109 protein-coding genes and 4 pseudogenes (2 of these 113 only partly in view) are annotated in these 110,942 nt (G+C 71.1%); 67 read left to right on the top strand and 46 right to left on the bottom strand.

Going from position 1 to position 110,942, the window contains the following annotated elements; genetic code table 11:
• Window positions 1-963, top strand: the 3' portion of a protein-coding gene (locus AB0B45_RS35640; protein WP_358139766.1) for a TerC/Alx family metal homeostasis membrane protein. The gene continues 57 nt to the left of window position 1, outside the view; only the last 963 of its 1,020 coding nucleotides appear in the window; its start codon lies off the left edge, out of view; it ends in the stop codon at window positions 961-963.
• A 250-nt stretch (window positions 964-1,213) separates the two neighbouring features.
• Window positions 1,214-1,648, top strand: coding sequence for a hypothetical protein (locus tag AB0B45_RS35635; RefSeq protein ID WP_358139763.1), 435 nt, complete (start codon window positions 1,214-1,216; stop codon window positions 1,646-1,648).
• Between the two features lie 265 nt (window positions 1,649-1,913).
• On the opposite strand, the gene AB0B45_RS35630 is transcribed toward AB0B45_RS35635, so the two are convergent.
• Window positions 1,914-2,237 carry a cupin domain-containing protein gene (locus AB0B45_RS35630; RefSeq protein WP_358139760.1) on the bottom strand — a complete coding sequence of 108 codons (324 nt, stop codon included), beginning with the start codon at window positions 2,235-2,237 and terminating at the stop codon, window positions 1,914-1,916.
• A 114-nt stretch (window positions 2,238-2,351) separates the two neighbouring features.
• Between AB0B45_RS35630 and AB0B45_RS35625 the strand changes: the two genes are divergently transcribed.
• Window positions 2,352-2,822: a MarR family winged helix-turn-helix transcriptional regulator gene (locus AB0B45_RS35625; protein WP_358139757.1), complete on the top strand. Its 471-nt coding sequence runs from the start codon at window positions 2,352-2,354 to the stop codon at window positions 2,820-2,822.
• Window positions 2,823-2,970: 148 nt separating this feature from the next.
• Here AB0B45_RS35625 and AB0B45_RS35620 read toward each other — a convergent pair whose 3' ends face one another.
• The 3 genes and pseudogenes from AB0B45_RS35620 to AB0B45_RS35610 all read right to left on the bottom strand — a co-directional run.
• Complete coding sequence (locus AB0B45_RS35620; protein WP_358139755.1) at window positions 2,971-3,519, bottom strand: hypothetical protein; 549 nt, start codon at window positions 3,517-3,519, stop codon at window positions 2,971-2,973.
• Window positions 3,520-3,627: 108 nt separating this feature from the next.
• The gene (locus AB0B45_RS35615; RefSeq protein ID WP_358139783.1) at window positions 3,628-4,167 is read right to left on the bottom strand and encodes an SgcJ/EcaC family oxidoreductase; all 540 of its coding nucleotides are present in this window, start codon (window positions 4,165-4,167) and stop codon (window positions 3,628-3,630) included.
• Between the two features lie 42 nt (window positions 4,168-4,209).
• Window positions 4,210-4,362 (bottom strand): annotated as a pseudogene (locus AB0B45_RS35610) (Tn3 family transposase); the annotation flags it as partial.
• 225 nt (window positions 4,363-4,587) lie between these two features.
• On the opposite strand from AB0B45_RS35610, the gene AB0B45_RS35605 reads away from it, so the two are divergent.
• A complete protein-coding gene (locus AB0B45_RS35605) occupies window positions 4,588-4,950 on the top strand; it encodes a tyrosine-type recombinase/integrase (protein WP_358139781.1) in 363 nt (120 codons plus the stop codon).
• A gap of 17 nt (window positions 4,951-4,967) precedes the next feature.
• Here AB0B45_RS35605 and AB0B45_RS35600 read toward each other — a convergent pair whose 3' ends face one another.
• On the bottom strand, window positions 4,968-6,053 hold the full coding sequence (locus AB0B45_RS35600; protein WP_358139752.1) for a phosphotransferase: 1,086 nt from the start codon (window positions 6,051-6,053) through the stop codon (window positions 4,968-4,970).
• Window positions 6,054-6,120: 67 nt separating this feature from the next.
• Here AB0B45_RS35600 and AB0B45_RS35595 point away from each other — a divergent pair, with 67 nt between their 5' ends.
• From AB0B45_RS35595 to AB0B45_RS35585, 3 genes are all read left to right on the top strand, one after another.
• Entirely contained in the window at window positions 6,121-8,655 is a 2,535-nt protein-coding gene (locus tag AB0B45_RS35595) for a LuxR C-terminal-related transcriptional regulator (RefSeq protein ID WP_358139749.1), read from the top strand.
• A gap of 102 nt (window positions 8,656-8,757) precedes the next feature.
• Window positions 8,758-9,330, top strand: coding sequence for a hypothetical protein (locus AB0B45_RS35590; protein WP_358139747.1), 573 nt, complete (start codon window positions 8,758-8,760; stop codon window positions 9,328-9,330).
• A 161-nt stretch (window positions 9,331-9,491) separates the two neighbouring features.
• Window positions 9,492-9,689, top strand: coding sequence for a hypothetical protein (locus AB0B45_RS35585; RefSeq protein ID WP_358139744.1), 198 nt, complete (start codon window positions 9,492-9,494; stop codon window positions 9,687-9,689).
• A 93-nt stretch (window positions 9,690-9,782) separates the two neighbouring features.
• On the opposite strand, the gene AB0B45_RS35580 is transcribed toward AB0B45_RS35585, so the two are convergent.
• A complete protein-coding gene (locus tag AB0B45_RS35580; protein ID WP_358139741.1) occupies window positions 9,783-10,436 on the bottom strand; it encodes a TetR/AcrR family transcriptional regulator C-terminal domain-containing protein in 654 nt (217 codons plus the stop codon).
• A 127-nt stretch (window positions 10,437-10,563) separates the two neighbouring features.
• Between AB0B45_RS35580 and AB0B45_RS35575 the strand changes: the two genes are divergently transcribed.
• Entirely contained in the window at window positions 10,564-11,301 is a 738-nt protein-coding gene (locus AB0B45_RS35575) for a DUF4386 domain-containing protein (RefSeq protein WP_358139739.1), read from the top strand.
• An 11-nt stretch (window positions 11,302-11,312) separates the two neighbouring features.
• Window positions 11,313-11,969 carry a DUF4386 domain-containing protein gene (locus AB0B45_RS35570; protein ID WP_358139736.1) on the top strand — a complete coding sequence of 219 codons (657 nt, stop codon included), beginning with the start codon at window positions 11,313-11,315 and terminating at the stop codon, window positions 11,967-11,969.
• A 17-nt stretch (window positions 11,970-11,986) separates the two neighbouring features.
• On the opposite strand, the pseudogene AB0B45_RS35565 reads toward AB0B45_RS35570, so the two are convergent.
• Window positions 11,987-12,571 (bottom strand): annotated as a pseudogene (locus tag AB0B45_RS35565) (Tn3 family transposase); the annotation flags it as partial.
• Window positions 12,572-12,702: 131 nt separating this feature from the next.
• On the opposite strand from AB0B45_RS35565, the gene AB0B45_RS35560 reads away from it, so the two are divergent.
• Both AB0B45_RS35560 and AB0B45_RS35555 read left to right on the top strand, forming a co-directional pair.
• Window positions 12,703-15,933, top strand: coding sequence for a S8 family serine peptidase (locus AB0B45_RS35560; protein ID WP_358139733.1), 3,231 nt, complete (start codon window positions 12,703-12,705; stop codon window positions 15,931-15,933).
• A 323-nt stretch (window positions 15,934-16,256) separates the two neighbouring features.
• On the top strand, window positions 16,257-16,379 hold the full coding sequence (locus AB0B45_RS35555; RefSeq protein WP_358139730.1) for a transposase: 123 nt from the start codon (window positions 16,257-16,259) through the stop codon (window positions 16,377-16,379).
• A 141-nt stretch (window positions 16,380-16,520) separates the two neighbouring features.
• Here the strand turns inward: AB0B45_RS35555 and AB0B45_RS35550 are convergent, their stop codons facing one another.
• Window positions 16,521-17,750, bottom strand: coding sequence for a lanthionine synthetase LanC family protein (locus tag AB0B45_RS35550; protein WP_358139728.1), 1,230 nt, complete (start codon window positions 17,748-17,750; stop codon window positions 16,521-16,523).
• A 74-nt stretch (window positions 17,751-17,824) separates the two neighbouring features.
• Between AB0B45_RS35550 and AB0B45_RS35545 the strand changes: the two genes are divergently transcribed.
• A complete protein-coding gene (locus AB0B45_RS35545) occupies window positions 17,825-18,241 on the top strand; it encodes a hypothetical protein (protein WP_358139725.1) in 417 nt (138 codons plus the stop codon).
• Here AB0B45_RS35545 and AB0B45_RS35540 read toward each other — a convergent pair.
• Window positions 18,238-19,041, bottom strand: coding sequence for a methyltransferase domain-containing protein (locus tag AB0B45_RS35540; RefSeq protein ID WP_358139722.1), 804 nt, complete (start codon window positions 19,039-19,041; stop codon window positions 18,238-18,240). The two genes, AB0B45_RS35545 and AB0B45_RS35540, sit on opposite strands and share 4 nt — an antisense overlap.
• Before the next feature lie 147 nt (window positions 19,042-19,188).
• On the opposite strand from AB0B45_RS35540, the gene AB0B45_RS35535 reads away from it, so the two are divergent.
• The 3 genes from AB0B45_RS35535 to AB0B45_RS35525 are packed head-to-tail and all read left to right on the top strand — an operon-like array spanning window position 19,189 to window position 24,683.
• Window positions 19,189-22,953, top strand: coding sequence for a Pls/PosA family non-ribosomal peptide synthetase (locus AB0B45_RS35535; protein ID WP_358139719.1), 3,765 nt, complete (start codon window positions 19,189-19,191; stop codon window positions 22,951-22,953).
• Window positions 22,944-24,209, top strand: a complete 1,266-nt coding sequence (locus tag AB0B45_RS35530; RefSeq protein ID WP_358139717.1) for a M1 family metallopeptidase — start codon at window positions 22,944-22,946, stop codon at window positions 24,207-24,209. The genes AB0B45_RS35535 and AB0B45_RS35530 overlap by 10 nt, the downstream gene beginning before the upstream one ends.
• Before the next feature lie 24 nt (window positions 24,210-24,233).
• On the top strand, window positions 24,234-24,683 hold the full coding sequence (locus tag AB0B45_RS35525) for a hypothetical protein (RefSeq protein ID WP_358139716.1): 450 nt from the start codon (window positions 24,234-24,236) through the stop codon (window positions 24,681-24,683).
• Window positions 24,684-24,705: 22 nt separating this feature from the next.
• Here AB0B45_RS35525 and AB0B45_RS35520 read toward each other — a convergent pair whose 3' ends face one another.
• Window positions 24,706-25,611 (bottom strand): alpha/beta hydrolase, encoded by a 906-nt coding sequence (locus AB0B45_RS35520; RefSeq protein ID WP_358139713.1) that lies wholly within the window; start codon window positions 25,609-25,611, stop codon window positions 24,706-24,708.
• 78 nt (window positions 25,612-25,689) lie between these two features.
• Here AB0B45_RS35520 and AB0B45_RS35515 point away from each other — a divergent pair, with 78 nt between their 5' ends.
• Window positions 25,690-26,868, top strand: a complete 1,179-nt coding sequence (locus tag AB0B45_RS35515) for a zinc-dependent alcohol dehydrogenase (RefSeq protein ID WP_358139710.1) — start codon at window positions 25,690-25,692, stop codon at window positions 26,866-26,868.
• A gap of 55 nt (window positions 26,869-26,923) precedes the next feature.
• Here the strand turns inward: AB0B45_RS35515 and AB0B45_RS35510 are convergent, their stop codons facing one another.
• On the bottom strand, window positions 26,924-27,958 hold the full coding sequence (locus tag AB0B45_RS35510) for an NAD-dependent epimerase/dehydratase family protein (protein ID WP_358139707.1): 1,035 nt from the start codon (window positions 27,956-27,958) through the stop codon (window positions 26,924-26,926).
• Between the two features lie 52 nt (window positions 27,959-28,010).
• On the opposite strand from AB0B45_RS35510, the gene AB0B45_RS35505 reads away from it, so the two are divergent.
• A complete protein-coding gene (locus tag AB0B45_RS35505) occupies window positions 28,011-28,358 on the top strand; it encodes an MmcQ/YjbR family DNA-binding protein (protein WP_358139705.1) in 348 nt (115 codons plus the stop codon).
• On the opposite strand, the gene AB0B45_RS35500 is transcribed toward AB0B45_RS35505, so the two are convergent.
• Entirely contained in the window at window positions 28,337-29,191 is an 855-nt protein-coding gene (locus AB0B45_RS35500) for a hypothetical protein (RefSeq protein ID WP_358139702.1), read from the bottom strand. The genes AB0B45_RS35505 and AB0B45_RS35500 overlap by 22 nt on opposite strands.
• Window positions 29,192-29,279: 88 nt before the next feature.
• Between AB0B45_RS35500 and AB0B45_RS35495 the strand changes: the two genes are divergently transcribed.
• Genes AB0B45_RS35495 through ptsP form a run of 8 tightly spaced genes read left to right on the top strand, consistent with a single transcriptional unit; the run spans window position 29,280 to window position 35,735 of the window.
• Window positions 29,280-30,041, top strand: a complete 762-nt coding sequence (locus AB0B45_RS35495) for a DeoR/GlpR family DNA-binding transcription regulator (protein WP_358139699.1) — start codon at window positions 29,280-29,282, stop codon at window positions 30,039-30,041.
• Entirely contained in the window at window positions 30,038-30,982 is a 945-nt protein-coding gene (gene pfkB, locus AB0B45_RS35490; RefSeq protein WP_358139696.1) for a 1-phosphofructokinase, read from the top strand. The genes AB0B45_RS35495 and pfkB overlap by 4 nt, the downstream gene beginning before the upstream one ends.
• A 12-nt stretch (window positions 30,983-30,994) precedes the next feature.
• Window positions 30,995-32,119, top strand: coding sequence for a PTS mannitol transporter subunit IICB (locus tag AB0B45_RS35485; RefSeq protein WP_358139693.1), 1,125 nt, complete (start codon window positions 30,995-30,997; stop codon window positions 32,117-32,119).
• Entirely contained in the window at window positions 32,116-32,427 is a 312-nt protein-coding gene (locus AB0B45_RS35480) for a PTS lactose transporter subunit IIB (protein ID WP_358139690.1), read from the top strand. Before AB0B45_RS35485 ends, AB0B45_RS35480 begins: the two co-directional genes overlap by 4 nt.
• Entirely contained in the window at window positions 32,420-32,836 is a 417-nt protein-coding gene (locus tag AB0B45_RS35475) for a PTS sugar transporter subunit IIA (protein WP_358139687.1), read from the top strand. Before AB0B45_RS35480 ends, AB0B45_RS35475 begins: the two co-directional genes overlap by 8 nt.
• Entirely contained in the window at window positions 32,833-33,837 is a 1,005-nt protein-coding gene (locus tag AB0B45_RS35470; protein WP_358139684.1) for a zinc-dependent dehydrogenase, read from the top strand. The genes AB0B45_RS35475 and AB0B45_RS35470 overlap by 4 nt, the downstream gene beginning before the upstream one ends.
• A gap of 10 nt (window positions 33,838-33,847) precedes the next feature.
• The gene (locus AB0B45_RS35465; protein ID WP_358139681.1) at window positions 33,848-34,132 is read left to right on the top strand and encodes an HPr family phosphocarrier protein; all 285 of its coding nucleotides are present in this window, start codon (window positions 33,848-33,850) and stop codon (window positions 34,130-34,132) included.
• The gene (gene ptsP / locus AB0B45_RS35460) at window positions 34,125-35,735 is read left to right on the top strand and encodes a phosphoenolpyruvate--protein phosphotransferase (RefSeq protein ID WP_358139678.1); all 1,611 of its coding nucleotides are present in this window, start codon (window positions 34,125-34,127) and stop codon (window positions 35,733-35,735) included. Before AB0B45_RS35465 ends, ptsP begins: the two co-directional genes overlap by 8 nt.
• Before the next feature lie 4 nt (window positions 35,736-35,739).
• Here the strand turns inward: ptsP and AB0B45_RS35455 are convergent, their stop codons facing one another.
• On the bottom strand, window positions 35,740-36,777 hold the full coding sequence (locus tag AB0B45_RS35455) for an aldo/keto reductase (RefSeq protein ID WP_358139675.1): 1,038 nt from the start codon (window positions 36,775-36,777) through the stop codon (window positions 35,740-35,742).
• Entirely contained in the window at window positions 36,774-37,436 is a 663-nt protein-coding gene (locus tag AB0B45_RS35450) for an NAD(P)H-binding protein (RefSeq protein ID WP_358139672.1), read from the bottom strand. Before AB0B45_RS35450 ends, AB0B45_RS35455 begins: the two co-directional genes overlap by 4 nt.
• Before the next feature lie 99 nt (window positions 37,437-37,535).
• Between AB0B45_RS35450 and AB0B45_RS35445 the strand changes: the two genes are divergently transcribed.
• The 4 genes from AB0B45_RS35445 to AB0B45_RS35430 all read left to right on the top strand — a co-directional run bounded on the left by AB0B45_RS35445 (window position 37,536) and on the right by AB0B45_RS35430 (window position 42,258).
• The gene (locus AB0B45_RS35445) at window positions 37,536-37,754 is read left to right on the top strand and encodes a hypothetical protein (protein ID WP_358139669.1); all 219 of its coding nucleotides are present in this window, start codon (window positions 37,536-37,538) and stop codon (window positions 37,752-37,754) included.
• 18 nt (window positions 37,755-37,772) lie between these two features.
• The gene (locus AB0B45_RS35440; RefSeq protein WP_358139666.1) at window positions 37,773-38,462 is read left to right on the top strand and encodes an HAD family hydrolase; all 690 of its coding nucleotides are present in this window, start codon (window positions 37,773-37,775) and stop codon (window positions 38,460-38,462) included.
• Between the two features lie 57 nt (window positions 38,463-38,519).
• The gene (gndA, locus tag AB0B45_RS35435) at window positions 38,520-39,944 is read left to right on the top strand and encodes an NADP-dependent phosphogluconate dehydrogenase (protein ID WP_358139663.1); all 1,425 of its coding nucleotides are present in this window, start codon (window positions 38,520-38,522) and stop codon (window positions 39,942-39,944) included.
• Window positions 39,945-40,335: 391 nt separating this feature from the next.
• A complete protein-coding gene (locus tag AB0B45_RS35430; RefSeq protein ID WP_358139660.1) occupies window positions 40,336-42,258 on the top strand; it encodes a sialidase family protein in 1,923 nt (640 codons plus the stop codon).
• On the opposite strand, the gene AB0B45_RS35425 is transcribed toward AB0B45_RS35430, so the two are convergent.
• Window positions 42,239-43,015: a thioesterase family protein gene (locus tag AB0B45_RS35425; protein ID WP_358139657.1), complete on the bottom strand. Its 777-nt coding sequence runs from the start codon at window positions 43,013-43,015 to the stop codon at window positions 42,239-42,241. The two genes, AB0B45_RS35430 and AB0B45_RS35425, sit on opposite strands and share 20 nt — an antisense overlap.
• A gap of 51 nt (window positions 43,016-43,066) precedes the next feature.
• Between AB0B45_RS35425 and AB0B45_RS35420 the strand changes: the two genes are divergently transcribed.
• Both AB0B45_RS35420 and AB0B45_RS35415 read left to right on the top strand, forming a co-directional pair.
• The gene (locus AB0B45_RS35420; RefSeq protein ID WP_358139655.1) at window positions 43,067-46,309 is read left to right on the top strand and encodes a BTAD domain-containing putative transcriptional regulator; all 3,243 of its coding nucleotides are present in this window, start codon (window positions 43,067-43,069) and stop codon (window positions 46,307-46,309) included.
• Window positions 46,310-46,408: 99 nt separating this feature from the next.
• Window positions 46,409-46,540 carry a hypothetical protein gene (locus AB0B45_RS35415; protein WP_358139652.1) on the top strand — a complete coding sequence of 44 codons (132 nt, stop codon included), beginning with the start codon at window positions 46,409-46,411 and terminating at the stop codon, window positions 46,538-46,540.
• Window positions 46,541-46,568: 28 nt separating this feature from the next.
• Here the strand turns inward: AB0B45_RS35415 and AB0B45_RS35410 are convergent, their stop codons facing one another.
• Window positions 46,569-47,006: a cupin domain-containing protein gene (locus tag AB0B45_RS35410; RefSeq protein WP_358139650.1), complete on the bottom strand. Its 438-nt coding sequence runs from the start codon at window positions 47,004-47,006 to the stop codon at window positions 46,569-46,571.
• Window positions 47,007-47,636: 630 nt separating this feature from the next.
• A complete protein-coding gene (locus AB0B45_RS35405) occupies window positions 47,637-48,368 on the bottom strand; it encodes an NAD(P)H-binding protein (protein WP_358139647.1) in 732 nt (243 codons plus the stop codon).
• 159 nt (window positions 48,369-48,527) lie between these two features.
• Here AB0B45_RS35405 and AB0B45_RS35400 point away from each other — a divergent pair, with 159 nt between their 5' ends.
• Window positions 48,528-49,082 (top strand): Rrf2 family transcriptional regulator, encoded by a 555-nt coding sequence (locus AB0B45_RS35400; RefSeq protein ID WP_358139778.1) that lies wholly within the window; start codon window positions 48,528-48,530, stop codon window positions 49,080-49,082.
• A 79-nt stretch (window positions 49,083-49,161) separates the two neighbouring features.
• Here AB0B45_RS35400 and AB0B45_RS35395 read toward each other — a convergent pair whose 3' ends face one another.
• Window positions 49,162-49,809 carry a hypothetical protein gene (locus AB0B45_RS35395; protein ID WP_358139644.1) on the bottom strand — a complete coding sequence of 216 codons (648 nt, stop codon included), beginning with the start codon at window positions 49,807-49,809 and terminating at the stop codon, window positions 49,162-49,164.
• On the bottom strand, window positions 49,806-50,351 hold the full coding sequence (locus tag AB0B45_RS35390) for an RNA polymerase sigma factor (protein ID WP_358139642.1): 546 nt from the start codon (window positions 50,349-50,351) through the stop codon (window positions 49,806-49,808). Before AB0B45_RS35390 ends, AB0B45_RS35395 begins: the two co-directional genes overlap by 4 nt.
• A gap of 287 nt (window positions 50,352-50,638) precedes the next feature.
• Between AB0B45_RS35390 and AB0B45_RS35385 the strand changes: the two genes are divergently transcribed.
• From AB0B45_RS35385 to AB0B45_RS35375, 3 genes are read left to right on the top strand one after another with little or no spacing between them, the layout of a single operon-like run.
• A complete protein-coding gene (locus AB0B45_RS35385; protein WP_358139639.1) occupies window positions 50,639-52,201 on the top strand; it encodes an MFS transporter in 1,563 nt (520 codons plus the stop codon).
• Complete coding sequence (locus AB0B45_RS35380; protein WP_358139636.1) at window positions 52,198-53,349, top strand: cytochrome P450; 1,152 nt, start codon at window positions 52,198-52,200, stop codon at window positions 53,347-53,349. Before AB0B45_RS35385 ends, AB0B45_RS35380 begins: the two co-directional genes overlap by 4 nt.
• Window positions 53,346-53,525 (top strand): ferredoxin, encoded by a 180-nt coding sequence (locus AB0B45_RS35375; RefSeq protein ID WP_358139634.1) that lies wholly within the window; start codon window positions 53,346-53,348, stop codon window positions 53,523-53,525. The genes AB0B45_RS35380 and AB0B45_RS35375 overlap by 4 nt, the downstream gene beginning before the upstream one ends.
• Before the next feature lie 167 nt (window positions 53,526-53,692).
• Here the strand turns inward: AB0B45_RS35375 and AB0B45_RS35370 are convergent, their stop codons facing one another.
• The 4 genes from AB0B45_RS35370 to AB0B45_RS35355 form a co-directional block, all read right to left on the bottom strand.
• On the bottom strand, window positions 53,693-54,058 hold the full coding sequence (locus tag AB0B45_RS35370; RefSeq protein WP_358139631.1) for a VOC family protein: 366 nt from the start codon (window positions 54,056-54,058) through the stop codon (window positions 53,693-53,695).
• 469 nt (window positions 54,059-54,527) lie between these two features.
• Complete coding sequence (locus AB0B45_RS35365; RefSeq protein ID WP_358139628.1) at window positions 54,528-55,379, bottom strand: universal stress protein; 852 nt, start codon at window positions 55,377-55,379, stop codon at window positions 54,528-54,530.
• Window positions 55,380-55,455: 76 nt separating this feature from the next.
• The gene (locus AB0B45_RS35360) at window positions 55,456-56,139 is read right to left on the bottom strand and encodes a DUF3152 domain-containing protein (protein ID WP_358139625.1); all 684 of its coding nucleotides are present in this window, start codon (window positions 56,137-56,139) and stop codon (window positions 55,456-55,458) included.
• 42 nt (window positions 56,140-56,181) lie between these two features.
• Window positions 56,182-57,243: an FAD-dependent oxidoreductase gene (locus AB0B45_RS35355; protein ID WP_358139622.1), complete on the bottom strand. Its 1,062-nt coding sequence runs from the start codon at window positions 57,241-57,243 to the stop codon at window positions 56,182-56,184.
• A 143-nt stretch (window positions 57,244-57,386) separates the two neighbouring features.
• Between AB0B45_RS35355 and AB0B45_RS35350 the strand changes: the two genes are divergently transcribed.
• From AB0B45_RS35350 to AB0B45_RS35340, 3 genes are read left to right on the top strand one after another with little or no spacing between them, the layout of a single operon-like run.
• Window positions 57,387-58,640, top strand: a complete 1,254-nt coding sequence (locus AB0B45_RS35350; protein WP_358139619.1) for a Tm-1-like ATP-binding domain-containing protein — start codon at window positions 57,387-57,389, stop codon at window positions 58,638-58,640.
• On the top strand, window positions 58,637-59,458 hold the full coding sequence (locus tag AB0B45_RS35345) for a phosphoenolpyruvate hydrolase family protein (protein ID WP_358139616.1): 822 nt from the start codon (window positions 58,637-58,639) through the stop codon (window positions 59,456-59,458). Before AB0B45_RS35350 ends, AB0B45_RS35345 begins: the two co-directional genes overlap by 4 nt.
• The gene (locus AB0B45_RS35340; RefSeq protein WP_358139613.1) at window positions 59,459-59,866 is read left to right on the top strand and encodes a cupin domain-containing protein; all 408 of its coding nucleotides are present in this window, start codon (window positions 59,459-59,461) and stop codon (window positions 59,864-59,866) included.
• A gap of 20 nt (window positions 59,867-59,886) precedes the next feature.
• On the opposite strand, the gene AB0B45_RS35335 is transcribed toward AB0B45_RS35340, so the two are convergent.
• A complete protein-coding gene (locus AB0B45_RS35335; protein WP_358139610.1) occupies window positions 59,887-60,318 on the bottom strand; it encodes a type II toxin-antitoxin system PemK/MazF family toxin in 432 nt (143 codons plus the stop codon).
• A 105-nt stretch (window positions 60,319-60,423) separates the two neighbouring features.
• Between AB0B45_RS35335 and AB0B45_RS35330 the strand changes: the two genes are divergently transcribed.
• Window positions 60,424-61,356: a GNAT family N-acetyltransferase gene (locus tag AB0B45_RS35330; protein ID WP_358139607.1), complete on the top strand. Its 933-nt coding sequence runs from the start codon at window positions 60,424-60,426 to the stop codon at window positions 61,354-61,356.
• Window positions 61,357-61,413: 57 nt separating this feature from the next.
• Here the strand turns inward: AB0B45_RS35330 and AB0B45_RS35325 are convergent, their stop codons facing one another.
• Together AB0B45_RS35325 and AB0B45_RS35320 are read right to left on the bottom strand one after the other, a co-directional pair.
• Window positions 61,414-61,821 carry an SRPBCC domain-containing protein gene (locus AB0B45_RS35325; RefSeq protein ID WP_358139604.1) on the bottom strand — a complete coding sequence of 136 codons (408 nt, stop codon included), beginning with the start codon at window positions 61,819-61,821 and terminating at the stop codon, window positions 61,414-61,416.
• Window positions 61,811-62,659 (bottom strand): AraC family transcriptional regulator, encoded by an 849-nt coding sequence (locus AB0B45_RS35320; RefSeq protein ID WP_358139601.1) that lies wholly within the window; start codon window positions 62,657-62,659, stop codon window positions 61,811-61,813. The genes AB0B45_RS35325 and AB0B45_RS35320 overlap by 11 nt, the downstream gene beginning before the upstream one ends.
• A 245-nt stretch (window positions 62,660-62,904) precedes the next feature.
• On the opposite strand from AB0B45_RS35320, the gene AB0B45_RS35315 reads away from it, so the two are divergent.
• The 15 genes from AB0B45_RS35315 to AB0B45_RS35245 are packed head-to-tail and all read left to right on the top strand — an operon-like array spanning window position 62,905 to window position 74,527.
• On the top strand, window positions 62,905-63,519 hold the full coding sequence (locus AB0B45_RS35315; RefSeq protein WP_358139598.1) for an SIS domain-containing protein: 615 nt from the start codon (window positions 62,905-62,907) through the stop codon (window positions 63,517-63,519).
• Window positions 63,516-63,743, top strand: a complete 228-nt coding sequence (locus AB0B45_RS35310; RefSeq protein WP_358139596.1) for a HypC/HybG/HupF family hydrogenase formation chaperone — start codon at window positions 63,516-63,518, stop codon at window positions 63,741-63,743. The genes AB0B45_RS35315 and AB0B45_RS35310 overlap by 4 nt, the downstream gene beginning before the upstream one ends.
• Window positions 63,740-64,426, top strand: a complete 687-nt coding sequence (locus tag AB0B45_RS35305; RefSeq protein WP_358139593.1) for an SIS domain-containing protein — start codon at window positions 63,740-63,742, stop codon at window positions 64,424-64,426. The genes AB0B45_RS35310 and AB0B45_RS35305 overlap by 4 nt, the downstream gene beginning before the upstream one ends.
• 30 nt (window positions 64,427-64,456) lie before the next feature.
• Entirely contained in the window at window positions 64,457-65,530 is a 1,074-nt protein-coding gene (locus AB0B45_RS35300) for a hydrogenase expression protein HypE (RefSeq protein ID WP_358139591.1), read from the top strand.
• Between the two features lie 14 nt (window positions 65,531-65,544).
• The gene (locus AB0B45_RS35295) at window positions 65,545-67,332 is read left to right on the top strand and encodes a nickel-dependent hydrogenase large subunit (protein WP_358139588.1); all 1,788 of its coding nucleotides are present in this window, start codon (window positions 65,545-65,547) and stop codon (window positions 67,330-67,332) included.
• A 12-nt stretch (window positions 67,333-67,344) separates the two neighbouring features.
• On the top strand, window positions 67,345-67,914 hold the full coding sequence (locus AB0B45_RS35290; protein ID WP_358139585.1) for a NifU family protein: 570 nt from the start codon (window positions 67,345-67,347) through the stop codon (window positions 67,912-67,914).
• Window positions 67,911-68,540, top strand: coding sequence for a DUF5947 family protein (locus AB0B45_RS35285; RefSeq protein WP_358139582.1), 630 nt, complete (start codon window positions 67,911-67,913; stop codon window positions 68,538-68,540). The genes AB0B45_RS35290 and AB0B45_RS35285 overlap by 4 nt, the downstream gene beginning before the upstream one ends.
• The gene (locus AB0B45_RS35280) at window positions 68,533-69,174 is read left to right on the top strand and encodes a DUF6084 family protein (protein ID WP_358139579.1); all 642 of its coding nucleotides are present in this window, start codon (window positions 68,533-68,535) and stop codon (window positions 69,172-69,174) included. The genes AB0B45_RS35285 and AB0B45_RS35280 overlap by 8 nt, the downstream gene beginning before the upstream one ends.
• The gene (locus tag AB0B45_RS35275) at window positions 69,171-70,529 is read left to right on the top strand and encodes a hypothetical protein (protein WP_358139577.1); all 1,359 of its coding nucleotides are present in this window, start codon (window positions 69,171-69,173) and stop codon (window positions 70,527-70,529) included. Before AB0B45_RS35280 ends, AB0B45_RS35275 begins: the two co-directional genes overlap by 4 nt.
• Entirely contained in the window at window positions 70,526-71,143 is a 618-nt protein-coding gene (locus AB0B45_RS35270; protein WP_358139574.1) for a hydrogenase maturation protease, read from the top strand. Before AB0B45_RS35275 ends, AB0B45_RS35270 begins: the two co-directional genes overlap by 4 nt.
• Window positions 71,136-71,528, top strand: a complete 393-nt coding sequence (locus tag AB0B45_RS35265; protein WP_358139571.1) for a hydrogenase maturation nickel metallochaperone HypA — start codon at window positions 71,136-71,138, stop codon at window positions 71,526-71,528. Before AB0B45_RS35270 ends, AB0B45_RS35265 begins: the two co-directional genes overlap by 8 nt.
• Complete coding sequence (locus AB0B45_RS35260; protein WP_358139568.1) at window positions 71,503-71,754, top strand: HypC/HybG/HupF family hydrogenase formation chaperone; 252 nt, start codon at window positions 71,503-71,505, stop codon at window positions 71,752-71,754. Before AB0B45_RS35265 ends, AB0B45_RS35260 begins: the two co-directional genes overlap by 26 nt.
• Window positions 71,755-71,760: 6 nt before the next feature.
• Window positions 71,761-72,885: a hydrogenase formation protein HypD gene (hypD, locus tag AB0B45_RS35255; RefSeq protein WP_358139565.1), complete on the top strand. Its 1,125-nt coding sequence runs from the start codon at window positions 71,761-71,763 to the stop codon at window positions 72,883-72,885.
• Window positions 72,882-74,108: a hydrogenase expression/formation protein HypE gene (gene hypE, locus AB0B45_RS35250; RefSeq protein WP_358139563.1), complete on the top strand. Its 1,227-nt coding sequence runs from the start codon at window positions 72,882-72,884 to the stop codon at window positions 74,106-74,108. Before hypD ends, hypE begins: the two co-directional genes overlap by 4 nt.
• Before the next feature lie 23 nt (window positions 74,109-74,131).
• Window positions 74,132-74,527: a hypothetical protein gene (locus tag AB0B45_RS35245; protein ID WP_358139560.1), complete on the top strand. Its 396-nt coding sequence runs from the start codon at window positions 74,132-74,134 to the stop codon at window positions 74,525-74,527.
• 5 nt (window positions 74,528-74,532) lie between these two features.
• Here AB0B45_RS35245 and hypF read toward each other — a convergent pair whose 3' ends face one another.
• The gene (gene hypF / locus AB0B45_RS35240) at window positions 74,533-76,806 is read right to left on the bottom strand and encodes a carbamoyltransferase HypF (protein WP_358139557.1); all 2,274 of its coding nucleotides are present in this window, start codon (window positions 76,804-76,806) and stop codon (window positions 74,533-74,535) included.
• A 90-nt stretch (window positions 76,807-76,896) separates the two neighbouring features.
• Window positions 76,897-77,451: an XRE family transcriptional regulator gene (locus AB0B45_RS35235; protein WP_358139554.1), complete on the bottom strand. Its 555-nt coding sequence runs from the start codon at window positions 77,449-77,451 to the stop codon at window positions 76,897-76,899.
• Window positions 77,452-77,517: 66 nt separating this feature from the next.
• Here AB0B45_RS35235 and AB0B45_RS35230 point away from each other — a divergent pair, with 66 nt between their 5' ends.
• Window positions 77,518-78,195 carry an AzlC family ABC transporter permease gene (locus AB0B45_RS35230; RefSeq protein ID WP_358139551.1) on the top strand — a complete coding sequence of 226 codons (678 nt, stop codon included), beginning with the start codon at window positions 77,518-77,520 and terminating at the stop codon, window positions 78,193-78,195.
• A complete protein-coding gene (locus AB0B45_RS35225) occupies window positions 78,192-78,515 on the top strand; it encodes an AzlD domain-containing protein (RefSeq protein ID WP_358139548.1) in 324 nt (107 codons plus the stop codon). Before AB0B45_RS35230 ends, AB0B45_RS35225 begins: the two co-directional genes overlap by 4 nt.
• A 20-nt stretch (window positions 78,516-78,535) precedes the next feature.
• Here the strand turns inward: AB0B45_RS35225 and AB0B45_RS35220 are convergent, their stop codons facing one another.
• The 3 genes from AB0B45_RS35220 to AB0B45_RS35210 form a co-directional block, all read right to left on the bottom strand.
• The gene (locus AB0B45_RS35220; protein ID WP_358139546.1) at window positions 78,536-79,066 is read right to left on the bottom strand and encodes a DinB family protein; all 531 of its coding nucleotides are present in this window, start codon (window positions 79,064-79,066) and stop codon (window positions 78,536-78,538) included.
• Complete coding sequence (locus tag AB0B45_RS35215; protein ID WP_358139543.1) at window positions 79,063-80,262, bottom strand: cysteine desulfurase family protein; 1,200 nt, start codon at window positions 80,260-80,262, stop codon at window positions 79,063-79,065. Before AB0B45_RS35215 ends, AB0B45_RS35220 begins: the two co-directional genes overlap by 4 nt.
• 236 nt (window positions 80,263-80,498) lie before the next feature.
• A complete protein-coding gene (locus AB0B45_RS35210; protein WP_358139540.1) occupies window positions 80,499-80,735 on the bottom strand; it encodes a hypothetical protein in 237 nt (78 codons plus the stop codon).
• Between the two features lie 147 nt (window positions 80,736-80,882).
• Between AB0B45_RS35210 and AB0B45_RS35205 the strand changes: the two genes are divergently transcribed.
• A complete protein-coding gene (locus tag AB0B45_RS35205) occupies window positions 80,883-81,434 on the top strand; it encodes a hypothetical protein (RefSeq protein WP_358139538.1) in 552 nt (183 codons plus the stop codon).
• A gap of 106 nt (window positions 81,435-81,540) precedes the next feature.
• On the opposite strand, the gene AB0B45_RS35200 is transcribed toward AB0B45_RS35205, so the two are convergent.
• Entirely contained in the window at window positions 81,541-82,308 is a 768-nt protein-coding gene (locus AB0B45_RS35200) for a class I SAM-dependent methyltransferase (protein WP_358139535.1), read from the bottom strand.
• Window positions 82,309-82,343: 35 nt separating this feature from the next.
• On the opposite strand from AB0B45_RS35200, the pseudogene AB0B45_RS35195 reads away from it, so the two are divergent.
• Together AB0B45_RS35195 and AB0B45_RS35190 are read left to right on the top strand one after the other, a co-directional pair.
• Window positions 82,344-82,514 (top strand): annotated as a pseudogene (locus tag AB0B45_RS35195) (cytochrome P450); the annotation flags it as partial.
• 103 nt (window positions 82,515-82,617) lie between these two features.
• Complete coding sequence (locus AB0B45_RS35190) at window positions 82,618-82,758, top strand: hypothetical protein (RefSeq protein ID WP_358139786.1); 141 nt, start codon at window positions 82,618-82,620, stop codon at window positions 82,756-82,758.
• Between the two features lie 83 nt (window positions 82,759-82,841).
• On the opposite strand, the gene AB0B45_RS35185 is transcribed toward AB0B45_RS35190, so the two are convergent.
• Window positions 82,842-83,477, bottom strand: a complete 636-nt coding sequence (locus tag AB0B45_RS35185) for a transcriptional regulator (RefSeq protein ID WP_358139532.1) — start codon at window positions 83,475-83,477, stop codon at window positions 82,842-82,844.
• Window positions 83,474-83,869: a DNA-binding protein gene (locus AB0B45_RS35180; RefSeq protein ID WP_358139529.1), complete on the bottom strand. Its 396-nt coding sequence runs from the start codon at window positions 83,867-83,869 to the stop codon at window positions 83,474-83,476. The genes AB0B45_RS35185 and AB0B45_RS35180 overlap by 4 nt, the downstream gene beginning before the upstream one ends.
• 75 nt (window positions 83,870-83,944) lie before the next feature.
• Here AB0B45_RS35180 and AB0B45_RS35175 point away from each other — a divergent pair, with 75 nt between their 5' ends.
• From AB0B45_RS35175 to AB0B45_RS35165, 3 genes and pseudogenes are all read left to right on the top strand, one after another.
• Window positions 83,945-85,171 carry a PEP/pyruvate-binding domain-containing protein gene (locus AB0B45_RS35175; RefSeq protein ID WP_358139526.1) on the top strand — a complete coding sequence of 409 codons (1,227 nt, stop codon included), beginning with the start codon at window positions 83,945-83,947 and terminating at the stop codon, window positions 85,169-85,171.
• 250 nt (window positions 85,172-85,421) lie between these two features.
• Window positions 85,422-86,036, top strand: coding sequence for a histidine phosphatase family protein (locus tag AB0B45_RS35170; protein WP_358139523.1), 615 nt, complete (start codon window positions 85,422-85,424; stop codon window positions 86,034-86,036).
• A gap of 133 nt (window positions 86,037-86,169) precedes the next feature.
• A pseudogene (locus tag AB0B45_RS35165) lies at window positions 86,170-86,385 on the top strand (LuxR C-terminal-related transcriptional regulator); the annotation flags it as partial.
• Here the strand turns inward: AB0B45_RS35165 and AB0B45_RS35160 are convergent.
• The 6 genes from AB0B45_RS35160 to AB0B45_RS35135 form a co-directional block, all read right to left on the bottom strand.
• Window positions 86,369-86,740, bottom strand: a complete 372-nt coding sequence (locus AB0B45_RS35160; protein ID WP_358139520.1) for a hypothetical protein — start codon at window positions 86,738-86,740, stop codon at window positions 86,369-86,371. The pseudogene AB0B45_RS35165 and the gene AB0B45_RS35160 sit on opposite strands and share 17 nt — an antisense overlap.
• Window positions 86,741-86,978: 238 nt before the next feature.
• A complete protein-coding gene (locus tag AB0B45_RS35155) occupies window positions 86,979-93,152 on the bottom strand; it encodes an RHS repeat-associated core domain-containing protein (RefSeq protein WP_358139516.1) in 6,174 nt (2,057 codons plus the stop codon).
• Between the two features lie 127 nt (window positions 93,153-93,279).
• Window positions 93,280-96,597 carry a LamG-like jellyroll fold domain-containing protein gene (locus tag AB0B45_RS35150; RefSeq protein ID WP_358139513.1) on the bottom strand — a complete coding sequence of 1,106 codons (3,318 nt, stop codon included), beginning with the start codon at window positions 96,595-96,597 and terminating at the stop codon, window positions 93,280-93,282.
• Between the two features lie 194 nt (window positions 96,598-96,791).
• Window positions 96,792-97,277 (bottom strand): NUDIX domain-containing protein, encoded by a 486-nt coding sequence (locus tag AB0B45_RS35145; protein ID WP_358139510.1) that lies wholly within the window; start codon window positions 97,275-97,277, stop codon window positions 96,792-96,794.
• Window positions 97,278-97,305: 28 nt separating this feature from the next.
• Entirely contained in the window at window positions 97,306-97,722 is a 417-nt protein-coding gene (locus AB0B45_RS35140) for an acyl-CoA thioesterase (RefSeq protein WP_358139507.1), read from the bottom strand.
• Window positions 97,719-98,015, bottom strand: a complete 297-nt coding sequence (locus AB0B45_RS35135; protein WP_358139504.1) for a hypothetical protein — start codon at window positions 98,013-98,015, stop codon at window positions 97,719-97,721. Before AB0B45_RS35135 ends, AB0B45_RS35140 begins: the two co-directional genes overlap by 4 nt.
• Before the next feature lie 182 nt (window positions 98,016-98,197).
• On the opposite strand from AB0B45_RS35135, the gene AB0B45_RS35130 reads away from it, so the two are divergent.
• Complete coding sequence (locus AB0B45_RS35130) at window positions 98,198-99,592, top strand: carboxylesterase family protein (RefSeq protein WP_358139501.1); 1,395 nt, start codon at window positions 98,198-98,200, stop codon at window positions 99,590-99,592.
• A gap of 65 nt (window positions 99,593-99,657) precedes the next feature.
• Here AB0B45_RS35130 and AB0B45_RS35125 read toward each other — a convergent pair whose 3' ends face one another.
• A complete protein-coding gene (locus tag AB0B45_RS35125) occupies window positions 99,658-100,221 on the bottom strand; it encodes a helix-turn-helix domain-containing protein (RefSeq protein ID WP_358139498.1) in 564 nt (187 codons plus the stop codon).
• Between the two features lie 107 nt (window positions 100,222-100,328).
• On the opposite strand from AB0B45_RS35125, the gene AB0B45_RS35120 reads away from it, so the two are divergent.
• The 3 genes from AB0B45_RS35120 (at window position 100,329) to AB0B45_RS35110 (ending at window position 103,763) form a co-directional block, all read left to right on the top strand.
• Window positions 100,329-101,114, top strand: coding sequence for an SDR family oxidoreductase (locus tag AB0B45_RS35120; RefSeq protein ID WP_358139495.1), 786 nt, complete (start codon window positions 100,329-100,331; stop codon window positions 101,112-101,114).
• Window positions 101,115-101,715: 601 nt separating this feature from the next.
• Window positions 101,716-102,837, top strand: a complete 1,122-nt coding sequence (locus AB0B45_RS35115) for an MBL fold metallo-hydrolase (protein WP_358139492.1) — start codon at window positions 101,716-101,718, stop codon at window positions 102,835-102,837.
• 2 nt (window positions 102,838-102,839) lie between these two features.
• The gene (locus AB0B45_RS35110; RefSeq protein ID WP_358139489.1) at window positions 102,840-103,763 is read left to right on the top strand and encodes a pirin family protein; all 924 of its coding nucleotides are present in this window, start codon (window positions 102,840-102,842) and stop codon (window positions 103,761-103,763) included.
• A 3-nt stretch (window positions 103,764-103,766) separates the two neighbouring features.
• On the opposite strand, the gene AB0B45_RS35105 is transcribed toward AB0B45_RS35110, so the two are convergent.
• The 3 genes from AB0B45_RS35105 to AB0B45_RS35095 all read right to left on the bottom strand — a co-directional run bounded on the left by AB0B45_RS35105 (window position 103,767) and on the right by AB0B45_RS35095 (window position 107,668).
• Entirely contained in the window at window positions 103,767-104,921 is a 1,155-nt protein-coding gene (locus AB0B45_RS35105; RefSeq protein ID WP_358139486.1) for an aminotransferase class V-fold PLP-dependent enzyme, read from the bottom strand.
• Window positions 104,922-104,934: 13 nt separating this feature from the next.
• The gene (locus AB0B45_RS35100) at window positions 104,935-105,927 is read right to left on the bottom strand and encodes a hypothetical protein (protein WP_358139483.1); all 993 of its coding nucleotides are present in this window, start codon (window positions 105,925-105,927) and stop codon (window positions 104,935-104,937) included.
• A gap of 100 nt (window positions 105,928-106,027) precedes the next feature.
• Window positions 106,028-107,668, bottom strand: a complete 1,641-nt coding sequence (locus AB0B45_RS35095; protein WP_358139480.1) for a protein kinase — start codon at window positions 107,666-107,668, stop codon at window positions 106,028-106,030.
• A 141-nt stretch (window positions 107,669-107,809) separates the two neighbouring features.
• On the opposite strand from AB0B45_RS35095, the gene AB0B45_RS35090 reads away from it, so the two are divergent.
• Window positions 107,810-108,319 (top strand): DUF4396 domain-containing protein, encoded by a 510-nt coding sequence (locus AB0B45_RS35090; RefSeq protein WP_358139477.1) that lies wholly within the window; start codon window positions 107,810-107,812, stop codon window positions 108,317-108,319.
• Window positions 108,320-108,329: 10 nt separating this feature from the next.
• Here the strand turns inward: AB0B45_RS35090 and AB0B45_RS35085 are convergent, their stop codons facing one another.
• Both AB0B45_RS35085 and AB0B45_RS35080 read right to left on the bottom strand, forming a co-directional pair.
• Window positions 108,330-109,391, bottom strand: a complete 1,062-nt coding sequence (locus AB0B45_RS35085; RefSeq protein WP_358139474.1) for an NAD(P)-binding domain-containing protein — start codon at window positions 109,389-109,391, stop codon at window positions 108,330-108,332.
• A 123-nt stretch (window positions 109,392-109,514) separates the two neighbouring features.
• Window positions 109,515-110,942 carry the 3' portion of a CBM35 domain-containing protein gene (locus AB0B45_RS35080; protein WP_358139471.1) on the bottom strand. It continues 666 nt past the right edge of the window, so only the last 1,428 of its 2,094 coding nucleotides appear in the window; the start codon falls outside the window, past its right edge; it ends in the stop codon at window positions 109,515-109,517.

The raw sequence follows: 110,942 nt of genomic DNA, 5'->3' as shown, positions 1-110,942 counted from the left end.
CACCTGTGGTCGATCACCGTCGCGGCTCTCGCGCTGTTGCTGGCCGTGGACTTCGTCCTGACGCGGCGCCCGCACGAGGTGCGGATGGGTGAGGCGGTCGGCTGGTCGGTCTTCTATCTGGCCCTTCCTCTGCTCTTCGGCGTCTACGTGTGGCTCGCGTTCGGGCCTGGGGTGGCGGTGGAGTTCTACACCGGCTACGTGGTGGAGAAGTCGCTGTCGGTGGACAACCTCTTCGTGTTCATGCTCCTGCTGTCCGCCTTCGCAGTGCCGAGCCAGCTGGCCCAGCGGGTGCTGCTGTACGGCATCATCGGGGCGCTGGCGCTGCGTGCGGTCTTCATCGCGCTGGGCGCCGCGGTGTTGGCGAGCGGCACCTGGGCGTTCCTTCTGTTCGGCGCCATCCTGATCATCACCGCGTGGAAGCTCCTCAAGGACGCGCTGAGCGGCAAGGAGCAGAAGGTCGACATCTCCTCCATGCGCACGATCCGCCTGCTGCGGCGCTTCATGCCGGTCACCGACGACTACCGCGGTTCCCACCTGATCGTCCGCGAGCAGGGACGGCGCGCCCTGACTCCGCTGGCACTGGCCATCGTGGCCGTCTTCGCCACCGACATCGTCTTCGCGGTCGATTCGGTGCCCGCGGTGTACGGCGTGACCGAGGATCCCTTCCTCGTCTTCATCACCAACGCCTTCGCCCTGCTGGGCCTGCGGGCACTCTACTTCGTGCTGTTCGGCGCTCTGGCGAAGCTGCGGCACCTGAACCACGGGCTCGGCGTCATCCTGGCCTTCATCGGACTCAAACTCGTCCTGCACTGGGCGCACGGCATCTGGCCCGCAGTCCCGGAAATCCCCACTCTGGCCTCGCTCGGGGTCATCATCGGTGTCCTGGCGACCGTCACGATCACGAGTGTGCACGCCAACCACCGCGAAGCCCGGCGTGTCACCGGCTCACGCTCGAACGGTTGACTCTTCTGATATCCCGCGCTGCGGCTGCGGACGCCCAGGTATGCGCGCACGCCGACGCCTGGGACCCGTCCCGGCTGGAGTACCCCTTCGGCGTGTCCGCCCCGTCCGGTGAGTCAGACGCGCAGGGCGGCACCGAGGTGGTGCTACGCGCTCCGGCCTACCACCACGGCACGCTGGACTGGCACGCCCTCGAACGCAGCGGCGAGACCCGGCTGTCAAGCCGAACCCCGGCGACCCGCCGGCACCGCAGGTGGCGCCGACCCGAAGCGTCTCGACCTTCGTCCCCACCCAGGTGGTCTTCGACGGCATGCCGCACACCCGGTGGTGGGCCTTCGAGGACCGCCGCACGAACTTCGCCGAGGTCTCACCCGACACCACCGACGTCGGCAAGCTGATGCTGATGGAGTTCGCCCTCGTCTTCGCCAACGACTGGTTCGTGGTGCCGTGGACCCTGCCGGTCGGGGTGCTTGCGCGCGTGCGCGGCATCGCGGTCACGACGGTGTTCAACGAGCGGCTATGGGTGGAGCCGGTCGACCAGCTCGCCGGTACGCAGGAGTGGCAGTCGTGGAGCATGTTCGCCCTCACCTCACAGGGCGGCGGCAAGCCGGAGCCGGAACTGGCGCTGCTGCCAAAGGCGCCGAAGGTGCAGAAAGGGCCCGGGCTCGTCGTCCCGCCCGGTGGGTAGGCCCTGCCGACGCTGAACCAGCGGCTGATCACCGCCACCACCCAGCTCGAGCACCGCGGCCCCGCGAAGCCAGCTCCACACCAGCTCGGTGTCGAACACGTGCGCCGGCCCTTCCATCTCCGGCTTCGCATCGACCAGCCACACGGCCTGCCCCGCCTGCCCTTGCGTCGGCGAGGCGAGCGTGGTCATGACCCCGTTGGGCGTCTCGATCCGCCGGCTTCTGCGGCTTTCACCATGCTCATCATGTACTCCCTCAGTGACCAGGTCAGGCGATCCACGCCGGGACGCCGAACTCGGTGCCGTCAGCCCCGAACGCCCGCGCCTCAGCAGGCGCGGTGACCACGGCCGTGTATCCCGAGCCGGCGTCGGCCAGCACCCGCCGAGCGGTCCTGGCCGGCATGATCACCGTGTCCCCCGCGCCGACGACGTACTTCTCCTCGCCCAGTTCCACGGTGGCGCCGCCGTCGAGCCAGACCCACACCTGCTCGGCGTCGAAGTCGTGCAGCGGCCCGATGGCTCCAGGCTTGGCGTCCACCCGCCACACCGAGCGGCCGGCGCCGCCCTGCGTCGGCGAGGCGAAGGTGGTCATGACCCCACCGGGAGTCTCGGACCGGCGAGCTTCGGCACTGCGAATGACAGACAACTCTGTGCTCCTCTAAGATGGACAATCAAGTTGTCTATATAGTGAACCAGGTTGTCTATCGTGTCAAGTGATTCACCGGGCTTCGAACTCCCGCTGCGCCTCCTCATGGGCTTCCGCGCGATCATCGACGAGCTCCACGCCGAACTCGCCCGCCAAGGCCACCCCGACCTACGCCCCATGCACGGCTTCGTCATGCAGGCCGTGGGCCAGAGCGGCACCACCGCCGTGGAACTCGGCCGCACCCTGGGCGTCTCCAAACAAGCCGCGGGCAAGACCATCGAAACCCTCGAACGCCTCGGCTACGTCGAACGCAGCGTCGACCCTTACGACACGCGCCGCAAAATCGTCCGCCTGACCCCGCGCGGCATCGACTCCCTCATCCGCTCCGCGCGGATCTTCGACGACATCCGCAACCGCTGGGCCGCCCGCCTGGGCAAGGACCGCCTACGCGCCATGGAGTCCGACCTACGCCAGGTCACCCCACCGGACTTCTTCCGCCTCGACATCCCCGGCTGGTTCGGCACCCTGTAACGCCGCATGAAGGACCCAACGCCCCCTCCCGGCACGGCACACATCGCACGCGACCAAACCACCGTCGCCAGCACACCCAGTCACAAGTGCGGCAAGCCGCCCCACCTGCCTCCCGCCGACCGGGGCTGAGGACACTCCAGGGCCCCGCTCACCGGCGGCACCGGGCCGGGCGCCGTAACGGCGCCCGGCCACGCGCACACCAGTGCCGTGAAACGGACAGACCCCAGCCACGTGCGGCGGGCAGCGGGTGGAACGGCTTGCCGTAAAGATCCTTCCAGCCGAGCTTGTCGAGCATCTGGTGTGTGAAGCCGAACCGCAGGGCGTCGGTCAGGATCGCCTCGATCTCGTCGAGCTCCGTCGGCGGGAGAACCTCGTCGTGGTCGGCGTCCATCGTGTGCCAGATCGTGTCTTCGCCGTCATGGACGGCGAGCAGCGCGACACGGCTGCCGTCGTCGGCCGACGGGATGACCTCGCCCACGTCGGCCGCCATGGCGGCCGCCTCGGGAAGGCTGTGGCGGATCAGGTGGGTGGCGTGGGCGAGGCTACGCTGCAGCAGGGCGGCGCGGACAATGGCGGCGCGGGCCATCACGTCTTCGACGTCGGCGGCCAGCAGTTCGGGCGCGGCCGGTGTGCGGGCAGATGTGCTCGGGGCCGGGACGCCGGGCGGGGACCGGGGGCGGCGGTCGGACAGGAACAACGGGCCGCGCGGCGCTTTCCGGGTCGCGGACCTACCAGCCGCGGCTCAGCAGGTGACGTGCGGTGGCGCCGCCCTGCCGGCCGGTGGCACCGATGACCGGAGCCACACTCATGACATCACCACCGGGGTGGTCTGGGCCAGAGCAATCCGCCACGTGCCGTCGTCCTTAACCAGCACGAACGTCAGCGCTCCCGTGCGGTCGTCGTTGACGTGCTTGACCAGGTTGGCCAGCGCCACGTCCGGCCGCAGGAACGTGACGTCGAGCAGCTCGTTCTTGGTCAGCACGTCCTTCAATGGGGTGCGCAGCGCCTTGGCCATGACCTCCTTGACCTGCTCGCGGCCGCGCAGCCGGATCCCGGTGAAGTTGACCAGGGACACCTCCTCGGTCAGCAGCCCAGTGAAACCGGCCGCGTCGCTCTGCAACTCTTCGGCGTCGCGGACGACCTGCTCAATCGCCTCGATGTCAGGATTCATGTCGCATCTCCTCAAATTCCGGAGCGATTTGCTCCGCCTTGAGACTATACCGGAGCAAATCGCTCCGCAAATGAAAAGTCTGTGGCGATGACCACACGCAAAGACGTCGCAGAGCGCAACGACCGCGCATTGCTCCAGGCCGCCCGCGACATGCTCGCCGAAGACGGCGCGCACGCGTCCGTCGCCGCCATCGCCGCCCGGGCAGGTGTCGGCATCTTCCCACGCCCCGCACGGAACGAAGTGGGAGAACAGGGCGATGTAGGAGTCGGAGACGAATCGCATGGCCAGCCCGCCATAGCCCCCGTACCGGATGTGCGACTCGGCCAGTAGGTTGTTTTCCCAGGTGCCCATCTGGGAGCCGTCCACCGCGACGACATGGTCGTCCGCGCGGTCGCGCACGAATCCGCCCGCACCGCCGCCGTCGTCGCGGTGCTCAAGGCCACCGGCTGCCGCATCGGCGAGCTCACCGCCGTCCAGCTGGACGCTCTGGGGCACGCCGGCGACAACCGGATTCTCACCCTGCCCGCCAAGGGCGGCCGCCTCCACCGGGTCGTCATCGACGACCATGCCACCGGTCCCCTGCTCGATGCCTAACTGGCCGAGCGTGGCGCGGCACCCGGCCCGCTGTTCGTCACCCGCACCGGCGCCCAACTGCAGCGCTCCTACGTCCTGGACCTGCTGAAGCGGCTCGCGGGTGCCGCCGCCATCCCAGACCCGCACACCCTCACCCCGCATGCCATCCGGCACAGCGTGGCCACCGCGCTGCTGCAGGCAGGAGAACCACTCGACGTGGTGCAGGCCCTGCTCGGCCACGCCGACCCGCGCACCACCAGGCCTACCTGCACGTCGACCAGCTGGACCGCAGCCCCGCTCACCGTGCCGGTCGGCCATCAGCATCCCGCCAGTTCCGCGCTGACGGCTGCCACCGGACGTTCACTCGTCATCGGGTGCCACTGATGATTCGCTGCGGCTCGCTAAATGGTCAGTGATCGTCCGAGGTCGACGATGAAGCGGGCGAGCCCGGCCCGCTTGCGGAAGAGCTCGTGCAGCTCAGGAGTGGGCTCCTGGCCCAGCCGGTCGAAGGGGATCGCGGTCCAGGCGCTGCGCAGCACGAGCGAGGCGACGTAGCCGAAGGAGACCTCGCCGGCGCTCGCCATGGCGGTTACCGAGGCGGCGTACGCGCCCTCGATCGCCTCGTGGACAGCGGGCAGGTCCTCGGGGGCCAACTCGCCGGTGTGGGCCCGGCCGATCAGCAGCTGGCCGAGGTCGTAGCCCACGGCCGCCGGCGACGGCCAGCTCCAGTCGATGGCCACGAACTCCGCCGAGCCGTCGGCGGGGACCAGCAGGTTCCCGGGGCCGGCGTCACCATGGACGAGGGTGTGTGGGAGCCGGTCCAGGGCCTCCACCAGCGGGTCGATCCGGTCGGCGAGCGCCAGCAGGTCGGCCCGGAGTAGCGGGTCGGCGTTCCGAGCGACCAGCGGGTGCCGCCACGTGTCCGGATCACGCACGATCGGCAAGAACAGGTTGGCGACCGGGGTCGACAGGTAGTATCGAAGGTCCTGATTGAGCGGCTCACGCGCCCCCGCCACCGGGTATGCGGCGGCAAGCTCGCCGAGTAGGCGGGCGGCCGAGCGGTAGCGGTCCAGGTCCCATCCATCGGGCGCGACCCGGACGTCTTCCAGCCACATGGCTAGCCGGTCGTCGCCCAGGTCGTCCAGCCGATACATTCGCGGCATCCGCAGCCCGCCGGGCAGCGCGCGGCCGGCCAGGTAGACGTCCGCATCGGCCCGCCAGGGGAAGTGCGTGACCAGTTCGTCTCGCACCTGCTCGGGAACCGTCTCGAATCCGGCCCAGTGCCGGACCGAGTGGACCGACTTGACGAAGAACGACCAAGTCACGCCCCTGGTCGTGGTGCCGTGCACGCGATGGAGCGAGGCCGTCGACAACATCCCGGGACCGTGGTCGAGCAGCTCGACCCGGTGGTCGGCGATCTCCGCCAGCGGGTCGCCGAGGTTCTCGCGAACGAGGCTGGTCAGGTCGCCGATCAATGCCGTGGTCATAGGCAAAGCATGCTAAGCCGCCAAATGCGCTCGCATGAGCATGGTCTACTCAAATACGCTCCTATTCGTGACACTAGGCTCCTGGCCGTTTACCGGGCGTGCGGCGCAACTCGCGCAGATCAGGTTGGCTACCAGGGGCGTGGTCGTCGCCGGCCCGCCGGGGACGGGCAAGAGTCGTCTGGTGGCGCAGGCCGTACACGATCTCGATGGGGTGGCGTGGGTGCGGGCGACCGCGGCCGCCGCGGAGCTCCCGCTGGGCGCCTTTGCGCCGCTGCTTCCCGCGACGCCGCCCGCGGGCAACCCGCTGGGCTGGGCGGCCGCCGCATTACGCGCGCCCGTGCTGGTCGTGGACGACGTCCACCTGCTGGACGCGGCCTCTGCAGTACTCGTCCACCACCTCGCGACGCGCGGCACCCGGGTGATCGCGACGCTCCGCAGCCGAACGCCGGTGCCGGACGCGGTGCTCGCGCTTTGGAAGGACGATCTGGTGCCGCTGCTGGAGCTCGAGCCGTTCACGCTGGAGGAGACCATGGCCGTCCTGCGGGCGGCGCTGGGCGGCCAGGTCGAGGCCGCGACCGCGACCCGGCTGTGGCGCGCCAGCCAGGGCAACGTGCTCTACCTGCGCGAACTCGTGCTGTCCGGAATACTCACCGACGACCGCGGGCTGTGGCGCTGGCGCGGGCCGCTGACGATCACGCCCACGCTGCGCGAGACGATCGCGGGCCGCATCGGCGAGCTGACCGCGCGGGAGCGGGAGGTGCTCGAGCTCCTGGCGTATGGCGAGCCGCTGGGCGCGGACCTGCTGGCCGCGCTCGGCTCCCTCGACGCCGTCAACCACCTGGAGGACCGGCAGCTCGTGATGGTCGAACCGGACGGCCGACGGCTCCAGGTCCGGCTCGCCCACCCCCTGCACGGCGAGGTCATCAGGGACGGCTGCGGGGTGCTGCGCGCGCGCTCGCTGATGCGCCGGCTGGCCCAGGCGGTCGCCGAGGCCGGGCTACGGCGCCGCGAGGACGTCCTCAGGGTGGCCGTATGGCGGCTGGACGCCGGCATGACCGGCGACCTCGAGCTGCTCTTGGCCGGCTGCGAGCACGCGAGGGTCGTCAGGGACCTGGAACTGGCCGTACGGCTCGGGCGCGCGGCCGTGGCCGCCGGCGGCGGGACGCCCGCGCTCGCCGCGCTGGCCACGGTGCTGTTCTACACCGACCGGTACGGCGAGGCCGAGCAGATGTACGCGACCATCTGGGAGGCCGAGCTAGACGAGCCCGCCCGGACCGATCTCGGCATCCAACGGGCGCTGAACCTGACCGTGGGGCTCGGGGACGTCGAGAAGGCGCTGGCCGTACTCGCGGAGACCACCCGTCTCGTCAGCGCGGTCGACATGCGGCAGGCAACGTACATCATGCGGGCCGTCGTGACCACGATCGCCGGCGACCTCACCGTCGCCGAGGAACTCCTCGCGCGGGCGCGCCGCCTGGGGGCGCTCAGCCCGCACGGCGAGCGCGCGATCAGCGGCGCCGACTCGGCCCTCATGGTGGCGCGCGGCCGCCCCACGGTCTGCCTGGCCCTCGTAGCGAAGATCCGCGCCGGCCTGGACAGGGAACCGAACGCCATGGGCAGCCTCAACGCCGCGCTGATCGCGCAGGCCACCACGGCCGCGCTGCTGCTCGGCGACCTGGAGGCCGCCGAGCGGCTCGCCGGGGAAGGGTACGGGTTGGACGGCCAGTTCGGCACCTGGACCCGGGCGATCCTGGAGTTCGGCACGCTCAAGGCCCGCGTGCGGCGGATGCGCGGACGACTCGGCGACGCCCTGGCTGGAGCCCGAGACACCGCGGCCCGGCTACCTACCCCCAGCACCTTGGCGGGGTCCTGCCTCGGCGAGCTGGCGCACGCGCACGCGCTCCTGGGCGACCTCGACGCGGCGGAGCAGGCGCTGGCGCAGGCGGAGGCCACAGGCCTGCCGATCGGCCCCTCCGCCGTCGTGCCCCTGCGATTCGGCCGAGCATGGACCATGGCAGGACGCGGCAACGTGGCGGGGGCCGTCGAGCTCTGCCTCGAAATCGCCGAGAACGCGCTTTCCTGCGACCTGCCGTTCGCGCTGCACGACGTCGTCCGGCTCGGCCATCCCGAGCTGGTCGCGGCGCGGCTCGCCGAGGTCGACGTGGAGGGCCCGCTGGTGGCGCTGTTCGCGCGCCACGCCGCCTCCCGCGACGGCGCCGAACTGGACGCGGTCTCTGAGGGTTTCGAACGGCTCGGCCTGCTGCTGTACGCGGCCGAGGCGGCTGCCCAGGCGGCCGCGCGCTACCGGGACGCGGGCTTGCACCGCGGCGAACGGGCCGCCGAGACCCGAGCCTGGAGGCTCGCCCAGCACTGCCAGGGGGCCCGCACGGTCGCGCTCATGAACCTCGACGCCCCCGAGCTGACCCCCAGGCAGCGCGAGATCGCGGTGCTGGCCGCCCAGGGGCTGACCAACCGCGAGATCGCCGAGCGACTCATCGTCTCCATCCGCACCGTCGCCAACACCTTGTACGCCGTTTACGACAAGATCGGCGTCAACGACCGCACCGCCCTGGCCGCCTTCCTGAACCCGCCGCCCGGCTGAGCGCAGGACTGTTCACCGCGCACCTGGCCTACCGACGGCTCCTCGGCGCCAGCGACAAGGACCGTTCTTCGTCCACCCGCAACCCGGGCCGATGGCAAGCGGGTGGGCTATCTGGTGGACGGTGAGCTGCAGACCTCCAATCCCGGTGAGAGGACGCCGGAGAACACCTACGCGTTGCTGGCCTCGCTGCCGACCGACCCCGACGCACTCCTGGCCACATACCGTGAGCTCTACCAGGATGCGGGCCCTATCGACGACGAGTGGATCTTCCTGCGCTTCGCCGTGACCCTGAGCCAGAACCTCGTCGCCCCGGAGCATGAGGCCGCGATCTTCCGGGCGATAGCCAAGCTGCCCGGGGTGACAGTGGACGAGACGGCGATCGACACCGAGGGACGTCCGGCGCTGTCGGTCTCCCAAGTCGCCGAAGGCCGGCGCAAGGTCGAAATTCTCCTGGACCCCGTGACCTACGCCTACCGGGCGCGGCGGGAGACGGCGATCACCGACCACGAGGAGCGTTACCCCAAGCCGAACGGCGTCCAGATGTTCACCATGAAGGACGGCAAGCAGGTTCCCGTTCCCCCTCATCTGGAGTGGAGCATCGAGAAGGGAACGACCTGGTCGATCTCCACCCGCGTCGCGATCGGCGTCGTGGACCAGGCCGGGGAGCGGCCATGACCCTTTGCATGTCGTGCTCAGGCGAGAGTTGCTGATCTTCGATCAATGCGGCTTTCGAGCGCCCGGGCGGCCAAGGAAGCCCGCGGTCTGCCCACCGGGCGGCCGCCCAAGATGACTCCCCAGCAGGCCCGCGCCAGCGGCCGGTCACCTACCGCGCCGTCATGAACGAGCTGACCGAGGCCCGAGCCGCGCAGGCACCGTCTGACACCTATGAGTCTCGCCGAGCCGCGGAGGCCGCATCCGTGCTGGACCCTGCTGGTCAACTCGGACTCACGGGTCCGGCTGGTGATCTGATGGTGTTGGCCGGCGAATGCGTCCGCGCCGTGTTCGAGGCGTTGGCGGTGTCCGCTCCCGGCTGAGGGGAGCAGGTGTTGGAGGTGCCCGGCTGGGCCGTGAGCCGAGGCACTGGACACGATGCCATGCCGTTCACGATCGAAACGACGGTGACGGGGTCAGTGGTTTTCGGGGAGTGATCTAGTGAGGGCGTCGAGGATCATGTTGAGCCCGATCTCGAACTCGTCGCCGAAGTTGTAGCCGGGCTGGAGGATGTGCTCGGTGGCCAGCTCCATGAGGTGGGGGTACTCCCCGGTGGAGAACTGCCGCATCATCGGTTCGGCGACTTCGGCAACGCTCTCGGGACCCTCGAACGGCAGCGAGGCCTCCTGCAGCGCGAAGCCGTACACATAGCTGTCGATCAAGGCGTAGGCGTGGGCGGTCATCTTCACCGAGAAACCCGCGCCGCGCAGAGTGCCGATGATCGCGTTGTGGTGCCGCAGCGTCGCAGGGCCTGGGCTGGTGCGCGACTCCATGAGCCCGATCGCCCAGGAGTGGCGCTTCAGCACGCCACGAGCCGAGATCGCGCGACGGCGGAGCTCCGATCGCCAGTCGCCATGGGCCGACGGTAGTTCGATCTCGCTGAAGACCATATCGACGATGCCGTCGAGGACCTCGTCCTTGGTGGCGATGTAGTGGTAGAGCGACATCGGCTTGACGCCGAGTTCTTGGGCGAGCGAGCGGATCGTCAGCGATCCGACTCCCCCCGCGTCGGCGACGGTGATGGCGCCGCGCAGCACTCGTTCTCGGCTCAGCGACCCTGATTTGGGCATCTTGCTCCCGGGCGATAGCAATTTCGTACTTAGTACCATATCGTAGCCGTACTTAGTACTATTACGTCCGGCGCACGAGAAGCCACTCGCGGCCGATGCCTGCCACACCCGAACGCTGGGACTCACCATGGCTTCACCCGTACGGCTCGCGCGAACCGTGGGCGTCTACTACCTGGTCGTCGCGGTCTTGGGCGGCTTCGCCCACGGCTACGTGAGGGGAAACGTCTACGTGCCGGGCAACGCCGCCGTCACCGCGGACAACGTCGTGGCCAACGCCTCGCTCGTCAGGATCGGCTTCGCGGCCGACCTGGTGCAGGCGACGCTCATGCTGTTCGTCGTGATGGCCCTCTACCGGCTGCTGCGGCACGTGAGCACCGACACGGCGCGCGCCATGGTCATCTTCGTGGTGGTCTCCACCGCCATCACCTGCCTCAACATGCTCAACCAGCTGGGCGCCCTGCTCGTGGCCACCGAACCCTCCTATGCCCGCGCCTTGGGCGCCGACGGATCCGACGTCCTGGTCCTGCTCCTGCTCGACCTGCAGCACGGCGGGTACCTGATCGCGCAGATCTTCTTCGGCCTATGGCTGTTCCCCCTGGGGATGCTGGCCTACCGATCCGGCATGTTCCCCAAGCCGTTGGGGGCCGTGCTGATGCTCGGGACCATCTCCTACCTCCTCGACGTGGCACTGCAGTTCCTCGCTCCAAACCTTGCGGACACGATCTCCGCACCCGTCCTCGTACCGGTGGTGATCATCGCCGAGGTCTCGATGCTCGGCTACCTCCTGATCAAGGGCGTCAAGACACCCGCGCACGCCGACGCACCGCCGCCTCCCGCCGACCACATACTCCTCACGCCCCAGTGAAAGCAGAAGTCATGTCAACGAGAACAATCGGACGTGTTGTAGGTGCTCTCTTCCTGCTGGCGTTCGTCGTGTACATCGCGGGCGGCGCCCTTGTCGATTCCGCTACAGGCGCCGCGGAGATGAAGCTGTCGGCAGGCGCGCTACTGATGCTGGTCAACTCGGTCGTCGTCGCGGCCATCGGAGTCCTGGCGCTTCCGATCCTGAAACCCCACAGCGAGATCTCTGCCTATGCGTACCTGATCTCCCGAACGGTCGAGGCGGTGATGCTGACCGTGGGGATCCTCTTCCTTCTGCTGCTGATACCGCTCGCGAAGGAGTACGCAGGCGACGCTTCCGTTCTGCCGGCGGTGGCGCGTGTCGCCCGGGAGGGAAACGCCTACTCCTATCACATCGCCATGATCTCGCTGGGGGTCGGCGGCCTGCTGTTCTGCCGCGTCCTGTTCCGAGCCAGACTCGTACCCAGGTTCATGGCCGTATGGGGAGTCGCTGGATATGCCCTCTTCCTGACAGGGACGATCCTTGAGTTCCTCGGGTACGGCGTCGGCCTGGTTTTGTCAGTCCCCGGCGGCCTCTTCGAGGTCGCCGTGGGGGTGCTGCTCATCGTTAAGGGGTTTCCCGCGAGGCAGGGCCGAGACATCACCAGAGCCGAGGTAGCCGCCGCTCACTGATCTCACTACCCGCACCCTCAAATTGCATGGAGCGCCGCGGCGTAACGGCTCGGCGCTCCATGCATCGCATCGTGCGCGATCGCATCGCCTTCGCTGTAGGAGGAGGTGTCGGTCACGATCGTCTCCGGGCGGCGGCCGCCGTCACGGTAGTACAGCACGTCCAGCACATACAGCGAGTCGCGCGGGGTGCCGGCCACGACCTTGCCGCCCAGCCCGGCCGCCTGGTCGTTGATCATGTTGAGCCAAGTCGCGCCGTCGCGGCGGCCGAAGTAGCGAGAGTTGGGGCGCGCGTACACCGACGGGACCGGCACCACGAACCGCATCCCGTCGATGGAGGCGACCAGCCCGCCGCCCCACGCCTTCGCCAGGCCGATCGACTGCTGCGCGGCGATCAGTGCGGCGTTGGCGGCCCGGTAGGTCGCGTGCCGCAGGCAGGTCTGGTCGACGTGCGAGAGCCGGTCCCGCGTCAAGGGCTCGGCCGAGGCGAGCACCGGGGTGTAGCCGACGTTGCAGCTGTGCGCCACCAGCAGCGCGGCGATGGTGACGTCCAGGTCGGCCAACCTGGCCTCCCCACCGGTGATGGAGGTGAAGGCCGCATCGGCGCCGGTCCAGGCGGCGCCCTGACTTCGCCAGTGTCGTAGTTATGACATGACCGATAACGCCACCGTCTTGGGCTTGTCGGCGCATGCTCTGCTTGATCGACTCTCCTCGTCAGGGAGAGAGGAAGACAAGCATGGTAGGCAGAACGTTGGTCGCGGCGGCTGTCCTGGCGGCGGCACTGGCCGCGACCTCGTCGGCGAGCGCCGAAACACCCCCACCCGACGCTGCCGCTGCGAAGAGCGTCACACTGGTCACCGGTGACCGGGTCAGCGTGGAAGGCGGCCGGATCAGCTTCACGGCCGGTCCCGGCCGGCCGAACGTCCGCTACATCACCCAGGGCACCAAGGACGATTGGACGCTCATCCCGCTCGACGTCGCGGGCGATGTGGCCAGGGGTGTGCTTGACCGCAACCTCTTCCGGATCCCGCAGCTGATCAAGGACGGTCTCAGCGAGAAGGCACTGCCGCTGATCGTGCAGTACCGCCAGGGGGCGGCGCCGATGACAGCGTTGTCCGGGGCGCGTCCGCTGGCCTCCATCAACGCCGTCGCCACCGCGGGCGCCCCCTGGGCTCAGCTCAGTCAGGACCGGTCGGTGCAGAAGGTGTGGCTGGACGCGCCCGTCAAGGCCACACTCGACCGCAGCGTGCCGCAGGTCGGCGCGCCGCAGGCATGGCAGGCCGGTTTCACCGGTGAGGGCGTCAAGGTGGCCGTGCTGGACACCGGCGTCGACGACCGCCACCCTGACCTGGCCGGGCGCGTGGAGGCGGCGGCCAACTTCAGCCAGAGTGCCGACGCCGTGGACCGCCAGGGGCACGGCACCCACGTGGCCTCCACCATCGCCGGTCAGGGCGTGGCGGGCACGCCCGCGCGCAAGGGCGTCGCGCCCGGCGCCCGGCTGCTCAACGGCAAGGTGCTCGACGATGCGGGCAGCGGCTACACCTCCGACATCATCGAGGGCATCGAGTGGGCTGCCCAGCAGGGCGCCAAGATCGTCAACATGAGCCTAGGCGCCCCCGACCAGGCCGGACTGGACCCGCTGGAGCAGGCCGTCGAGCGTTACTCCGCCGAGCGCGACATGCTCTTCGTCATCGCGGCGGGCAACGAAGGCCCCCGCGCGGGCAGCCTGGGCAGCCCCGGCAGCGCCGACGCCGCGCTCACCGTCGGCGCCGTGGACTCCGCCGACAAGCTCGCGAGCTTCTCCAGCCGCGGTCCCCGGGCGGGCGACTTCGCGCTCAAGCCCGACCTGACCGCTCCCGGCGTGGCCATTGCCGCGGCCGAGGCGGGCACCGGCGGGCACGTGCGGATGTCGGGGACCTCGATGGCCACCCCGCACGTCGCGGGCGCCGCGGCCATCCTCGCCCAGCAGCACCCCGGCTGGACCTCGCGAGAGATCAAGGCCGCCCTGGTCGGCTCGGCCAAGACCGGCGAGAACGTCTGGGAGTCGGGCACCGGCCGTCTCGACGTGGCCAAGGCGGTACGGCAGAGCGTCGCCGCCGACACCGGCACGCTCGCCTTCGGCCACCTGCGCTGGCCGTATGAGGAAAAGCCCATCGAGCGCACCCTCACCTACCGCAACACCGGCAGCGCGCCCGTCACCCTGAACCTCGCCCTGGAGGCCACCGACCTCGCAGGGAATGCCGCGCCGCAGGGTGTGTTCACGCTGAGCGCCGCGCGGGTCACCGTCCCGGCGGGCGGCAGCGCGCCGGTCACCGTGACCGCCGCGCCCAAGGCGGCCTCCACCACCGCCTACGGCGGGCGGATCGCCGCCTCGGCCGAGGGCGTGGCCCTGTCGACGCTGGTTAGCTTCGGCAAGGAGCCGGAGAGCTACGACCTGCACGTCAAGCTGATCGACCAGCTCGGCACCGTCCCCGACGACTCCGAGGACTTCATGCCGATGACCTTGATGCCCGAGGACGGCGGCCCGCTCATCGACATGGGCATCAACCACGGCGACAGTGAGGGCCCGATCCGCGTACCGGCCGGCCGCTACCTGGCCTACACCGTCATGCGGACCGTGTTCCCCGACGGGCACGGGGAGCTCAGCGTCGTGCCGATCACCGGCCTGGAGGTGAAGGGCGATCGCGAGGTCGTCTTCGACGCCCGCACCGCCAAGATGATGGAGGTCAAGACCGACCGGCCTGACGCCAAGACGACGGGAGAGGAGTTCGTCTTCTTCCAGAAGCGGACGGACGGCCAGGAATGGGCGGCGAGCTTCTCCATCGACCGCTTCTCCCTGCCGCGCAACGTCGCACCCGACCCGCTGCGCTTCCGTGTCGCGCCCACCACCGCCAAGGCGCCCGGGTTCCGCTTCGAGAAGTTCACCCAGCTCGCCGCCCAGCGCTCGGACGGCACGTTCACCGACAGCCCCTATGTCTACAACCTCGTGCTGCGCAAGGACGGCGTGGTGCCGGGCGAGCTGCGGGTGCGTGATCGCGAGCTGGGCAAGGTGCGCGCCGACCTGGCCACCTTGCGGGCGGACGCCATCGGCGCGCCGGGCGCCGGGCCCACGGCGGGCGGACCCCTCGGCGACGGCTACACGGGCTGGAGCCAGACGATCACCGCCTTGCCCGTGACCCAGTCCTGGCACTTCACTCCCGGCATCCCCTGGGAGCGGGCCCTGGAGACGATGCCGAGCGGGCGGCTGCATCAGACGATAGAGCACGCCGACGCGCGCGCCTACCGCGCCGGTCGGCAGGAACACGAGCGGTGGAACTCGGGGGTGGTGGGTACGGCCCTGCGGGATCGGACCCTGGTGACCAGGACCGATGACGCGATCAAGGTCGGCAGCCTGCCCTTGTGGCACGCGGCCGGGCGCGACCGCGTCACCGGCAGCAGCGACTTCGGCGAGGGCACGACCACTCTGCTGCGCGACGGCAAGGTCGTCGCGACGGCCGAGCAGTTGCCCAACTACACCGTGACCCTGCCCGTCGCGCCCGGCTCGGGGCGTTTCCAGCTGCGTGTCGAGGGCACGGCCGACCCCCGGGCCACCGAGCTGTCGTCCAAGCTCACAACCGAGTGGTCGTTCACCTCGGCGGGCGCCGGCCCGGTGCCGCTGTTCGTCCTGCGGGCCGAACCCGAGCTCGACGTGAACAACGCCACCCGCCCCGGTCTGATGGCACTGCCACTACGGCTGCAGCGCATGGAGGGCGCGACCAAGCCGATCACCAAGGTCACCGTCGAGGTCTCTTCCGACGGCAAGTCGTGGCATCGGGCCGCGGCCGTGCCGACGGGCCGTGACACCTGGCGTGCCCTGCTGCTGAACCTGCCGCGCTCGGGCGACTCGGTCTCCCTGCGGCTCACGGCCCGCGACAGCGCGGGCGCCACGGTCAGCCAAACCGTCGAGCGCGCCTTCCTGGTGCGTTGAGCCCCTCGAGAGCGTGCCGGCGCACGAGCGTGTGCGCCGGCACGCTCTCTTGCCGTGCCGCGCGGGCAGACGGCCCAGAGCGCCTGCCCCGAGAGGTCCCTTGCAGCGTCTCCTCCGGGCAGGCGCGCCAGCCGTCCTGCGGCCCCGGCATGTCGGCTCCCCGGCCAGCACGGGCGGCAGCGATGCTGGATCCCGCGCCAGCCTGTGGGTGGGTTCGGTCGCCCTACGGTGACCGGGCGAGCCAATTCTCGGCGCGAAAAAGCCCGGCCTTCCATGCGGAAGCGCCGGGCTCGATCGACCTCGTCCCCGAAAGGATGTCCATCATGGAGAGCACGGGGAAGAAGAAACGTCCTCGCCGCTCGTTCACGCCGGAGTTCAAAGCCGAGATCGTCGACCTGTGCCAGCGCGGTGATCGCTCGATCGGTCAGGTGGCGCGCAGGCGTTGACGAGGGCGCTGCTCGGAGCGGGCGACGACCGGCAGGGCAGGACGCCCTCACGGTTCTGCTGACCACGGCGCCGGGCGGGGCCGAGCGGGGCCGGCGCGTTCGGCGCGGGTTCGCCGCGGGCGTGAAGGAGTGCGCGTGGGCCTACGACAGTCCTGAGCGCACCGTCAGCGGGAAGGGGTTGTCCGGCAGCAGGATGAGCCTGCGGCTGTCGCCGCGCTCGGCCGCGTCCAGGTGCAGCAGCGCCGCGCCGATGCCCGCCGCGCCCACCATGTAGCCGGTGTCGGCGGTGACCTCAGCGGGCCGCAGCCTGCGGTAGGCCTGCCACCACCGCCCCTGCCTCGCCGCGCCGACCAGGTGCTCGCCGAGGGTGAGGGCGAAGGCCCGGTACTCCTCGTGGCCCGTGGCCGCCCACAACCCGACGAACAGCTCCAGCAGCCCGGCCGCGCCGCAGCACTGGCACATGACGTTCCAGAACCCCGGAGTCCGCCGGTACGGCACGCCGCTGGTGAGGATGCCGTGTGCCAGCCGCTCCACCCATGCGGTGTCGCCCAGCTCGTGGAACATCCTGGCCACACCAGCCGAGCCCGAGCAGAAGCCGAGGTAGTGCAGGTGGCGGCCCTGCGGAACGTGGTGGGGCACCAGCGCGCAGGAGCCGTTGACCTCGCTGACCGCCCTGACGAAGCCGGCGCCTCTGGCGGCCGCGTCGTGGAAGCGGGGCTCGCCCGTCACCGCGTGGAGGCGGGCCAGGAGGAAGGCGGTGCCTGCCGTACCGGACAGGAAGCCGGGGGTGACGGCGTCGACGGGAAGGTCGGCGGGCGGCTCGGCGCCGAAGCGGTGGCCCGGGACGGGCAGGTCGGCGATGCGCAGGCCCGCCTCGACGGCGACCCGCTCGTAGGCGGGTTCGCCGAGCAGGGCGGAGGCGTGCAGCAGGGTGAGGATGATGCCGCCGTCGCCGCGCTGGCACGGATCGCCCGTCCAGGTGGGTCCCGCGGCCGCCAGCACATCGGCGGCGCGGGAGGCGGCGACGGTGAAGGCGTCGTCGATGACCCAGCCCGCCTCCGCCAGCGCGAACACCACGCCCGCCAGGCCGTCGTGGAAGGTGGGGTCGCTCTGCTCGGGCCAGACGGCCGCCAGGTACCTGGCGCCTTCGGCGGCGTCCTCCAGGTAGGAGTCGTCTCCTGTGGCCGCGGCCAGCTCGAGGAAGAACAGCACGATGCCGGCCGCGCCTGAGTAGAGCGAGGCGGGCCTGTGCGGGAGCGCCGCGCGTTCGCCTGCTTTCCAGTGGCGGCCTCGGGCATCGTCGACGGCGCACGCGCGGATCCACTGTGCGGCCTCAACGGCGGCCTGCACAGGGGCCTCGATCGGGCTCATGCCACCAGTCTCCCACCCCGTCCAATAACCCGCAAACCTAATAGGTTTAATGTGTTTTAGTACAGTGGCGGGCGATGACGAACGATGACAAGTGCACCGCATGCCTGGGTTCCACGCAGGAGGAGGTCGTGCCCGGCCTGACCCGCGCCTGCCGCGCGTGCGCGGGCACGGGACGCCGCCGCGAGCAGCTGATCTGGGAGCTGGCCCACCTCGAGGCCGAGCAGCTCATCACGCTGCCGGTCGTGCGCGACCTCGTACGGCAGGCCAGCGGCCCCTTCCACCTGTCGGAGGTCGCCGACACCGTCAGGGCCATGCTCGACCTGCCCCCCGGACGGCTGCCCGTCGGGCCCAGAGTGCGCGACCTGCTCCTTCAGATGGAGGCCGTGGGCGAGATCGTGATGGTGTCGGCCCCCGACGAGCTGCTCGACGGGACCGAGGTCGTGCTGCACCGCGATCCGGCTTGGGAGAGGGTCCGCACGCTGGGCATCTAGTCCGGCCGGACGCGGCAGAGGATCTCGCCGTGCAGGATCGACATCCATCCGTCGCCGGACGCGGCCCATTCGCGCCAGCCGTCCGAGATCCGCTGGAGGTCGGACCGAGTGGCCGCGCCGGAGGCCAGGGCCTGGCGCGCCATGTCGGAGCGCAGGATCCGCTCCGCCCACATGCCGCCCCACCATTGCCTGTCGCCGTCGGTGGCGAAGCACCAGGTGGAGGAGGTGGCGGTGATGTCGGTGAAGCCGGCCTCGCGGGCCCATGACAGCAGGCGCCGTCCCGCGTCGGGCTCGCCGCCGTTGGCGCGGGCAAGGCGCTGGTAGAGCTCCATCCACGCCTCCAGCGCAGGCAGTCGCGGATACCAGGCGAAGGCCGCGTAGTCGCTGTCGCGGACCGCGACGTACCCGTCGGGCCTGGTGACCCTGCGCATCTCGCGCAGGGCCCGCACGGGGTCGCCGACGTGTTGCAGCACCTGGTGAGCGTGGACGACGCAGAAGGTGTCGTCGGGGTAGTCGAGCGCGTGCGCGTCGGCGACGGCGAAGTCGACATTGGTCAGGCCGCGCGCCGCGATCTCGGCCCTGGCCAGCTCCAGCGCCTCGGCCGTCACCTCCGTCGCGGTCAGGTGGCCGACCATGGCCGCCAGGTCCGCGCTGATGGTGCCAGGACCCGCGCCGACCTCGAGGACCTTCATGTGCGGCTTCAAGTGAGGCAGCAGGTAGGCGGCCGAGTTCTCGGCGGTGCGCCAGCGGTGGGAGCGCAGGACCGACTCATGGTGGCCGTGGGTATATATGGCGTTCATGGGACAGCACACTAGCTCCGCTTCTCATATTTTAAGAAGATATGTCTCATATATAGAGACGCTGTGTTGAAATGTCCGATGAGATAGGAATAGCGGACGACAATGCCACGTTGGCTTCCTGTTGTCCTCAATCCCAGGAGTCGCGCCTTGCTACCGTCCGTGGTCGCTCCGCTGGAGCTCGCCGCCCGCGCCGTCTACACCGCGGGTCCGCTGGCCGCGCCGCCGCGCACCCTGCTCGACATCCTCGAGGAGACGACGACGGCCCACCCCGACGCGCCCGCCCTCGACGACGGCCAGGTCTCGCTGACCTACCGGGAGCTCGGCGCCCGCGTGGCGCGGCTGGCGGGCGAGCTGGCCGAGGCAGGGGTACGGCGCGGCGACAGGGTAGGCGTGCGGGTGCCGTCGGGCACGGCCGAGCTGTACATCACGATCCTCGCCGTGCTGACCGCGGGCGCCGCCTACGTGCCCGTGGACGCCGACGACCCCGACGAGCGCGCCGAGCTGGTCTTCTCCGAGGCGGGCGTCCGCGCGGCGGTCACCGACCGGATCACCGTGTACGGCGAGCCGGCCCCCTTGACGGCCGGCGGCAGGCCGGCCCCCGGCGACGACGCGTGGATCATCTTCACCTCTGGCTCGACGGGCAAGCCCAAGGGCGTGGCGGTCACGCACCGCAACGCCGCCGCCTTCGTCGACGCAGAGGCGGGCCTGTTCCTCGCCGAGCGGCCTCTGGGTCCTGGCGATCGCGTGCTGGCCGGGCTGTCGGTGGCCTTCGACGCCTCCTGCGAGGAGATGTGGCTGGCCTGGCGCCATGGCGCGTGCCTGGTCGCCGCCCCCAGGTCGCTGGTGCGCACCGGCATGGACCTCGGTCCTTGGCTGGTCACCCACGGCATCACGGTCGTCTCGACCGTGCCGACCCTGGCGGCGCTGTGGCCGGCCGAGACGCTCGACGACGTCCGCCTGCTGATCTTCGGCGGCGAGGCGTGCCCTCCCGAGCTGGCGGCGCGGCTGGCCGTACCCGGCAGAGAGGTGTGGAACACCTACGGCCCCACCGAGGCCACGGTCGTGGCGAGCGCGGCGCTGATGACCGGCGAAGGCCCGGTGCGGATCGGCCTGCCGCTGGACGGCTGGGACCTGGCGGTCGTCGACGAGCGGGGCGAGCCGGTCGAGATGGGCGGCACCGGCGAGCTGATCATCGGCGGCGTCGGACTGGCCCGCTACCTGGACCCCGACAAGGACGCCGAGAAGTACGCACCGCTGCCCAGCATGGGCTGGGAGCGCGCCTACCGCAGCGGCGACCTCGTGCGCGCCGAGCCCGAGGGGCTGGTCTTCGCGGGCCGCGCCGACGAGCAGATCAAGCTGGGCGGCCGGCGCATCGAGCTCGGTGAGGTGGACGCGGCCCTGCAGGCGCTGCCAGGAGTGGCCGGCGCGGCGGCGGCCGTGCGCGGCCAGCTGCTGGTCGGCTACCTCGTCGCGGCGGAGGATTTCGACCTGGCCGAGGCCAGGGAGCTGCTGCACGAGTCCTTGCCCGCCGCGCTCGTCCCCCGTCTGGCGGTCGTCGAGGACCTGCCGACCCGCACCTCCGGCAAGATCGACCGCAACGCGCTGCCGTGGCCGCTCCCCCAGCGGCAGGCGCAGCACGGATGGCTGGCCGAGCAGTGGGCGGCCGTGCTCGGCGTGGCGCCCGAGGGTGCGGAGACCGACTTCTTCACCGAGGGAGGCGGCAGCCTGGCCGCGGCGCGGCTGGTGTCCGCCCTGCGCGTCCGCTACCCCGAGGTGACCGTCGCCGACCTCTACGAGCACTCGACGTTCGGCGCGCTCCACGAACTGCTGGGTGACGAACAGCCGCAGCAGGCCCGAGGCCGGGCGCGCGAGATCGCGCCCATGCCGCTGCGCGCGTCGCTGGCGCAGGCGGCGCTCATGGTGCCGCTGATGACCGTGACGGGGCTGCGCTTCCTCGTCGTGGTCGCGGCGCTGGTCAACCTGCTGTGGACGCCGGTGTTGTCGTGGTGGTGGGTCGCGGCGGGCGCGCTGGCGCTGCTGTCGCCGCCGGGACGGCTCGCGCTGTCGGCGGGCGTCGCCCGGCTGCTGCTGCGTGGACTCAAGCCTGGGCGCTATCCGCGCGGCGGCGCCGTCCATCTTCGGCTGTGGTTCGCCGAGCAGTTCGCGGCCAGGCTCGGACTGCCCGACCTGGGCAGCGCGCCGCTGATGTCGTGGTACGCCAGGCTGCTGGGCGCGCAGGTGGGCGCCGACGCCGACCTGCACTCGGCGCCGCCCATCACCGGCATGCTCAGGCTCGGCAGGGGCGCCTCCGTCGAGCCCGAGGTCGACCTGAGCGGCGTTTGGTACGACGGCGACCAGGTGCGCGTCGGCGAGATCAGGATCGGCGTGGGCGCGTCGGTCGGATCGCGCTCGACGCTGCTGCCCGGCACGAAGATCGGCAAGCACGCGCAGGTCGCGCCGGGCTCGGCGGTCCAGGGCGCGATCCCCTCCGGCACGAGGTGGGCGGGCGCGCCCGCCACCAGGCAGGGCAAGGCGCGCAGGGCCGATGAGCGGCCGTCCAGGTCGCGGTTCTGGGTCGGGATGTACGCGATCTCGGCGCTCGCGCTGAGCCTGCTGCCCGCCGTCGGGATCGGCGCCGCCCTCGCGGTGCTGCTGGCGACGAACACGCTGTGGGCGCTCCCCTTGGCCACGGTCGCGGGGATGATGGCGTTCGCGCTGGTCACGCTCGTGGGCGTGCGGCTGCTCGCCATCGGAATGGTTCCCGGCCAGTACCCCGTGCACAGCCGGGCGGCCTGGCAGGCGTGGGCGACGGGCAGGCTGATGTCCTCGGCCAGGGTGTGGCTGTTCCCGCTGTACGCCAGCATCCTGACGCCGAGCTGGCTGCGCGCCCTCGGCATGAAGGTGGGCCGCGACGCCGAGCTTTCCACGGTGCTCGCGTTGCCTTCCATGACCTCGGTCGGCGACGGCGCGTTCCTGGCCGACGACACGATGGTCGCCCCGTACGAGCTGGACGGCGGGTGGATGCGGATCGCGGAGGCCCGCATCGGCAAACGCGCCTTCCTCGGCAACTCCGGCATGACCGCTCCGGGCCGCAAGGTGCCCAAGGACGGCCTGGTCGGCGTGCTGTCGGCAACGCCGAAGAAGGCGAAGTCGGGCTCGTCCTACCTGGGTATGCCGCCGGTGGAGCTGCGCCGTACCAGCCAGGGAGGCGACCGCAGCCGCACCTACGACCCGCCCGCGCGGTTGAAGGCCGCTCGCGCGCTGGTCGAGCTGTGCCGCCTGGTGCCGGCCACCTGCACGGCCGCGCTGGCGGCGCTGACCGCGGGCGCGCTGCTGTGGATCGCCTCCACGTACGGCACGGCCGCCGCCGCCCTGCTGAGCGGCGTGGTGCTTCTGGCGGCGGGAGTGGTCGCCGCCGCGGTGGCCAGCCTGGCCAAGTGGGCGCTCCTGGGCCGGATCGCCGCCGGTGACCGGCCGCTGTGGAGCTCGTTCGTGTGGCGCAACGAGCTGGCCGACAACTTCGTCGAGATGCTGGCCGCGCCCTGGTTCGCCGACCCGTGGCTGGGCACGGCACCGCTGAACGTGTGGCTGCGCTCGCTCGGGGCACGCATCGGGCGTGGGGTCTCCTGCCACACCTACTGGCTGCCCGAGGCGGACCTGGTGAGCCTCGGAGACGGCGCGTGTGTCAACCGCGGTTGCGTCCTGCAGACGCATCTGTTCCATGATCGGGTCATGAGCATCGACACCGTCGACCTCGCCGCCGGCGCTACGCTGGGCCCCCACGGGGTCGTGCTGCCCGCCGCGACGATCGGCGCGCACGCCACTGTCGGCCCCGCCTCATTGGTGATGCGGGGGGAGAACGTGCCCGAGGGGACTCGCTGGTTCGGCAACCCCATCTCGCCATGGCGGTGACGCCCTACTTCCCCGGGCATGGGGACCCGCGTTTCGGAGTCACGCACTACGACCTCGACCTGCGCTACCGCGTGTCGACGAACTGGCTGGGCGCCCTGGCCACGCTGTCGGTCGAGACCGCGGAGCCGGTGAGCGACCTGGAGCTCGATCTGGGCCCGTTCACCGTGAACTCGGTCAAGGTCGACGGCGTCCGCGTCCTCCACGTCCACCGGGCGGGCAGGCTCAGGGTGCCGCTCGGCAGGTCGCGTCCCGCCGGGGCGGCGATCGGCGTCGAGGTCGCCTACGCGGGCAAGCCGCAGCCGGTCTCCAGCCCCTTCGGCGGCGTGGGCTGGGAGGAGCTGACCGACGGCGCGCTGGTGGCCAGCCAGCCGATCGGCGCGCCCTCGTGGTTCCCCTGCAACGACAGACCGGACGACAAGGCGACCTACACCATGACGGTGACGACCGCCTCGCCGTACCAGGTGCTGACCAACGGCTCCCTGGCGCTCAAGCGGCGCGCGGGGGGCAACACCACCTGGATCTTCTCCCGTACCGACCCGATGGCCACCTATCTGGCCACCGTCCAGATCGGCCGCTACCAGATCGGTGACGGGCTGGCCTACCCTGCCAGGCTCGCCGCCCGCGCCAGGAACGACTTCGGCCGGCAGGGCGAGATGCTGGCGCTGTTCAGCGACAGGTTCGGCGCCTACCCCTTCGACGCCTACACCGCGGTCATCGCCGACGACGAGCTGGAGATCCCGATCGAGGCGCAGGGCCTGTCGATCTTCGGGCGCAACCACGTCGACGGGCGGCGCGGCTCCGAACGGCTGGTCGCGCACGAGCTGGCCCACCAGTGGTTCGGCAACAGCCTGACCATCGGCAGCTGGAACGACATCTGGCTGCACGAGGGCTTCGCCGCCTACGCCGAGTGGCTCTGGTCGGAGGCCTCGGGCGGCGAGCCCGCCGCCGCGCACGCCAAACGCTGGCACCAGAGGCTGGCGGTCATGCCGCAGGACTTCACGCTCGCCGACCCGGGGCCTCGCCGCCTGTTCGACGACCGCGTCTACAAGCGCGGCGCGCTCACGGTGCACCGGCTGCGGGAGGAGATGGGCGATCCGGCCTTCTTCGGGATGGTGCGCGCGTGGACGGCCGAGAACCGGCATTCCACCGTGACCACCGACGCGTTCGTCGCCCACGCGCAGCGCCACACCTCCCGCCCGCTCGCCCCGGTGTTCTCCGGCTGGCTGTACGACCGGACCCTGCCCCGTTTCTCCTGACCGCGTGCGGGCAGGCGGCCCCACATGATTCGTGAACTCGCCAGAGGGGCGCTCGCCGGGGCCACAGCCACCACGGCCATGAGCGCGGTCATGCTCGCCGGCGACAAGGCCGGGTTGATGCGCGAAAACCCGCCCAAGCGCGTCGTCCGCTCCCTGCTGCCCGGCCATCCCCGCCGGCCCAAGCCCGGTGAGAAGCAGGTGGCGGTGCTGGCGCACTACGCGTTCGGCGCGGGCGCGGGGGCGTTGCTCGCGCTCGTGACCAGGGGCCGGGGGGCGCCCCTGCCGGTCGGGGTCGCGTACGGCCTGGCCATCTGGCTGGCCAGCTACGAGGGCTGGGTGCCCGCGCTGACCTCGATACCGCCCATCCATCGCGACCGGCCCGGCAGGCAGCTGGTGATGGGCCTCGCGCACGTCGTGTTCGGCTCGGTGCTGGCCGCGTCCATGCACCGCAGGGCGGCGGCGGGAACCCTCTAGGATCTGAGCGCGGAGCGCGGCTTCACCTCTTCAGGAGGTCTCCGCAGAAGAAGCCGATGGCGCGGTTGACCACGCTCGGCTTCTCCCAGGGCATGAAATGGCCGGCGCCCGGCACCCAGAACGGGCCGACGACCTGCGGGAAGGCGATCGCGCACCGTTCGGCGACGTGCTCGCCGACAGTCACCTGGTCGGGGCCGATGAGCACCAGCGTCGGCTGCCGGACCGGCCTGTCGGTCAACTCCGGGCCCGACATGGGGCGGGTGCCCATCACCACCTCGTAGTCGGCGAACGAGGCGCGCAGCCGGTCGGCGTCGGCGTACGGTTCAGTGAGCACGGCCAGGTCCGCGTCACTGAACGCGTTGGGCGGACACCACATCCGGTGCCCGAAGAACTCGGCGATGTAGCGTCGCCGCCGTTCGGGGGTGTCCAGCTCGGCGACGAGCTCGTCGGCGTGCAACCCCTGGCGGCGCTGGTAGTCGTAGATCGCCGGTTTCGGGACGCCCGCGGGGATTCCGGCCGCGGCGAAGGCGTCGGGAAGGTCGGGCATCGAGTCGTCGAGCACCACCAGGCGGTCGACCCTGTCCGGGTGGCGGTTGGCCAGGTCGATCGCCACCATCGCTCCCAGATCATGGCCCGCCACGACGGCGCGCTCCCAGCCGAAGGCGTCCAGCAGGCCGGCCAGGTCCGCGTTGAACGCCGCGAAGTCGTAGAAGCCGTCTGGGGCGAAATCCGAGTCGCCGTAGCCGCGAAGGTCCGGCGCGGCGACGTCGAACCCGGCCTCGGCCAGCGGCTCGATGTTGTGGGACCAGATCAGGCTCGTGCAGGGAAAACCGTGCAGGAGCAGCAGTGGCACACCGCCGTGGCCGCTGCGTCGGACCGCCAGCCTGTGGCCCTCGCTGACCGTGACGAGGGTGGGAGGAAGAGGCACAGGGCATGCTCGCACAGGCCACCGACAATTCATGGCGGTCGCCGGTGCCAAGGGGCGTGGCCCGGGTAGCGGGACGGCATGAAGGCACTCACCTGGCACGGCAAGCGAGACGTCCGGGTCGAGGACGTTCCCGACCCCGCCATCAAGGAACCCACGGACGCGATCATCAGGGTCACCTCCGCCGCGATCTGCGGCTCCGACCTGCACCTGTACGAGGTGCTCGGCCCGTTCATGGGCGAGGGCGACGTCCTCGGCCACGAGGCGATGGGCGTGGTGGAGGAGGTCGGCTCGGCGGTGGGCGACATCCGGCCCGGCGAGCGGGTGGTGGTCCCGTTCAACATCTCCTGCGGGCACTGCCACCTGTGCCGGCTGGAGCTGTACGCGCAGTGCGAGACCACGCAGGTACGCGAGTACGGCATGGGCGCCGCCCTGTTCGGCTACACCAAGCTGTACGGCGAGGTCCCCGGCGGTCAGGCGGAGTACCTGCGGGTCCCGCAGGCCCAGTTCGGCCCGATCGGCGTGCCGGAGGGTCCGCCCGACGAGAGGTTCCTGTTCCTGTCGGACGTGCTGCCGACCGCGTGGCAGGCCGTGGAGTGGGCCGACGTCCCCGACGGAGGCAGCCTCACGGTCTTCGGCCTCGGCCCCATCGGCCAGATGTGCACTCGCGTGGCCAAACATCGCGGCTACCGGGTGATCGGCGTCGACGGCGTCGACGAGCGCCTGGAGATGGCCAGGCGGCACGGTGTCGAGGTGCTGGACGCCCGCGACCGGGACGTTCCCGGCAAGGTGCGCGACCTGACCGGCGGCAGGGGCACCGACTCGGTCATCGACGCGGTCGGCATGGAGGCGCACGGCTCGCCCGTCGCCAAGCTCGGGCACGCCGTCACGGGCCTGCTGCCCGACGCTCTGGCCGCGCCGCTGATGCGCACCGCGGGCATGGACCGGCTGGCCGCGCTCAACGACTGCATCGACGCGGTACGGCGCGGCGGCACGGTCTCCATCTCGGGCGTCTACGGCGGGATGACCGACCCGCTTCCCATGTTGAGGATGTTCGACAAGGGGCTGACGATCCGCATGGGCCAGGCGCACGTGCGCCGCTGGATTCCGCGGCTGATGCCGTTGGTCATGGACGATTCCGACCCGCTCGGCGTCCTTGACCTGGCCACGCACAGGCTGCCGCTGGCGGAGGCGCCGCGCGGCTACGAGATCTTCCAGAAGAAGCTCGACGGGGCGATCAAGGTGCTGCTGACGCCCTGAGCGTTCGCGGGCCCCGGCCATGGCACCGGGGCCCACGGGTCTGCGGAGGAGCCCGCTAAGGCTTGGCGCCCACTCCTGTGGTGAACTCCTCCTTCAGGTGGCCGGGCGCCAGGGGCGGGGTGTCCATGCCCGCGCCGCCCGCCAGCCCGTCGAGCATCTCGCGCATCGCCTGCGCCGCGCCGTACTGGGGCTGCCAGCCCAGTTCGGTGCGCGCCCTGGTGGTGTCGAGGATGGGCAGGTTGAGCGCCATCTCGAGCAGTCCTGGCGAGGAGGGGATGAGGCGCGCGTGCCAGCCGGCCGCCACGGCGCTCCTGGCCAGCCACGGCGAGAGCGGCACGAGGCGGGCGCCGAACAGTTCGGCCAGTTCGGCGGGGCCGAGGACGGGTTCGGCGGCGAGGTTGAAGGCCCCCGACACGTCGGAGACGATGGCGAGGCGGTAGGCCTCGGCGGCGTCGGACGCGTGCAGGGCCTGCACCCGCAGACCGGGGATGTCGGGGATGAGCGGCACGCGGCGCATCATCTTGCCCGGCAGGAAGGGCCCGCCGAACAGCCGCCGCTGCTCGCTGGCCGCCTCCCTCTTGAAGATGAACGCGGGCCGCATCCTGACGACCCTGGTGTCCGGATGATCGCGTTCGAACACGTCGAGGACGCGCTCGACATAGGCCTTCTCCCTGCCGTAGGCGGCGCGCGGCCAGCCGTGGGTGGGCCACGACTCGTCGACGCGGCGATCCTTCGGTCCCGGCGAGTAGGCGCCGACGGAGGAGGCGTGGACCAGCACGGGCACCCTGGCCTGGGCGACGGAGCGGAAGACCGCCATGCTGCCGAGGACGTTGGCACGCCAGGTGATGGCGGGGTCGCGGGTCGGCTGGAACAGCCACGCCAGGTGCACGACGGCGCCGGCCCCCTCGAACACCGCCGTGAGGTCGTCGTCGGCCACGTCGGCGGCATGCCAGGTCGTCTTGGGCCCTGGGCTCCATCGGGGGCGGCGGCGCGCGACGCCGACGATGGAGGTGACGAGCGGCTCGGCCTCGAGTGCCTGCAGAACGCTGGTTCCGACGTTGCCCGTCGCGCCGACCACGATGACTTTCATAAATCGCGACTGCCCAGGTGAACCAGGATGAAACCGGCATTAGATTGGGTGTGTGATCACCGTCGACGACGTGCGCGGCCTGGCTTCGCGGCTGCCCCGCTCCTCCGAGCATCTGATCCGCGATCGGGTGAAGTTCCGGGTGGGCTCGATCGTCTATGTCGCCTTCTCCAGGGACGAGACGACCATGGGGTTCGGCTTCCCCAAGGAGGAGCGCGAGGCGCTGGTCGCCGCCGAGCCCGGCAAGTTCTTCATGCCGCGCGAGAGCGACCTGCGCTTCCACTGGGTGGAGGCGCGGATGGCCGCCATCGACGTGCCCGAGATGCGCGAGCTGGTGACCGAGGCGTGGCGGATGTGCGTGCCGAAGAAGGTCTACGCCGCCTACATGGAGACGCTGCGGTAGAGGTCGCGCGCCAGGGTGGTGGTGCGCTTGACCGAGTCGCTCCACCTGCCGCCCGCGGGATGGGCGGTGAGCAGCACGAAGATGAGCCGGTCGCCCTTGCCGACGAGGCCCGTGGTGTGCAGGACGGGCCTGCCGAGGTCGGGCACCTGCGGGACCCGCGCCTGTGACTGGGGGGTGACCAGCGGGCCGCCCGCTCCGGTGGGTGAGCACTTGACCGGCGGGACCGTGCCGAAGCCGGACCAGCCCTGCTTGACCGCCCACGGCTTGGGCAGGCCGCGCGGGATGCCGAAGTACTGGTCGAAGCCGTCGGTGCCGCACGGGGTGGCCTGGCGCAGGTGCCCGATGATCAGGTCGCGGACCCTGGTGTCGGCTCGGTCCAGGAGATAGCGGTAGGTCCTGGCCACGTCGTAGGCGCTCAGCGAGGTGTAGCCCCAGAAGCCTGGCTTGGCGGCGGGCGGCGGGCTGGTGTCGGCCAGGCCGAGCTTCCCCGCCATACGGGTGACGATCTTCCCCTTGCCGCCCCTGTCCCACAGGGCCGAGGCCGCGTCGTCGTCGCTGGAGCGCAGCATGACCTTCAGCGTGGCCAGGTCGCGGCCGGTCGGCTTGGCCGTCCGCTCGAGGAAGTCGATCGCGATCAGGATCTTGATCACCGACGCCGACCTGAAGGCCCTGTGCGCCAGCCGATGGGCGACGATCTTCCCCGCCACCCTGTCGAAGACCACGTATCCCGCCGTCGTGCCCGCGGGAACCTTCGGCGGCGCCGCGGCCAGCGCGGGAGTCCCGATCAGCAGGGGTACGGCGGCCGCCACGGCTGCCCAGGGCTTGGTTCGCATCCGCACATATCTATCAGACCTTGACGTACCAACACATCCGGCTATAAACAAAGGGGAAACCAAACGGAAACGGCGGTGAATCAACAACATGTACGCCGAGGAGCGCCAGCAGCAGATCCTGCGCATGGCCCGTGACGCCGGTCGCGTGGACGTGGTGACGCTCGCCGAGGAGTTCGACGTCACGACCGAGACCATCCGCCGTGATCTGACCGCCCTGGAGCGCGCGGGCGTGCTGCGGCGGGTGCACGGAGGGGCGATCCCCGTCGAACGCCTGGGCTTCGAGCCCGCGCTGGCCGCCCGCGACGAGGTGCTGACCGCCGAGAAGGAACGCATCGCCAAGGCGGCGCTCGCCGAGCTGCCGGAGGACGGATCGGTGATCATCGACGCCGGATCCACGACCGGGCGCCTGGTGCAGGTGCTGCCCGCCGACAGGGAGCTGACGGTGGTGGTCAACTCGCCCCCGCTGGCCTCGGTGCTGGCCGCAAGGGCGAACCTCAACGTCATCATGCTCGGCGGCAGGGTGCGCGGCCGGACGCTGGCCACCGTCGACGACTGGGCCCTGCGCCCCCTGGCCGACCTGCACGTGGACGTGGCGTTCATGGCGACCAACGGCTGCTCGGTGGCCAAGGGCCTGACCACCCCCGACCCCGCCGAGGCGGCGATCAAGCGGGCGATGATCGCCGCGGCGCAGCGCAGCGTGCTGCTGGCCGACCACACCAAGTTCACCAACACGTGCCTGGCCAGGTTCGCCACCCTGGCCGAGATCGACGTGCTGATCACCGACACGGGCCTGGACGCGGCGACCGCCGCCGACGTCTCGGCCGCGGGTCCCCAGGTGGTGCGGGCATGATCCTCACGCTGACGCTCAACCCGAGCCTCGACCGAACGATCGAGGTGAGCTCGCTCGACAGGGGCGCGGTGATCAGGGCGGCCGCGGCCAGGCTCGATCCGGGGGGCAAGGGTGTCAACGTCTCCAGGGCGCTGCTGGCCAACGACGTCGCCTCGTGCGCGGTCGTGCCGTACGGGGGTGACGAGGGACGCCGGCTGATCGACCTGCTGTCGGCCGAGGGCCTGGACATGGTGACCGTACCGGTGCGGGGGGCCACCCGCTCCAACGTGACGCTGGCCGAGCCCGACGGCACCATCACCAAGATCAACGAGCCGGGCACCGCTCTGTCTGCGGCCGAGCTCGACACGATCGCCGACGCGGTGCTGTCGGCGGCGCACTCGGCCGACTGGGTGGTCGCCTCCGGCAGCCTGCCGCCCGAGGTGCCGCCCGACGTCTACGCGCGCCTGTGCGAGCGCTTCTCCAGCGCGGGCATCCACGTCGCCGTCGACACCAGCGGTCCGGCGCTGCTGGCCGCGCTGGCCGCGGGGCCCGCGCTGGTCAAGCCGAACCGCGAGGAGCTGGCCGAGGCGACGGGTATGTCCATCACCCGTATGGGCGACGCCGTCGAGGCCGCGGAGAAGCTGCGCGCCGCGGGCGCGCGCACGGTGCTGGCCAGCCTCGGCGCCGACGGCGCGATCCTGGTCACCGACGGCGCCGTCCGCTACGGCGAGAGCAGCGTCGAGGAGCCGCGCAGCACCGTCGGCGCGGGCGACGCCATGCTGGCGGGCTTCCTGGCCGCGGGCGCGAGCGGCGAAAGCGCCCTGATCGAGGCCCTGGCCTGGGCGGCCGCGGCCGTCGGCCTGCCGGGCAGTCGCATGCCCCACCCCTGCGACATCCACCGAGACCGGGTGCTCATGCGCCCCTTCGACCCCTCCATGCCTCTGGGAGCCACCACCCCGTAAGGAGCCACCCCCATGGCTGACACCTACACTCCCCCGGTCTACGGGACCGGCGTCAAAGCGACCATCCAGCGCATCGGCGGCCACCTGGCCGGGATGATCATGCCTAACATCGGCGCGTTCATCGCGTGGGGTCTCATCACCGCCCTGTTCATCCCCACCGGCTGGCTGCCGAACGCGTCCTTGGCCGCCCTGGTCGGCCCGATCATCACCACCCTGCTGCCGGTCCTGATCGGCTACACGGGCGGCAGGATGGTCCACGGCCAGCGCGGCGCGGTCGTCGGCGCGGTGGCGACCATGGGCGTCGTCGTCGGGGCGACGATCCCGATGTTCCTCGGCGCGATGGTCATCGGACCGCTGGCCGCCTACGTGCTCAAACTGGTCGACAGGTTCACCGAGCAGCGCACCAAGGCCGGCTTCGAGATGCTGGTCGACAACTTCACCGCCGGCATCGTCGGCGGCGCGATGGCGCTGCTCGGCGTGTGGGGCATCGGGCCCATCGTCAAGGTGGTCACCGAGGCGGCGGGCAGCGGGGTGGGCTGGCTCATCGGCCACAGCCTGCTGCCACTGGCCTCGGTGCTGATCGAGCCGGCCAAGGTGCTGTTCCTCAACAACGCGATCAACCACGGCGTGCTCGGCCCGCTGGGCGTCGCGGAGGCGGTGCAGCAGGGCAAGTCGATCCTGTTCATGCTGGAGTCCAACCCGGGCCCTGGGCTCGGCCTGCTGCTGGCCTACCTGTTCTTCGGGCCGAGGGCACTACGGCCGAGCACGCCCGCCGCCATGATCATCCACTTCTTCGGCGGCATCCACGAGATCTACTTCCCCTACGTCCTGATGAAGCCGCGCCTGATCATCGCGGTCATCGCGGGCGGCGCGGCCGGCGTCTTCACCTTCATGATCACCGGCGCGGGCCTGGTGGCCACCCCGTCGCCCGGCAGCATCTTCGCCTACCTCGCCGTCACGCCCAAGGGCGGCTGGTTCGGCGTGGCCGCGGGCATCCTGTTGGCCACCGCCGCCAGCTTCGCCGTCGCCTCCCTCCTGCTCGGCTTCGGACGCGGCGAGAAGGAACCCGACGAGGCAGCGCAGGACGAGACCGCATCGGAATACACGACCCAGCCCGCCGCCCAGGAGGCGTCATGACCAGCATCGACAGCAAGGACATCCACAAGATCGTGATCGCCTGCGACGCGGGCATGGGCAGCAGCGTCATGCTGGCCACCACCGTGCGCAAGCAGCTCAAGGACACCGGCGTCACGGTCGAGCACACTCCGGTCAACTCCATCCCCGCCGACGCCGACGTCGTGCTGTGCCACGCGGGCCTTGCCGCCCGCGCGCGGGCGGCGGCCGCGCCCGGCGCGGTGCTCGTGCCGTTCCAGATCTTCCTCGGCGATCCGGCCGTCACCCGGCTCATCGCCACGATCAAGAAGGGCGGGACGGTCGGTGCGTGACGTCCTGGAACGGCGGGCGGTGCTCCTGCACGAGCACGCCGACAGCCGCGAGGAGGCGATCAGGCGCTGCGGCCTGCTCCTGGTGGAGACGGGGGCGGTGGCCGAGCCGTACGTCGAGGCCATGCTGGAGCGCGAGCGCTCCATCTCGACCTACGTGGGCGAGGGGGTGGCCATCCCGCACGGCGTCAGCAGGGAGGCCATCCTGCGTGATGCCATCTGCGTGGTGCGCTTCCCCGACGGCGTCGACTGGGACGGCGAGCGCGTCACGCTCTGCGTCGGCATCGCCGCCAGGGGCGACGGCCACGTCGCGCTGCTGGCCGAGCTCGCCGAGATCCTGCTCGATCCCGAACGCGCGCGCACTCTGCGCGAGGCGAGCGAGGTCGAGACCGTCATGAAGGAGTTGTCGTGAAAGTCGCCCGATTCCACGCGCCAGGGGACCTGCGGGTCGAGGAGGCGCCCGAGCCGACCGCGGGCCCCGGCGAGCTGAAGATCAGAGTGCGCAACTGCTCGACCTGCGGCACCGACACCAAGATCTTCCACCACGGCCACCACCACATCAGGCCGCCGCGCGTCATGGGTCACGAGATCGCGGGAGAGGTGGTCGGCACGGGCGAGCGCGTGCAGGTGATCGCCGCCATCCCCTGCGGTTCGTGCGAGGAGTGCCGCAGGGGCAGGATGACCGTCTGCCCCAACCAGGAGTCGATGGGCTACCACTACGACGGCGGCTTCGCCGAGTACATGATCGTCCCGGCCAAGGTCATGGCCGTCGACGGCGTCAACCGCATCCCCGACGGCGTCTCCTTCGCCGAGGCGTCGGTGGCCGAGCCTCTGGCCTGCGTGCTCAACGGCCAGGAGCTGGCCAGGGTCGGCGAGGGCGACGACGTGGTCGTCATGGGCGCGGGCCCGATCGGCTGCCTCCACGTACGGCTGGCCCGCGCCAGGGGCGCCGCCAGGGTGTTCCTCGTCGACGTCAACCCCGCCCGCCTGGCGCTGGCCGCGGCCATGGTCCAGCCGGACGCCGCGATCGACGCCGACCCCGTCGAGCAGGTGCTGAAGCTGACCGGGGGACGCGGAGCGGACGTGGTGATCACCGCCGCGGCGTCGGGCACCGCGCAGGAGCAGGCGCTGCGGATGGCGGCCAGGCAGGGCCGCGTCAGCTTCTTCGGCGGGCTGCCAAAGGACGACCCGATCATCGCGTGCGACTCCAACCTCGTGCACTACAGGGAGCTGACGATCGTCGGCGCGAACGGGTCGAGCCCCGCCCACAACGCGCGGGCGCTCGGGCTGATCGCGGAGGAGGCGGTGCCGGTCGCCGACCTGATCACCCACCGGCTCGGCCTTTCGCAGGTGCTGGAGGCGATCGACCTGGTGAGCAAGGGCGTCGCCATCAAGGTCACGATCGAGCCGTGAAGGAGGAGTGATGGCAGAGCGCACCGTGGTGGTCGCCTCGCGCACGGGCCTGCACGCCCGTCCCGCCAAGATCTTCGTGCAGGAGGCGGTCAGGCTGGGCCTGCCCGTGCGGATCGCGGTCGGCTCGGGCAAGTCCGTACCGGCGACCAGCATGCTGGGGGTGCTGTCGCTCGGCGCGGTGCACGGCGTCGAGGTGACGCTCTCGGCCGAAGGTCCTGAGGGGCAGGCGGCCGTCGACACGCTGGCCGAGCTGCTCGCTCGCGACCTGGACGCCGAGGAGCCGGCTGATGGCTGAGCCTCCCGAGCGGTTGAAGGGACTCGGCGTCAGCCCTGGCCGCTCGGCGGGACCCGTCGTCCGGATGGCCGAGCCGCCGGCGCTCCCGCCCCTGCCCGCCGCCGACGGTCGGAGCCGGGACGGCGCGGCCGAGGAGCAGGCCGTGCGCACGGCGCTGCGGACCGTGGCGGCCGAGCTGGCCAGTCGGGCGGAGCGGGCGCGCGAGGGGCAGGCGCGCGACATCCTCGAGGCCCAGGCGATGATGGCCGACGACCCGATGCTGCTGGAGGCGGCGCAGGAGCACGTCGGGGCGGGCCTGCCCGCCGTCCACGCCCTGGACAGGGCCTTCGCCCGCCACCGCGAGGCCCTCGTCGCGGCGGGCGGCTACTTCGCCGAACGCGCCGCCGACCTCGACGACCTGCGCAACCGCGCCACGGCCGCCGCCATGGGCCGGCCCATGCCCGGCGTTCCCGACCCTGGCCACCCGTTCGTGCTGGTGGCCGAGGACCTCTCGCCCGCCGACACCGCCACGCTCGTACCCGACGTGCTGGCGCTGGTCACCGCCAAGGGCGGCCCGACCGGCCACACCGCGATCCTGGCGAGAGGCAGGGGCCTGCCCGCCGTCGTCGCCTGCGCGGGCGCGCTCGACCTGCCGCAGGGGGCGATCGTCGCCGTCGACGGCGGAACGGGTGAGCTCGTCACCGGGCTCGACGAGCAGGAGGCGGCCGCGATCAGGGCGCGCGAGGCCGGCAGGCGCGCCGCGCTGAGCGCTAGCAGCGGTCCTGGCAGGACGGCCGACGGGCATCCGGTCAAGCTGCTGCTCAACATCGGCTCGGCCGCCGACCTGGCCGAGGGCGCCGAGGGGGTGGGACTGTTCCGCACCGAGTTCCTCTTCCTCGACCGCAGGAGCGCCCCATCCTTCGACGAGCAGGTCGCCGCCTACGCCGCGGTGCTGGCCGCCTGCCCCGACGCCGTCATCAGGACCCTCGACGCCGGGACCGACAAGCCCCTGCCCTTCCTCGATCTGCCGCCCGAGCCCAACCCGGCGCTGGGCGTGCGGGGCCTGCGCGTGGACCGCGTACGGCCCGCCGTCCTCGACACGCAGTTGGCGGCCGTCGCCGAGGCGGCGCTGCGGACCGGCGCGAGCCCGCGGGTGATGGCGCCCATGGTGGCCACCCGGCAGGAGGCCGCCGCGTTCGCCGACAGGGCCAGGCGCAAGGGCATCGCGCACGTCGGCGTGATGGTCGAGGTCCCGTCGGCCGCGCTGCAGGCCGCCGAGCTGCTGGAGGAGGTGGATTTCCTCAGCATCGGCACCAACGACCTCAGCCAGTACACCTTCGCCGCCGACCGTCAGCATCCCGGCCTGGCCGACCTGCTCGACCCCTCGCAGCCGGCGCTGCTGCGGCTGATCGGCATGTGCGCGGACGCGGGCCGTACGGCGGGCAAGCCCGTCGGGGTGTGCGGAGAGGCGGCGGGCGACCCTAGGCTGGCGCCGGTGCTGGCCGGGCTGGGCGTGACGAGCCTGTCGATGGCGGCGATCAGCGTGCCCGCCGTACGGCAGGCGCTGGCCGAGCACACGATGGCCGAGTGCAGGCGGCTGGCGGACGCCAGGACTTTGCCGTGAGGCGCTAGGAGGGGCGGCGGCGCAAGCGCGGGTCGGTCAGGGCGGGCGGCTGCCAGCCCCTGTCGCCCGCGTTGAGCGTGACGCCGGGCGGGACGATCTCGTCGATCCTGTCGAGCAGGTCATCGGTCAGCTTCACGTCGGCGGCGGCGAGCTGGCTCTCCAGGTGGTCCATCGTCCTCGGCCCGATGATGGCCGAGGTCACCGCCGGATGCCGCAGGGTGAACGCCAGCGCCAGCTGGATCAGCGTCAGCCCCGCCTCCTCGGCGAGGACCGCCAGCGACTCGACCACCTCCAGCTTGCGCCGGTTGCCGGGCAGCGAAAGGTCGTAGCGCTCGGGCAGCCGCTCTGCCCTGCGCGAGCGCGGTGGCTCGGCGCCCTCACGGTAGGCGCCGGTCAGCCACCCTCCAGCCAGCGGGCTCCACACGATGGCGCCCATGCCGTAGCGCTGGACGACGGGCAGCACGTCGGCCTCGATGCCGCGCACCAGCAGCGAGTACGGCGGCTGCTCGCACACGAACCGCTCCAGCCCGCGCCGCTCGGCCGCCCAGTGGGCCTCGACCAGGTGGTAGGCGGGGAACGTCGAGCTGCCCAGGTAGCGGATCTTGCCCTGCCGTACCAGGTCGGTCAGCGCGCCGAGGGTCTCCTCGATGTCGGTGTCGGGGTCGGGCCGGTGGATCTGGTACAGGTCGATCCAGTCGGTGCCCAGCCTGCGCAGGCTGTTCTCGACGGCCTGGAAGATCCAGCGCCTGGAGTTGCCCCGCTGGTTGGGGCCCTCGCCCATCGCGCCGTGCACCTTCGTGGCCAGCACGATCTCCTCGCGCCTGCCCGACTTGGCCAGGGCGTGGCCGACGAACTCCTCCGACTGGCCACCGGAGTAGACGTCGGCGGTGTCGATGAAGTTGATCCCGGCGTCGAGCGCCCGTCCGATGATCCTGGTGGACTCCTCCACGGACGGCTCGCCCCACGCGCCGAACATCATGGCGCCGAGGCACAGCGGGCTGACCTTGAGACCGGTTCTTCCGAGGCCGCGGTGTTCAGTCACTCTTCCAAGAGTGCCCGAACGGCTGCGGCGATGGGCGCCTCGCCCCCCACCAGCTCCAGCGTCATGCCGGCCGTACGCGGCTCGTCGAGCAGCGCCACGACGACCGCGGCCACGTCGTCGCGCGGCACGGCGCCTCTGGGCACCGGCGGCTGCGCGAGCAACACCCTTCCTGTCGCCGGCGCGTCGGTCAGGCCCCCGGGCCGCAAAATCGTCCAGTCGAGGTCGCGCCCGCGCAGGTCGTCCTCCGCGGCGGTCTTAGCCGCGATGTAGGCCGCCCACACCTCGTCGGTGCCCTCCTCCGGCGGCGCGCCCGCGCCTATCGAGGAGATCTGCACGAACCTGCGCACGCCGGTCCGCTCGGCCGCTTCGGCCATCAGCACGGAGGCGCCCTTGTCGACGGTGTCCTTGCGGGCCGCCCCGCTGCCGGGACCCGCGCCCGCGGCGAACACGACCGCGTCGGCGCCCTCGAGCAGCTTCGCGACCTCCTCGACGCCCGCGCTCTCCAGGTCGCAGACGACGGCCTCCCCGCCCGCCGCCTCCACGCCGGCCCGATGATCGGGATTGCGGATCAGCCCGGCGGCCCGGTCGCCCCGCTCGGCCAGCCTCCGCTCCAGCAGGCGCGCGATCTTCCCATGTCCACCCGCGATCACAACACGCATGCCACCAGCGTTTCACACGGGTGAGCCATGCGTTCCGCACGGTCACCAGGTGACAGCGCGCACCTGCCGCCTGCGCGGCGCCGCCGGGAGTGTGAAGCCATGCCAAGGACCTCCACTCTCCTGTTCGCCAGGCACCACGGCGAGATGCCGCTCGCGATGATCATCGGCATGCTGCTCCTGGCCTCCGTCTGGGCCGCGGCCACCACTGGCCGCCCGTCGCCGAGATGGGCGCGGCGCGCCGTCGTGCCCCGCGGCTACGCCGAGTGGTGCGCCGTAGTTGACGCAGTCATCGGCCTCACCGTCATCTTCCTCGTGTGAGGTGCTCACAATGGACAGATGGACTACACCGAACCACCGGGCCCCGCCTTCCTGTTCGACCTCGACGGCACCCTGATCGACAGCGTCTACCAGCACGTCATCGCCTGGCGTGGCGCCCTGTCGCGGATGGGCATCGACCTCTCGGTGTGGCGGATCCACCGCAGGATCGGCATGAGCGGCGGCCTGTTCGTCACCGCCCTGCTGAGGGAGACCGGGCTCACGCTCACCCAGAACCAGATCGACGACCTCCAACAGGCTCACGCCGCCGCCTACACCGAGCAGATCGACACGGTCAGGCCGCTGCCCGGCGCGGTCGAGCTGCTGCGCGAGCTGACCGTCCGCCAGGTTCCGTGGGCGATCGCCACCAGCGGATACGCCAAGACCGCCCGCCTGGCCCTGTCCATGCTCAAGCTGCCCGAAGACACCCCGATGGTCACCCGCGACCTGGTACGGCGCGCCAAACCCGACCCCGACCTCTTCCTTGCCGGAGCCGCCCTGCTCGGCGTCGACCCCCGCCACGCCATGGTCGTCGGCGACAGCGTCTGGGACCTGCTGGCCGCCAGAAGGGCGGGCTCGCTGGGCGTCGGCCTGCTGTCCGGCGGGTACGGCAGGGACGAGCTCGAACGCTCGGGCGCCTTCCGCGTCTACGCCGACCCGGCCGACATGCTCAGCCGGCTGGACGAGCTGGGCGTGCGACTGGGGGAATAAGCACCCACCGCCAAACCGATCATGTGAAGGATGCGTATCTCCGCAAGAGGAGCTGACATGGATCTGGCAGACATCGGCGTCACCGGACTTGCCACGATGGGCCGCAACCTGGCCCGCAACTTCGCCCGCCACGGTTACGCCGTCGCGGTGCACAACCGCTCTCACAGCCGTACGGAGGCGCTGGTCAAGGAGTTCGGCGGCGAGGGCACGTTCCTGCCCTCCGAAGAGATGGCGGCCTTCGTCGCCTCACTCAAACGGCCGCGCAGGGCGATCATCATGGTCAAGGCCGGGGCGGGCACCGACGCCGTCATCGACGAGCTGGCCGCGCTGATGGAGCCGGGCGACATGATCGTCGACGGCGGCAACGCCCATTTCGACGACACCAGGCGCAGGGAGGCGGCACTGCGCGAGCGCGGCATCCACTTCGTCGGCACCGGCATCTCCGGCGGCGAGGAGGGCGCGCTACTCGGCCCGAGCATCATGCCGGGCGGCTCGCGCGAGTCCTACGAGGCGCTCGGCCCCATGCTGGAGGACATCTCCGCCAAGGTCGACGGCGTCCCCTGCGCGACCTACGTGGGCCCCGACGGCGCGGGCCACTTCGTGAAGATGGTGCACAACGGCATCGAGTACTCCGACATGCAGCTCATCGCGGAGTCCTACGACCTGCTGCGCCAGGCGCTCGGCGCCTCCCCCGCCGAGATCGCCCAGATATTCCGCGAGTGGAACGAGGGCGACCTCGAGTCCTACCTCATCGAGATCACCGCCCAGGTGCTCGACCATGTCGACGCCGAGACCGGACGTCCGTTCGTGGACGTCGTGGTCGACAGCGCCGAGCAGAAGGGCACGGGCCGCTGGACCGTCCAGAGCGCGCTCGAGCTCGGCGTCCCCGTCACCGGCATCGCCGAGGCGGTCTTCGCCCGCGCCCTGTCGGGCCACCCCGAGCAGCGCGCGGCCGCCCGCGGCCTGCAGGGGCCCTCGCTGTCGGGCGTCGCGGGCAAGGAGCTGATCGAGGACGTACGGCAGGCGCTCTACGCCTCCAAGATCGTCGCCTACGCGCAGGGCTTCGACCAGATCGCGGCGGCGTCGAAGGAGTACGGCTGGGACGTCGACCTCGGCGCGATGGCCACGATCTGGCGCGGCGGCTGCATCATCAGGGCTCGCTTCCTCGACCGGATCAGGGCCGCCTACGACGCCGACCCCGCCCTGCCCACCCTGCTGGCCGACGAGGGGTTCGCGGGCGCGCTGGCCGCCGCCCAGGACGCGTGGCGGCGGGTGGTGTCCACGGCGGTGAAGATCGGCGTGCCGACTCCCGGGTTCTCCTCCGCGCTGGCCTACTACGACGGGCTGCGCAGGGACCGGCTGCCCGCGGCGCTCGTGCAGGGGCTGCGCGACTACTTCGGCGCCCACACCTACCACCGGGTCGACAAGGAGGGCGCCTTCCACACCGACTGGTCGGGCGACAGGGCCGAGCACTCCGCGTGACCGGCCCCACCCCGCTGACCAGGCAGGCGGCCGGCCTTCGCCGCCGGGTCGGGTGATCGGCGTTCGCCTCGCTCGACCCGGCCGACCGCCTTTACATTGTAGATTTTTGGCCCCGCAGCGCCCGCGCTGCGGGGCCTGCGTCGTTTTCCCCGTTTTTACGTGACGTCCTGTAGGAGTGGAGGGGTACGAGCCCGATGTGACGGCGCGCGCCGAAGTCCTGCTGGAGTGGCGTGCATGGACAGAGGGTCACCGGTGACTACGGTGGGCTTCCTGGTGCTTGCCGTAGGGAGGCGGGCGCGTGAACGTCGGGTGACGACGGTCACCCGAGGGCGGGGCGGCGACGGAAGATGGGTGGGTGACATGGCCGGAGTCGGACGTGGTGGGGCCGTGCGTGAGCGATCCCGTGACGGTCTTCAGCACGGTGAGCAGGCGCGCCGACGGGGAGTTGGCGCACGAGGGCAACAGGGTGCCGGACCTCGCGGTGCTGGACGCCGACCGGCTGGTGGTGGGCTGGCGGGCCGGGGTGGCCGATCCCCTGGATCCCACGCCCAACGACCAGGGCTCGATCGGCTACGCCCGCTCGGCCGACGGCGGGCGCACCTGGGTCACGGGGACGCTGGCCGGCGCGACGGCCACACACCGCTACCACTACGTGATCTTCCTCAACGATTCTGGTGTGCTTTACGCCCTTCTGGGACGCATCACGATCGCCGAGGACCGCGACCAGGCGGGGAACGTGGACGGCTTCCCTGTCCGCATGGTCGCCAAGCGCAGTGCGGACGCGGGTGCCACCTGGCACGACTTTCCCATCACGGTCGACGTGCCGCCCAACAGCAGGGGTGTGGTGGTCGCGGGGAAACCTATCAAGCACGACGGAGTGTGGCTGCTGCCGTACTGGCGGCAGACGAGCGGCGGGACCCGGGCGGGAGTGCTTCGCTCGACGGACCTGCGGACCTGGAGCCCAGGCGGGTCGGCGCAGCCGCCGCCGGGCATCGGGGTGGAGGAGCCGCAGGTGGCACCCTCTCAGGAGGGCGGCCTGGTGATGGTGGCCAGGGCGCTCGACCTGCGGGGCGGCACGTCCCCGGAGGACAGGGACGCGAGGTACCGCGCCCATGCGGCCTACGCGGCGGTGTCAACGAGCGCGGACGGGGGGCTCACCTGGGCGCCGATGACCTTGGACCCCCAGATCCCGAATTATTACGTTAAAGGCTTCTTTGCCAGGGATGGCGAGGGCCGATACCTCACGATCTACAACACGCACGCGGGGCCGTTCCGCGGGGACAAGCCCGAGCAGTACCGGGAGGTGCTGCACTACAAGGTCAAGCCGCCGGGGCTGCCCTGGGGTCCAGGACGGCTGTTCGCCGACGGGACCAGGCTGACCAGCGGCGCGGCCCGCGGATGGGACGTCTACGCCAGCGCCGAGGAGTACGAGCCCGGCAGGTTCTTCGTCGTCTGGGAGCACAACCAGATCGGGATCAGGCTGGCCAGGCTCGACCTGACCCGTGCCTTCACCGGCGTACGGCTGGCGGGCCCCGGATCGGTGCCGCAGGCGCCCGCCGCCGGGTTCGTGGCCACGGTCGAAGGCGAGGACTTCCACCTCTCCGTGGGCGGCCGGATGGACCTCGCCGTGGGGCCGGGTGGCGTCCTCGTCGACGGGCGGCAGGTCCTCGGGCCCGGAGGCGGCCGGTGGCGCGTCGTCACCGACCGGCGCGGCCGCGCGGCGCTGTGGCGCGACGACGCCGACACGGGCGTGCGCTGGACGCTCCCCCAGCCCTCGGGACCTTCGGCGACCACCCTGTCGGGGCAGGCCGCGGCCGCGGTCACCGACAACCTGGGTGCCCTGTCGTGGGCGGACTGGAAGCTCTCGACCAGCACGATCACCGGCGGCGGGCTCAGGCTGCGCGGCTCGGCGAGCGTTCCGCTGGAGATTACCGAGTCGTGCGACTTCACCGTGGAACTGCGGGGCAGGGTGGTCACCGCCGCCACCCTCGACCCCGCCACGGGACGCGGCGTGAGCCTCGGCACGAAGGTCGCCAACGGCGCGCGCAGGCTCATGATGACCGTGCAGCGAGACGAGGTCTGGGCGATGACCAAGGGCTCGACCACCTGGCGCCGCGTGCACAGGGGCCGCGCGGGGCTCTGGCGGGTCGAGGTCGACAGCGCGGGCGTGGCCCGGCTGTTCGCCGACGGCGCCGACACCGGGGCGAACTGGGTCGTTCAGGACAACCGCGAGCGCCCGCACGTCTCCCACTGGGTCAGCGGCGGCGCCGAGGCCTTCGTCGAGTGGACGCTGGTCACCGCGACGCTCGGGTAGCAGGGTTCGCGACGGCGGTCACCACGCAGTAGCCGATCGGCCCCAGCGTGTCGTGCATGACGCACTGACCCAGTGCGATGCCGTCGGCGCTCAGGTGTCCCGACGCCTCCAGGCCGAGCTCTTCGCTTCTCGGCAGGCGGGCGAGCGTGAGGGTGAAGTCGGCGTTGATGAAGTGCAGGCCCGCCGAGCCGACGTTGCCGAGCGGGCTGGCGAAGTCGGCGGCCAGCGCGGCGTGCGTGAACGGCGTGGCCTGCTCGCCCTCCACCAGCGGGAACGCCTCCCTGACCCACGCCCTGTGCGGCCCCGGATCGACGCCCCACGCGGTGAGCTGCCACAGGTGGAACGGCAGGCGCAGCCCGCCGTCCAGCGGAGGGCCGTCGGGGACGGGCGCGTCCCACGCCTTGGTGTGGGTCGTCTCGCCCGGAGGCTGCTCGCCCTCGCGCAGGAGCACCGCGCTGGCCCTCGCGACCGGGCCCTGCTCGGTGGAGAGTGTGGCGTCGGCGACCCTGATCCTGCGGCCGTCCCTGACCCTCGACGTCTCCACCGTGATCGGCAGCAACGAGGTGTTGCGGAACAGATCGACGGTCAGCCGCGCGAAGCGCAACCCCTCGTCGCCGTGTTCGGCCTCCAGCGCCCTGGCGGCGAGACCGCCGAGCAGCCGTCCGTGCAGCATGTCGGTCGCCCATGGGCTGTGTGCGTGCGGGGCGGGGACGAACTCGCCCTTGGTGAGGGCGAAGAACGCCCCGTTGTTATCCACAGAATCGGATTCTAAAACGCCGGCGCGCGCGCCGGTGACGACAATCTAGATATGCGATTCGGCGTGCTCGGCTCCACGGAGGTGGCCGGCTTCCCCCTGCGGGGTGCCAGGCTCAGTGGCCTGCTCGTGCTCCTGGCGTTGGAGGCCGGGCGGGTCGTCCCGGTCGAGCGGCTGATCAACGACATCTACGGGCCCTCGGGCACGGTCAACGCGCTGCAGTCGCAGGTGTCGCGGTTGCGCGGCCTGGTCGGGGTGCCGCTGGAGCTGGGGCCCGCGGGCTACCGGCTGGTGGTGGATCCGCTGGAGGTCGACGCGCACCTGTTCGCCAGGCTGGTCGCCGACGCGCGGCGGACTCCCGCCGCCGGTGAACGCTCGCGGCTGCTGCGTGAGGCGCTCGGCCTGTGGCGCGGTCAGGCGCTGGCCGACGTGCGGGGGTTGCCGTTCGCCGAGGGAGAGGCCGCCAGGCTGGAGGAGCTGCGGCTCGGGGCGCTGGAGGACAGGGTGGAGGCCGATCTGCTCGACGGGTCGGCGCCCGCGGGCGAGCTGGTGGCCGAGCTGGGCGGGCTGGTCAGGCGCCACCCGCTGCGGGAGCGGCTGCGCGGTCAGCACATGCGGGCCCTCGCGGCGGCGGGTCGCAGGGCCGAGGCGCTGGAGGCGTTCGAGGAGGCGCGCAGGACGCTGGCCGAGGAGCTGGGCGCCGATCCCTCCCCCGAGCTGGCCGAGCTTCACGTGCGTCTGCTCTCGCCCACCTCGTCTCACGGCACGGCGCGTTCCGGCGCCTCGCCTCCCGTCACCCTCGCTCCGACCACCCCGGTCGCTGGTGCCGTTCCCCCGGATGCCCGCCTCGCCGGCGTGGGCGGGGGTGCGTCCGCGTCGGGTGCGGCGGCGTCGGGCGCGTCGGCCGAGTCCGCCGGCGCGGGGGCCGTGTTGCGGCCCCGGGGGCCGAGGCAGCAGCCCACCAGCTTCGTCGGCCGCGAGAAGGAGGTGCGCCTGGTCCGTGAGCTGCTCGAGCAAGGCCGCCTGCTGACGCTCGCGGGCCCCGGAGGGGCGGGCAAGACCAGGCTCGCGGTCGAGGCGGCGGCCGGCCTCGGCGAGGTGTGTTTCGTCGAGCTGGCCCCGCTGGGCCCCGGCTCCGACGTCGCCCTCGCCGTGCTCACCGCGCTCGGCCTGCCGCAGGCCCACACCGAGCCGCCGGGCCCGCTGACCCTCCCAGGGGCCAAGCCGCCCGCCGACGTGCTGATGGCGGCGCTCGACGGCCATTCGGTCACGCTGGTCCTCGACAACTGCGAGCATCTCGTCGAGGCCGCCGCCCTGCTGGCCGACCGGATCCTCGCCGAGCGCCCGCGGGTGCGCATACTGGCCACCTCCCGCGAGCCGTTCAACATCCCGGGCGAGCAGGTCCTGCCGGTCACGCCCCTCCCCCGGCCGCCGCACGACCTGTCACCGGCCGAGGCGCGCGAGCAGCCGGCGGTGCGGCTGCTGGCCGACAGGGCGGGCGCGGTACGCCACGGCTTCGCCGTCACCGAGGCCAACCTCGACGCCGTGTCGCGCATCTGCCGCGCCCTCGACGGGCTGCCTCTCGCGATCGAGCTGGCGGCGGCCCGGCTGCGCGCGCTCACCCCCGAGGAGGTGGCCGCGCGCCTCGACGACAGGTTCGGGCTGCTGACCGGCGGCAGCCGTACCGCGCTGCCCCGGCATCGCACGCTGCGCGCCGTGGTCGCGTGGAGCTGGGACCTGCTCGACCCCGCGGAGCGCGAGCTGGCCGCCAGCCTGTCGGTGTTCGCCTCAGGCGCCACCGCGCACGCGGCCGAGCGCGTCTGCGGTGGCGACCTCGACCTGCTGGCCGCGCTGGTCGACAAGTCGATCCTGCAGGCCGACGGCGGGCGCTTCAGGATGCTGGAGACCGTCCGCGCGTTCTGCGCCGAACGGCTGGCCGAGTCGGGCGAGCAGGAGCGGGTACGGCTGGCGCACGCCGAGTGCTTCGCCGCGATGGCCGCCGCGGCCGAGCCGCAACTGAGGGGGCCCGACCAGCTGCGCTGCCTGGCCGAACTGGTGGCCGAGCACGACAACCTGCGCACGGCACTGCGCTTCGCGATCGACACCGGCAGGATCGAGCTGGCGTTGCGGCTGGTGGCCGACCTGTGGATGTACTGGTGGCTGCGCGGGATCAGGCACGAGGGCGCCGCGGTGTCGGTGGAGGTGCTCGACCTGGTGGGGCCCGAGCCGCCCCCGAGCATGGTCGAGGAGTACATCGTGTGCTCGCTGCAGCTGGCCGCGGGCGGCGGGCCGGTGCATCGTGAGCTGCGCGACCTGCTGGCCAACGCCGAACGCCTGGCCGAGGGGCTGTCCGAGCGACCGCGCAACCCGCTGGTGGCCATGGTCAGGCCGTACGCGTCGATCGCCGATGGCGACTACACCAGGCTGCTGCCCGCGCTGCTGGCGGGCACCACCGACTCCGACCCGTGGACCAGGGCCTTCGCCAGGCTTCTCGTCGGCTACCTGCGCCTCGGGGCGGGCGAGGTCGAGGCGGGCGAGCGCGAGCTGCGCATGGCGCTCGACACCTTCCGCGTGGCGGGCGACAGGTGGGGAGTGGGCCAGGCGATGCTGCAGCTGTCCGAACTGTCGGGCTGGCGCGGCGACCACGCGGCGGCGATCGCGACGGCCGAGGAGGCGCTGGAGGTGATCGCACCCTTCGGCGCGGCCGAGGACACCGCGCTGGTGCTCTCGCGCAGGGGTGCGGAGCTGGCCCGCGCGGGCGACCTGGAGGCGGCGCGGGCAGAGCTGGAGCGGGCCGCCGCGCTGGTCGGCCGCCTGCCGGTCTCGGAGGCGGCTTGCATCGCCACCTACGGTCTCGCTGAGCTGGCCCGGCTGGCAGGTGACTGCGCGCAGGCCGCCGCCCTCTACGCGAGGGCGCTCGAAGACTGCTCGGCGCACTGGCTGGGCGCCAACGAGACGCGCGGGCGCATCCTCATCGGGATCGGGCGCCTGGAAAGGTCGGGCCCCATCGTGCGGGAGGCCCACGACCTGCTGGTCAAGATGATCGACCTGCCGGGAGCCTCGGGGGCGGTGGAGGCGATGGCCGAGCTGACACTGCGCGAAGGGGCGGCGGCGCGGGCGGCGTTCCTGCTGGGGGCGGCGGAGTCGCTGCGCGGCGTCTCGCTGCGCGACGGGCCAGACGTGGCACGAACGGCCGGGGATGCGCGAAGGGAGCTGGGTGACGCGGCGTTCGACCGCTCCTACCGGAGAGGCCGCGAGACACCTCGCGACCAGATCGCCGACCTGCTTCCCTACTGATCGTCCGGCGCGAGATCATCGAGACTGCGCAGACCGCTGGTGAGGACTGCGCGGCCGAGCGGGGAGAACGCGACGAAACCGACGCCGATCGTGCTCGTGATGCCGCAGCGCCTCGATGCCGACATCGACCACCTCCGCGGCCCGGCCGATCGTGAACCCTTCTGGCGGCTCGTGCACCTCGCGTTCGGGAGCCTGGCTCGTGCGCGCGACGCCGTCGGCGCTCAGGTGTAAACGACGCCTGGAAGGGGGGCGGCCGGGGTCAGGACCGCCGCGGGGCACGGCGGGCCTTGCGCTGGGCGAGCTCGTCGTCGTCCACCAGGGTGAGCATCGGCTTGCCGGGTTCGCACAGCATCGTGACGGCGAAACGGAGCGGGATGTCGTCGCGGTTGTTGCCGTCCTGGTAGTGGATGACGTCGCCACCCGGCTCCCAGAACGCCTCTCCGGCGCGCACGACCCGCTCCGGCTCGCCTTCCACCTCCAGCAGCATCTCGCCTTCGAGCACGTAGCCGAAGGCGGGGCCGGAATGCCGGTGTGGCGGCGTCCCGGGGTCGCCGGGCGGGAACGCGACGACCACGGTCATCACGTGAGCTCCCGCCGGGATGAACGGCGGTTCCGCCTCCTGCAGCACGGTGAGCGCCGTCTGCCACGCGGTCGATCTGGGCTTCTGCTCGGTGGTTCTCGGATCGGTGCCCGGCATGGGATCTACCTCCGTGACGAAATGGTCGGTGGAGCCGGGCCGCTGCCCGGCGTTGGACGCGCCACATCCCGGCCGCGGTCCGGCCGGGCCAGAGGCTGTACCTGATCTCGCCGAGAGTCGCGTCATCGCCCGGCATCAGAGTCCGCTCACCCGGCTCGGTCCCGAAGGAGCGCGTGCGGTCCCTGACCACGGGCGATCCCACCGAGGTCCTGCCTGTGACAACTCCGGCGAAACCTCTGCGAGTTGCGGATCCCCAGCCCCGAGGTGTCACAAACCGAACCGTTGTCGTTTGTGGTCGCGATCGCGGCCGTCACCGCGCGGCATCGCCGACGGTCCGACCCTGGCCCGGCCGGTTCCAACGGCGGAGGAGACAGCTCTCCCTCGTCACCGGCCCGGCAGAGCGAACCAGGCGTGGCTCAGGGCCCGAGATCAAGGACCCTCATCAAGAAAAGCGACGTTTGAGAAATCATGACCAACCGTCGATGACCGGTCAGCAGTCGCGGTCTCTCATTGCTCTCACCGCCCCGCGACCCAAAACCGGCGCGCCTGTCCTGGGAGGCGTTCACCGGCCCGATGGCTGGACACAGATCCCGGACGACCGGGTCGAGCATCGCGTACGCGGCGCGCGGTCTACTTCAGCCAGTCGGTGTAGTGGGTGGGGGCGATGCGGGCGCCGTTCTTGGCGGTGAGGACGTCGCCCTGGACGACGGCGAACATGCCGGCGGTGTCGTCGGTGATCACCGAGCGCTTGTCGCCCTTGGAGGTGAGGGTGATCCGGCCCAGTTCGTCCAGCGGATACGTCTCGGGCCCGGCCAGGTCGAGGGTGCCGCCCAGGGGTGACCCGGCCGCGACGTCGGCGACGGTGGCGGCGACGTCCGCCGCGGCGACCGGCTGGATGGGGGTGCGGGGCAGGCGTACGGTGTCGTTGTCGGCGGTCCAGGACAGGACGGCGTCGACGAACTCCATGAACTGGGTGGCGCGGACGATGGAGTAGGGGACGGGGCCGGCCTTGAGGATGTCTTCTTGGAGGGTCTTGGCGCGGTAGTAGTCGAGCTCGGGCACCTGGTCGACGCCGACGATGGACAGGATGACGAAGTGTCCGACACCTTCCCGCTGGGCGGCGGCCAGGAGGTTGTCCATCGAGGTCTGGAAGAACGCGAGGGAGGCGTCGTCGAAGGTCGGCGAGTTGGTCAGGTTGACGACCACGTCGGCGCCGGCCAGCGCCGCGTCCACGCCCTGACCGGTGAGGACGTCGACCCCGGTGGACAGCGAGTGCGGCACCGCCTCGTGCCCGGCCGCGTTCAGGTTCTGTACGACCTGTGACCCGATCAGCCCGGTTCCGCCGATGACTGCGACCTTCATGGCACGTCCTGCCCTTCCTCATGACCCGTGTCCGTTGTGGACCTTGTGCAGCTTTCGCGCACTTCGTCCACTTACTCGGACATTTGTTATCCGAGATAATACACTCAGACATTTCGTGTCCGAGTCAAGAGGGGTGTGGACTAAGGTGAAGAAGTGAAGATGTCTGGTGGGGTCGAGTGGGCACTGCACTGCTGTGTCGTACTGACTTCGGTGGAAGAACCTGCGTCGGCCGCGCGGCTGGCACAACTGCACGACGTCTCGCCCAGCTACCTCGCCAAGCAACTCCAGGCCCTCTCGCGCGCCGGGCTCGTCCGATCGATTCAGGGCAAGTCGGGTGGCTACGTCCTCACGCGCTCCCCCGCGCTGATCACGGTGCTCGACGTCGTCGAGGCCGTCGACGGGCCCGGCCCGGCCTTCGTCTGCACCGAGATCCGCCAACGGGGCCCGATGGCCACCCCGCCGCAGTCCTGCACCGCCCCCTGTGCCATCTCCCGCGCCATGGCCGTCGCCGAGGCCGCCTGGCGGGACGCCCTGCGATCCGTCTCCGTGGCCGACCTGGCCCGCGACGTCGGCTCCGACTACGGCCCCGGCGCGCTGGCCGGCATGGGCAAGTGGCTGAGCGCCGGCGAGGCCCCCCTCGACCTCCGCCGGCTGGATCGTGGTCCCGTACAGGCGGAGCACAAGCTGATCACCACCGCCGAGGAGGAAGAGTAGGCCGCCTACCCGGCCTCCCGACCGACTGACCAGGACGAAACGACCACGGGACCACAGGACCGAGGGACCAAGGGACCTGTCACCCGTTGTTGACGCTCAGCCCCGGCTCCTCACCGTTGCCGGTCTCCACCCCCGAAGGTTGATGCCCCGTAGGCGCGGGACCGCTCGGCATCGGCATCGACACGACCTCGCACGGTGAGACGTCACCTTCGACGATCTGCAAGTGGAGGCTCGTAGGCGGTTCAGCGGGCCGATCCTGGTCGGAGGATACGGTCAGCACCAGCGTCTGGTCGGCCCTCACCCGTCCCTTCTCGATCTTGAACACGATGCCCCCGCCACTTTGCCGACCGACCGACGCCTCGAAGCGTCCGCCGCCCGCCGAGCCCTTGCCACGCGGCGACTTGCAGGTCTGCCCGACCGGCAGGTAGTCGACCTCGGCGTTGACGCCCGCCGACTCCAGCTTGGCCTCCAGCTCCGAAGGATCGCGGAACTCGCTGATGCGCACCTCGATCGACCCGTCCGGCCGCTCGTCCACCGCGAAGGCGGGCGTGCTCCCGCCCGCGAACACCGTGATCGCCACCGTGGCGGCCGCCGCGGCCCCCGTGACCGCGACGGCCGTGCCCAGCAGGCGGCGGCTCCGCCGTACCGGGGCTGTCCCCGTGACCACCGGCCTGCTGGCGATGTCGTCCTTGAGCGCGCTGAGCAGCCGCTCCTGGAAATTGCTCATGCCTGTCCCTCCATGTACGCAGCCGACGGCGAAGCGACCTGCTGAAGGGCCCGTCTGGCCCTGTGCAACCTGACTCGTGCCGTGACCTGCCTGATCTCCAGTACCGCGGCGGCCTCCGAGACGGTGAGCTGGTCGATCGCCACGAGCTCGAGGACGGCTCGCTCGCCCTCCGGCAGGTCCCTCATGGCCTCCAGGGCCCGCCGCATCTGCCGTTCCGCGTCGATGCGCTCCACCATCTCGCCAAGATCGTCGTCGTCCATCAGCCGCCTGCCCGCGACGCGACTCGTGACTTCGGCCTCGCGAACCGAACGGCGGTGCTGCGCGGAAACCACGTTGCGCGCCACGCCGTACAGCCACGCGATCTCGGTGCCCCGGCCCGGGCGGTAGGTGTGTGCCGAGTCAAGAGCCGCCAGGAAGATGTCCGCGGTCAGGTCGGCTGCCAGGTGGGGATCACTCACCCGGCGTACGACGAACCGCATGACAGCGTCGATATGGCGGCGATAGAAGGCCTCAAAGGCCGCAGGGTCTTCGTTGAGGCGCACTGGCCTCGCTCCCTTCGTCGTTCGCCCTTACACCTGTGCTTGGTACGAGCGCGGCCGAGCGTTTCCAGGGTCGGTCCACGATCCTTCAGCGGGCACGGCGCCTTCAAGCCAGGTCGCGAGGCTCGCCGCGCTGGTGCCGTTCCGGTTGGCTCGTGCGGGCGCGATGTGCGGGTGGGCCGGCCGCGTGCGGACACATGCTGCGACGGCGTGGGCCGGGGTGCGGCCGCGTGCAAGCTCGTGCGTACGGCGTGCGGGCCGCGTGCGAGCCCCGGTCCATCGTTGACGACATGCAACCCTTGAGCAGGACGAGACGCTGGGCGGCGCTGGCCACCCTGTGCCTGGCCGTCTCGCTGATCGTGATCGACGGCACCGTGCTGCACCTGGCCATCCCGAGCCTGACCGAAGCGCTGCGCCCATCCAGCACCCAGGTCCTCTGGATCGCCGACATCTACGGGTTCGTGCTCGGCGGCCTGCTGATCACGGCGGGCAACGCGGGCGACAGGTTCGGCAGGAAGCGCGTCCTGCTCCTCGGCGTGACCGCCTTCGGCCTGGCCTCGCTCGCCACCGCTTACGCGCCCAACCCCGAGCTGCTCATCGTGGCCAGGGCGATCCTGGGGGTGGCCGGCGCGACGATCATGCCGTCCACTCTGTCCATCATCCGCAACCTGTTCACCGACCCCCGCGAGCGCACGACGGCGATCGGCCTGTGGAGCTCGGTCACCACGGCGGGCGCGGCGGCGGGGCCGCTGCTGGGCGGGGTACTGCTCGACAACTTCTGGTGGGGCTCGGTCTTCCTGATCAACGTCCCTGTGATGGTCGTGGTCCTGATCGTGGCGGCCATCACGCTGCCGGAATCGCGCAACCCCGACGCCGGGCCGATGGACGGCCCGAGCGTGCTGCTGTCGGTCACCGGCGTGATCGGCGTCATCTACGCCGTCAAGGAGGCCGCCCACACCGGCGTCGGCCACACCGGCGTGCTGGTCGCCGCCGTCGTGGGGACGGCCGCGCTGGTGGCGTTCTGGAGGCGGCAGACCAAGCTCGCCCATCCGCTCATCGACGTGCGGCTGTTCAGGCGAAGGGCGTTCTCGGGCGCGGTCGGCGGCGACATGATCGCGGTGTTCGCGCTGATCGGCACGCTGTTCTTCCTCTCGCTTCACATGCAGTTCGTGCTCGGCTGGACACCGCTGCAGGCCGGGCTCGCGCAACTGCCCGCGATGGCCGTGTCCACGGTCGCCGCCCTGGTGGCGGGCAGGCTCGCCAGGGCCTGGTGCAGGGCGGTGGTGATCTCGCTCGGGCTGGGTCTGTCGGCGGCCGGCCTGGCGGCGCTGGTCATGCTCCCCGTCGAGGCCGGATACCCGGTGGTCCTCGGCTCGTTGGTGCTCATCGGCATCGGCGCGGGGCTGTCGTTCACGGTCACCGCCGACACCGTGATCGCCACGGTGCCCAAGGAGCGGGCAGGGTCCGCGTCCGCGATCGCCGAGACCGCCTACGAGCTGGGCGCCGCCCTGGGCATCGCGCTCCTCGGCAGCCTGCTCGGCGCACTCTACCGGCAGGCGCTTCAGCTGCCCGGAGGTCTGGGAAGCGAGGCCGCCGAGGCGTCGCGCGACTCCATCGGGACAGCGCTGCAGGCGGCGGCGGAGCTGCCGTCGCGACTGGCCGGACGGGTCGTCGCGGCGGCGTCCGAGGCGTTCGTGCACGCCGTCCAGATCACCTCGCTGATCGGCGGCGGCCTGGTGGCGGTCGTGGCGGTGCTGGCCCTGTTCACGCTGCGCGGCCTGCCCGCCGTCGTCGACGAGCACCCACTCGACCCACCCGCACCACTTCACACCCGACAAGGAGCTGACAGATGAGAGCGATTCCCACCGACAGGGGCGCCTGCCCGTTCGACCCGCCCGCGGGCATGGCCGACGAGCCGCTCAGCAAGGTACGGCTGGCCAACGGCGACCACGTGTGGCTGGTGACCAGGCACGACCTGGTCAGGCAGGTGCTGGCCGACACGCGCTTCAGTTCGGAGATCGATGGCGGCTTCCTCGGCGTGCCGTTGCATGCCGTGGAGCCCTCCCCTGGGATGTTCATCCAGATGGACCCGCCCAGGCACACGAGGCTGCGGCGGTTGTTGACCGGACGGTTCACCGTCCAGCGGATGAACAAGCTGCGCCCGCGCGTCGAGCAGATCGTCACCGACACGCTCGACGCGCTCGAACAGCGGCCCCGACCGGCCGATCTGGTGCAGGAGTTCGCGTTGCCGATCCCCTCGCTGGTCATCTGCGAGCTGCTGGGCGTGCCGTACGCGGAACGAGAGGAGTTCCAGCACGCCAGCGCCAAGATGCTGAGCCTCACCACCACGGTGGAGGAGCAGGAGGCCACCGCGATGGCGTTCGCGGGCTACCTCTCCGAGCTCATCGCCCGCAAGCGCGCAGAACCCGGCGAGGGGCTGCTCGACGACCTGCTCGACACCGACCTGGGTGACGAGGAGCTGATCGGCGTCGCGGTGCTGATGCTGATCGCGGGCCACGAGACCACGGCCAACATGCTCAGCCTCGGCACCCTGCTGCTCCTGCACCACCCCGAGCAGCTCGCTCTCGTACGGCAGAGCCCCGAGGCGGCCAAGACCGCCGTGGACGAACTCCTGCGCTACCTGTCGATCGTCGACGTCGGCATGTACCGGCGAGCGAGCGCCGACCTGGAGCTCGACGGCCAGGTGATCCCCGAGGGCGACTTCGTCACCTGCTCGCTCGCCTCCGCCAACCGCGACCCCGGGCTGCTCGAACGACCCAACGAGCTGCAGGTGACCAGGCCCAAGGCATCCCACGTGGCGTTCGGCTTCGGCCCCCACCAGTGCCTCGGCCAGAACCTCGCCCGCATGGAAATGGAGATCGCCTACCCCGCGCTGTTCCGCCGCCTGCCCGGCCTGCGCCTGGCCGTGCCCCTGGAGAACGTCTCGTTCAAGAACGACACGGTGATCTACGGCGTGCACCGGCTGGAGGTCGAGTGGTGATCACGGTAGACCGCGAAAGGTGCGCCTCCTCGGGACAGTGCGTACTGGCGGCACCGGAGGTGTTCACCCAGGACGAGGAGGACGGCCGCGTGATCCTGCTGGACGAGACGGCCTCAGGCCCGCAGGTACGGCGCGCCACAACCGGCTGCCCGACCCAGGCGATCAGATCAGACTGACCCACAGGCCGGAGCGGGCCGAAAGCCCGCCCTGACTGACGGCATCGGCTGACCCGCTCGCCGGCAACCGGCTCCGCGGAACCCGCTCGTGGGGCGCTGCGGTCAGCGGGTGAGGTTTCCTGACCGGCCCGCACCCCGCCATGTCTTCGCGCGGGCCGGTCCCGGTCTCATGAGGCGATGCAGAACAGGTGCCCTTCAGGGTCGGCCAGCACCACCCAGTCGCCGCCGCCCGGCTGGAAGTCCGGCTTGGTGGCGCCCAGGCCGAGCAGTTCCTTCTCGGCCGCGTCGAGATGGGAGACCTTGAGATCGAGGTGCACCTGCTTGGTGCCACCCGGCCACGCGGGGGCCTGATAGTCCTCGGTCCGTGGGAAGGCCAGTTGGACGCTGCCCGCGTCGAGGGCAGCGTAGTCATCGTCGCTGTGGGTGATCTGACCTCCCAGCACGCCGCGATAGAACTCGGCCAGCGCGGCGGGACGGACGGAGTCGATGACGAGGGTGGAGATCTCCGCGAGTGCGGCGGTGTTCGTTGTCATGCGCCCAGATTGCCCGCCGACCCCACACCGGGTCTTGAACATCCTTGCGCACCGATCCGACGGACGGCCGCGATGCCGCGCGAGTCCCGTCCGGGACGCCGCACGGAGGCCGGTCGCAGCCGCGTATAGGGCGGCCGGGCGCAGCCAACGCCCCTCGGCCGGCCGTTCTCGGCGATCCTCCCACCGCTCATCACGGTGATCTCGCCCTCCCGGTGGGTCCCGGTGAAGCAGGTGGCCTGCACGACCATCTCCTCGTCGGCGGCGAAGTGGAGGCTGCACGACAACTCGCGCGGGCGCACGACAGCGAGCCGCGCGAGGTCGGCAGGGGTGGCTCACTTCGCGGTTAGCGGCTGGGGCGGCTGCTGGGTGATGCGGTGTGCCCCGACGGGACCACGCCGCCCGGCTCGGGCTGGGTCCGGTCGACGTGGTCGCCGATGCAGTTCGAGGACTCGCCCTCCGAGCTCGTGGGTCAGGCCGGTGTGCGGATGACGGCCAGCGGTCCCGGCGCGTGGTGCAGCATGGCGTGGCTGACCGAGCCGAGCACGAGAGCCGCCAGCTCACCGCGCCCGCGTGAGCCGACCACCAGCAGGTCCGCGCCACGCGCGGCCTCTCTCAGCGCGTCGACCGGATGGCCCTGCACGATCTCCTCGATCACGCTGACGCTCGGGTAGCGCTCGGACCAACGCACCAGCGTCTCCTCCAGCTGGCGCGCCTCGCTCTTCTCGTCCTCGAAGAAGTCGCCGGCCCCCACCTGGAAACCGCCGACCACCGCGTACCTGTTCCACACGTGGACGACCCGTAGGTCCGCCCCGCGCAGGTCGGCTTCCGCGAAGGCGAACTCCAGCACGCGCGCGGTTCGCGAGGAGTCGTCGACGCCGACGACGATCTCCCCCGCGGACGCGGCGGGAGTCTCCCGCACGACGACGACATCGCAGGGGGCGTGTCCGGCGACGCCGTACGCGACCGAACCGACCAGCAGGCCGCGCACGGCGCTCAGCCCGTGGTTGCCGACCACCAGCAGCTCGGCGTGCTCGGCCTCGCGGATCAGCGCGCCGCGCGGGTCGCCGGGGAGGATCTTCGCCTCCACCGTCAGTCCCGGCTGCTCGCGGCGGGCCCGGTCGACACCGGCCGCGAGGACGGTCTCCGCGCCTTCGCGCATCCAGCGGGCGACCCCCGCGTACCGGCCCTGCCCGGTCTCGACCGCCCAGCGATAGATGGCGTGCACCACGCGCAACGGCACCCCGCGCAGCGCTGCCTCAGCGGCGGCCCAGCCGACCGCTTCCAGGCCGGCCCGCGAACCGTCGACCCCCACCACGATCATGATGACTCCCCTGCGCAGATGTCCTCGTGAGGTCGGCAGCCGCCCAAGGCGGCGTCGGGCCACCTGTCCCTTGACCTCATCTGTTGCCGGCCGACGGGTACGGCCATGGGTTGGGCAGGCAGCTTTCGAGGGACTTCGACTGCTGCACCATGACGGGCGCGGGCCTGCCCCTGCCTGGACAGCCGACGTGATGGTGGCCGAGCCCGTGGCCGACCTCGTGGTTGATCACGTACTGGCGGTAGGCGGTCAGGTCGCCGCGATAGGCCTCGACGCCCCTCGCCCAGCGCTCGGCGTTGATGACCGACCTGCGGCCGTTCCAGCATGACAGCTCGCCGCCGGTGCGCAGCGGCAGGCACTGCGCGTCCGTGGTCAGCGGGCTGGTCAGGGCGACGCTCAGCCGTACGGGGCCGTGGTCGACGCGCCGGAACCTGCCCCAGCTGCGCGGATCGTTCAGCGTCGCGTGCACGTTCGCCGCGAAATCCTCAGGAGAGAACGGCAGGCCGCCCTCCACCTCCACCTGGTAGCGGACCGCCGCTCCGCGGCCCTTCCTCGGCTTGTCGCCGCCCGCGACCACCCGGAACCTGCCGTTGCCTCTTCTGGGCACGTTGACGTATCGCTTCGCCCGCGATCCTTGCCTGACCTTGCGTTCGACCAGGCGAGGCTGCGCGGGTTCCAGCGGGGAAGGGGGCGGTGCGACCAGCGAAACCGCGGCGGGCGGCCCACACTCGGCGAGCAGGAAGAACACGGCACCGAGCGCCACAGAGCGCACAACATCCCCCTCGATCCGCTGGGGGAGATCCGATCATAAGCCGTATTGCGCCAGGTCCAGCGGAGGTTCGTCGCCCATGGCGAGCGTGGCGGCCACCAGGCCAGCGTAAGGGCCCGCGGTCAGCCCGTAGGCGCTCATCCCCGTCACGGCCACCACTCTGTCGGCGACCCTGGCGATCAGCGGCCTGCCCGTGGCCATGACGGGACGCAGCCCGGCCCGCGTCTCGGTCACCGTGGCGTCGGCCAGGCCGGGAGCCACGCCGAGCGCGCCGGACAGCACCTCGGCCATGCCCGCGACCGTGATCCGCGGGTCGAACCCGGCCTCCTCCACGGTCGCGCCCATCACCAGCCGCCCGTCCGGGAAGCCCAGGAGGTAGGGGCCTTGGGTGGGGAGCACGATGGGCCAGGCCGCGGTGTCGGATCCCGCCATCGTGGCGTGGACGATCTGGCCGCGCCGGGGAAAGACCGGCAGCTCGACGCCGAGCGGACGGCACAGCTCGCCCGCCCACGCCCCCGCCGCCACGATCACCGCGTCGGCCACCGGTTGGGCGACGGGTCCGTATGCCGCCGGGTCCGTGAACGGCGAGGCCAGCTCCGTGGAGGGCGGGAGGTTCGTGAACGGGGAGGCGAGGTCCGTCGGCGGCGAGGCGATCACCACCGTGCCGTCGGGCGTGAGGCTCGCCGACCCGCGGACGATCGTCGTGCCCTGCCGTACCGCGGCCGCCAGCAGGCTGTCGCGCACCGCGCGCCCGTCGACACGCGCGGCGCCCGGCACGAACAGCGCCTTCAGCCCGGGATCCAGCGGCGGGAACAGGTCGGCGGCTCTGCCGACCTCCGTGACCTCGCCCATCTCGGGGGCTTCGGCGCGCCTGCCGGCCAGCAGCGCACGCGAAGGTTCCAGCTCCGACCAGTCCCCGGCCACCAGCAGCGCGCCCACCGTGGCGTGGGCGCTCTCATCGAGGGGCAGTTCGCCGTAGTGCCGGGCGCCCTCGCGGGCCAGCAGGTACCAGGCCTCGTCCTCCTCGTGGTCCACCCATGGGCACACGATGCCCGCGCCCGCCGCCGTCGCCGCGCCAGGCTGTCCCGCGTCGACCACGGTGACAGCAACGCCGCGTGCGCTCAGGTGATAGGCGGCGGCCGCGCGACGATTCCGCTCCCGATCACGGTGATCCTCATGCCTCGATGATCTCAAAGAGGTTAGGTTGGCGAGGGGGTGGCTCAGAGCCGGAGGTGTGCGCAATGGCAGTGGTGCTGATCGGGACACTTGACACGAAGGGGCCCGAGTACGCCTGGTTGCGGGAGCGGCTGATCGAGCTCGGCAGCGAGGTGATCGTCGTCGACGTGGGCGTCGGTCAGGAGAGCGTCGGGCCGAGCAGCGACTTCGGCGCTCCGGCTTCCGCTTCGGCCGAGGACATCGCCAATTTCCGCGTCGCCGCCGCCGCGGGCGCCGATCTGGGCGCCCTGCGCGCGGCGGGTGACAGGGGGGCGGCCGTCTCCGCCATGGGCGAGGGGGCCGCCGTCGTGCTGGCCGAGCTGTACGCCGAGGGCCGCGTCGACGGGGTGCTCGCCGTCGGCGGCAGCGGCGGTTCGTCCATCGCCGCGCGAGCCGTCAGGGATCTGCCGATCGGGCTGCCCAAGCTGATCGTGTCCACCATGGCCTCCGGGGACGTGTCGCCCTATGTCGGGGCGAAGGACGTGACGATCATGTACAGCGTGGTCGACATCGCGGGGATCAACCGGGTGTCGCGTCTCATCCTGGGCAACGCGGCCGCAGGCATCGCAGGCATGGCGGCGGCCTACGCCACCGCCATGACGTCGGCCAGGGAGCGGGAAGACGACAGGCCGCTGGTCGCGGCGTCGATGTTCGGCGTGACCACTCCCGCCGTCGACGCTGCCCGTGAACGCCTCACCGAACTCGGCTACGAGGTGCTCGTCTTCCACGCCACCGGCGCGGGCGGCAGGGCCATGGAGGGCCTGGCCGACAGCGGCCTGCTGGCCGGCGTCCTCGACCTCACCACCACCGAACTGGCCGACGACCTCGTCGGCGGCGTCCTGTCGGCGGGGCCGGACAGGCTCACCGCGGCCGGACGGCATGGCGTGCCCCAGGTGGTCGCGCCCGGCGCCCTCGACATGGTCAACTTCGGGCCCGCCGACAGCGTCCCCTCCCGGTTCGACGGGCGCGAGTTCTACGTGCACAACCCCACGGTCACGCTCATGCGCACCACCCTCGAGGAGATGGCCGAGCTGGGCCGTCGCGTCGCCGGCAAGCTCGCCGCCGCGACCGGGCCGACCGCCCTGTTCGTGCCGCTTCGCGGCGTCTCCGCGCTCGACGCGCCCGGCATGCCGTTCCACGACCAGAAGGCCGACGAGGCCTGCTTCGAGGCGCTGGCCGCCTACCCGGGCGTGATCCGGCTCGACCTGCACATCAACGACCCGGCGTTCGGCCGCGCGATGGCCGACAGGCTGCACGACCTGATCAGGGGTGAGGGATGAACCGACAGACCGTCCTCGAACGGCTCCGCCGTACCGTCTCCGAAGGCAAGCCGGTGATCGGCGCGGGCGCGGGCACCGGGCTGTCGGCCAAGTGCGCCGAGGCGGGCGGCGTCGATCTCATCATCATCTACAACTCGGGGCGCTACCGGATGGCCGGGCGCGGCTCCCTCGCGGGGCTGCTGCCGTACGGCGACGCCAACCAGATCGTCGTCGACATGGCGGGCGAAGTGCTGCCCGTCGTCAAGGACACGCCCGTGCTGGCGGGAGTGTGCGGCACCGACCCGTTCAGAGTGATGCCGCGCTTCCTCGACTCAATCAAGGCGATGGGCTTCGCAGGGGTGCAGAACTTCCCCACCGTCGGCCTGTACGACGGCGTGTTCCGGCAGAACCTCGAAGAGACCGGCATGGGCTTCGACCTCGAGATCGAGATGGTACGGCTGGCCCACGAGCGTGACCTCGTCACCGCGCCCTACGTCTTCGACGCCGCGCAGGCCCGGGCGATGGCCGAGGCGGGCGCCGACGTCCTCGTGCCGCATGTCGGGCTCACCACCAAGGGCTCGATCGGCGCGGGCACGGCCCTGTCTCTCGACCAGGCGGTCGCCGCCGTCCAGGAGATGCGCGACGCCGCCGCGGCCGCCAGGCCCGACATCCTCGTGCTATGTCACGGCGGGCCGATCGCCGAGCCGTCCGACGCCGCGTACGTCCTGTCCCACACCACGGGGGTGGTCGGATTCTTCGGCGCGTCGTCCGTCGAACGGCTGCCCACCGAGATCGCCATCACCCAGCAGGTCGCCGCGTTCAAGAGTCTGGAGATCTAGATGCTCGTGAGCCCTTCCCAGGTGCCGACGATGACCTTCGACTGGGGGTCCATCAAGTGGTTCGTCACGCCGGCCGCGATCCCGGGCGCGGGGAGCACGCTGGGCGAGGTGATCGTCAATCCGGGGCGCGGACACGCCAGGCACAACCATCCGAACGCCGAGGAGATCATCTACGTGATCTCAGGCGAGGCGATGCAGATGGTGGACGACCGGGAGCCTTTCCCGATCAGGGAGGGCGACACCGTGCACATTCCGGCGGGGGCGTTCCACTCGACGTTCAACACGACGTGGCGGCCGTTGCGGCTGATCGTCACGTACACGCCCGGCGGGGAGGAGAGGGCGCTGGAGGGAGCGCCGGACTACTGCCTGCACGCGCCCGACGTGATCGCCGAATGGCGCCAGGCCTGACCGAGCCGCCGGACCCGGGTTCAGCCGTCGGCCGCCCAGCCGTGCGTCCGCATGAGCACCTTCGCGACCACGGCGAACCTGTCGGGGGGCAGCACCGCGCCCTCCCGCCTGATGTCGTCCTCGTCCAGCGTGAACACCCGGTCCAGCCGCAGGTACGACACCCGCCCGTCGCGGCCCCACGAGCCGAGCTCCAGCCACTCCGGGCTCTGGTCGCCCTTGCTGGACAGCATCATCCCGAGCAGCCTGCGCCCGTGGCGGCCGACCACCAGCAGCGGCCTGTCCTTGCCCCGGTCGGGGTCGTCCTCGTACGGGACCCACGCCCACACGATCTCGCCCGGGTCGGCCATGCCGTCCAGGTCGGGTGAGTAGGCCAGGGACGCCGCCCGGTCCACCGAGTAGATCTCTCTCACGGCGCCTCGGGCGGGACGCGGGTCATCCTCATGGTCTCGCACATTCGGAGCCTAGACCACGAGGTGCGTGCTCCGCCCCTGCCTGCACGAGGTCGCCGATCACGAGACCTGTAACATCAGCCGCCCGTAGAAAGCATTGGAGAAGGCATGCAGATCCGTCCCACGACAGCGGCCGATCGCGAGCAGGTCATCGCGTTCACGGTCGACGAGCCGGTCAGCTGGATCCCCGCCGACCGCTACCTGGCCGAACTCGGCGACGACATGTACCGGCCCGAGTGGACGTGGATCGTCTCGGACGGCGACAGGATCGTGGGACGCGCGCTGTGGTGGGGCCAGCGGGACAGCTCCGCACCCCTGGCGCTCGACTGCCTGCACCTGGAGGCGTCGGTGCCCGACCGTGAGGAAGTCGCCGCCGCGCTGCTCGACGCGGGACATCGCGCGTTCGGCGGCGCCAAGCCGCCGCTCTACAACCTGACCCTGCCGAACGGCTGGCGCGACGACCCCGCGGTGTCATCGGCCGTCGCCTGGCGCAAGGCGGCCTCCGTGGCGGCGGGTCTGGTCGAGGAGGTGGAGCGCCTGCGTCTGGAGTGGACCCCTGACCTCGGCGTGCCCGCCTCTTCGGGTCGGCTCCGTTTCAGCGAGGCGACGGACGAGGAATTCCTGGAGGTGTTCCGCAGGATCGCCGTCGGCAGCCTCGACGCCGAAACGCGCAGGAACGTGGCCGCCCTCGGCGCCGACCGGGCGGCCAGGGAGGAGATGGACTTCTACCTCGACCGCCCGGGCAAGCGGGAATGGTGGCGGGTCGCCCACACCCCGGACGGGACCGTCGCGGGCCTGGCGATCCCCTCGGCCACGCCCTACAACGTGAACGTCGGCTACCTCGGCGTGGTGCCGGAGCTGCGAGGGCGCGGATACGTCGACGACATCCTCGCCGAGATCACCCGCATCCACGCCGAGAACGGCGCCGAACTGATCACGGCCACCACCGACACGACGAACGCCCCCATGGCCGCCGCCTTCGCCCGCGCCGGTTACCGGAACACGGAGATCCGCCTGATCTTCTCCCCGCCCTCCGACTGACCTCGGCGCGGTGTGCGGCCGCCTCACACACCCGCGGCCGACCCCCGGGGCTTCCGGTCACGACTCGACATGTCGGCGAAGGTTGGCCAGGTGGACACGCCACCCCGCCCGGTGGTCGGCCGCCATCGAGGCCCCGTCGGGAAGGCGGTCCCAGCCCGTCTCCCTGATGCGGACCTCCGTGTCGAGTCCGCGAGCCGTCAGGACGATCTCCACGTCGGTCGAAGCCGCCTGCCCGTCATCGGACCAGCTGAAGGCCAGGACCTCCGGCGCGACGGCGCGCGTCACCAGCCCGCGAGTCACCACCGGCTCGCCGTGCTCGCCGGTCCAGCGCTCCTCCAGCGAGCCGCCCGCGACCGGCTCCATGAGCAGGTGGTCCCACCACTCGGCCCGGTCGGCGTGGTCGGTGAAGGCCCGCCAGACTCGCTCGACCGGCGCGGCGACGACAGCGGTCTCATCAACGGTCATCAGCGGACCTTCCAGACAGAAGGCGCCGCAGCGCCGTGGGCGTGTGGCCGAGGTGGCTCCGGATCGTGCGGGTCAGGTGTGCCTGGTCGGCGAACCCCAGCTCCACGGCCAATTCCGCCAGGCTCGCCACACCGCCCTCCAACCGCTCGAGCGCCCGGCCGACCCGCACCCTGTTGCGGTAGTGCGTGAGTGAGACGCCCATCTCCCGGGTGAAGGCCCTGCTCAGCGCGTACGGCGAGGCGCCCAGCAGCTGGGCCAGCGAGATGAGCCCCTCGGCTGCGGGATGGTCCGCGATGATCGCCTCCCTCGCCTCCGAGACGAGCCGCCTCCTGACCTCCGAGGCGCGGGGAGCACTCATGACCTGCGCGGCGGCGGCCGCGTCGACGGTTGGGGACGCCTGTCCGAGAACGGTCCCGAGCAGCCCGAGCATGCTCTCGGCGAGCGCGAAACCCGCATCGCCGCCCTTGGTCGCGCGTAGGAAGGTGCGGTGGGCCAACTCGACCCTGGCGTCCACGTAGACGGTCGGGCTGAGCCTGCCCTGCCGCTCGCCGGTCAGCGAGCGCCAGAGCGCGGGCGAGAGACTGAGCGCGGTGCACACGTCGCCGCCTGCCGGGTGCGCGAACCGCTCCTCCTCACCTGGCAGGCCCAGATAGGCCATCGTCGGATCCACCAGCCCGGCGACACCGTCGGTCATCCGCCCGAACCTGCCGCTGCGCACGAGCACCAGCCGGTAGTCGTCGCCGACCTCGGCCTGCGACCAGCCCTGATGGTCGTCGGCGCAGGTCACGGCATCGACGGTGAAGCCTGGCCCGGTGCCGAGACGACGGTTGGAACGCATGATGCGAACGGTACGCCGCGCCACCGACATTTCCGTCCCGCGAGGCGCGAGCGGCTGAGCCGACCGCTCCGGCGCGTTCGGTGCGCTGGACCGTCAAAAGCGCGTGTACGGCCTCCGATCCGGACTTTGCGAAATACCAAACGCCTGTTTTCTTCCGGCCGTCCTGCCCCGGCGTACGGTCGGTAGGCAGGGGACCTTTCAGCACGAGAACCAAGAAACGCTCAACGTGGGGGAAGTGGTCCGCTATGGACCAGACGGTCCTGGCCTCCGTTCCGGAGGTCTTCGCACGCCGGGTGGAACCCGCTCGCGGCCTCGCGGAGGAGGCCGAAACGGTCGCTCGCGCCTGCCACGCCATGGCGACGCGGTTCCACGGTGGCGGCAGGCTCATCGTCTTCGGCAACGGCGAGGCCGCCACGGACGCCCAGCACATAGCGGTCGAGTTCGTCCATCCGGTGATCGTGGGAAAGCGGGCGCTTCCCTCGTTCTCGCTGACCGGCGACGTGGCCACGATCACCGGGATCGCCGCGACGGCGGGCTTCGACGACGTCTTCGCGCACCAGCTGCGGCACCTGGCGACGGCCGACGACATGGCGCTGGGCGTCTCGCCGTACGGAGACTGCGTGAACGTGCTCAGGGCGCTGGAGACGGCGAAGGAGCTCGGCATGCTGACGCTGGCGCTGGTCGGCGGCGACGGCGGGCAGATCGCGCGGAGCACCTCGGTCGACCACCTCATGATCGCCAGGTCGGCCGATCCACGGGTCGTCAAGGAAGTGCACGTCACGACGTACCACATCCTGTGGGAGCTGGTGCACGTCTTCTTCGAGCAGCCGGGCGTGCTGGATCCCAGGGTGGTCGCATGAGCGCCCGCGAGCCCGCCTGCCACGAGGAGGTGTGCCTCACCTGCTCCGACGAGGCCGTGCCGGTGACGGTGCTCCGGCTGCTGGAGGACGGCATGGCCGAGGTGGACACCGGGCAGGGCCGCGAAGAGGTGAGCGTCGCCCTGGTGGAGGCAGAGGTCGGTGACACGGTCCTGGTCCACGCCAAGGAGGCCATCGCGGTGGTCGCCGAGGAGGTGACGACGTGAGCGCACCCGAGGAGCCGATGGAGTCGCTGTACCCGTTCCTCTACTCCGGCGGCACCGACCTGGAGGCCGTGCTGACCGCGGTGCGGCAGTCCACGGTCGACAAGGCCAACGAGATCGTCGCCCTGCGCCAGACCGTGCTGGAGCGTGACGGCGATCGGATGGCCGCGTGCGCGCAGGCCATGGCCGCCGCCTTCGACGGGGGCGCGCGGCTGTTCGCCTTCGGCAACGGGGGCAGCTCCACCGACGCCCAGGACGTGGCCGCCCTGTTCCTGAACCCGGGCGGGAGCACCAGGCCGCTGCCCGCGTTCGCCCTGACCGCGGACGTCGCGGTGGTGACGGCGCTCTCGAACGACATCGGGTTCGAGGTGGTGTTCTCCCGGCAGCTCGCCGCGTCCGGCCGGTCGGGGGACATCGCGTTCGGGCTGTCGACCAGCGGCAACTCCCGCAACCTCATCGCCGGCTTCCAGGAGGCCGACAGGCGGGGCATGATCACCGTCGGGCTGGCCGGCTACGACGGCGGCCAGATGGCCGAGCTGGGCACGATCGACCACCTGTTTGTGGTGCCGTCGTCCTCGGTGCACCGCATCCAGGAGGCCCAGACCACGGTCTACCACGCGCTCTGGGAGCTCACCCAGGACGCCCTCAGGCGGCGGGGCACGGTGCCGCCGCCGCGTTCCAGCTGAAGACCCAGACCCGCGAGGGTGGTGAGGCGCATGAGCGCGCCGACGGAGTCGCACACGACCACATCACAGACGCAGGACGAACCGGTTGTCCATATTCTGTGGATCAACGCGGGGCTGAGCTGCGACGGCGACTCCGTCGCGCTCACCGCCGCCACCCAGCCGAGCATCGAGGAGATCGTGCTCGGAGCGCTTCCAGGCCTGCCCAAGATCGCCGTGCACTGGCCGCTGATCGACTTCGAGTGCGGTCCGATGCAGGGCGCGGACGTCTTCATCGAGTGGTTCTACAAGGCCGACCGCGGCGAGCTGGATCCGTTCGTGCTGGTCGTCGAGGGATCGATCCCCAACGAGTCGATCAAGCAGGAGGGCTACTGGTGCGGGTTCGGCAACAATCCCGAGACCGGGCAGCCCATGACCACCAGCGAGTGGCTCGACCGGCTCGCGCCCAAGGCCACGGCGATCCTGGCCGCGGGCACCTGCGCCACCTACGGCGGCATCCACGCGATGGCGGGCAACCCGACCGGCGCCATGGGCGTGGCCGACTACCTGGGCTGGGACTGGAAGTCGAAGGCGGGCCTGCCGATCGTCAACGTCCCCGGGTGCCCGATCCAGCCCGACAACCTGTCCGAGACCATCCTGTACCTGCTCTACCAGGTCGCGGGGCAGGCGCCGATGATCCCGCTGGACGAGGCGCTGCGCCCCACCTGGCTGTTCGGTCAGACCGTGCACGAGGGCTGCGACAGGGCCGGCTACTACGAGCAGGGCCAGTTCGCCACCGAGTACGGCTCGCCGAAGTGCCTGGTCAAGATCGGCTGCTGGGGACCCGTCGTGAAGTGCAACGTCCCCAAGCGCGGCTGGATCAACGGCATCGGCGGCTGCCCCAACGTGGGCGGCATCTGCATCGCCTGCACGATGCCCGGCTTCCCCGACAAGTTCATGCCCTTCATGGACGAGCCACCGGGCGCCAGGATCTCCGCGACGGCCAGCAGCGCGTACGGCGTGCTGATCCGCTCCCTGCGTCACATCACCCAGCGGACCGTCGACAAGGAACCCAAGTGGCGCAGGAAGGGCCGCCAGCTGCTCACGGGCTACAAGGCCCCTTGGTAACCAGCGAGGCTGACATGACGACCACACCACAGCAGGCCGGCGACGAACTCGTCGAGATGGCATGGGACCCGATCACCAGGATCGTCGGAAGCCTGGGCATCTACGCCAAGGTGGACTTCAAGAACAAGACGGTCGCCGAGTGCTACAGCACCTCGTCGATCTTCCGCGGCTACAGCATCTTCATGAAGGGCAAGGACCCCAGGGACGCGCACTTCATCACCAGCAGGATCTGCGGCATCTGCGGCGACAACCACGCCACGTGCTCGGTCTACAACCAGAACATGGCCTACGGCGTACGGCCCCCGCACCTCGGCGAGTGGATCATCAACCTGGGCGAGTCCGCCGAGTACATGTTCGACCACAACATCTTCCAGGAGAACCTGGTCGGGGTCGACTACTGCGAGAGGATGGTCCGCGAGACCAACCCGGGTGTGCTCCAGCAGGCCGAGCGCACGGAGGCGCCGCACGCGGGCGAGCACGGCTACAGGACCATCGCCGACATCATGCGCTCGCTGAACCCGCTGGAGGGCGAGTTCTACCGCGAGGCGCTGCAGGTGAGCCGTACGACGCGGGAGATGTTCTGCCTGATGGAGGGCAGGCACGTGCATCCCTCCACGCTCTACCCCGGCGGGGTCGGCACCGTCGCCACCGTGCAGCTGTTCACCGACTACCTGACCAGGCTCATGCGCTACGTGGAGTTCATGAAGCGCGTGGTGCCCATGCACGACGACCTCTTCGACTTCTTCTACGACGCCATCCCCGGCTACGAGCAGGTCGGCAGGCGGCGGGTGCTGCTCGGCTGCTGGGGCAGCCTCAACGACCCGGAGTACTGCGACTTCACCTACCGGAACATGAGCGACTGGGGTCGGCGGATGTACGTGACCCCCGGCGTGATCGTGGACGGGAAGGTCGTCACCAACGACCTCGTCGACATCAACCTCGGCATCAGGATCCTGCTGGGCAGCTCCTACTACGACGATTGGGAGGACCAGGAGCCGTTCGTCACGGCCGACCCGCTGGGCAACCCGGTCGACATCCGGCACCCGTGGAACCAGCACACGATCCCGCATCCGCGCAAACGCGACTTCACCGACCAGTACAGCTGGGTCATGTCGCCCCGCTGGTTCGACGGCAAGGACCTGCTCGCGCTCGACACCGGCGGCGGGCCCCTCGCCCGGCTGTGGTCGACCGCGCTGTCCGGCCTCGTCGACATCGGCTACGTCAAGGCCACAGGACACAGCGTGATCATCAACCTTCCGCGCTCGGCCACCCTGCCGGAGCGGACGTTCGAGTGGAAGATCCCCGAGCGTGGCGGCGAGCTGTACTCCAACACCCTCGAACGCAACAGGGCCAGGACGTACTTCCAGGCGTACGCCGCCGCGTGCGCGCTCTACTTCACCGAGCAGGCGCTGGCCGAGGTCCGCGCTGGCCACACCCAGACGTGGTCGCCGTTCACGGTGCCCGAGGAGGCCATCAGCTGCGGCTTCACCGAGGCGGTGCGCGGCGTCCTGTCCCACCACATGGTGATCAGGAACGGGAAGATCGCCAACTACCACCCGTACCCGCCGACGCCGTGGAACGCGAGCGTCCGCGACTCGTACGGCACGCCGGGTCCGTACGAGGACGCCGTGCAGAACACGCCGATCTTCGAGGAGAACGCCAGGGAGAACTTCAAGGGCATCGACATCATGCGCACGGTGCGCAGCTTCGATCCGTGCCTGCCGTGCGGGGTCCACATGTATCTCGGAGGCGGCAGGCAGCTGCAGAAGCTGCACACCCCGCACGCCTTCGGCGGCTCATGACGGGTCGGGGCGATGCGTGAGACCATCGACGCCGGTACGGCCGGCGAGCGCGTGGAGAGCCTGCTCGCCGAGCTGACCGCGCTCAGCGACCAGGTCACGCGGGACAAGGCCGAGGAGCTCGTCCGCGTGCTGGTCGAGCTCTACGGCACGGCGCTCGAGCGCATCATGGAGATCGTCACGGACGGCGGAGAGGCCGAGACGCTCCGCAGGCTCATCGGGGACGAGCTCGTCGCCGGCCTGCTCGTGGTGCACGACCTGCACCCGTTGAGCACCGAGGAGCGCGTGCGCGCCGCCCTCGAGAGCGTCAGGCCCTATCTCGGCAGCCACGCGGGGGACGTGGAGCTGGTGGGCCTCGAGGAGACGGGCGTCGTACGGCTGCGCCTGGCCGGCACCTGTCACGGCTGCCCCTCCTCTCGGGTCACGGTGACGACGGCGATCGAGCAGGCGATCGCGCGGGCCGCGCCCGAGGTGGCCCGGGTCGAGGTGGACGGCGTGGCCGAACCCGACACGCAGCTGTACCAGATCCAGACGCGTCAGCCGCCCGGCCCGTGCCCGGTGCCGGAGAGGGCGGCGGCACCGTGAGCACCGGCCTGCGCCGATTCCGCGAGCCCCGTCCCGCCGACGCTCCCGCGGCAGGCGAGCGATGCGAGATGTGCGCCGAACCGATCGACGCAGGGCACGGTCACGTGGTCAACGTCGAGAGCCGCGCCCTGCTCTGCGCGTGCAGGAGCTGCTACCTGCTGTTCACCGTGCCTGGCGCCGCCCGGGGCAGGTACCTGGCGGTGCCCGATCGCTACCTGTACGCGCCGCGCTTCGCGCTGTCCGCCGCCGACTGGGACGAGCTACAGATACCGGTGCGGATGGCGTTCTTCTTCCGCAACTCCGCGCTGGGCCGTACGGTCGCCTTCTACCCGAGCCCCGGTGGGGCCACCGAGTCGGAGCTGCCGCTGCCGACGTGGCAGAGGGTCATGGCGGCCAACCCCGGGCTCGCCGACGCGGCCGCCGACGTCGAGGCGCTGCTCGTCGACCGGCGCGCTGACGGCTTCGTCTGTCATCTGGTGCCGATCGACGCCTGCTACGAGCTGGTCGGGCTGGTCAGGACCCGGTGGAAGGGGTTCGACGGCGGCCAGGAGGTCTGGCAGGCCATCGACGCCTTCTTCGACGGGTTGCGGGCGCGCAGCCGCGAGGTGCGAGGCGATCATGACTGACCTCGGCTTCACCTGCCTCGACGCCCGCGCCGACCGGTTCGCGGCGGCGCCGACGCTGCGCTTCCCGCTGCGCATCACCGAGGCGGACGGCGGCGCCGTGCACGCTCTCGCGCTGCGCTGCCAGATCCGCATCGAGCCGCAGCGCCGCCGCTACTCCGGCGCGGAGTCCGAGCTGCTCGCCGACCTGTTCGGCGCGCCGTCCCGCTGGGGCGAGACGCTCAGGCCCCTGCAGTTCGCGATCGTCTCCACCATGGTCCCCGGCTTCACGGGGGTGACGGAGGTCGACCTGCCGGTGCCGGTCACCTACGACCTGGAGGTGGCGGCGGGCAAGTACTTCGCCGCCCTCGACGACGGCGAGATCCCGCTCCTGCTGCTCTTCAGCGGCACGGTGTTCGCCAGGACGCCCACCGGTTTCTCCGTCGAGCAGGTGCCGTGGGACCGCGAGACCCGCCACCGGCTGCCCGTGTCGGTCTGGCGGGAGCTGATGGACCGCTACTTCCCCGGAGAGGGGTGGCTGCGGCTGCGCACGGACACCTTGCGCGGCCTGCACAGGTTCAAGTCCGCCCAGGCGCTCGCCACGTGGGACGACACCATGGAGGCGCTGCTGGCCAGGGCGAGGGAGGCGGCGCCATGAGTGTGTCGATGGAGATCGCCCGCAGGGTCGCCGACGCGGTGCTCTACGAGGGCTATCTGCTCTATCCCTACCGGGCCTCGGCCACCAAGAACCAGGCGCGCTGGCAGTTCGGGGTCCTGGTGCCGCCCGCCTATACCGCGACGGCCGAACATCCGGCCTGCCAGACCGAATGCCTGCTCGAAGCCGCCGAGGACGCGATCCTCCGGATCGACCTGCGGTTCCTGCAGGTCCGCGAGAGGACCGTCGAACGCGCCGAGGGCGCAGGCCACCGGCCCGTACCCGCGCTCGAAGTCGCCGGTGAGACGTACCTGACCTTCGACGAGGCCGTCGAGCGGGAGCGCGACACGGTGGTGCCGCTGGCCGAGGTGCTCGCTTCCGAGCGGACCTACGAGGTGGGGCACGCCGCGGCGCGCACGGTGCAGCAGCTGCCCGCCCCGCCTGGCGAGCCGAGCGGCCGGATCGTGCGCGAGGACCGGCGCCTGGACGCGGTGCTGGCGGTGCGGGCCGAGCGGATCGACGGGCCGTACGGGCTGGTGAAGCTGCGGGTGCGGGTGGAGAACACCACGGACTGGGCCGATCCGGACGCCTCGCGTGACGACGCGCTGCACTGCTCGCTGATCGCCGCGCACACGCTGCTCGCGGTCGAGGGCGGAGCGTTCGTGTCCCTGCTCGACCCGCCGGCATGGGCGGCCGCGGCGGCGCGCTCGTGCGAGAATCTGCGCACCTGGCCGGTGCTCGCCGGCGAGGAGGGCCGGCGGGACGTCATGCTGTCCGCGCCGATCATCCTCTACGACCACCCCTCCATCGCCCAGGAGAGCCCGGGCGACCTGTTCGACGCCACCGAGATCGACGAGCTGCTCAGCCTGCGCACGCTCGCCCTCACCGAGGCGGAGAAGCGCGAGGCCAGGGCGACGGACCCGCGGTCCGCCGAGATCATCGACAGGGTGGGCGACCTGCCGCCCGAATGGCTGGAACGGCTTCACGGCGGCGTCCACTGCCTGCGCCCCGCCGAGCGGGAGAACCTCCCGTGGTGGGATCCGGGCGCCGACCGCGCGGTGTCCCCCGAGACCGACAGCGTCGTGGTCGACGGCGTGACCCTGACCAGAGGCAGCGGGGTGCGCCTGCTGCCCGGTCGCGGCACCTCGCGAACGCGGCGGGCCGACGCCCACGACATGTTCCTCGCCGGGCGGAGCGCGACGGTCGAGGCGGTGTTCCTCGACGTGGACGGCGTCCGCCACCTGGCGGTCACGCTGGACGACGATCCGGGGGCCGATCTGCAACGCGAGCAGGGCCGCTTCCTCTACTTCTCCCCCGACGAGGTCGAGCCCCTCTCCGGCGGGAGGGAGGACGGATGAGCCGCAGGGTCCTGGTCGCGGGGGTCGGCAACGTCTTCCTCGGCGACGACGGCTTCGGCGTCGAGGTCGCCAGGCGGCTGGTGTCGGCCGCGAACCTGCCGGACGGGGTGGTCGTGGCCGACTTCGGGATCCGCGGCATCCATCTGGCCTACGAGCTGCTGACCGGCTACGACGAGGTGATCCTGGTCGACGCCGTGCCCATGGACGAGCCGCCGGGGACGCTGACGGTCCTCGAACCGGCACTCGACGAGGGATGGCCCGTGGACGACGTGCTCGCGCGGGGGGCGCTCACCGACGCGCACGGCATGACGCCTGACGCGGTCTTCGGGCTGCTCCGCGCGTTCGGCGTCACCACCGGGCGGATCCTGCTCGTCGGCTGCCAGCCCGCCGACACCTCGCCGGGCATGGAGCTCAGCGAGGCGGTGGCGCGGGCCGTGCCGTACGCCGCCGACCTCGTGCGCGACCTGGTCGCACAGGAGCAAGGAGGAGGGATCAACGATGCTCAAACGCGTGCTGATCGTGGTGACGGTGGCCGGGCTGGCCGTCCTGGTATGGCAGGCGCTGCCCGACATCAAGCGCTACCTCAAGATACGGGAGATGTGAGCGGTGCATGAGTTCGGCATCGCCGCCTCCGTGCTCGACGCGGTCGAACGCCGTGCCGCGGGGCGGCGGGTGGCACACGTCAGAGTCCGCGCCGGAGCGTTGCTCCGTATCACCGAGCCCGCGCTCGGCCACGCCTTCTCCATGGTCGCGCAGGGCACGATCGCCGACGGGGCCACGATCGACCTGGTCGTGGTTCCCATCCGGCTCGTCTGCAGGAGCTGCGGCCGCGAGGAGGACACCGCCGACGCGCTCGCCGTGTGCGGCGGCTGTGGCGGCGCCGACGTCGACCTGCGGGGAGGCGATCAGCTGATCCTCGAATCCATCCAGATGGCGGAGGGACATCATGTGCCTGGGAATCCCCGGCGAGATCGTGGAGATCCTGCCAGACCACGCTGACCTGGCGAAGGTCGACGTCAGCGGGGTACGGCGGGCGATCAACATCGGCCTGCTGGAGAACGAACGGCTCCAACCCGGCGACTGGATCCTCATCCATGTCGGCTTCGCCCTGTCGAAGATCGACGAGGAGGAGGCCAGGGCCGCGCTGGACTTCCTGGAGGGCATCGGCCAGGCCTACGACGACGAGCTGGCGGCGCTCCGCGATTCATCGATCGACCGGGGGTGAGGCGCGATGCGCTTCGTCGACGAGTACCGCGACGCCGAGAAGGCCCGTGCCCTCTCCGCGAAGATCGCGAGCCTGTGCGAGCCCGGCAGGGCGTACAAGTTCATGGAGGTGTGCGGCGGCCACACCCACACCATCTACAAGCACGGCCTCGAGGACTACCTGCCCGAGAGCATCACGCTGGTGCACGGCCCCGGCTGCCCGGTCTGCGTGATCCCGATGGGGCGCGTGGACGACGCCATCCACATCGCCGAGCAGCCGGAGGTCATCATGACCTCCTTCGGCGACATGATGCGGGTCCCCGGCGGGCGCGGCTCGTTCTTCGACTCCATGGCGCAGGGCGCCGCGATCCGCATGGTCTACTCGCCGCTGGACGCGCTCAAGGTGGCCAGGCAGAACCCGGACAAACGCGTGGTCTTCATGGCCATCGGCTTCGAGACCACGGCGCCTTCCACCGCGATGACCGTGCTGCGGGCGGCGGCTGAGGGCATCGGCAACTTCTCGATCTTCTGCAACCACGTGACCGTCATCCCCGCCATCAAGGCGATCCTGGACTCCCCCGACCTGCGGCTGGACGGGTTCATCGGGCCCGGGCACGTGTCGACGATCATCGGCTGCCGGCCGTACGAGTTCATCGCCCGCGACTACGGCAAGCCGCTGGTCGTGGCGGGCTTCGAGCCGCTGGACATCCTCCAGTCGATCTACATGCTGCTGGTGCAGCTCGCCGAGGGGCGTTCGGAGGTGGAGAACCAGTACGCGCGCGTCGTGCCGTGGGCGGGCAACCTCAAGGCGCTCAAGGTCATCAGCGAGGTGATGGAGCTGCGGCCGTACTTCGAGTGGCGCGGTCTCGGCTTCATCTCGCACTCCGCGCTGAGGGTGCGGGAGAAGTACGCCGCCTTCGATGCCGAGCAGATCTTCGAGATCCCCGGCGGCCGGGTGGCCGACCCGAAGGCCTGCCAGTGCGGCGAGGTGCTCAAGGGCGTGCTGAAGCCGTGGGAGTGCAAGGTGTTCGGTACGGCCTGCACGCCGGAGACGCCGATCGGCACCTGCATGGTCTCCTCAGAGGGCGCCTGCGCGGCCTACTACAACTTCGGCCGCTTCTCCCGTGAGCGGGTGAGGGAGGCGACAAGGTGACGGGCATCGAGGGGACGGGCACCGACAGGTCGGGCCTGGGCGGGACCGATCTCGGCGGAACGAGCCTCGGAGGGACCGCCGACTGGGCCGAGGCGGCCGTGCGTGAGCACGCGGCCGAGGCCGAGGGTCCCAGCCGCGAGGAGCAGGTGCTCGAACGGATCGACAGGGCGCGCCGCCGCAAGGCCAGGGTGAAGGAGGAGCACATCACCATGGCCCACGGCTCGGGAGGCAAGGCGACGCAGACCCTGGTGGAGGCGGTCTTCCTGGAGGCGTTCCGCAACCCGCTGCTCGAACCGCTCGAGGACGGGGCGGTGCTGGAGATCGGCTCGGCCCGGCTGGCGTTCACCACCGACTCCTACGTGGTGTCGCCGCTGTTCTTCCCCGGAGGTGACATCGGCGACCTCGCCGTCAACGGCACCGTCAACGACCTGTCGGTGTGCGGGGCCCGCCCGCTGTACCTGTCGGCCGGGTTCGTCCTCGAGGAGGGTTTCCCCGTCGAGGACCTCAGGCGCATCACCACCTCGATGGCCGCGGCCGCGACAGCGGCGGGCGTGCTGATCGTCACCGGTGACACCAAGGTCGTGCAGAAGGGCAAGGCGGACGGCTGCTACGTCAACACCGCGGGCGTCGGGCTGTTGGACCGGCCGATCAGACTCGGGGTGGCGGGCGCGCGTCCCGGCGACGCGGTCCTGGTGTCGGGGCCGATCGGCGAGCACGGCGTCACCATCATGCTCGCCAGGGGCGAACTGGACATCGAGGCCGACCTGACGTCCGACACCGCTCCGCTGAACGGCCTGATCTCCGCGCTGCTCGACGCCTGCCCCTCGGACACGGACGGAGTCACGGACGGAGTGCGCTGCCTGCGGGACGCCACCAGGGGCGGGGTCGCGACGATCCTCAACGAGATCGCGCGCGCCTCCGGCGTGGCCGTGGTCGTCGACGAGGACGCCATTCCGGTGCGGCCGGGCGTGCGCGGCGCCTGCGAGCTGCTCGGCATCGACCCGCTCTACGTCGCCTGCGAGGGCCGGATGGTCGTGGTCGTGGACGGCGCGGCGGCCGAGACCGCCCTCGCCGCCCTGCGCGCGCACCCGCTGGGCGAGGGCGCCGCGCTCATCGGCCGCGTCAAGGACGACCCGCCGGGGCTCGTGCTGCTGAAGACCGCCTTCGGCGGCACCCGCATCGTCGACCTGCTGGTCGGCGACCCACTCCCCCGCATCTGCTGAACCTTGTGACGGAGGTGCTGACCATGACCGAATCCCGTGAACCGGAGGAGCAGCACGGCTACTCTCCCGACGTCGGGCATGGGGGCGAGGAGGCCGCCCAAGCCGGTGACCGTGCCTTCCATCCCGAGGCGGCGGGCCCGCCGGGCCAGGGACGGGAGCCGTCCGAGGAGGAGCAGGCAGGCGTCTCCTCCACCGACACCGAGCCTCGCTCGCCGCACGGCGTGGGCGAGAGCACGAGCAGGCGGGCCGAGGAGATCGCCAAGGAGGAGCCGGAGGCCGGGCGGGAGACCGAGGGCGTCAAGGGCGAGTCGCAGCGCCCCTACGGCACCTCGACCGCCGAGGACGCCACGGGGGTCGGGGCGCAGGAACCCGAGGACGAGGACAGCCCGACGCTGCCCCCTGGCGATCAGGGCGGCTGACCGCTTCAGCGGAGCCGGTCGCGGGCGGCGGCGACGGCCGCCTGGCCGAGGCTGATCCCGCCGTCGTTCGGCGGCACCCTGTGGTGGGTCAGGACACGGAACCCGCGCGCCTCAAGGAGGTCCGAGGACCGGCCGAGCAGCAGGAGGTTCTGGAACACACCGCCCGACAGCGCCACCGTGCCCGGCCCTCCGGCCTCCCTGAGGCGGACGCACCCGTCGGCGACGACGTGCGCGATCGCGTTGTGGAACCGGGCGGCGATCATCGCCCGGTCCGTGCCCGCCCTCAGGTCCTCCACGACCGCGCGAACCAGCTCGGCGCAGGGCACCACGAACGGCTCCTCCCCCACCAGCGGGCACCTGTAGGCGCCGTCCTCCCCCTCGTCCGCCCACTGCTCCAGTTCGATGGCCGCCTGGCCCTCGTAGGTGATCGCGTCGCGACCGCCGACGATCGTCGCGACCGCGTCGAACAGCCTGCCCATGCTGGAGGTGAGGGGCGCGCTGACACCCCGGCGGGCGAGCGTGACGACGGCTTCCCAGCGGGCGGCGTTGCGCCGTACGACATCGAGGTCGGCGGGCGCCTCGCCCTCGTAGGCGGCGTCGAGGTGGGCCGCGGCCATGCGCCACGGCTGCTTGATCGCCGCCACGCCGCCCGGCATCGGCACCGTCGCCAGCGTGCCGGCCCTGCTGAAGCCGGCCAGGTCCGCGACCAGGAACTCGCCGCCCCACAGCGTCGTGTCCTCGCCGTATCCGAGGCCGTCGAAGGCCACGCCGATCACCGGTCCCGCGACGCCGTTGTCGGCCAGGCATGAGGCGATGTGCGCGTGGTGGTGCTGCACCCCGACCAGGTCGGCTCCTTCCCTGGCGAGCGCGTACTTGGTCGACAGGTACTCCGGGTGCAGGTCGTGCGCGATGACCTCGGGTGTGAGGTCGAACAGCCGCGTGAAGTGGTCGACCCCCTCGGTGAAGGAGCGCAGCGTCTCGTAGTTCTCCAGGTCGCCGATGTGGTGGGAGACGAAGGCGTGGCCGTCCCTCGCCAGGCAGAAGGTGTGCTTCAGCTCGGCGCCGCAGCCGAGGACGGTCCGGGGAACGGGGCTGGCCAGGGCCAGCGGGTAGGGGACGTACCCCCTGGAGCGCCGGATCGGCAGGTCCTCGCCACGGAAGGCGCGGACCACGGAGTCGTCGGTGCGCGTGTGGATGGAGCGGTCGTGGGTGAGGAAGGCGTCGGCGATGCCGCCGAGGCGGGGTACGGCCTCCTCGTCGACGTACACGATCGGCTCGTCGGAGACGTTGCCGCTGGTCAGCACGATCGGCCTGCCGAGCCTGCCGAGCAGGAGGTGGTGCAGCGGGGTGTAGGGCAGCATCAGGCCGAGCCACCGGTTGCCCGGCGCCACCAGCGGCGCGACCTCGGCGTGGCCGCGCCGGCGCAGCAGCACGATGGGGCGGGCCCGCGAGGTGAGCAGGCTCTCCTCGGCCGCGTCCATGACGCACAGCAGGCGGGCGGCGTCCAGATCTGGCACCATGACGGCGAACGGCTTGTCCTCCCTGTGCTTGCGTTCGCGCAGCGCCGTGACTCCGGCCGCGCAGGCGGCGACCGCGGCCAGGTGGTAGCCACCGAGCCCCTTGATCGCCAGGACGCCGCCACGGCCAAGCAGGCGCGCCGTTCCCTCCACGGGATCGCCGGCGATCTCCTCGCCGTTCCTGTCGAGCAGCCGCAGGCGGGGCCCGCAGGCGGGACAGCACACCGGCTGGGCGTGGAAGCGCCGGTCGGCCGGATCGTGGTACTCCCTCGCGCACTCCTCGCACATGGCGAAGGCGGCCATCGTGGTGTTCGGCCTGTCGTACGGCACGCCGTGGACGATCGTGAACCGGGGACCGCAGTTGGTGCAGTTGGTGAAGGCGTAGCCGTAGCGCCGATCGGCCGGGTCGCCCATCTCGCGCAGGCAGTCGGCGCAGGTGGCCACGTCGGGCGAGACGAGCACGCTCCGCCGCCCGCCCGTGGCGCTGCTCGCGATGACGAATCCGGCCTGGCCCGTGGCGGGGACCAGCCCCGAGCTGATCCGCTCGACCAGCGCCAGCGGGGGCGGGCTCGTCCTGAGCGCCTCCAGGAACTCCTCGACGCTGGCGTGGGCGCCTTCGACCTCGATGAACACGCCGCGCTCGTCGTTGCCGACCAGCCCGTCGAGGCCGAGCCCGGTGGCGAGGCCGTACACGAAGGGCCGGAATCCGACCCCCTGCACGATGCCTTCGACCAGGACCGCGGCCCGGACACGCCTGCTCACGTTCTCATTGTCCGCCGGGACCCGTTTCGGCGAGAAGGGGCCTTGTCACGTCTTGGCAGGTCATGGCGGCGTGCCGGTCGGCTCCTTGAGTCAGCTGTGTTCGGAGACGAGGACCGCTCGGGTCGACGGCTCCAGCGCCTCGAAGACGTGCGGAAGGTCCCCCGGGTAGGAGATGTAGTCGCCGGGAAGAAGCTCGACGGGCTCGCCCGCGATGCCCACCAGCGCCCGCCCCGTGGCCAGGAGGACGTGCTCCGTCACGCCGGGCATGTGCGGGTCGGAGGCGCGCGCGTTGCCGGGTTCGGCCTCGATGCGGTAGATGTCGCGGCGGGTGCCGGGCGGGCTGGCGGCCAGGAGAACGGCCCGGTAGTCGGCCTGCGCCGAGGCGACCGCCACGCCCTCGTCGGACCTGATCACCTGCACGCGCGGCCTGGGCGGGTCGATGAGCTGGGAGAACGGCACCTTCAACGCCGTCGACAGCGCCCACAGGGTCTCGATGCTGGGGTTCCCCTGGCCGGACTCCAGCTGAGAGAGCGTGGACTTGGCGATGCCCGCGCGCCTGGCCACCTCGGTGAGGGACAGGCCTGCCGCACCGCGCTCGCGTCGCAGGGCCGCGGCGATGGACTTCATGGGGACTTCCCGCTCCATGCGTTCACCGTAGCATCCGTGTGTTCGATTTGACGAACACGGACATAAGCGTTCATTCTGCACTTCATGCGTTCGATTTCACGAACACTCGATCGCGGTCCGCTGCGGGACATCGCGCTGGTGTGCCTGGCCGTCGGCGTCGTGGGCCTGTCGTACGGCGCGACCGCGGTCGCGTCGGGGTTCCCGCTGTGGCTGCCCGCGCTCCTCGGAGTGCTCGTCCTGGCCGCGTCTTCGGAGTTCACGTTCATCGGGATCATCGCCGCGGGCGGCAACCCCATCGCGGCGGTGCTGGCGGGGCTTGCGGTCAACGCCCGCCACCTGCCGTTCGGGCTGGCCCTGCCCGACGTGCTCGGACAGGGCTGGCGACGGCTGCTCGGCACCCACCTGATGAACGACGAGAGCGTCGTCTTCGCCATGGCCCAGGAAGGCGGCGCGAGGAAACGCGCCGCGTACTGGGCCTGCGGTCTCGGCATCCTGATCTGCTGGCCGCTCGGCGCCCTGGCCGGCGGCCTGGCGGGGACCGTCGTCGACGACACCGGCGTGCTGGGGCTCGACGCGATGTTCCCCGCCATCCTGCTAGCGCTGATCCTGCCCGCCTTCCGCGACAGGGACAAGCGCCACGCGGCTCTGGCCGGAGCCGTGATCGCCCTGGTCACCACGCCCTTCCTGCCCGCGGGACTGCCTGTGCTGCTCTCGCTGGCAGGGCTGGCGGTCATCGTTACCCGGCAGGAGGCACACCGATGAACAACTCCGTCGTGCTGGTGGCCGCGGCCCTCGTGCTCGCGGCCGGCACCTTCGCCTTCCGGCTGGCCGGTCCGCTGCTGCGTGACCGCGTCACCTTCCCGCCCCGGGTCGAGAGGCTGATGGAGTCGGCCTCCGTCGTCCTGCTGGCCGCGCTGGTGGCCACCACGGCACTGACCGAGGGCCACGGTCCCGCGGGCATCGCCAGGGTGGCCGGGGTCGCGGTCGCCGGGGTGCTCGCCTGGCGCAGGGTCCCGTTCCTGGTGATCGTCCTGGCCGCCGCGGGCGTCACCGCCGGGCTGCGCCTGCTCGGCGTTCCGTGAGCGGCAGGCGTGACCTGAGGTCAGCTCCGCGCTGTCGCGCCATGAAGGATGCGCAGCAGGCCGATCTCGGAGACGTTCTTGGTCAGCTCGACGTTGAGCCAGCCCGCCACATGGGCCAGCGTCTGGTCCTGCCCCCACAACCCGGCGGTCCTGTCAGCGGAGTCGAGGTCGGCGTCGTCGAGCCGCAGGAGCTGCGCCCGCCATTCCTCCTTGAGCCCGCGCAGCCAGTCGGCCGCGGCCGCGGCGGTGCCCGGCCAGGCGATCTCCTCGCGCGGGGGCGCTCCTTCACCGAAGCAGTGTCCGAGCGTGGTCGTCCACCAGAAACCGATGTGCCACGTCACCCATCCGATCGACACGGTCGGCACCGGATCCGGTTCCGGCACTTCCCAGTCGGCCACCCAGCGACCTCGCCCGTCGGGACGGACGGTCCAGCAGTTCGACGCCGGTTCCCACAGGCAGAGCGAGTCGTCGATGTCCTTGAGGTGGTACTCGAACAGCGTCCATGCGATGTCGAGCTGCCGGAGGAGGAGTTCAACGCGGGCCACGGTCATCCGTGGAGTCTGCCACCGGCCTCGACGGCCCCGCCATCGATTTTCGCCGTGGACCGGACAGCCGCCCTGGCGATCAGCAGGGCGGCCTGCCGCACCTCCTGCTCGGTGCTCCAGCGGCCCAGCGACAGGCGCAGCGCGGCGACCGCCCGCTCCGGCGGCAGGCCCATGGCCAGCAGCACGGGAGAGGGGGCGTCGACGCCTTCGTGGCAGGCCGAACCGGTGGCGGCGGCGATCTCGGGGACGGCGGCCAGCAGCGCCCTGCCGCTGATGCCGTCGATGCTCACGTTCAGGGTGCCGGGCAGGCGCTCGGCCGGGTGGCCGTTGAGCCGGACCCGTCCCGGCAGGCCGGCCTCCAGTTCGGCCTGCAGCAGGTCGCGCAGGGCGGCCAGCCGTACGGCGCTGCCGGGCAGCTGACTGCGGGCGATCTCGGCGGCCTGGCCCAGGGCGGCGATGAAGGCGACGTTCTCGGTGCCCGCCCGCAGCCCGCCCTCCTGTCCGCCGCCGTGGACGACCGGGTGGAGCGGGGTGCCGGAGCGCACGTACAGGGCGCCCACCCCCTTGGGCGCGTACATCTTGTGCCCGACCACGGTCAGCAGGTCCACCCCGAGCGCGGCCACGTCGATGGCGACCTTCCCGACCGCCTGCGCGGCGTCGGTGTGGAACAGCGCCCCGCCCGCGTGGGCGATGGCTGCCAGATCGGCGATCGGCTGCAGGGTGCCGGTCTCGCTGTTGCCGTAGGCGATCGACACCAGCGCGGTGTCCTCCTCCCGTACGGCCGCGCGCAACTCGTCAGGATCGAGACGGCCGTGGCGATCCACCGGCAGTAGCGTGACGCCGAACCCCTCGGCGCGCAGGCTGTCACAGGACCGCAGCACGGCCGGGTGTTCGGTGGCCAGCGAGATGATCCGCCGCCTGCCTGAGCCGAGGGCCGCGCCGCGGATGGCCAGGGTGTCCGCTTCGGAGCCGCCGCCAGTGAAGACGATCTCCTCGGGGGCGGCGCCCAGCAGTCCCGCCACCTGTCCGCGGGCGCGGTCGAGGGCTTGGCGCGGCGCGGAGGCGTAGCGGTGCCCGCTGGAGGGGTTGCCGAAATGCGTCGTCAGGTACGGCAGCGCCGCCTCCAGCGCCTCGGGGTCGACCGGAGTGGTGGCGTTGTAGTCCAGATAGATGGGCGCGCCGGCGAGCGCGGGATGCGTCATGGCGTCCTCCTCGGGAGAGTCTGCGCTGCGGACCGCGACCGGCGAGCCGGCCGTGAAGATCGTTACGGCAGCCGAACGTACCAGCCCTGGTACTCCGTTCGGTGTAGCGAGTACCCCGAACGGTGCAGACTCGAGTGACGATCAACAGACGAGGCGGCCCGGGTGCGGCCCGGCCTGGCGTTGCGCCATCGGTTTCCCGAAGTGTTCCCCCAGAAAGGGCCCTCATGGCCGAACCGTCACAGCGGCGTGCGCCCCCCGTCCGGCACTCCGCCACGATCCGCTGGAGCGGCCGAGACCCGCGACGGATGCAGCCGCTCGGCCAGCGGTCGCACCGACTGCGTGATGCCGTGCGCGAACACCGCCACGCCAACCGATACCGGGCACGGCTCGAGCGCCCGCGGGGTGTCGTGGTGCAGCCGCGCCGAGGAAGCCGCGGTGGCGGTCAGCCAGTACGAGGTGCCGTCAAGAAACATGCGACGATCCGCCAACCAGGGCCGGAGCTGGGACTTCGTTCGAGCGTTCTTTGGTGCCACCAGACGTCGAGGCGGGCAGGGCCGATGCTGCGGTGCGTCGCAAACTCTTCGGGAAGATCGACACTCTAATCACGCATGATCAAGACGATGACGGTAGCCGCGGCCCTGACGACACTCCTTACCTCGGCCCCCGCTGCTCCGGCTGCGGCGCAGACCAAGACGATCACCTTCGGCGGCATGACCTTGACCGTGCCCGACGGATGGATCGTGCGTCGCCTCAGCGTCAGCCAGGACTGGCTGACGGTCACGACCGAGGAGTGTGGCAAGAACAAGGTCAACTGTTCGGGATTCGAGCTGGTGGGCGCCAAGATGATCAAGGGCCCTGGTGACATGAAGGAGTACCTCACCGACCAGCCCTTCGAGCCCGGGACCGGCGTGAGCACCTGCCGGTTCAGGTCGGACACCGACCACGGTGAGCGGTTCCCGTCGGACAAGCCCCTGGTGAACGGGTTCCGGCCACTGGGCGCGCGCAAAGCCCAGTACAGGGAGTGGGCGGCGGAGTGCTACTCCTTCAAGACCGGCAAGACGGTCAAGCGCTTCACCCAGCGCGAGTGGTACCTCCCCAAGTCGAAGGTCCTTGTCGTGGACGGCTGGAACAATCCGGAACTGGCCGGCGTGCTGGCTCGCGCTCGCTGGTGACCACGCGGGGTGGCATGACGCTCCAGGACGAACGCCTGCACGCCGTCGCACCGGGCGGCGGCACGACCACGACCGTTCGCAGAGGCGGACTCTGATCACCAAGGCACTACTGCTCGCAGCGCCGACGCGCGACATGGACGGTGATGTCGGCGGTAATCTCCACCGTCGCGGGCAGAACCTGCATGATCCGGCCGAACACCTGCTCTTGCTCCACGGGCGGCAACATGAGGTAAGCCGAGACCGTCGAGAGATAGCCAACGTAGTCGCGAGCACTCATTGTCAAGCGCCGCTCGACCACGGACTGCTCAACATCAGCGAACCACTCCGACCGCTGCAGCTCCGTACCCGGCCACTGCATGTCATGCTCCGGAGGCGTCCCATCCGGAGAGGGAACCTCGTCGCTCGCCAAATAGGGTGACCGTGCCACGCGAACAGCTTCCTCCACAGCCGGGTCAGCCAGCTGGACCGGCCCGCCGAACGAAGCGAACACGCCATCAGGCTCCAGAAGCGCCGCCATGCGTGACCACCGACCCTCCGGGTTGGTCCAATGCAACGCCGCTGCCGCATAAACCAGCCCGTAACTCTCGCCCGGCTGCAAGTCCTCGAACGCGGCCTGCACGGTCCTGACGTTGGCAGGCACGTGCTTACGTAGCTCGGCGAGCATGGCCCCATCAGGCTCGGTCGCGGTGACCGTGACTCCTCGTTGAGCGAATAGGAGGGTTGCTTTGCCTGTCCCAGCGCCAATTTCGAGGGCAGTCCGAACCGGCTGAGCCGCGTATGCCATCACCATGTCGAAAAGCTCCACGGGATACCCCGGCCGGAACCGTTCGTATGCTTCCGCCATCGCTCCGAAGCTCAGTGCGCGACTCGACATGCCGAGCATCTTGACACGAGCTGCGCCGTCAATGCTTGATCTTTTCGCTTGCCGTCCGGCTCTACCCACCGACCTGGATCCTCACCAGCCAGGCGGTCCGGCAGACACGTCTGGAGAGGTTCCCGCTGTCAGAGGGAGCGATCGTCATCATCAGTCCCTTCGCGCTCCAGCGAGACCCCAAGGTCTTCCCCGACCCTGACGCGTCCATCCCGCAGCGGGTGGCTTCCCGCGAGTGTCGCACCCCAGCAGCGCCGGTCGTTGCTCGCCTTCGGCGGCCGGCGGCGCCGCTGCCTCGGGGAGTTGTTCGGCATGACCCAGGCCGCCATCTCCCTGGCCACCATCGTCTCCCGTTGGGATCTGCGCGCCACCCCCCGCATCGTGCTGTGCGCCGCCCGCGACATGCTGCCCAGCCCCGAGTACTCAGTCACCGCTCCGGGGCCGGCTCGGTGACCGGCCTACAGAGTGGGCTGGCCGGTGGTGCACCTGGCGAGTGACCGGAGGGCCATCGTGGACGCGGGGGGCGGAGCGTGGGGTCAGGGTTCCGCGTGCCGGTCGAGGCCGAGCGTCGCGATGAGGTCTTCGTGGAGCTCGAACCAGACACGATGGCAGGAGTCGACGTCGGTACGGTCGACCCAGGCGCCCTCCCCTGCTCGGGCGCGCGCCAGGGCTGTGGTGAATCGCGTGTCGTATCCGCGGAACCGTGTGAGGACGCTCCCGAGCCGGTCTGCGAGTGGCGTGAGTGCGCGGTCGATGCCGGTGAGCTCGTGGAGGACTCCGGCGTCCCAAGTGGGATCGGAGTGGTCGTTGACGGCGAGCCGACCGCCGGCGCTGGGCCGCAGTTGCCAGTCGGTGCAGGCTTGTAGCAGGAGGGCGTTCAGCGGGAGGAACTCGCGGTAGACGTCACGGACCTCGTCGGCACCGCCGACGCGTGCGAGTTCGGCCGCGAGCCGGCGCTCGTTCTCGGCCCTGCCCGCTTCGGTCAACGACCAGCCTGCTGTGCCGGCGAAGGCGGCGTGCTCGACCCAGCCACGTGCCTCGGCGTCGCGCAGCGCCTCTTTCGTCTCGGCCGCATCGAGCCCGTACCGATGAGCGATCACCGGGGTGTCTGCGAACCCGGTGACGCGGACGGCGTGCAGGACCAGGAGGCCGGGCTGAGAGTCCCGCGTCACGAGCCGGCGTCCTGTCGTGCTGCCAGGCGGGTGTAGTGCTGCTGGCACGCCTGGGGGGACTTGAACCCCATCGCCTGCGCCATCTGTGCCCAGGTCAGTCCTGCGCTCCGGGCCGTGAACAGCAGGGCGGCTTCGAGTCCTTCGACCTCGGCGCGTGCGGCGGGCAGGAGGGCGAGCGCGTTCAGGATGTCCTCCGGGTCCAGGTCGGCCCAGCGCCAGACGGCGAACTGCGCGAGGTCGACCGCCGACGGCGGGGCGGGCGAGGGTCGCCACGGGCGGGCGTCGAGCGCGTCTGCGCCCAGGCTCAGAAGACGCTCACGCGCGTCCTGCTCACGGCGGGCCTGGACGTGGTCAGCGTGCGCGGTGTGAGCGATGTCCTGCTTGCGTGGCATGCAACTCATGATCCAGAATCAATATTATGTTGTCAATCATTTGTTGAAGGGTGAGGGTGGATGATCGTACCTCTCATGGAGGCTGTTGCCGATACCTGCGGGGGCAAGGCCGGCGCACTCGGCGCGTTGCTCCGCGCGGGCCTGCCGGTTCCTGACGGCTTCGTCGTCTCGTTCGCCGCTTACCTCGCCGCTGTCCGCGACCTGGACCTCGGGCGGTTCGCCGGCGAGCCGGACGATCTTGACGCGACGCGGCAGGTGATCGAGGCCCGCCCGGTCCACGCCACCGTCATCGATGCGCTGGGACGCGCACTCGACGAGCTCGGCGATCCGCCCGTGGCGGTAAGATCATCGGCAGCGAACGAAGACACCGGTCAGGCATCGGCGGCCGGTCAGCACGAGAGCTTTCTCGCCGTGCACGGAGTCGGCGAGGTCGCCGATGCCGTACGTGCCTGCTGGGCCTCGCTGTTTGCTTCACGCGCCATCGACTACCGGCGTGCCTCCGGCCGCGACGACCAGCCGTCCGACGATCTCATGATGGCAGTCATCGTCCAACGCCACCTGGACGCCGAGGTATCCGGGGTCATGTTCACACCCGCGGACCCAAACGACGCCACCCAGATCGAGGCGTCCTGGGGCCTCGGCCCCAGCATCGTCGGGGGCGAGGTCACCCCTGACGCCTACCGCGTCGCCGACGATGGGTCGGTCGCACCCACCATCGCAGACAAAAGAACCCGCCTCGACCGGCGCGGCACGCGGCTCGTCGTTCGCGACGTGCCCACCCGTACCCGGAACCAACCGACGATCGACCACGCGACCGCCACACAGCTGGCCAAGCTGGGCAAGGAGATTGCTGCCCTACTCGGTGGACCGCAGGACATCGAGTGGGCGATCGTCGACGGCCGCACCTGGATTCTGCAAGCACGGCCGGTCACCGCCGCACCCCCACCACCGACATCGCCTTCAGGCACCTCGGATACCCAAGCCGCCACACTCACCGGCACACCAGGCAGCCACGGGACCGTGACCGGCACCGCGAGAATCGTCCGCGGTCCCGGTGACTTCGCACGCGTGCACCCGGGCGACATCCTCGTCTGCCCCTTCACCGACCCCGCCTGGACGCCGCTGCTGCGCATCGCCGCAGGCGTCGTCACCGAAACCGGGGGCGTGCTCTCCCACGCCGCGATCGTCGCTCGCGAGCACGCCATCCCCGCCGTCCTCGGCATCCCGAATGTGACCAGCAGGCTCCACGACGACACCATCATCACCATCGACGGCACCACCGGCACCGTCACGAGTGACTGATCACTTCCGTCCCTGGCCGGGAGTCATCGCCAGAAGTCTCACACCGCCGACGTGGCAAGAGTGTCAGCAGTCGCAACGGCACGGACCCCGCCCCGTTCTCTGACGATGATCGCGCCGCCCGGCCTCGCACGGAGGGGTCTCTGCCAGATCAAGAGCCGACCCCAGCCCGGCATCCCGCCGCCCAACCACACCTACGGATCGAGAGGAGATGGGAAGCGGGCCCGCACGGACACCCCGCCCCTAACTACTGATGACAACGCGACACCTCTACCTGGCACGCCACGGCGCGGCCGACGCGTTCGGGGAGCTCACCGGCATTGGGCGCCGACAGGCGGACCTGCTGGGCGAACGGCTCGCCAGCGTACCGGTCGACGCCGTGTGGCACTCTCCGCTACCACGCGCGGTAGCGAGCGCGCATGAACTCGCCCGACATCTACCGGACGTGCCCGTGGCCGAGGCCGCCGAACTCGTCGACCACGTGCCCTACGTTCCCGGTGCGGCCGAAACTCCCCCGTCCTGGGCCGGCTTCTTCGACGGCTATGACGACACCGAGGCAGCCTCAGGCCAGAGGCTCGCCGAGGCCCTGGTTGTCCGATTCGCGAAGGCCCCCGACGCGACCACGAAATGGCCGCAGCCCGACACACACGAGGTCCTGGTGACGCACGCGTACCAGATCGCGTGGCTGGTGCGGCACGCACTGGACGCGCCGCCATCCCGATGGCTCGGGCTGAACAGCGCCAACACCGCACTGACGGTCATCGAGTACCGCAACGGCCTGCCGCCCACGATCGTGATGTTCAACGACATGAGCCACCTCCCGCCCGACCTGCGCTGGACCGGGTTCCCCGAAGGCATGAGGCCGTGACGTGGCTCCTACCGTCCGTACTTGCTCCTCGGCTACGTGACGCCGACCGGTTACCACATGCTCGGCGTGGAGCGCGCGACGGGCGAGTTGGTCGTCCTCGCCGCAGCCACCACGCTCATCGGCGGGCGCACCCGTCCACCTCGTCGCGCTCGGCCTGTCCAACGACGAGATCGCCGAACGGCTGGTCATCAGCCCGTTCACCGCCAAGACCCACGTCACCAGGGCGATCGCCAAGCTGGGCGTACGCGACCGGGTGCAGCTGGTCATCCTGGCCTACGACAGCGGTCTGATCCGCCCCGGCGGCTGGGTGTGCCGGCTGACAGGACGCCGCGTCAGGCGGACGGCGTGACGGGCCCGTGCAGGCGGACGCCCTCGACGGCGAGCCGCGCTTCGTAGGCGCCCGCGAGGTCGCGCAACGCCGCTCCGCCGTCACCGTGGTAGGTGGGACCGTGCATGAGGCAGAGCACTCCCGGCTCCAGCTCGGCCAGCGCGCGCATGGTGGGCCCGGTGGCCGGCGTCAGGCACGTGGCATCGTAGACGTCCTCCGCGGCCAGCGCCGGGCCGACGATCTCGTGCTCGGTCAGCGCCGGAGCCTCGCCCATCGCGGTGAACAGGTCGCCGCAGAGCAGGGTGCCGGTGGTCTCCTCGAAGAACAGGCCGGCGTCCCAGCCGTGGGGGACGTGCGGGGTCTCGATCCGTCGCACCCGCTTGCCGCTGCCTGGTGTCGGTGAACGACCTCGCGGACCGGCCGCCCCTGCCGACGTCCGGCGCGACCTCGGTGACGGTGGTGTCCATCGTGCTGCTCCCCTCGCAGCGCTCCCGTCCCGTCATCGTCTCACGGCGGGTGGAACCCGCTGCGAGGGTGACCGCGCCCGACCGCAAGCGGGCCCAGGCGCACTGCCATGCGCCGGGGCCCGCTCACTCACCGTTCTTCGGACGGGGTCAGAACATTCCGCCCAGACCGCCGAAGAAGTCGTCGAGACCGCTCTGGTCGAACCAGCGGACCGTCCGGAAGCCGGTCTCCGCGATGGTGCCCGGTTTCGACATCGGCGGCTCCAGCTCCTGTGGCTTGTAGTCCTGTCTCATGCCCTGCCCGGAGCCCGACGGAGGCACCTGGTTGGGCGGCGGCTTGCCGTCCGGGTACATCCTGCCGTTCCGGTACACGGTGACCGACTTGGTCGGCTGCGTCGTACCGTCGTTGCGGTAGACCTGCCCCTCTCTCACGGGTGACCTGTTCGACTTGGGCGGCGACTGCCGTTGGGCCGCCCGGTGACTGGTCGGGCGGTGTGCGGGGCGTTGCCGGTTGACCCTGGCGGGAGGCCTGCCCACGCGCCTGCTGCGGGCCTTGTTCGCGGCCGCCCTCGCTCGCCTGGCCGACTTCTTGGCCTGGCGTGCGGCCTTCGCTGCTCTGCGCTTGCGCGCCTCGGCCGCGGCCTTCCTGCGCAGCTCCTCCGCCTTCTTCTTGGCCTCCTCCGCCTTCTTCCGCCTGGCCAGCTCCTTGGCCTTCCTCTTGGCCAGTTCGGCGGCCCTCTTCTTGGCCGCCGCGATGGCCCTCCTCTTGGCCAGTTCGGCGGCCTTCCGCCTGGCCAGCTCGGCGGCCCTCTTCCTGGCCAGCGCGAGGGCGGCGCGCCTGGCCGCCTGCTGGGCGAGCTTCCTGGCGATCGCCCGCGCCGCGATCCGCGCCGCGATCCCGACGACGATCCAGAAGAGCTGCCCGTCGGGGTCGCTCATGGTGACGGGGCTGTTGTTGGCGTAGGCGTAGGCGTTGAGTTGCTGAGGATCGGACTCGTCGATGATCGGGTCGACGGACAGGAAGCGCCCGTTCCTTGCGTCGTACTCGCGGGCGCCGAGGTGGACCAGCCCGGTCGTCGGGTCGTTGACGCCGCCGACGAATCCGCGCTGGCCGGGCCACCACGGGGGTGGTGCGCCGCGATCCTCGCCGAACGGCGTCGTCCGCCGTACGGCCAGCTCGCCCGTCCCGCCGTTGACCGCGGCCTGCGCCGTGCCCTGGTGGTCGGAGGCCAGGAAGAACACCTGGTTGTCTGGCGTGCGCACGGCCACCGGCTGGCCGTTGATGGTGTAGTAGCGGGTGCACTCGACGACGTTCTTGGCGAGGTCGAGCCGCAGCTCCATGTCGTCGATGTAGAGCGTCGAGTCCGTCGGCGTCTTGCGCAGCAGCCGGTCGCCGTCGGCGTCGTAGACGAACGACGTGGTCTTGCCCGCCTCGGTCACCGATTCGAGGTTGCCCTCGACGTCCCAGACCAGGGCCTGGTCGGCTGTTCCGACCTTGCGCCTGATGGTGTTGCCCGCCTCGTCGTAGGCGAACACGTCCGTGCCCGCCGTCTGAGCGGCGTGCGGCTGCTTGCCGCCCGCCTGCGGGTAGGTGAAGGTGCGGACCGACTCCTGGCGTCCGCCGAACGCGTGCTGTGTCTCCTTCGTCCTGTTGCCGGTGGAGTCGTAGGCGTAGCTGGTCGCGTACGGCGCCGCGCCGCCGATCCTGTCGGCCTGCGGGCCACCGCTCGCGCAGTCGTCGGTGGCCGTCCACGCCGACGTCAGGCGGCGCAGATGGTCGTAGGCGAAGCACTGGGTGTCCCGTGACTGACCGCCGACCATGTCCGTGATCTTGGTGATGTTGCCGACGGCGTCGTAGGTGTAGTTGAGGTCGAGATCGGTCGACGGGGCCGCCTCACGGTCCAGCCGGGTCCTGGACAGCCTGCGGGTGGCCTCGTCGTGGGTGTAGGTGAGCCAGCTCTTCTTGCCTCCGCTGCTCAGCTCGTGCTGCAGTGTCTCGCCCAGCTTGGAGTAGCGGGTCGCCGTGACGTACGACGACAGGCCGGTGACCTTGGTCGGCTGGCTGAGCTCGTCGTAGGTGTAGACGACCTGCTCGGCCTCCAGGCCGCCCGCGGCGGGGAAGCTGACGGACTGGACCTGGTCGTCGAGCGTGTAACGGGTGTTCAGGACGTACGACCCCGCCAGTGCGCCTTCCCTCGGCGGGACGGTGACGGTCTGGCGCAGGGTGCGGTACTCGGCGTCGATCGCGTTGATCTCCGCCTTGTAGGCCTCGCCGCCGACGTAGCGGATGCTGGCGTTCAGGTGCCCCTTGGCCAGCGCGTCGTACTTCCACTCCGCCAGCAGCGGGCCGGTCGTGGAGCCCTCGCGGGTCTCCCGCTTGCGGCCCAGCTCGTCGTAGACGTACGCCAGGGTCTTGCCTCGGGCGTCGGTGACGGTGGCGATCTCGTCGGCGTCGTTGTAGGTGAAGGTCGTGACGCCCTTGTCCGGGTCCTCGGTCTTGATCTCCCGGCCGCGCAGGTCGTAGTGGTAGCGCCACACGTTGCCCGCGTGGTCGGTCACGGTGGCCAGCCTGCCCACGTCGTCGTAGGCGTACTTGGTCGCCTCGTACTCCCCGGTCGGCGTGGCTCCCTTGTACTGCCGCAGCTCGACGAGCCGGTCGTCGGCGTCGCCGATGCGGGTGGTCGCGGTCCCTCCGGGGGGAGCCGTGACGTTCACCCTGTCGCCCTTGTACGTGGCGGTGACGCGCCACTTCTCCGTGCCCTTGGCCTTCAGGACCTGGGCGCTCACCTCGCCGGTGCCGTCGTAGACGACGGCGAGCTGGCTGGGGACGTCGGTGTCGGCCACCGCGAGGAGATCGGTGGATGGCACGCCCGGGCTGAAGTAGCCGCCGTTGCTCTTGGCCACCTCGCCGAGCGAGTTGTAGAGGGTGTCGGTGATCGTGCGCCCGTCCCGCAGCGCGGGGTCCTGCGTCTGGTCGTCGCGAGGCGCGGGCTCCTGGGTCTGGCGCGGGCGCATCAGGCCGTCGTAGAGCTCATGGCTGACGGTGTAGCCGCCGTCCGCCCTCAGCGTCTTGGAGGTGACGACGTTGGGACCGTCGTCGCGCGTCAGGTAGGAGTACTCCGTGCTGGGCGACTGGCCTGCCGCCTTGCTGCGGTCGCTCTGCCATACCTTGACGACGCGGCCGAGCGCGTCGTGTTCCATGTCGGTGCGCCGGTTGTTGGCGTCGATCTCGGCCACGGGCTCGTCCCAGGCCGGCTCCAGGTAGGTGCGTTCCTCGTGGCCGAGGGCGTTCGTCTCCTTGATCTCGGTCGCGGGTACGCCGGAGGCCGGTGTGTAGGTGGTGGTGACCTTGCTGCCGGCCGCGCCGGTCTCGCTGGTCATGCGCCCGTAGGCGTCGTATGTCCGGACGGCGTCGGTGATGGCGGAGCCGTCTCCCGACACTTCCTGAACGGTGGTGACGTCGCCCTTGACCGGCGCCTGCCCGTACGGCTTGCCGTCGTACTGCATGCGCTCGTCGGAGATCACGTCACCGGCGGCCAGCGTCGTCAGGCCGGCGCCGCACCCGGCGGCGACCTTCTGGATCCTGCTGGTGTAGTCCAGCATCCAGGCCGTCCCGTTGCGGGCGTAGGTGTAGCGGGTGCACTGGTCGTCGTCGCCGGTCGCCAGGTCGCCCTTCTCGTCGACGTGGGCGAGCAGGCCGTACTCGTCGTAGCCGCGTTCCTCTCCCGTGCGCCGCCACGTGCCGCCGTCCAGGGCGGTGCGGGTGAGCATGGACTTGGGCTGGACGATGTACGCGGCCTTGGTGACGCCGCCCTGCGTCGACCCGGCGGTCTTGAGCGACCACGGCTCCTCCGTCGTCGCGGCCACGACCGTTCCGCCGTCGCCGTCGAAGAGGATCTCCTCACGCTCGAAGCCGGCGAGCTGGTCGAGGTCGTCCAGCTTGCCGCCCTCGCTGTCCTCGACCTGGGCCCTGCGCTTCGTGCCATCGGCCAAGCGGTCGCCGTCCATGCCGCGGAAGTACCTGAACTCGGTGAGCTGGCGCTTGGAGTCCTGCCCATCGCCTTCTCTGACCCTGACCCTGCCGAAGCCGCGCCAGTCCGACCAGGTGCGGTGCTCGGGCTTCACCAGGATGTTGTCGGCGTAGCGCCACGCGGCGCCGTCGAGATACTCGTAGTCGGTGACCACCGGCGGCGAGCCGGCGACCCGGTCGGTCTCCACGGTCTGCTTCACGACGTACTTGTGAAACCAGTCCGTGACCTCGCTCTCGTTCTCCGGCGCCCACCGCTGCGGGAAGCAGAGCCGCGTGTTGCGGTCGGCGGCCGGCACGTCGCCCGGCTTGCAGTCGGCGGGGGCGTAGTTGACGCGCAGCTCGCCGCCTGTCCCGTTGCCCACCGACTGGACCCGCCACTTGACGAGCGGCGCGCGGCCCTCGTTGGCGTCCACCCTGTTGGGCAGCTGGGTGCCGGTGAACGTGATCTTAGGCAGCGTGAGCGTGCCGCCCACGTGGCCGCTCTGCTGGAGGGAGGCCAGCCACAGCGAGGGGCTGAGGCCGTCTCCCGTCGCGGGGAAGGAGTGCGTCAGCGTCCAGGAGTCGACCGCGCAGTACGGCTGGCCCGAGCACTTGGCCGTGTCGGTGTTCAGCACCTGGGTGGTGACCTTCGCCAGCCGCTTGCGGCTGAAGAACGTCGGCGACAGGCGGTTGGTGCACTTCTCCCCCGAGCCGCAGATCTGGTCGAAGGGAACATCGGGCCAGTGGCTCGCGGTGTCCTTCGTCAGCTGCTCCGGCGCGCAGGTGACGGTCCCGCCGGGGACACACCGCTCGGCGACGTCGAAGACGACGCGGGCCGCGGGCGACCTGGTGAACAGCTCGTTCAGCAGGAAGCCGTAGTCGATCCGCTTGAGGTAGCCGCCGCGCACGTACTCGGTGCCGAGCTCGGGCTTCATGTTGCGCCCGTAGAAGTTCTTCTCGACCTCGTACCAGTAGGTGGTGGCGTTTCCGTGGGTGTCGACCGAGTAGTCGAGGTTCCAGCGGTAGGCCTGCTGGCACCAGGCGTTGGCCGGGGTGCTGGAGTAGCAGGGCTCGCCGCTGTTGTTGCCGAACACCGGCGTCGTCCAGGTGGACTTCGTCTCCGGCTTGCCGGTGGTCCATCCGGGCACCCGGTTGAGCCCGAAGGTGTACTGCGTGCCGTCGTCGGAGGTGACGCGCCAATACTCTCCGTCGTTGTCGCCGTTGACGGCTCCCTTGAGGTACTCGATCCGCGTCCCGTCGTCGCGCTTGGGCCGCCACTGCTTGGTGGTGGCGTCCTTGACCAGTTCGACGGCCGAGTTGCCGAGGGCCAGCGTCGCGTTCTCCTGGTCCCAGCACAGGTCGCCGGTCTTCTTGCCGTCGATCATGCACGACTTGTAGCGGCGCTCGATGTAGCCGCCCGGGTTCAGCTCGAAGCCCTCACCCACCCAGGAGGGCTGGTTGTTCGTCGAGGCGGTGCGGCCGTCCACGCTCTGAGAGGAGTAGACGAGCGACATCTCCGGCTCTTCGCCGCCCAGCGCGGGCGGCATCCGCAGGTCGTAGTCCCAGCTGAAGTCGCCCGACTGGGCGCCTACGCCCCAGTTGGCCGAGGGGGCGAGCGAGGAGGCCCCGTGGTCGCCGGACGGTCCCGAGGGCGCGGCCGCCAGCGCGTACAGCGCGGGCATCTCGACCTCGGCGGTCAGCGTGCCCGCGTTCGCGTCGTTGTCGGAGGGAACCGGCTGCGGCTGCGCGCACGCGGTCGCGGCGGGGGTCCCGGCGGGCGTCCCGGTCGTGGTGCCGGTGGGGGTCCCGGTGGCGGTCAGGGTGCAGTCGTCCAGCCGTACCATCCGCAGCCTGGCGCCGTAGTCGCCGCCGAAGGCGTGGCGGAAGCCGGAGTAGTCGATCTCCAGGCGGGTCTTGCCGCTCTTGGCCGCCACTCCCTGTCCTGGCGTCACGCGCATCGCGATGCCGAGCAGACCCGCCTGCTGGACCCGGGCGGCGTCGAGCAGTTCGACGCGGACGGGACCGGTCTCGGCCGCCTTGCTCACGCCCTTCTGGGCGGCCAGCCGTACGGGGAAGTCGGCGGTCATCGTCCTCGCCTGCGCGCCGCCGCCCAGCTCGACCGCCTGCGCCTTCGGCCAGGCGGTGCCGGGTGGCGCCTTCCACGCCTGTTTCTGGGCGGGATCGGAGGTCTTGGCCAGCACGGGGACCTTTTGCCCGCGAACCGGCGTCTCGTTCTGGACGTCGGGGGCGGAGCGCGGCGCGGCACTCGCGGGGATCGCCGACACCAGCGGCACGACGACGATGACGGCCAGCATGGCCGCCATCCGGCGGGGCCACGGTGACTCTCGTACGGGTAGCAGTAAACGATTCCAGTGGGACTCTGGCGGGTCTAACTCGCTGGGCAGATCCATTGACGTCACCCAATCCTTGGGACGAGTCGAGCTACTGGGCGGCTAGTTGGGAGATTTGCTCGGCGCTCAGCACACCGTCATAGGTGCGGACGTCGTCAACGGTCCCCGGCCAGTAACCGGTGAGGACACCCGCGTTCTTGGTACGGCCCAGCTGCAGCGGGCCGATGGCGTTCCACGCGCTCACGTGGTCGGTGATGGTGCTGTCCGACAGCCGGCCGTTGACGTAGACGCGCAGCTGACCTTGCAGTGGGTCGTAGACCCCCGCCACGTGAGCCCACTCCAGCGGCGCGGGGACGGCGTCGGAGCGCGTGCGCACCAGCGCCGCGGTGTCGGTGTCGGCGGCGGCCATGCCGAGGACCCACCGCCCCTGCTCCTTGTCGTATCCGAGCTGGAAACCGCTGGCCCTGCTGCCGACCTGGGACACGGCGGAGGCGTCACGGGTGGGCAGGTAGTCGAGCTGGGTCCACGCTGCGACGGTGAACCCTGCCCTGGTGTTGACGGCGGGCGTGGCGACCTGGGCGTGGCCGCTGACACCGTCGAAGGCGAGGGCGCCGTCCAGCCAGCCTTCGCTCCAGACGGCGTTGCCACCGAGCGTCGCGGCCGCCGACCTGCCTGACGAGTCGGCCGCGCTCGCGCCGGTCCCCTCGTCCAGCTTCCAGTGCCCGACCAGCGTCGCGGCGCTGTTCACCAGGTCGGCGACCTCGTCGCCGAACATCGCCCTGCCGTACAGGAGGACCTCGTCGAGGTCGCCAGGCCAGAACTCCGCCGCCGCCCCGTTGAGCTTCGCCCGGCCGATCGCCAGGGCCCCCGCCGCCTCCCACGGCTGGGTGTACGCGACCGTGGACTCCAGGCGGCCGTTGACGTACAGCGACAGCTCCCCGGCGGCCGCGTCGTAGACGCCGGCGAGATGGGTCCACTCGCCGAGCCGCGGCGCGGCCTCCGACAGCGCGCGTACGCCGCTCGCCCCGTCGGCGTCGGCGGTGGCGCGGCTCAGCGCCCATCGGTTGTCGGCCTTGGAGTACTGCAGGGAGAAGCCGCCGGTGCGCGTGCCGTCCTGGCTGACCGCGGTCGCGGTGGCGTTGGCACTGGTCAGCCGCACCCAGGCGGCGACGGTGAAGTTGCGCTGCGTGGACACGACGGGTCCCGCGGTCCGCGCGTGGCCGCCCGCGCCGTCGAGCCGCAGGCCCAGCCCTGTCCTGCCGCCGGCCCACGCGGCCGAGCCGGTCAGGGTGGCCTGATGGACGCCCGTGCGGTCGGCGGCCACGGTGCCCTGTCCCTCGTCCAGTGACCAGTGCCCGTCGGGGCCTGTTCCCGCGTTGACGTTGAAGACGTAGGTGCGGATGGGGCCCTGGTGTCCGGCGCGGTCCTTGCTGCGCACCGACAGCACGTTGGGGCCGTCGTGGCGCGGGGTGAGCCTGATCGTCGCCGACCCGTCCTGCTGGCCGGCCGCGACCTCCACCTTGGGCGCTGTGTCGAGCCCGTAGGCGTAACCGGCGATGTCGGTGAGGCCGTTGGAGGTGAAGGTGAAGGTGCCCGCCCGGCCGACGCCGTCGTGCCAGCCGCCCTCGGCGTACTCGGGCGAGCTCACGCCCGGTTCGCTGCCCGGAGCCGAGGCGTCGACGGTCGCCTCGCACCAGGGGCTCCAGGCGCTGGTGGCCCTGCCGTCCTCGGCGCGGACGCGCCAGCGGAGCAGTGACCCGTCGGCGAAGGCGCCGGCGGGGACGATCGCGTTGAAGGCGCTGCCCGTTCCCTGCAGCTCGGTGAGACGCTCGCCCACCTTGACGCCCGCGGCGTTCCACCACTCGAAGCGGCCCTTGACGGAGTTGTCGGCGTCGCTCAGCTTGGCCCACAGCTTCGGCGTGGCCGTCGGGATGATCGGCCGCGCGTCGCCGGAGACGCAGCCGCCTCCGGGGTCCGACCAGGCGTCGGCGGCGGCCGGTACGGCCGGCAGGGAGTTGTACTCGATCACCAGGCTCGGGTTGTTCTTGAACTTCTTCCAGCTGTAGTTGTCCGACTCGTTCGTGGCCCTCAGCCCGATGGTCATATTGGGCCACTTCTTCGCCGCGGCGTCCACGGCCTGGCTGGTGACGTCGAACTCCACCCCGCCGGGCAGGCAGGCGGGCCCCCAGCCCTTCGCCACGTTCACCGTGTCGAGGATCCTGGCCCACGTGGGCTGGTTGTTCCAGGTGGTGCTCTTGCTGATCGGGTTGGTCGCCCAGGCCTCGACCTTCCTGGCGCTGCAGGAGTAGGACCACGTCTCGTACGTCCGCAGCGTCGCCTTGATGATCTGCTTGCCGTGGATGGTCGAGCCGGTGTTCATCTGGAAGAAGGACCGGTTGGTCTGCCCTGGGACGTGTCCCGCCCTGGCGACGTCGTTGGCGTTGAGGAAGTTGGAGCTGGGGTTGTTGCTCCAGACGGAGGTCCACGCGCCGCGGGCCGCCGAGAAGAACGGGTCGAGGTAGACGGGGTACTTCGTGTCCGGGTCGTCGATCATGCGGCGGTGCGGCTTGAGCACCAGGTTCCTGCCGGTGAGCCGGAGGCCCATCAGCTCGTGGCGGGCGTCCGCCGGAGAGCCTTCGCCTGCGGCGAGCGTGCGCGCGGTCGAGGACCCGGAGGAGTCCCACATCAGTGGCGGCGTGGCAGTGAAGATCGTGCCGCCGTTACCGTCGACCGCTTCGAGGTTGCCGCCCTCGGTGGACTTCATCGACAGCCCGCTGGTCTTGAGCGGGAAGCTCAGCTCGGCCAGGGCCCTGTTCTTCGCCGCCTCGCGGGACTTGACCACGAGGAGGTGGGAGAAGCCGTCGACGTCGGCCTTCACCTGGAGGTCCACGCCGGGCAGCACCTCGGCGTAGGTCGCGGTGTCACCGTCCAGCGTCGGCTTCGGCAACGCGCCGGGCCAGTTCAGCTCCAGCGCCTTGCCGCCGCGTGTCATCCGAGCCATGGGCACGCTCCCACCGCCGGAGAAGCTCAGCTCGACCGCGGTCGCGACAGGGGCGATCGTGCCGTCGGGACGGAGCCGGAGCGTCGGGTCGGCGGCCACCCATCGGTCCGCCTGGCGCACGCGGACCGGCCGGGCGTGCTGTTCCAGGACGAGGGTGCCGTCGGGGTTGGCGAAGACCTGGCGCGTCTCCGTGCGCATCGCGTCCACCTCGACCCGGCGGCTCGTACGGCGGGCGAGGGCGAGGGCCGCTTCCTCCGTGGGTTCCGCGCTGCGCTGCCGGGTGAAGGCGTCCGCGCCCTGCCTCGTGGCTTCCGCGTTCTGCTGCCTGGCTTCCGCGTTCTGTTGTCGCTGGTCGGCGACGGCTTGCGGGTGGCCGAGGGTCGCTGCCGCGACCGCGCCTGTCAACATCCCTACGACCAACCCACGAGCTAAGCGCATCGGCCCTCGCCGTCGTCGAGCTGGGACGCCGTGCGGGCAACGCTCACCCGGCGCCTCCACGATCTTCATTTGACGATCGGATTGTGACCCAGGTAATGCGGCCCGTCTAGATCCCGCGGCGAAATTCGTCAGAATGGCATTCTGTGTGGAGAAAAACTCCAGAGTCAGGGACGGCTCGGTGCCATACGGCGCAGGGTCCGCATGATCCACGGCGGGCAGTTCGGGTCCGCCTCCGCCTCGGCGAGGCTCACCCAGACCAGTCCCGCGACCTCGTGCGGCGAAGCGGCCGAGGGCCGGGCGTCAGCCGGCATGAGGCCCGTGAAAGCCACGTTGATCACCGGGTCGCCGTCATCGGTCACGAAGAACGCGCTCTCCACATAGGTCAGCTCGACGTCCGCCACATCGACGCCGATCTCCTCGGCCACCTCCCTGCGCGCGGTCTCCTCCAGCACATCGAGCCCCGCGGCGCCGGCCTGGACCTCGATCTCGACCTTGCCGCCGACGCCGCCGAGCACACCGGGCGCATGCGACTCCTGCTCACCGCGCTTGATGAGCAGCCAGCGGCCCTCGCGTTCCAGGAAGACCTCGACGTTGACGACGAAGGCGGGCCGACCGGCTCTGGTGGTGTGGGGCTCGGGAGTGATCGTCATGCCCGGACACTCTACGCACCCCAGGCCTTCAGAGGCCGAGCACCTCCGGCGAGGTGGCCAGAGCACGCCAGCGCGCCTCGGGATCCGGCAGCAGGCGCCGCTCCCGCAGGTCGAGCAGGCCACCGATGCTCGTGAGCTCCGCGACCAGCTCCCCGTCTCCGCGCCAGAACCGCTGCTGGACGCCGAACGTCTTCCCGCCGCTCCAGCGGAACGCGCACGAGACCTTCACCTCGTCGCCGCCGCGCAGCTCCCTGTGGTAGCGGATGGTGTTCTCCAGCGTCACAGGGCCGACGCCGCCCGCGAGCATCTCGTCGACCGAGACTCCGGCGGCGCGCAGGCACTCCCAGCGCGCGTGGTCACCGTACTGGTGGTAGACCGCGCCGTTGACGTGGCCCTGGGTGTCGAGTTCGTAGCTCCGTACGGCGATGCTCACCGTGAAGGTCATTGCCGTTCCTCCAGCCATTCGTGCGATTTCGCGGTCAGGTACCGGAGGCCGTCCTCGCCGATCGCGACCCAGTCACCCCGCGCCCATCCGCCGGTGGTCTGGGGCGCGAAGCCGTGCCGCTGGAACAGCGCCGAGGCCTCCTTCTGCGTCAGCCCGCGTCTGCCCCACTCCTCGATGACCCGCGCCGTGCGCTCCTCCTCGGGGACGTCGCCCTCCTCACCGAGGCTCGCCGCGAGCTCCTCGAACCCTCGCGCGATCGTGCGCAGCGCCGCCTGCATCCGAGGAAGGTCCACGTTATCACCTATCGATAGATACCAATTGCTCAGCGATTGTAGCCGGGTGACCGCGGCGATGCCAGGCTCGTCGACCGGACGCCCGCTGGCGGTGGCACACCTCACGAGAGTCGTCGCATGCGCGCCCGACTGGGCGAAATCGGGTCTTCCTGTGGTCCAGGAAGGTGATCACACTGGCGGGTATGGTGCGCACAACCGCAGGAAAGGTTCAGGGCTCCCGGGAGGGCGGACTGTCCGTCTTCAAGGGCATCCCGTTCGCCCAGGCCCCGTACGGCGAGCACTGGCTGGCCGCTCCCGTGCCCCCGCGACCATGGGACGGCGTGCGGGAGGCGACGGCGTTCGGGCCCAGGCCCGCCCAGGTCGCCGCCGCCCCCGGCCTGCCCGCATGGACCTCGGCCGAGGGCCTGGACTGCCTGACGCTCAACGTCTGGACACCCGACGAGGGCGGCTCCGGCCTGCCGGTCATGGTGTGGATCTACGGCGGCGGCTACCAGATGGGCTCTGCCGACCTGGCCGAGTACGACGGCGCGCGGCTTGCCGCCGAGGGCGTCGTGGTCGTCACCCTCAACTACCGGGTCGGCCTGCAGGGATTCGGCTACGTGGAGGGCGCGCCGGCCAACAGGGGCCTGCTCGATCAGGTGGCCGCCCTGCGCTGGGTGCGGGAGAACATCGCGGCCTTCGGCGGCGACCCCGCGAGGGTGAAGGTCTTCGGCGAGTCGGCGGGAGCGGGCTCCGTGGCCGCGCTGATGTCGATGCCGATGGCGCGCGGGCTGTTCAGCCGGGCCATCGCGCAGAGCGTTCCCGCCACGTTCTACTCCACGGCCTACGCGCGGCAGGTGACCGAGGAACTACTGGAGGGCAGGTCGCCGTACGACTGCTCGCCCGAGGAACTGCTGGCGGCGGCGCGGCGACACTCCGCGAAGGGCCCGGGGATCGCGCTGCCGTTCTCGCCGGTCGTGGACGGGGAGGTGCTGCCGACGACGCCGTGGGACGCCTTCGCCGACGGCGCGGGACGCGACGTCGAGCTGGTCGTGGGGTTCAACCGCGACGAGTTCCGGCTGTTCACCGCGATGATGCCGCCGCAGGCCGAGCACGACCCTGCCGAGGTGCTGCGAAAGTTCGGGCTGAAGGACGGCGACGTCGTCTACCACGCCGCCCACCCGGACGCGGACGCGGACGAGCTGTACACCCTCGTCATGTCGGACTGGCTGTTCAGGATGCCGAGCGCACTGCTGGCCGACGCGCACACCGGCACCACGTTCGCCTACGAGCTGACCTGGTCGCCGACCGAGCTGGGCGCCTGCCACGCGCTGGACGTGCCGTTGACGTTCGGCTCGCTCGGCGGCGGGCCGGCCGGGTGGATCATCAGGGGCGCGCCCGAGGCCGAGGCGATGTCCCTGCAGTTCCGTACGGCGTGGACCCGCTTCGCCAAGACGGGCGACCCCGGCTGGCCCGCCTACGAGCCGGCGTCGGCGCTGACCCACGTCTTCGACGAGGACCCGTCCGACGTCCACGACCCCGAAGCCGTCTCCCGCGCCCTGTGGTCGGAGCGCGGCTTCCCCGTGATCGACGCCTAGAGCCCGCGTCCCACAGCCACCTCGAGCGCTCGATGGTCGGAGCGCGGCTTCCCCGCGATCGTCGACTACAGCCCGCGGTCGGCGCCGATTCCGCGCAGCAGGGTGTCGACCAGCCGGGTGGCCATCGCGTCGGGGTCACCCTCGGGCTCGGCGGCCGACTCGTGGATCAGCGCGTAGTAGACGCGCCGCGCCCACTCGAGGTCGACCTCCGACCTGATCAGCCCCGTCCCCGCAGCCCTGGACAGCAGCCTGGCGCAGATCTCGGCCACCTCGGCGTGGATGCGCGCGATCTCGGGGTCGGCGTCCTGCGCGCGGCTCATCGCGAAGCCCCAGTCGATCTTCACGCGCAGCACGTTGGCGGTCACCTGGTAGAGGGCGACCAGCGGCGGAGTGCTGTCGGGGTTGGCGGCGGCGACGGCCTCGGCGAACCGCTGGGCGGCCCATCCGGTCATGGCCTCGACCAGCGCGTCCCTGGAGGTGAAGCGCCGGTGGACGGTCGTGCGGGCGACCCCGGCCGCCTCCGCGATCTGCTCCATGCTCGCCGCCGGGTTCCTCGACAGGACCCGCTCCGCTGCTTCGAGGATCGTCATGACGGTGCGTTCCGCGTCGGACCGGAGTGCCTTGCCCATGCGCGAGACACTACACGATCGTTCCCGTTGACCGCAGACTTGCGTCACTGATGTTGCAAGTTCTATGTTGAGCGCATCGCTTCTGACGCAGATGTGAAGGGTTCATCATGGACATGGAGCTCAACGGCAAGACCGCTGTCGTCACCGGCGCGAGCAAGGGCATCGGGCTCGCGACCGTCTCGGCGCTCACCAAGGAGGGCGTGCGGGTCGTCGCGGCGGCGAGGACCGTGCCGCCCGCGCTACAGGAGACGGGCGCCACCCCGATCGCGGTCGACCTGTCGACCGCCGAAGGACCCGCCGAGCTCATCGCCCGCGCGATGGACGAGCTGGGCGAGATCGACGTGCTGGTCAACAATGTCGGCGGCGGTGACGGCGGGGGCCAGGTCAGCGGATTCCTCGGCTTCGACGACGCCGACTGGCTGGCCACCCACTCGCTGAACTTCCTGGCCGCGGTCCGCACCACGCGCGCCGCCATGCCCAGCCTGCTACGGCGGGGCGGGACGATCGTGAACATCTCCTCCAACGGCGCCCGCATGCCGCACGCGGGACCTGTCACCTACACCACCGCGAAGGCGGCGCTCACCGCGTTCGGCAAGGCCGTCGCCGAGGAGTTCGGACCGCAGGGCGTGCGGGTCAACACCGTCTCCCCCGGCCCCGTGCGCACCGCGATGTGGGAGGACCCCGAGGGGTACGGCGCGGCCTTGGCGGCCTCGATGGACGTAACGCTGGAGCAACTGCTGGCCGGACTGCCGGGGGCGGCGGGGATGACCACGGGCCGTCTGATCGAACCCGCCGAGGTGGCCGCCCTGGTCACCTACCTGGCTTCGCCGCTCGCGGCCAGCGTCAACGGCGCCGACTTCGTCATCGACGGCGGCGCCATCAAAACCGTCTGACACACCTACCCGCGGGCCGCCCCGCTCTCTCCCCTGCCGCGCCAGGGGAGAGAGCCGCGCAGGAGGGGGATGGCCGGAGTTGCCGGTCAGACGGCGGGAGGGCACGGGGCGCCCAGCCGGAAGGGCCGCCTGGAGCGGCCGATCGCAGGGGCCCCACTCGGTAGACCGATCGCAGGTCTGGCCGGGGCCCCACTCGGTAGGCCGATCGCAGGGCCAGCCGGGAGACCGGCCCGGGGCCGACTCCGAAACCGACCCAAGAGGCCGACTCGAGAGATCGACCCGGGAACCCGACTACGGATCCGGCCGGGGAACGGATCCGTGGGACCGATTCACGCGAGGTCGATCGCGGAGTTCCAGCCGAGGACCGACCCGGGGGCGAACCGGGGACCGACCCGGGAGGGCGAGCCGGGGGGCGATCCTGAGGGGCGATCCCGGGGACCGACGCGGGGGGCGAGCCGGAGGATCGACGCGGGGGTTGGGGCTGAGGGTGGTCTCAGGATCCGGCGCGCGGGTGAACATATCGCGATATATCGTTCTTGGCGGGAACACGTGAGCCTCTGGGCGCGGTTGTCCGGAGAGACCGACTTGTGGAGAGTGAGCGATGGCGGCGAAGCGGACGATACGGCGACTGATCGCTGGTGGGGCGGCGCTGGCCGCGGCCGGCTGGGCGTTGCGTGACGTGCCGGCGGAGCTGGGTGTCCGCCCGTTGACCTCGGGCGAGGAGAGGGCGAGCAGGATCCGCCGCTCATCGCAGTTCAGGGACGGCGTCTTCGTCAACCCCATGCCCGAGCCGACCAGGGTGGGCGCGCCCTCCCCCGTGCTGCTGCGTGAGCTGATGAAGGACCGCGAGTCGCGCAGGCCCGCCGGCCCGATCCCGTTGCGCACGCCTCCCGTCGGCGACCTGTCGCCCACCGGCCTGAACGTCGTCTGGTACGGCCACGCCTCCACGCTCGTGGAGATCGAGGGCAGGCGGGTGCTGTTCGACCCGGTGTGGAGCCAGCGGGTCTCCCCCACGCCGTTCGTCGGCCCGTTGCGGCACCACCCCGCGCCCGTCGCCATCGAGGAGGTGCCGAAGGTCGACGCGATCGTCATCTCGCACGACCACTACGACCACCTCGACCTGTCGACGGTGCGCAGGCTCACCCGCATCTCCAAGGCGCCCTTCCTGGTGCCGCTCGGCATCGGCGCCCATCTGGAGCGCTGGGGTGTGCCGCTGTACCGGATCGTCGAGCTGGATTGGGAGGAGGAGGCGAACGTCGCCGGCCTGCGGTTCGTCTCCACCGCCGCCCGCCACTTCTCCGGCCGCTCGCTGACCCGCAACGACACGCTGTGGGGCTCGTGGGTGGTCGCGGGCGCGCGGCGGAAGATCTTCTACGCGGGCGACTCCGGATACTTCGACGGATACGCGAAGATCGGCGCGGACCACGGCCCGTTCGATCTCACGCTGATGCCGATCGGCGCCTACAGCCCTTCCTGGCCCGACATCCACATGAACCCGGAGGAGGCGGTGAACGCCCACGTCAACCTGGGCGGCTCGCTGCTGCTGCCGGTGCACTGGGCGACGTTCACGCTGGCCCTGCACCCGTGGTCGGAGCCGGTCGACAGGCTGTGGCGCGAGGCCAAGGCCCGCGACGTGAAGATCGTCGTGCCGCGGCCTGGCGAGCTCGTCGACACCGCCTCGACGCCGGCCGTCGACGCCTGGTGGCAGGCCGTACAGTCGTAGGCGTGAGCAACGTGGAACCGAACCCGCAGGAGACGGTGTGCGCGGCGGGTGAGCCCGTCCGCGAGCTGGTGAAGGGGCACGCGGTCGCGCTCGGCGGGCCGCGGGCGATGACGGTGACCCGCACGCTGCCCGCGGTCGGGCGGCGGATGGTGGGCGCGTGGTGCTTCGTCGACCACTACGGTCCGGAGACGGCGCGGATGAGCGTGCCGCCGCACCCGCACACCGGCTTGCAGACCGTCACCTGGCTCCTGGCGGGCGAGGTGCTGCACCGCGACAGCGTCGGCAGTCTCCAGCAGGTATGGCCCGGCCAGCTCAACCTGATGACGGCCGGGCGCGGCATCTCCCACTCGGAGGAGTCGCCGGAGGCGGAGTTGCACGGCGTGCAGCTGTGGGTGGCGCTGCCCGAGGAGTCGCGCCAGGTGGCGCCGCGCTTCGAGCACCATGGCGACCTGCCGGTGGTGCGCGGTCCCGGCCACGAGTCCACGGTCGTCATCGGCTCGTTCGGCGGCGAGACCTCGCCGGCGACGGCCTACACGCCGCTGGTGGGTGTGGAGGTGTCGGTCGACGGCATGGCCGAGTTGCCGACGCGGCCGGACTTCGAGCACGCCGCACTGACGCTGACCGGTGACGTGACCGTCGACGGCGAGGCGCTGCCCGGGGGCCCGCTGCTCTACCTCGGTCTCGGCCGGTCCTCCCTGCGGGTGTCGGGGCGCGGCAGGCTCCTGCTGATCGGCGGCGTGCCGTTCGAGGAGGAGATCGTGATGTGGTGGAACTTCGTCGGCCGTACGCACGAGGAGATCGAGGCCTTCCGCAAGGAGTGGACGGAGGGCGCGCTCTTCGGCGAGGTCACCGGCTTCGACGGCGGCCCGCTGCGCGCCCCCGCGCTCCCCACCGCGCGGCTCAAGCCCCGCGGCAGGGTCCGCTAGGCGTCACAGGGCGTCGAGCAGGCGGGCGATCTCGTCCTCGGTGTTGTAGTAGTGCACGGAGGCGCGCACGGCAGACGGGGGTGAGACGGTGTCGAAGCGCTGGTCGGGTTCGGTGGCGCTGACGTTGATGCCCTGCTCGCGCAGGCGCAGCTTCAGCTCGTTGCTGTCCTGGCCCGCCACGGTGAACGTGACGATGCCCGAACGCTTGGCACCGCGGTCGTGGACGGTCACGCCCGGCTTCGCCTCCAGAGCCGCGCGCAGACCGGCGGCCAGGCCCGACACCCTGTCCTCGATGGCCTCGACGCCGATCGACAGCGCGTAGTCGACGGCCGCGGCGAGGCCGAGCTGACCGGCGAAGAAGCGCTCCCACGTCTCGAACCTGATCGCGCTGTCGCGGATCTCGTAGGTGGAGGGCGTCGTCCACGCGGCCGAGTGCAGGTCGAGGAAGGGCGGTTCGAGCTCGGTCAGCACGCTGCGCCGTACGTAGAGGAAGCCCGTGCCGCGCGGGCCGCGCAGGAACTTGCGGCCGGTGGCGGAGAGCATGTCGCAGCCGAGCTCGGTGATGTCGAGGGCGATCTGGCCGACCGACTGGCAGGCGTCGAGGAGGTAGAGCACTCCGGCGGCTTTGCACAGCCTGCCGACCTCGGCGGCGGGGCTGACCAGGCCGTTGTGGGTGGGCACGTGGTTGATGGCCACCAGGCGCACCCCGCCCTTGGCCAGCTCGGCCTCGAGGACGCCGAGGTCGATGGTGCCGTCGGCGTCGTCGGGGATCACCTCGACGCGCACGCCGCGCGACCGGGCGATCTGGAGGAAGGCGATGCCGTTGCTGACGTACTCGCTGGTCGTGGTCAGGATCCTGTCTCCCGGCTGGAACGGGATGCCGTAGAAGGCCATGTCCCAGGCGCGAGTGGCGTTCTCGACGTAGGCGATCTCGTCGCGATGGGCGCCGAGCAGGGCGGCCACGGAGTCGTAGAAGCCGTTCATCCGCTCGGCCGCGCGGTCCTTCGCCTCGTAGCCGCCGATCGTGGATTCGAGGTCGAGGTGGTCCTTGACGGTGTCGATGACGACGCGAGGGGGCAGCGCCGCACCGGCGTTGTTGAGATGGACCACCTGTGCGCAGCCGGGAGTGTCGGCGCGCGCCTTTTCGATGTCGATCACACGACAAACGGTATCAATAGACAGAAATGTGTGGATGATCGTAATGGTTGGCCGTGGTCCCGCCCCTGTTGGACATCATCCGCCACGAACCGGTCCTGGCGTGCCAGATCCGCTGGCGGTAGATCACGTACATGATGCCCAGCCGCCCGGCGTTCTTGATCACCCAGGCGGCGATCTCGTTGCCCCTCTTCACCTCGGCGGCCGAGGGCATCGCTCCACCCCTGCTCAACATGAAGTCACAGGCGCGCCCGAGCGGGTGCTCGCCGCCGTCCTGGATCGCCCGGTAGCACCCGATCCCGTACGGCACGCCGAACCGCTCCGCGATGAGCTTCTTGACCAGGCGCATCCTGGGCGTGATGTTGTCGGGGCCCGAGGGCAGCTGCGGCACCCACGACCCGTCGGCCCTGCGCACGCCCGGCGTCGGGTAGAGCAGGTCGATCTTGTCCTTGATCTTCTCGATGACCTTCTCGGCGTCCTTCTTCTGGACCTCGAGCTCCTTGATGCGCGCGCCCAGCTCGTCGGCCCGCGTCTGAGCGTCGGTCTTGGCCTGCCGGTGCTGGTCGCGCACCCGCGTGAACCCCTCGAGGCGGGCTCCCTGCTCCTCGCTGATCGCCTGCAGCGTGGCCATGCCGCCCAGGTCGACGTCGCCGAGCAGGGCGGGGACGACGCCGAGCCCGCCCGACATGTACTGCTCGGTGGCCATGAGCCGGAGCTGGGCCGACTCCCTCTCGTAGTCGGCCTGGGCGACCTTCAGACGCTCGCGGGCCGACTTCTCCGCCTTCTCGACCTTCTGCAGCTCGACGCGGCTGGCGTAGTACTCGGCGATGAGCTTGTCGGAGTTCTTCTGCAGCTCCACCAGCTCTTTCTTGAGCTGCTTGGCGCTCGGCTTGGGCTTGGCGAGACTCTCCGCGGGCGGCAGGCTCATGGACATGGTCACCGCCAGACCCGCCGCGAGCAGGATGCGGAGCGGGGCGCGCCGCCGGTCGCCGGGGGCCGCAACCGCCACGCTTCTCCTTCGTCCGAGGGTCCGGCGCGGGGAGAGCGCCGTTCTGTCCGATGGACGATAGTAGAGGATTGATTGAAAAGTACGACATTCGGGTCTGGGGCTACGACCCCTCTCGCCGGCCTGGGCGGGTACCGCCGCGAGGGCGGGGAAGGCGGGCGACGACCAGCCGGTGGCCCAGGAGCAGCACGCCGGGGAAGGCCGCACCGCCCAGCAGGCTGGAGCCGACCTTGACGCCGAGGTCCGCGTCGACCAGGCCGGCGCCCTCGCCGCTCAGGAGGGGGACGTTGACGGAGACCGAGACCTCGGCGGACAGGATCGGCCCCCGGCCGGCGGGCGGCGTTCCAGGGTCACCAGGGCCGGGATCAGGGCCGGGATCAGGGCCGGGATCACCGGGGCCGGGATCGCCAGGGCCGGGGCCCGGGTCCGGGGTTCCTGAAGCGGGGGTTTCAGGGGCGGGGGTTTCGGGGGAGGCGGGTGGCGGGGGCGTCCGGGGGCCGGTCGGTTCGGGTTCAGGGGTGCGGGTGGGGCCGCGCCCGGGGGCGGTCCTCGTGGCGCTGGGCTCCGGTCTTGGCGGGTCGGCGGTGGGAGGCTGCTGGGTGAAGGCGTTCGCCGGGTTCTGCGTGGGCTCGGTCAACCGCTCGGGTTCGCCGGGCTCGGTGGGCGCCGCAGAGACAGGCGAGGTCGGCTCCGCCGTACCGGAGGGGAGGGCGGGCAGGGCCGCCGGCCTGGTCGGGGCCGGCCGCTGGGAGACCGGCTCGGTCGGCTCGTCGCGCCAGATCGTGAAGGTGGCGAGCACCGCGGCGATCGTGGCCACGCCCACGGCGGCGGTCACGGCCAGCTTGCCCATGGGCGCGAGGGCCGTCTGCGCCAGCGTGCTCGTCGTCTCGGCACCGGGCCGGGCGAGGGGGAAGAGCGTGGTGTGCGGCAGGGTCAGCACCGCCAGGCCGGCCCTGCCTCGCCGCTGCCAGTCCTCGCCGTAGGCGGCGGCCGCGGTCGCCTCCAGCTCGGCGATGAACGCCTCGGCCGAGGCGGGGCGGGCGGCGGGGTCCTTCGCCATGCCGTACTCGACGAGGGCTCTGACCGGGTCGTCGACGTCCTCCAGCGGCGGGGACAGGTGCTGGTGCTGATAGGCGAGGGCGGCCATGGTGGCGCCGCCGAAGGGGCGGTGCCCGGTGAGGCATTCGTAGAACACCACAGTGGCGGCGTAGACATCGGTCGCGGGGCTCGCGGGAGCCTCGTCCCACTGCTCGGGCGCCATGTACGACGGGGTGCCCGCCGGCGGCCCCTTCTCGCCCGCGTGGGCGGCGACGCCGAAGTCGACGAGGCGGCTGTCGCCCTCCCCCGTGACGATCACGTTCTCCGGTTTGAAGTCGCGGTGCACGACGCCCGCGCGGTGCGCCTCGGCCAGGCCGAGCAGCGCGCCCTTCAGCACGGTCAGGGCCGCCTCGGGTCCGGTGGCGCCCTCGTGCGAGAGCAGGTGGCGCAGGGTGACGCCGTCGACGAGCTCCATGACGATGGCGGCGCCGTCCTCGCCTTCGACGTACTCCACGAGGCGGGCGATGTGCGGGCTGCCCAGCCCGGCGATCAGCGCGGCCTCGGTTCTGAAGCGCTGGATCAGGTCGGGGTCCGACAGGTGTTTGATCGCGACGGGTAATCGGTCGGTGTCACGCAGAGCCAGCGCGACACGTCCCGTGCCCCCGTGGCCGAGCTCCCTGATCTCGGTGTAGCCAGGCAACCGCATACCGGGGACGTTAACCTCATCGCCCACTCGATGTCGAGATCCACTGTCGAACTATGCCATGTAGTACTCTGTGGGACGAAGCTTGCTATATACCTATAGGGGGTATAGGTTCCGATGAAATCGGCTGACGAAGGAGTGCAGATGTCTGAAGCGCATGGACACCACGAACATCACGGTGGTCACGATGGTCACGATGGTCACGATGGTCATGGTGGCGGCGTCTCGTGGGGCATGGCCGCCACGGCGACGCTGCACTGCCTCACCGGATGTGCCATCGGCGAGGTGCTCGGCATGGTGATCGGCACCGCTCTCGGCTGGTCGAACGCGCCGACGGTCGCCCTGGCCATCGTCCTTGCCTTCGTCTTCGGCTACCTGCTCACCATGCTTCCCCTGCGCAGGGCGGGGCTGAGCTGGGGTCAGGCGCTGAAGGTGGCCCTGGCCGCCGACACGGTCTCGATCATCGTGATGGAGATCGTGGACAACGGCGTCATGCTCGTCATTCCCGGGGCGATGGACGCGGGGCTGACGTCAGGATTGTTCTGGGGCGCGCTGGCCGTGTCGTTCCTGGTGGCCTTCCTGGTGACGACGCCGGTCAACAAGTGGCTCATCGGCAAGGGCAAGGGTCACGCGGTGGTGCACCCCTACCACTGAGCCCGTCCGATCAGGCGGCCGCCCTGGTGGCCGCCAGAAGCCTGCGGACGTTCACGGCGGCGGCACGGCCGGCGCGGTTGGCGCCGACCGTGCTGGCCGACGGCCCGTAGCCGACCAGTTGCAGGCGCGGCTCCGCGACCGCCTGCGTGCCGTCGACCTGGATACCTCCACCGGGTGTGCGAAGGCGGAGCGGAGCCAGGTGGTCGAGCGCCGAGCGGAAGCCCGTCGCCCACACGATCGTGTCGGCCGCCTCGAACCTGCCGTCGGCCCACGCCACGCCGTCCGGCTCGATCCGGGCGAACATCGGCAGCCGGTGCAGCGTCCCCCTCTCCAGCGCCTCGAGCACGACGGGGGTGTAGCCGAGACCCGTGACGCTGACCACGCTCTGCGGCGGCAACCCCTGCCGTACCCGCTCCTCGACCATGGCCACCGCGTCCCTGCGAGCCTCCTCGCCGAAGTCGTCGTCGCGCCAGACGGGCGGGCGGCGGGTGACCCAGAGCGTGCCCGCCGCGACCCCGCCCAGCTCGGACAGCACGTGCATCGCCGAGGCGCCGCCGCCCACCACGACCACCCTGCGCCCGCTGAACTCGGCCGGCCCCCTGTAGGCGGCGTAGTGCAGCTGCCTGCCGAGAAAGTCCGACGATCCCGGGTAGTAGGGCCAGTAGGGACGCGTCCACGTGCCGGTGGCGTTGACGACCGCCCTGGCCGCCCACTCCCCCGCGTCGGACGTGACCACGAGCCTGTCGTCGCCGCGGGTCACCGCGCTCACCCGGACGGGGCGCACGATGCGCAGCCCCACCTCCCGCTCGTACGCGCCGTAGTAATCGGGGACGACCAGCGCGGCGGGCGCGAGGCCGTCGGCGGACGGTTCCCTGTGGAGGCCCGGCAGGTCGAAGATGCCGTGCACCTTGTCCATGGTCAGCGAGGGCGACCTGTGCCGCCACGCGCCTCCTGGCCCTTCCGCGGCGTCGAGCACCACGGGAGCCAGGCCGAAGCGGTCCAGGAAGTAGGCGCTGGACAGACCCGCCTGCCCCGCCCCGATCACCACGACGTCCGTTTCGTTCACGTCCATGCCCAACCACGCGGGAGCCTCGGGCCTTCCCTCGCTCCTCTGAACGAGCACCGCCGCGCGCGTTCGGCGGGCCCGCCTCCTCGGACGGCCCGGTCCGAGGAGGCGGGAAGGCTGGGCGCGAGGTCAGCCGAGCGTGACGCGGTCCAGGTCGGGGGCGTAGGCGGTGTCGTTGAAGAACCGCAGGGTGTTCGTCCCGGCGTTGAGCGGCACCGTGACGGTCGTCGTGACGGGGGTGTTGAAGTCGGGCCCGGTCAGCGTCGCCGTCACCGGAACGCCACCGTTGGCGCTGACCGAGAACGAGCGCGTCCCCCCGACGGTCCCCGCGATCGTCACCTCTCGCGGTCCCGCCGAGGCCGACGTGACGGTGAGGGTGACCGCGTTGGCAGGCGCGTTCCCGATGAAGCGCACCTTCGACCCGCCCGAACACGCCGTGCACGATGACACCACGGCCGCCCCGCTCAGCGCGCCCGCCTCCCCCTCGTAGGCGGACGGGGGCGGCGCCGTGGATGCGAGGTCGAGGTAGTCGAGGTTGGGCCCGCCGTTCGCGGTGGTGGCGGTGGCGGTCACGGTGTTGGCCCCGGCGTTCAGGGGCGCGGTGATCGTCGCCGACTGCCAGGTCGTCCACGCCCCTGTGACGGGGAAGTCGACCGTGGTGGAGGTCCCGTTGACCGCGATCGTCATCGGCCGGTTGACCGTGGTGCCGTTGGCGTAGCGGAGGGTCAGCGACGCCTGACCGGCGGCGGCCGCGTTCACCTGGAAGGAGACCGAGGAGCCCGCCACGTTGTCGTAGTTGACGAACCCGGTGCCCGAGTAGCCGGCGTGGTTGCTCTCCACCACTCCCTGCGAGATCGTCGCCGACTCCGCCTCGTAGCGGTCGGTGGCCGTCGGGCGGGCGCGGATGAGGCGCGTCTCGCCGGGGCGCAGCGTGGCGCTGTAGGAGGAGGCGACCGTGCCCTCGGCGGCGCCCGACCACAGGTTCGTCACCTCGGCGGGACCGCTGAAGCCGACCTGCGACCACGTCACGCCGACCGTGGAGGCGCCGGAGGTCCCGGTGTTGAACAGGGCGACGATGTAGTCGCCGTTGGCCTCGCGCTTGCGCCAGACCTGGTTGACGCCGCTGCTGATGATCCGCTGGGCGGCGACGCCGTCCTGGTTGACCGCGATGAGCCGGTCGTTGGTGAGCATGGCCAGGTCCACGGAGGTGAGCGCGGTCAGGTCGGTGCCCAGCAGCAGCGGCGTGGCGGCCATCGCCCACAGCGTCATGTGCGAGCGCCGCTGGTCGGCGTTGATGCCGACCTGGTCGCCGTTGCCGATCTGCAGCGAGTCGAGGTCGTTCCACCCGCCAGGACCCGCGTGCGGCTGCCACGAGGCGGCGGAGTTGAACCTGCTGGAGATGTGGGACCAGTCGGTGAGCGGGAAGCCGCTGCCGTTCGGGCCAGGGCCGCAGTAGCACTCGACGTCGCCCTGGGTGCGCCAGCTGTTGGCCAGCCGCTTCCACGTGGCGGCCTGGGCGATGGGCAGGTTGTTGGACAGCGCGAAGTTGATCGGCCT

The organism is Nonomuraea sp. NPDC049152, assembly GCF_040648355.1.
Taxonomy (GTDB): domain Bacteria; phylum Actinomycetota; class Actinomycetes; order Streptosporangiales; family Streptosporangiaceae; genus Nonomuraea.
This window is presented reverse-complemented; position numbering and strand designations above follow the sequence as displayed.

Bases quoted from the DNA above. Each gene is read 5' to 3' on its own strand.
- AB0B45_RS35630 (WP_358139760.1), bottom strand. From the start codon at position 2,237: ATGACCACCTTCGCCTCGCCGACGCAGGGCGGCGCCGGCCGCTCGGTG.
- AB0B45_RS35600 (WP_358139752.1), bottom strand. From the start codon at position 6,053: ATGACCACGGCATTGATCGGCGACCTGACCAGCCTCGTTCGCGAGAAC.
- AB0B45_RS35585 (WP_358139744.1), top strand. From the start codon at position 9,492: ATGAACGAGCTGACCGAGGCCCGAGCCGCGCAGGCACCGTCTGACACC.
- AB0B45_RS35580 (WP_358139741.1), bottom strand. From the start codon at position 10,436: ATGCCCAAATCAGGGTCGCTGAGCCGAGAACGAGTGCTGCGCGGCGCC.
- AB0B45_RS35575 (WP_358139739.1), top strand. From the start codon at position 10,564: ATGGCTTCACCCGTACGGCTCGCGCGAACCGTGGGCGTCTACTACCTG.
- AB0B45_RS35570 (WP_358139736.1), top strand. From the start codon at position 11,313: ATGTCAACGAGAACAATCGGACGTGTTGTAGGTGCTCTCTTCCTGCTG.
- AB0B45_RS35560 (WP_358139733.1), top strand. From the start codon at position 12,703: ATGGTAGGCAGAACGTTGGTCGCGGCGGCTGTCCTGGCGGCGGCACTG.
- AB0B45_RS35555 (WP_358139730.1), top strand. From the start codon at position 16,257: ATGGAGAGCACGGGGAAGAAGAAACGTCCTCGCCGCTCGTTCACGCCG.
- AB0B45_RS35550 (WP_358139728.1), bottom strand. From the start codon at position 17,750: ATGAGCCCGATCGAGGCCCCTGTGCAGGCCGCCGTTGAGGCCGCACAG.
- AB0B45_RS35545 (WP_358139725.1), top strand. From the start codon at position 17,825: ATGACGAACGATGACAAGTGCACCGCATGCCTGGGTTCCACGCAGGAG.
- AB0B45_RS35540 (WP_358139722.1), bottom strand. From the start codon at position 19,041: ATGAACGCCATATATACCCACGGCCACCATGAGTCGGTCCTGCGCTCC.
- AB0B45_RS35530 (WP_358139717.1), top strand. From the start codon at position 22,944: ATGGCGGTGACGCCCTACTTCCCCGGGCATGGGGACCCGCGTTTCGGA.
- AB0B45_RS35525 (WP_358139716.1), top strand. From the start codon at position 24,234: ATGATTCGTGAACTCGCCAGAGGGGCGCTCGCCGGGGCCACAGCCACC.
- AB0B45_RS35515 (WP_358139710.1), top strand. From the start codon at position 25,690: ATGAAGGCACTCACCTGGCACGGCAAGCGAGACGTCCGGGTCGAGGAC.
- AB0B45_RS35510 (WP_358139707.1), bottom strand. From the start codon at position 27,958: ATGAAAGTCATCGTGGTCGGCGCGACGGGCAACGTCGGAACCAGCGTT.
- AB0B45_RS35500 (WP_358139702.1), bottom strand. From the start codon at position 29,191: ATGCGAACCAAGCCCTGGGCAGCCGTGGCGGCCGCCGTACCCCTGCTG.
- AB0B45_RS35495 (WP_358139699.1), top strand. From the start codon at position 29,280: ATGTACGCCGAGGAGCGCCAGCAGCAGATCCTGCGCATGGCCCGTGAC.
- pfkB (WP_358139696.1), top strand. From the start codon at position 30,038: ATGATCCTCACGCTGACGCTCAACCCGAGCCTCGACCGAACGATCGAG.
- AB0B45_RS35485 (WP_358139693.1), top strand. From the start codon at position 30,995: ATGGCTGACACCTACACTCCCCCGGTCTACGGGACCGGCGTCAAAGCG.
- AB0B45_RS35480 (WP_358139690.1), top strand. From the start codon at position 32,116: ATGACCAGCATCGACAGCAAGGACATCCACAAGATCGTGATCGCCTGC.
- AB0B45_RS35465 (WP_358139681.1), top strand. From the start codon at position 33,848: ATGGCAGAGCGCACCGTGGTGGTCGCCTCGCGCACGGGCCTGCACGCC.
- ptsP (WP_358139678.1), top strand. From the start codon at position 34,125: ATGGCTGAGCCTCCCGAGCGGTTGAAGGGACTCGGCGTCAGCCCTGGC.
- AB0B45_RS35450 (WP_358139672.1), bottom strand. From the start codon at position 37,436: ATGCGTGTTGTGATCGCGGGTGGACATGGGAAGATCGCGCGCCTGCTG.
- AB0B45_RS35445 (WP_358139669.1), top strand. From the start codon at position 37,536: ATGCCAAGGACCTCCACTCTCCTGTTCGCCAGGCACCACGGCGAGATG.
- AB0B45_RS35440 (WP_358139666.1), top strand. From the start codon at position 37,773: ATGGACTACACCGAACCACCGGGCCCCGCCTTCCTGTTCGACCTCGAC.
- gndA (WP_358139663.1), top strand. From the start codon at position 38,520: ATGGATCTGGCAGACATCGGCGTCACCGGACTTGCCACGATGGGCCGC.
- AB0B45_RS35420 (WP_358139655.1), top strand. From the start codon at position 43,067: ATGCGATTCGGCGTGCTCGGCTCCACGGAGGTGGCCGGCTTCCCCCTG.
- AB0B45_RS35415 (WP_358139652.1), top strand. From the start codon at position 46,409: ATGCCGCAGCGCCTCGATGCCGACATCGACCACCTCCGCGGCCCGGCC.
- AB0B45_RS35410 (WP_358139650.1), bottom strand. From the start codon at position 47,006: ATGCCGGGCACCGATCCGAGAACCACCGAGCAGAAGCCCAGATCGACC.
- AB0B45_RS35405 (WP_358139647.1), bottom strand. From the start codon at position 48,368: ATGAAGGTCGCAGTCATCGGCGGAACCGGGCTGATCGGGTCACAGGTC.
- AB0B45_RS35400 (WP_358139778.1), top strand. From the start codon at position 48,528: ATGTCTGGTGGGGTCGAGTGGGCACTGCACTGCTGTGTCGTACTGACT.
- AB0B45_RS35395 (WP_358139644.1), bottom strand. From the start codon at position 49,809: ATGAGCAATTTCCAGGAGCGGCTGCTCAGCGCGCTCAAGGACGACATC.
- AB0B45_RS35385 (WP_358139639.1), top strand. From the start codon at position 50,639: ATGCAACCCTTGAGCAGGACGAGACGCTGGGCGGCGCTGGCCACCCTG.
- AB0B45_RS35380 (WP_358139636.1), top strand. From the start codon at position 52,198: ATGAGAGCGATTCCCACCGACAGGGGCGCCTGCCCGTTCGACCCGCCC.
- AB0B45_RS35370 (WP_358139631.1), bottom strand. From the start codon at position 54,058: ATGACAACGAACACCGCCGCACTCGCGGAGATCTCCACCCTCGTCATC.
- AB0B45_RS35365 (WP_358139628.1), bottom strand. From the start codon at position 55,379: ATGATCGTGGTGGGGGTCGACGGTTCGCGGGCCGGCCTGGAAGCGGTC.
- AB0B45_RS35350 (WP_358139619.1), top strand. From the start codon at position 57,387: ATGGCAGTGGTGCTGATCGGGACACTTGACACGAAGGGGCCCGAGTAC.
- AB0B45_RS35345 (WP_358139616.1), top strand. From the start codon at position 58,637: ATGAACCGACAGACCGTCCTCGAACGGCTCCGCCGTACCGTCTCCGAA.
- AB0B45_RS35340 (WP_358139613.1), top strand. From the start codon at position 59,459: ATGCTCGTGAGCCCTTCCCAGGTGCCGACGATGACCTTCGACTGGGGG.
- AB0B45_RS35330 (WP_358139607.1), top strand. From the start codon at position 60,424: ATGCAGATCCGTCCCACGACAGCGGCCGATCGCGAGCAGGTCATCGCG.
- AB0B45_RS35325 (WP_358139604.1), bottom strand. From the start codon at position 61,821: ATGACCGTTGATGAGACCGCTGTCGTCGCCGCGCCGGTCGAGCGAGTC.
- AB0B45_RS35320 (WP_358139601.1), bottom strand. From the start codon at position 62,659: ATGCGTTCCAACCGTCGTCTCGGCACCGGGCCAGGCTTCACCGTCGAT.
- AB0B45_RS35315 (WP_358139598.1), top strand. From the start codon at position 62,905: ATGGACCAGACGGTCCTGGCCTCCGTTCCGGAGGTCTTCGCACGCCGG.
- AB0B45_RS35310 (WP_358139596.1), top strand. From the start codon at position 63,516: ATGAGCGCCCGCGAGCCCGCCTGCCACGAGGAGGTGTGCCTCACCTGC.
- AB0B45_RS35300 (WP_358139591.1), top strand. From the start codon at position 64,457: ATGAGCGCGCCGACGGAGTCGCACACGACCACATCACAGACGCAGGAC.
- AB0B45_RS35295 (WP_358139588.1), top strand. From the start codon at position 65,545: ATGACGACCACACCACAGCAGGCCGGCGACGAACTCGTCGAGATGGCA.
- AB0B45_RS35290 (WP_358139585.1), top strand. From the start codon at position 67,345: ATGCGTGAGACCATCGACGCCGGTACGGCCGGCGAGCGCGTGGAGAGC.
- AB0B45_RS35280 (WP_358139579.1), top strand. From the start codon at position 68,533: ATGACTGACCTCGGCTTCACCTGCCTCGACGCCCGCGCCGACCGGTTC.
- AB0B45_RS35275 (WP_358139577.1), top strand. From the start codon at position 69,171: ATGAGTGTGTCGATGGAGATCGCCCGCAGGGTCGCCGACGCGGTGCTC.
- AB0B45_RS35270 (WP_358139574.1), top strand. From the start codon at position 70,526: ATGAGCCGCAGGGTCCTGGTCGCGGGGGTCGGCAACGTCTTCCTCGGC.
- hypD (WP_358139565.1), top strand. From the start codon at position 71,761: ATGCGCTTCGTCGACGAGTACCGCGACGCCGAGAAGGCCCGTGCCCTC.
- AB0B45_RS35245 (WP_358139560.1), top strand. From the start codon at position 74,132: ATGACCGAATCCCGTGAACCGGAGGAGCAGCACGGCTACTCTCCCGAC.
- AB0B45_RS35235 (WP_358139554.1), bottom strand. From the start codon at position 77,451: ATGGAGCGGGAAGTCCCCATGAAGTCCATCGCCGCGGCCCTGCGACGC.
- AB0B45_RS35230 (WP_358139551.1), top strand. From the start codon at position 77,518: ATGCGTTCGATTTCACGAACACTCGATCGCGGTCCGCTGCGGGACATC.
- AB0B45_RS35225 (WP_358139548.1), top strand. From the start codon at position 78,192: ATGAACAACTCCGTCGTGCTGGTGGCCGCGGCCCTCGTGCTCGCGGCC.
- AB0B45_RS35220 (WP_358139546.1), bottom strand. From the start codon at position 79,066: ATGACCGTGGCCCGCGTTGAACTCCTCCTCCGGCAGCTCGACATCGCA.
- AB0B45_RS35215 (WP_358139543.1), bottom strand. From the start codon at position 80,262: ATGACGCATCCCGCGCTCGCCGGCGCGCCCATCTATCTGGACTACAAC.
- AB0B45_RS35210 (WP_358139540.1), bottom strand. From the start codon at position 80,735: ATGTTTCTTGACGGCACCTCGTACTGGCTGACCGCCACCGCGGCTTCC.
- AB0B45_RS35205 (WP_358139538.1), top strand. From the start codon at position 80,883: ATGACGGTAGCCGCGGCCCTGACGACACTCCTTACCTCGGCCCCCGCT.
- AB0B45_RS35200 (WP_358139535.1), bottom strand. From the start codon at position 82,308: ATGTCGAGTCGCGCACTGAGCTTCGGAGCGATGGCGGAAGCATACGAA.
- AB0B45_RS35190 (WP_358139786.1), top strand. From the start codon at position 82,618: ATGACCCAGGCCGCCATCTCCCTGGCCACCATCGTCTCCCGTTGGGAT.
- AB0B45_RS35180 (WP_358139529.1), bottom strand. From the start codon at position 83,869: ATGCCACGCAAGCAGGACATCGCTCACACCGCGCACGCTGACCACGTC.
- AB0B45_RS35175 (WP_358139526.1), top strand. From the start codon at position 83,945: ATGGAGGCTGTTGCCGATACCTGCGGGGGCAAGGCCGGCGCACTCGGC.
- AB0B45_RS35170 (WP_358139523.1), top strand. From the start codon at position 85,422: ATGACAACGCGACACCTCTACCTGGCACGCCACGGCGCGGCCGACGCG.
- AB0B45_RS35155 (WP_358139516.1), bottom strand. From the start codon at position 93,152: ATGCTGGCCGTCATCGTCGTCGTGCCGCTGGTGTCGGCGATCCCCGCG.
- AB0B45_RS35150 (WP_358139513.1), bottom strand. From the start codon at position 96,597: ATGTTGACAGGCGCGGTCGCGGCAGCGACCCTCGGCCACCCGCAAGCC.
- AB0B45_RS35145 (WP_358139510.1), bottom strand. From the start codon at position 97,277: ATGACGATCACTCCCGAGCCCCACACCACCAGAGCCGGTCGGCCCGCC.
- AB0B45_RS35140 (WP_358139507.1), bottom strand. From the start codon at position 97,722: ATGACCTTCACGGTGAGCATCGCCGTACGGAGCTACGAACTCGACACC.
- AB0B45_RS35130 (WP_358139501.1), top strand. From the start codon at position 98,198: ATGGTGCGCACAACCGCAGGAAAGGTTCAGGGCTCCCGGGAGGGCGGA.
- AB0B45_RS35125 (WP_358139498.1), bottom strand. From the start codon at position 100,221: ATGGGCAAGGCACTCCGGTCCGACGCGGAACGCACCGTCATGACGATC.
- AB0B45_RS35120 (WP_358139495.1), top strand. From the start codon at position 100,329: ATGGACATGGAGCTCAACGGCAAGACCGCTGTCGTCACCGGCGCGAGC.
- AB0B45_RS35115 (WP_358139492.1), top strand. From the start codon at position 101,716: ATGGCGGCGAAGCGGACGATACGGCGACTGATCGCTGGTGGGGCGGCG.
- AB0B45_RS35095 (WP_358139480.1), bottom strand. From the start codon at position 107,668: ATGCGGTTGCCTGGCTACACCGAGATCAGGGAGCTCGGCCACGGGGGC.
- AB0B45_RS35090 (WP_358139477.1), top strand. From the start codon at position 107,810: ATGTCTGAAGCGCATGGACACCACGAACATCACGGTGGTCACGATGGT.
- AB0B45_RS35085 (WP_358139474.1), bottom strand. From the start codon at position 109,391: ATGGACGTGAACGAAACGGACGTCGTGGTGATCGGGGCGGGGCAGGCG.